The 110742-nt window shown below is 72.7% G+C and carries 104 protein-coding genes and 3 pseudogenes (2 of these 107 cut by a window edge); 45 read left to right on the top strand and 62 right to left on the bottom strand.

All coding sequences use genetic code 11. The features are described from left to right. Positions 1–694, top strand: the 3' portion of a protein-coding gene (locus ACIQWX_RS38945; RefSeq protein WP_400882129.1) for an acyl-CoA dehydrogenase family protein. It extends 401 nt beyond the left edge of the window; 694 of the gene's 1095 nt are visible here — the last part of the coding sequence; its start codon lies off the left edge, out of view; it ends in the stop codon at positions 692–694. A gap of 299 nt (positions 695–993) precedes the next feature. Here the strand turns inward: ACIQWX_RS38945 and ACIQWX_RS38940 are convergent, their stop codons facing one another. The 3 genes from ACIQWX_RS38940 to ACIQWX_RS38930 form a co-directional block, all read right to left on the bottom strand. Further along, positions 994–4461, bottom strand: coding sequence for a BTAD domain-containing putative transcriptional regulator (locus tag ACIQWX_RS38940; protein ID WP_400882126.1), 3468 nt, complete (start codon positions 4459–4461; stop codon positions 994–996). Between the two features lie 66 nt (positions 4462–4527). After that, a complete protein-coding gene (locus ACIQWX_RS38935; RefSeq protein WP_400882123.1) occupies positions 4528–5646 on the bottom strand; it encodes a cytochrome P450 in 1119 nt (372 codons plus the stop codon). A 178-nt stretch (positions 5647–5824) separates the two neighbouring features. Beyond that, a complete protein-coding gene (locus tag ACIQWX_RS38930) occupies positions 5825–6184 on the bottom strand; it encodes a hypothetical protein (protein ID WP_400882120.1) in 360 nt (119 codons plus the stop codon). 472 nt (positions 6185–6656) lie between these two features. Between ACIQWX_RS38930 and ACIQWX_RS38925 the strand changes: the two genes are divergently transcribed. After that, positions 6657–7529, top strand: a complete 873-nt coding sequence (locus tag ACIQWX_RS38925) for an alpha/beta fold hydrolase (RefSeq protein ID WP_400882117.1) — start codon at positions 6657–6659, stop codon at positions 7527–7529. On the opposite strand, the gene ACIQWX_RS38920 is transcribed toward ACIQWX_RS38925, so the two are convergent. From ACIQWX_RS38920 to ACIQWX_RS38905, 4 genes are read right to left on the bottom strand one after another with little or no spacing between them, the layout of a single operon-like run. Then, complete coding sequence (locus ACIQWX_RS38920) at positions 7526–9877, bottom strand: hypothetical protein (RefSeq protein ID WP_400882113.1); 2352 nt, start codon at positions 9875–9877, stop codon at positions 7526–7528. The genes ACIQWX_RS38925 and ACIQWX_RS38920 overlap by 4 nt on opposite strands. Beyond that, positions 9874–10497 carry a TetR/AcrR family transcriptional regulator gene (locus ACIQWX_RS38915; protein WP_400882110.1) on the bottom strand — a complete coding sequence of 208 codons (624 nt, stop codon included), beginning with the start codon at positions 10495–10497 and terminating at the stop codon, positions 9874–9876. Before ACIQWX_RS38915 ends, ACIQWX_RS38920 begins: the two co-directional genes overlap by 4 nt. Positions 10498–10540: 43 nt before the next feature. Next, on the bottom strand, positions 10541–11509 hold the full coding sequence (locus ACIQWX_RS38910; protein ID WP_400882108.1) for a phosphotriesterase: 969 nt from the start codon (positions 11507–11509) through the stop codon (positions 10541–10543). Between the two features lie 5 nt (positions 11510–11514). Next, complete coding sequence (locus ACIQWX_RS38905; protein ID WP_400882105.1) at positions 11515–13167, bottom strand: AMP-binding protein; 1653 nt, start codon at positions 13165–13167, stop codon at positions 11515–11517. A gap of 286 nt (positions 13168–13453) precedes the next feature. Here ACIQWX_RS38905 and ACIQWX_RS38900 point away from each other — a divergent pair, with 286 nt between their 5' ends. Continuing rightward, positions 13454–14266, top strand: coding sequence for a hypothetical protein (locus ACIQWX_RS38900; RefSeq protein ID WP_400882102.1), 813 nt, complete (start codon positions 13454–13456; stop codon positions 14264–14266). Here ACIQWX_RS38900 and ACIQWX_RS38895 read toward each other — a convergent pair. Further along, a complete protein-coding gene (locus ACIQWX_RS38895; protein ID WP_400882099.1) occupies positions 14246–17314 on the bottom strand; it encodes a glycoside hydrolase family 2 TIM barrel-domain containing protein in 3069 nt (1022 codons plus the stop codon). The genes ACIQWX_RS38900 and ACIQWX_RS38895 overlap by 21 nt on opposite strands. A gap of 432 nt (positions 17315–17746) precedes the next feature. On the opposite strand from ACIQWX_RS38895, the pseudogene ACIQWX_RS38890 reads away from it, so the two are divergent. The 4 genes and pseudogenes from ACIQWX_RS38890 to ACIQWX_RS38875 all read left to right on the top strand — a co-directional run. Next, positions 17747–17899 (top strand): annotated as a pseudogene (locus ACIQWX_RS38890) (enoyl-CoA hydratase); the annotation flags it as partial. 145 nt (positions 17900–18044) lie between these two features. After that, positions 18045–18305, top strand: a pseudogene (locus tag ACIQWX_RS38885) (enoyl-CoA hydratase-related protein); the annotation flags it as partial. Positions 18306–18378: 73 nt separating this feature from the next. Continuing rightward, on the top strand, positions 18379–18543 hold the full coding sequence (locus ACIQWX_RS38880; RefSeq protein WP_400883141.1) for a hypothetical protein: 165 nt from the start codon (positions 18379–18381) through the stop codon (positions 18541–18543). A gap of 60 nt (positions 18544–18603) precedes the next feature. Continuing rightward, a complete protein-coding gene (locus tag ACIQWX_RS38875; protein ID WP_400882096.1) occupies positions 18604–19116 on the top strand; it encodes a dihydrofolate reductase family protein in 513 nt (170 codons plus the stop codon). Here the strand turns inward: ACIQWX_RS38875 and ACIQWX_RS38870 are convergent. Genes ACIQWX_RS38870 through ACIQWX_RS38860 form a run of 3 tightly spaced genes read right to left on the bottom strand, consistent with a single transcriptional unit; the run spans position 19113 to position 22176 of the window. Further along, positions 19113–20660 (bottom strand): acyl-CoA carboxylase subunit beta, encoded by a 1548-nt coding sequence (locus ACIQWX_RS38870; RefSeq protein WP_400882093.1) that lies wholly within the window; start codon positions 20658–20660, stop codon positions 19113–19115. The two genes, ACIQWX_RS38875 and ACIQWX_RS38870, sit on opposite strands and share 4 nt — an antisense overlap. Next, positions 20657–21427, bottom strand: coding sequence for an SDR family oxidoreductase (locus ACIQWX_RS38865; protein ID WP_400882090.1), 771 nt, complete (start codon positions 21425–21427; stop codon positions 20657–20659). Before ACIQWX_RS38865 ends, ACIQWX_RS38870 begins: the two co-directional genes overlap by 4 nt. After that, the gene (locus ACIQWX_RS38860; protein WP_400882087.1) at positions 21424–22176 is read right to left on the bottom strand and encodes an SDR family oxidoreductase; all 753 of its coding nucleotides are present in this window, start codon (positions 22174–22176) and stop codon (positions 21424–21426) included. Before ACIQWX_RS38860 ends, ACIQWX_RS38865 begins: the two co-directional genes overlap by 4 nt. 175 nt (positions 22177–22351) lie before the next feature. Here ACIQWX_RS38860 and ACIQWX_RS38855 point away from each other — a divergent pair, with 175 nt between their 5' ends. Next, a complete protein-coding gene (locus ACIQWX_RS38855; protein ID WP_400882084.1) occupies positions 22352–23482 on the top strand; it encodes a serine hydrolase domain-containing protein in 1131 nt (376 codons plus the stop codon). 54 nt (positions 23483–23536) lie between these two features. On the opposite strand, the gene ACIQWX_RS38850 is transcribed toward ACIQWX_RS38855, so the two are convergent. Beyond that, positions 23537–24301 (bottom strand): S1 family peptidase, encoded by a 765-nt coding sequence (locus tag ACIQWX_RS38850; protein WP_400882081.1) that lies wholly within the window; start codon positions 24299–24301, stop codon positions 23537–23539. A 274-nt stretch (positions 24302–24575) separates the two neighbouring features. Between ACIQWX_RS38850 and ACIQWX_RS38845 the strand changes: the two genes are divergently transcribed. Next, positions 24576–25502 (top strand): hypothetical protein, encoded by a 927-nt coding sequence (locus ACIQWX_RS38845; RefSeq protein ID WP_400882079.1) that lies wholly within the window; start codon positions 24576–24578, stop codon positions 25500–25502. A 6-nt stretch (positions 25503–25508) separates the two neighbouring features. Here ACIQWX_RS38845 and ACIQWX_RS38840 read toward each other — a convergent pair whose 3' ends face one another. After that, a complete protein-coding gene (locus ACIQWX_RS38840) occupies positions 25509–26288 on the bottom strand; it encodes an alpha/beta fold hydrolase (protein ID WP_400882076.1) in 780 nt (259 codons plus the stop codon). Between the two features lie 20 nt (positions 26289–26308). Then, a complete protein-coding gene (locus tag ACIQWX_RS38835; RefSeq protein ID WP_400882073.1) occupies positions 26309–26761 on the bottom strand; it encodes a cupin domain-containing protein in 453 nt (150 codons plus the stop codon). Positions 26762–26890: 129 nt separating this feature from the next. Between ACIQWX_RS38835 and ACIQWX_RS38830 the strand changes: the two genes are divergently transcribed. Next, complete coding sequence (locus ACIQWX_RS38830; protein ID WP_400882070.1) at positions 26891–27511, top strand: TetR/AcrR family transcriptional regulator; 621 nt, start codon at positions 26891–26893, stop codon at positions 27509–27511. On the opposite strand, the gene ACIQWX_RS38825 is transcribed toward ACIQWX_RS38830, so the two are convergent. Beyond that, positions 27498–28001 carry a MarR family winged helix-turn-helix transcriptional regulator gene (locus ACIQWX_RS38825; protein WP_400882067.1) on the bottom strand — a complete coding sequence of 168 codons (504 nt, stop codon included), beginning with the start codon at positions 27999–28001 and terminating at the stop codon, positions 27498–27500. The two genes, ACIQWX_RS38830 and ACIQWX_RS38825, sit on opposite strands and share 14 nt — an antisense overlap. A gap of 65 nt (positions 28002–28066) precedes the next feature. Here ACIQWX_RS38825 and ACIQWX_RS38820 point away from each other — a divergent pair, with 65 nt between their 5' ends. Both ACIQWX_RS38820 and ACIQWX_RS38815 read left to right on the top strand, forming a co-directional pair. Continuing rightward, positions 28067–28909: a helix-turn-helix domain-containing protein gene (locus tag ACIQWX_RS38820; RefSeq protein ID WP_400882064.1), complete on the top strand. Its 843-nt coding sequence runs from the start codon at positions 28067–28069 to the stop codon at positions 28907–28909. Positions 28910–29054: 145 nt separating this feature from the next. Continuing rightward, positions 29055–29990, top strand: a complete 936-nt coding sequence (locus ACIQWX_RS38815; protein ID WP_400882061.1) for an NADP-dependent oxidoreductase — start codon at positions 29055–29057, stop codon at positions 29988–29990. Here the strand turns inward: ACIQWX_RS38815 and ACIQWX_RS38810 are convergent. Continuing rightward, positions 29987–30745 (bottom strand): SDR family oxidoreductase, encoded by a 759-nt coding sequence (locus ACIQWX_RS38810; RefSeq protein ID WP_400882058.1) that lies wholly within the window; start codon positions 30743–30745, stop codon positions 29987–29989. The genes ACIQWX_RS38815 and ACIQWX_RS38810 overlap by 4 nt on opposite strands. 99 nt (positions 30746–30844) lie before the next feature. Here ACIQWX_RS38810 and ACIQWX_RS38805 point away from each other — a divergent pair, with 99 nt between their 5' ends. Then, positions 30845–31699 (top strand): helix-turn-helix transcriptional regulator, encoded by an 855-nt coding sequence (locus tag ACIQWX_RS38805; protein ID WP_400882055.1) that lies wholly within the window; start codon positions 30845–30847, stop codon positions 31697–31699. A 43-nt stretch (positions 31700–31742) separates the two neighbouring features. Here ACIQWX_RS38805 and ACIQWX_RS38800 read toward each other — a convergent pair whose 3' ends face one another. Genes ACIQWX_RS38800 through ACIQWX_RS38780 form a run of 5 tightly spaced genes read right to left on the bottom strand, consistent with a single transcriptional unit; the run spans position 31743 to position 39513 of the window. Continuing rightward, positions 31743–34640, bottom strand: coding sequence for a CBM35 domain-containing protein (locus ACIQWX_RS38800; RefSeq protein ID WP_400882052.1), 2898 nt, complete (start codon positions 34638–34640; stop codon positions 31743–31745). A 34-nt stretch (positions 34641–34674) separates the two neighbouring features. Next, on the bottom strand, positions 34675–35538 hold the full coding sequence (locus tag ACIQWX_RS38795) for a carbohydrate ABC transporter permease (protein ID WP_400882049.1): 864 nt from the start codon (positions 35536–35538) through the stop codon (positions 34675–34677). Next, positions 35535–36488, bottom strand: a complete 954-nt coding sequence (locus ACIQWX_RS38790; protein WP_400882046.1) for a carbohydrate ABC transporter permease — start codon at positions 36486–36488, stop codon at positions 35535–35537. Before ACIQWX_RS38790 ends, ACIQWX_RS38795 begins: the two co-directional genes overlap by 4 nt. Next, the gene (locus ACIQWX_RS38785) at positions 36485–37849 is read right to left on the bottom strand and encodes an ABC transporter substrate-binding protein (protein ID WP_400882044.1); all 1365 of its coding nucleotides are present in this window, start codon (positions 37847–37849) and stop codon (positions 36485–36487) included. The genes ACIQWX_RS38790 and ACIQWX_RS38785 overlap by 4 nt, the downstream gene beginning before the upstream one ends. Further along, complete coding sequence (locus ACIQWX_RS38780) at positions 37849–39513, bottom strand: glycoside hydrolase family 13 protein (protein ID WP_400882042.1); 1665 nt, start codon at positions 39511–39513, stop codon at positions 37849–37851. The genes ACIQWX_RS38785 and ACIQWX_RS38780 overlap by 1 nt, the downstream gene beginning before the upstream one ends. Positions 39514–39609: 96 nt before the next feature. Between ACIQWX_RS38780 and ACIQWX_RS38775 the strand changes: the two genes are divergently transcribed. From ACIQWX_RS38775 to ACIQWX_RS38760, 4 genes are all read left to right on the top strand, one after another. Further along, entirely contained in the window at positions 39610–40638 is a 1029-nt protein-coding gene (locus ACIQWX_RS38775; protein ID WP_400882039.1) for a LacI family DNA-binding transcriptional regulator, read from the top strand. Positions 40639–40702: 64 nt separating this feature from the next. Then, complete coding sequence (locus tag ACIQWX_RS38770) at positions 40703–41362, top strand: TetR/AcrR family transcriptional regulator (protein WP_400882036.1); 660 nt, start codon at positions 40703–40705, stop codon at positions 41360–41362. Positions 41363–41383: 21 nt separating this feature from the next. Next, positions 41384–42634, top strand: a complete 1251-nt coding sequence (locus ACIQWX_RS38765) for a cytochrome P450 (protein WP_400882033.1) — start codon at positions 41384–41386, stop codon at positions 42632–42634. Positions 42635–42791: 157 nt separating this feature from the next. Continuing rightward, a complete protein-coding gene (locus ACIQWX_RS38760) occupies positions 42792–46946 on the top strand; it encodes an HAD-IC family P-type ATPase (protein ID WP_400882030.1) in 4155 nt (1384 codons plus the stop codon). A gap of 10 nt (positions 46947–46956) precedes the next feature. On the opposite strand, the gene ACIQWX_RS38755 is transcribed toward ACIQWX_RS38760, so the two are convergent. Beyond that, positions 46957–47538, bottom strand: a complete 582-nt coding sequence (locus ACIQWX_RS38755; RefSeq protein ID WP_400882027.1) for a hypothetical protein — start codon at positions 47536–47538, stop codon at positions 46957–46959. Positions 47539–47648: 110 nt separating this feature from the next. Further along, positions 47649–49115, bottom strand: a complete 1467-nt coding sequence (locus tag ACIQWX_RS38750) for an MFS transporter (protein WP_400882024.1) — start codon at positions 49113–49115, stop codon at positions 47649–47651. A 93-nt stretch (positions 49116–49208) separates the two neighbouring features. On the opposite strand from ACIQWX_RS38750, the gene ACIQWX_RS38745 reads away from it, so the two are divergent. Beyond that, positions 49209–49763, top strand: coding sequence for a TetR/AcrR family transcriptional regulator (locus ACIQWX_RS38745; protein ID WP_400882022.1), 555 nt, complete (start codon positions 49209–49211; stop codon positions 49761–49763). A gap of 67 nt (positions 49764–49830) precedes the next feature. Here ACIQWX_RS38745 and ACIQWX_RS38740 read toward each other — a convergent pair whose 3' ends face one another. Together ACIQWX_RS38740 and ACIQWX_RS38735 are read right to left on the bottom strand one after the other, a co-directional pair. Next, positions 49831–50577: a hypothetical protein gene (locus ACIQWX_RS38740; protein WP_400882019.1), complete on the bottom strand. Its 747-nt coding sequence runs from the start codon at positions 50575–50577 to the stop codon at positions 49831–49833. 104 nt (positions 50578–50681) lie between these two features. Further along, entirely contained in the window at positions 50682–51566 is an 885-nt protein-coding gene (locus ACIQWX_RS38735; RefSeq protein WP_400882016.1) for an SDR family NAD(P)-dependent oxidoreductase, read from the bottom strand. A 93-nt stretch (positions 51567–51659) separates the two neighbouring features. Here ACIQWX_RS38735 and ACIQWX_RS38730 point away from each other — a divergent pair, with 93 nt between their 5' ends. Continuing rightward, positions 51660–52313, top strand: a complete 654-nt coding sequence (locus ACIQWX_RS38730; protein WP_400882013.1) for a TetR family transcriptional regulator — start codon at positions 51660–51662, stop codon at positions 52311–52313. A 3-nt stretch (positions 52314–52316) separates the two neighbouring features. On the opposite strand, the gene ACIQWX_RS38725 is transcribed toward ACIQWX_RS38730, so the two are convergent. The 6 genes from ACIQWX_RS38725 to ACIQWX_RS38700 form a co-directional block, all read right to left on the bottom strand. Next, positions 52317–53594 (bottom strand): serine/threonine-protein kinase, encoded by a 1278-nt coding sequence (locus ACIQWX_RS38725; RefSeq protein WP_400882010.1) that lies wholly within the window; start codon positions 53592–53594, stop codon positions 52317–52319. Between the two features lie 150 nt (positions 53595–53744). Further along, positions 53745–55052: an alpha-glucosidase/alpha-galactosidase gene (locus ACIQWX_RS38720; protein WP_400882007.1), complete on the bottom strand. Its 1308-nt coding sequence runs from the start codon at positions 55050–55052 to the stop codon at positions 53745–53747. Between the two features lie 31 nt (positions 55053–55083). Next, the gene (locus ACIQWX_RS38715; protein ID WP_400882004.1) at positions 55084–55956 is read right to left on the bottom strand and encodes a carbohydrate ABC transporter permease; all 873 of its coding nucleotides are present in this window, start codon (positions 55954–55956) and stop codon (positions 55084–55086) included. Further along, positions 55953–56867 (bottom strand): carbohydrate ABC transporter permease, encoded by a 915-nt coding sequence (locus ACIQWX_RS38710; RefSeq protein WP_400882001.1) that lies wholly within the window; start codon positions 56865–56867, stop codon positions 55953–55955. The genes ACIQWX_RS38715 and ACIQWX_RS38710 overlap by 4 nt, the downstream gene beginning before the upstream one ends. Before the next feature lie 9 nt (positions 56868–56876). Then, positions 56877–58142 carry an ABC transporter substrate-binding protein gene (locus ACIQWX_RS38705; RefSeq protein ID WP_400881998.1) on the bottom strand — a complete coding sequence of 422 codons (1266 nt, stop codon included), beginning with the start codon at positions 58140–58142 and terminating at the stop codon, positions 56877–56879. Continuing rightward, positions 58142–58960, bottom strand: coding sequence for an endo alpha-1,4 polygalactosaminidase (locus tag ACIQWX_RS38700; protein ID WP_400881995.1), 819 nt, complete (start codon positions 58958–58960; stop codon positions 58142–58144). Before ACIQWX_RS38700 ends, ACIQWX_RS38705 begins: the two co-directional genes overlap by 1 nt. 263 nt (positions 58961–59223) lie before the next feature. Here ACIQWX_RS38700 and ACIQWX_RS38695 point away from each other — a divergent pair, with 263 nt between their 5' ends. The 6 genes from ACIQWX_RS38695 to ACIQWX_RS38670 all read left to right on the top strand — a co-directional run bounded on the left by ACIQWX_RS38695 (position 59224) and on the right by ACIQWX_RS38670 (position 64277). After that, entirely contained in the window at positions 59224–60300 is a 1077-nt protein-coding gene (locus tag ACIQWX_RS38695) for a sensor histidine kinase (RefSeq protein WP_400881992.1), read from the top strand. Next, entirely contained in the window at positions 60293–61447 is a 1155-nt protein-coding gene (locus tag ACIQWX_RS38690) for a hypothetical protein (RefSeq protein WP_400881989.1), read from the top strand. The genes ACIQWX_RS38695 and ACIQWX_RS38690 overlap by 8 nt, the downstream gene beginning before the upstream one ends. After that, positions 61432–62082 (top strand): response regulator, encoded by a 651-nt coding sequence (locus ACIQWX_RS38685; RefSeq protein ID WP_400881986.1) that lies wholly within the window; start codon positions 61432–61434, stop codon positions 62080–62082. Before ACIQWX_RS38690 ends, ACIQWX_RS38685 begins: the two co-directional genes overlap by 16 nt. Before the next feature lie 170 nt (positions 62083–62252). Beyond that, positions 62253–62873 (top strand): hypothetical protein, encoded by a 621-nt coding sequence (locus ACIQWX_RS38680; protein WP_400881983.1) that lies wholly within the window; start codon positions 62253–62255, stop codon positions 62871–62873. A gap of 96 nt (positions 62874–62969) precedes the next feature. Further along, positions 62970–63131 (top strand): hypothetical protein, encoded by a 162-nt coding sequence (locus tag ACIQWX_RS38675; protein ID WP_400881980.1) that lies wholly within the window; start codon positions 62970–62972, stop codon positions 63129–63131. Between the two features lie 96 nt (positions 63132–63227). Next, a complete protein-coding gene (locus ACIQWX_RS38670) occupies positions 63228–64277 on the top strand; it encodes an aldo/keto reductase (protein ID WP_400881977.1) in 1050 nt (349 codons plus the stop codon). Positions 64278–64319: 42 nt separating this feature from the next. Here the strand turns inward: ACIQWX_RS38670 and ACIQWX_RS38665 are convergent, their stop codons facing one another. Together ACIQWX_RS38665 and ACIQWX_RS38660 are read right to left on the bottom strand one after the other, a co-directional pair. Beyond that, complete coding sequence (locus ACIQWX_RS38665; protein WP_400881974.1) at positions 64320–66533, bottom strand: heavy metal translocating P-type ATPase; 2214 nt, start codon at positions 66531–66533, stop codon at positions 64320–64322. A 20-nt stretch (positions 66534–66553) separates the two neighbouring features. Next, entirely contained in the window at positions 66554–67393 is an 840-nt protein-coding gene (locus tag ACIQWX_RS38660; RefSeq protein WP_400883109.1) for a hypothetical protein, read from the bottom strand. Positions 67394–67527: 134 nt separating this feature from the next. On the opposite strand from ACIQWX_RS38660, the gene ACIQWX_RS38655 reads away from it, so the two are divergent. Both ACIQWX_RS38655 and ACIQWX_RS38650 read left to right on the top strand, forming a co-directional pair. Continuing rightward, positions 67528–68127: a TetR/AcrR family transcriptional regulator gene (locus tag ACIQWX_RS38655; RefSeq protein WP_400881972.1), complete on the top strand. Its 600-nt coding sequence runs from the start codon at positions 67528–67530 to the stop codon at positions 68125–68127. Between the two features lie 82 nt (positions 68128–68209). Beyond that, positions 68210–68896 carry an SDR family NAD(P)-dependent oxidoreductase gene (locus ACIQWX_RS38650; RefSeq protein ID WP_400881969.1) on the top strand — a complete coding sequence of 229 codons (687 nt, stop codon included), beginning with the start codon at positions 68210–68212 and terminating at the stop codon, positions 68894–68896. A 13-nt stretch (positions 68897–68909) separates the two neighbouring features. Here the strand turns inward: ACIQWX_RS38650 and ACIQWX_RS38645 are convergent, their stop codons facing one another. From ACIQWX_RS38645 to ACIQWX_RS38635, 3 genes are read right to left on the bottom strand one after another with little or no spacing between them, the layout of a single operon-like run. Further along, on the bottom strand, positions 68910–69224 hold the full coding sequence (locus ACIQWX_RS38645) for a DUF4387 domain-containing protein (RefSeq protein WP_400881966.1): 315 nt from the start codon (positions 69222–69224) through the stop codon (positions 68910–68912). Further along, positions 69217–70575, bottom strand: coding sequence for an acyclic terpene utilization AtuA family protein (locus tag ACIQWX_RS38640; protein WP_400881963.1), 1359 nt, complete (start codon positions 70573–70575; stop codon positions 69217–69219). Before ACIQWX_RS38640 ends, ACIQWX_RS38645 begins: the two co-directional genes overlap by 8 nt. Positions 70576–70594: 19 nt before the next feature. Continuing rightward, positions 70595–71857 (bottom strand): MFS transporter, encoded by a 1263-nt coding sequence (locus tag ACIQWX_RS38635; RefSeq protein ID WP_400881960.1) that lies wholly within the window; start codon positions 71855–71857, stop codon positions 70595–70597. A 95-nt stretch (positions 71858–71952) separates the two neighbouring features. Between ACIQWX_RS38635 and ACIQWX_RS38630 the strand changes: the two genes are divergently transcribed. Beyond that, the gene (locus ACIQWX_RS38630; RefSeq protein WP_400881958.1) at positions 71953–72678 is read left to right on the top strand and encodes a GntR family transcriptional regulator; all 726 of its coding nucleotides are present in this window, start codon (positions 71953–71955) and stop codon (positions 72676–72678) included. A 9-nt stretch (positions 72679–72687) separates the two neighbouring features. Then, positions 72688–73323 (top strand): hypothetical protein, encoded by a 636-nt coding sequence (locus tag ACIQWX_RS38625; RefSeq protein WP_400881956.1) that lies wholly within the window; start codon positions 72688–72690, stop codon positions 73321–73323. On the opposite strand, the gene ACIQWX_RS38620 is transcribed toward ACIQWX_RS38625, so the two are convergent. Then, positions 73289–73828, bottom strand: coding sequence for a TetR/AcrR family transcriptional regulator (locus ACIQWX_RS38620; protein ID WP_400881954.1), 540 nt, complete (start codon positions 73826–73828; stop codon positions 73289–73291). The genes ACIQWX_RS38625 and ACIQWX_RS38620 overlap by 35 nt on opposite strands. 104 nt (positions 73829–73932) lie before the next feature. Here ACIQWX_RS38620 and ACIQWX_RS38615 point away from each other — a divergent pair, with 104 nt between their 5' ends. Further along, on the top strand, positions 73933–74946 hold the full coding sequence (locus ACIQWX_RS38615) for an SDR family oxidoreductase (RefSeq protein ID WP_400881953.1): 1014 nt from the start codon (positions 73933–73935) through the stop codon (positions 74944–74946). A 2-nt stretch (positions 74947–74948) separates the two neighbouring features. On the opposite strand, the gene ACIQWX_RS38610 is transcribed toward ACIQWX_RS38615, so the two are convergent. Both ACIQWX_RS38610 and ACIQWX_RS38605 read right to left on the bottom strand, forming a co-directional pair. After that, positions 74949–76016, bottom strand: a complete 1068-nt coding sequence (locus tag ACIQWX_RS38610; protein WP_400881952.1) for a sugar ABC transporter substrate-binding protein — start codon at positions 76014–76016, stop codon at positions 74949–74951. Between the two features lie 116 nt (positions 76017–76132). Then, a complete protein-coding gene (locus ACIQWX_RS38605; RefSeq protein WP_400881951.1) occupies positions 76133–76492 on the bottom strand; it encodes a hypothetical protein in 360 nt (119 codons plus the stop codon). 108 nt (positions 76493–76600) lie between these two features. Here ACIQWX_RS38605 and ACIQWX_RS38600 point away from each other — a divergent pair, with 108 nt between their 5' ends. After that, the gene (locus ACIQWX_RS38600; RefSeq protein WP_400881950.1) at positions 76601–77269 is read left to right on the top strand and encodes an SGNH/GDSL hydrolase family protein; all 669 of its coding nucleotides are present in this window, start codon (positions 76601–76603) and stop codon (positions 77267–77269) included. Between the two features lie 113 nt (positions 77270–77382). Here the strand turns inward: ACIQWX_RS38600 and ACIQWX_RS38595 are convergent, their stop codons facing one another. The 9 genes from ACIQWX_RS38595 to ACIQWX_RS38555 form a co-directional block, all read right to left on the bottom strand. Further along, positions 77383–77832, bottom strand: coding sequence for a hypothetical protein (locus ACIQWX_RS38595; RefSeq protein WP_400881949.1), 450 nt, complete (start codon positions 77830–77832; stop codon positions 77383–77385). Beyond that, positions 77829–78347, bottom strand: coding sequence for an RNA polymerase sigma factor (locus tag ACIQWX_RS38590; protein WP_400881948.1), 519 nt, complete (start codon positions 78345–78347; stop codon positions 77829–77831). Before ACIQWX_RS38590 ends, ACIQWX_RS38595 begins: the two co-directional genes overlap by 4 nt. An 88-nt stretch (positions 78348–78435) precedes the next feature. Further along, complete coding sequence (locus tag ACIQWX_RS38585) at positions 78436–79587, bottom strand: alpha/beta hydrolase family protein (RefSeq protein WP_400881947.1); 1152 nt, start codon at positions 79585–79587, stop codon at positions 78436–78438. A 12-nt stretch (positions 79588–79599) separates the two neighbouring features. Further along, positions 79600–80487: a fumarylacetoacetate hydrolase family protein gene (locus ACIQWX_RS38580; RefSeq protein WP_400881946.1), complete on the bottom strand. Its 888-nt coding sequence runs from the start codon at positions 80485–80487 to the stop codon at positions 79600–79602. Further along, entirely contained in the window at positions 80487–81413 is a 927-nt protein-coding gene (locus tag ACIQWX_RS38575) for a VOC family protein (protein ID WP_400881945.1), read from the bottom strand. The genes ACIQWX_RS38580 and ACIQWX_RS38575 overlap by 1 nt, the downstream gene beginning before the upstream one ends. A 19-nt stretch (positions 81414–81432) precedes the next feature. After that, positions 81433–82548, bottom strand: a complete 1116-nt coding sequence (locus ACIQWX_RS38570; RefSeq protein WP_400881944.1) for an FAD-dependent monooxygenase — start codon at positions 82546–82548, stop codon at positions 81433–81435. 29 nt (positions 82549–82577) lie between these two features. Then, complete coding sequence (locus tag ACIQWX_RS38565; RefSeq protein WP_400881943.1) at positions 82578–82745, bottom strand: hypothetical protein; 168 nt, start codon at positions 82743–82745, stop codon at positions 82578–82580. Between the two features lie 29 nt (positions 82746–82774). Continuing rightward, positions 82775–83032: a hypothetical protein gene (locus ACIQWX_RS38560; RefSeq protein WP_400881942.1), complete on the bottom strand. Its 258-nt coding sequence runs from the start codon at positions 83030–83032 to the stop codon at positions 82775–82777. Positions 83033–83061: 29 nt separating this feature from the next. Then, entirely contained in the window at positions 83062–84024 is a 963-nt protein-coding gene (locus tag ACIQWX_RS38555; RefSeq protein ID WP_400881941.1) for a cyclase family protein, read from the bottom strand. Between the two features lie 83 nt (positions 84025–84107). Between ACIQWX_RS38555 and ACIQWX_RS38550 the strand changes: the two genes are divergently transcribed. Both ACIQWX_RS38550 and ACIQWX_RS38545 read left to right on the top strand, forming a co-directional pair. Continuing rightward, the gene (locus ACIQWX_RS38550) at positions 84108–85022 is read left to right on the top strand and encodes a LysR family transcriptional regulator (RefSeq protein WP_400881940.1); all 915 of its coding nucleotides are present in this window, start codon (positions 84108–84110) and stop codon (positions 85020–85022) included. 129 nt (positions 85023–85151) lie between these two features. Beyond that, a complete protein-coding gene (locus ACIQWX_RS38545; protein WP_400881939.1) occupies positions 85152–85814 on the top strand; it encodes a lytic polysaccharide monooxygenase in 663 nt (220 codons plus the stop codon). 16 nt (positions 85815–85830) lie between these two features. Here the strand turns inward: ACIQWX_RS38545 and ACIQWX_RS38540 are convergent, their stop codons facing one another. Continuing rightward, a complete protein-coding gene (locus ACIQWX_RS38540; protein ID WP_400881938.1) occupies positions 85831–86403 on the bottom strand; it encodes a TetR/AcrR family transcriptional regulator in 573 nt (190 codons plus the stop codon). Next, a complete protein-coding gene (locus ACIQWX_RS38535) occupies positions 86400–87122 on the bottom strand; it encodes an alpha/beta fold hydrolase (RefSeq protein WP_400881937.1) in 723 nt (240 codons plus the stop codon). Before ACIQWX_RS38535 ends, ACIQWX_RS38540 begins: the two co-directional genes overlap by 4 nt. Before the next feature lie 130 nt (positions 87123–87252). On the opposite strand from ACIQWX_RS38535, the gene ACIQWX_RS38530 reads away from it, so the two are divergent. Beyond that, positions 87253–88671 (top strand): PLP-dependent cysteine synthase family protein, encoded by a 1419-nt coding sequence (locus ACIQWX_RS38530; RefSeq protein WP_400881936.1) that lies wholly within the window; start codon positions 87253–87255, stop codon positions 88669–88671. 172 nt (positions 88672–88843) lie between these two features. Here the strand turns inward: ACIQWX_RS38530 and ACIQWX_RS38525 are convergent, their stop codons facing one another. Continuing rightward, positions 88844–89203 carry a hypothetical protein gene (locus tag ACIQWX_RS38525; protein ID WP_400881935.1) on the bottom strand — a complete coding sequence of 120 codons (360 nt, stop codon included), beginning with the start codon at positions 89201–89203 and terminating at the stop codon, positions 88844–88846. A 593-nt stretch (positions 89204–89796) separates the two neighbouring features. On the opposite strand from ACIQWX_RS38525, the gene ACIQWX_RS38520 reads away from it, so the two are divergent. The 4 genes from ACIQWX_RS38520 (at position 89797) to vanX (ending at position 94311) form a co-directional block, all read left to right on the top strand. After that, positions 89797–91611: an arabinofuranosidase catalytic domain-containing protein gene (locus ACIQWX_RS38520; protein ID WP_400881934.1), complete on the top strand. Its 1815-nt coding sequence runs from the start codon at positions 89797–89799 to the stop codon at positions 91609–91611. A 99-nt stretch (positions 91612–91710) separates the two neighbouring features. Beyond that, positions 91711–92685, top strand: a complete 975-nt coding sequence (locus tag ACIQWX_RS38515) for a D-isomer specific 2-hydroxyacid dehydrogenase family protein (RefSeq protein ID WP_400881933.1) — start codon at positions 91711–91713, stop codon at positions 92683–92685. Then, the gene (gene vanA / locus ACIQWX_RS38510) at positions 92678–93694 is read left to right on the top strand and encodes a D-alanine--(R)-lactate ligase (protein WP_400881932.1); all 1017 of its coding nucleotides are present in this window, start codon (positions 92678–92680) and stop codon (positions 93692–93694) included. The genes ACIQWX_RS38515 and vanA overlap by 8 nt, the downstream gene beginning before the upstream one ends. Then, positions 93691–94311: a D-Ala-D-Ala dipeptidase VanX gene (gene vanX / locus ACIQWX_RS38505; RefSeq protein WP_400881931.1), complete on the top strand. Its 621-nt coding sequence runs from the start codon at positions 93691–93693 to the stop codon at positions 94309–94311. Before vanA ends, vanX begins: the two co-directional genes overlap by 4 nt. Here vanX and ACIQWX_RS38500 read toward each other — a convergent pair. Both ACIQWX_RS38500 and ACIQWX_RS38495 read right to left on the bottom strand, forming a co-directional pair. Beyond that, positions 94292–95386 carry a sensor histidine kinase gene (locus ACIQWX_RS38500; RefSeq protein WP_400881930.1) on the bottom strand — a complete coding sequence of 365 codons (1095 nt, stop codon included), beginning with the start codon at positions 95384–95386 and terminating at the stop codon, positions 94292–94294. The two genes, vanX and ACIQWX_RS38500, sit on opposite strands and share 20 nt — an antisense overlap. Then, positions 95379–96056, bottom strand: a complete 678-nt coding sequence (locus tag ACIQWX_RS38495; protein WP_400881929.1) for a response regulator transcription factor — start codon at positions 96054–96056, stop codon at positions 95379–95381. Before ACIQWX_RS38495 ends, ACIQWX_RS38500 begins: the two co-directional genes overlap by 8 nt. An 87-nt stretch (positions 96057–96143) precedes the next feature. On the opposite strand from ACIQWX_RS38495, the gene ACIQWX_RS38490 reads away from it, so the two are divergent. Together ACIQWX_RS38490 and ACIQWX_RS38485 are read left to right on the top strand one after the other, a co-directional pair. Beyond that, the gene (locus ACIQWX_RS38490) at positions 96144–96593 is read left to right on the top strand and encodes a D-alanyl-D-alanine carboxypeptidase family protein (protein WP_400881928.1); all 450 of its coding nucleotides are present in this window, start codon (positions 96144–96146) and stop codon (positions 96591–96593) included. A gap of 192 nt (positions 96594–96785) precedes the next feature. After that, a pseudogene (locus ACIQWX_RS38485) lies at positions 96786–97005 on the top strand (nitroreductase/quinone reductase family protein). 3 nt (positions 97006–97008) lie between these two features. On the opposite strand, the gene ACIQWX_RS38480 reads toward ACIQWX_RS38485, so the two are convergent. The 4 genes from ACIQWX_RS38480 to ACIQWX_RS38465 form a co-directional block, all read right to left on the bottom strand. Further along, on the bottom strand, positions 97009–97362 hold the full coding sequence (locus tag ACIQWX_RS38480) for a hypothetical protein (RefSeq protein ID WP_400881926.1): 354 nt from the start codon (positions 97360–97362) through the stop codon (positions 97009–97011). A 51-nt stretch (positions 97363–97413) separates the two neighbouring features. Beyond that, positions 97414–97923, bottom strand: coding sequence for a 2'-5' RNA ligase family protein (locus tag ACIQWX_RS38475; RefSeq protein WP_400881924.1), 510 nt, complete (start codon positions 97921–97923; stop codon positions 97414–97416). Next, positions 97923–98396 carry a TspO/MBR family protein gene (locus ACIQWX_RS38470; RefSeq protein ID WP_400881922.1) on the bottom strand — a complete coding sequence of 158 codons (474 nt, stop codon included), beginning with the start codon at positions 98394–98396 and terminating at the stop codon, positions 97923–97925. The genes ACIQWX_RS38475 and ACIQWX_RS38470 overlap by 1 nt, the downstream gene beginning before the upstream one ends. A gap of 371 nt (positions 98397–98767) precedes the next feature. After that, a complete protein-coding gene (locus ACIQWX_RS38465; RefSeq protein WP_400881920.1) occupies positions 98768–99613 on the bottom strand; it encodes a MerR family transcriptional regulator in 846 nt (281 codons plus the stop codon). Positions 99614–99718: 105 nt separating this feature from the next. Here ACIQWX_RS38465 and ACIQWX_RS38460 point away from each other — a divergent pair, with 105 nt between their 5' ends. Both ACIQWX_RS38460 and ACIQWX_RS38455 read left to right on the top strand, forming a co-directional pair. Further along, positions 99719–100162 carry an ATP-binding protein gene (locus ACIQWX_RS38460; RefSeq protein ID WP_400881918.1) on the top strand — a complete coding sequence of 148 codons (444 nt, stop codon included), beginning with the start codon at positions 99719–99721 and terminating at the stop codon, positions 100160–100162. Between the two features lie 6 nt (positions 100163–100168). Beyond that, the gene (locus ACIQWX_RS38455; protein WP_400881917.1) at positions 100169–101254 is read left to right on the top strand and encodes a spore photoproduct lyase family protein; all 1086 of its coding nucleotides are present in this window, start codon (positions 100169–100171) and stop codon (positions 101252–101254) included. Here the strand turns inward: ACIQWX_RS38455 and ACIQWX_RS38450 are convergent. Further along, positions 101251–101802, bottom strand: a complete 552-nt coding sequence (locus tag ACIQWX_RS38450) for a TetR/AcrR family transcriptional regulator (protein ID WP_400881915.1) — start codon at positions 101800–101802, stop codon at positions 101251–101253. The two genes, ACIQWX_RS38455 and ACIQWX_RS38450, sit on opposite strands and share 4 nt — an antisense overlap. Positions 101803–101857: 55 nt before the next feature. Between ACIQWX_RS38450 and ACIQWX_RS38445 the strand changes: the two genes are divergently transcribed. Next, a complete protein-coding gene (locus tag ACIQWX_RS38445; RefSeq protein WP_400881913.1) occupies positions 101858–102817 on the top strand; it encodes an SDR family NAD(P)-dependent oxidoreductase in 960 nt (319 codons plus the stop codon). Here the strand turns inward: ACIQWX_RS38445 and ACIQWX_RS38440 are convergent. Together ACIQWX_RS38440 and ACIQWX_RS38435 are read right to left on the bottom strand one after the other, a co-directional pair. Next, the gene (locus tag ACIQWX_RS38440; RefSeq protein WP_400883106.1) at positions 102799–104379 is read right to left on the bottom strand and encodes a tannase/feruloyl esterase family alpha/beta hydrolase; all 1581 of its coding nucleotides are present in this window, start codon (positions 104377–104379) and stop codon (positions 102799–102801) included. The genes ACIQWX_RS38445 and ACIQWX_RS38440 overlap by 19 nt on opposite strands. A gap of 47 nt (positions 104380–104426) precedes the next feature. Further along, on the bottom strand, positions 104427–105809 hold the full coding sequence (locus tag ACIQWX_RS38435; protein WP_400881911.1) for an MFS transporter: 1383 nt from the start codon (positions 105807–105809) through the stop codon (positions 104427–104429). A 143-nt stretch (positions 105810–105952) separates the two neighbouring features. Here ACIQWX_RS38435 and ACIQWX_RS38430 point away from each other — a divergent pair, with 143 nt between their 5' ends. Both ACIQWX_RS38430 and ACIQWX_RS38425 read left to right on the top strand, forming a co-directional pair. After that, positions 105953–107611 carry a helix-turn-helix domain-containing protein gene (locus ACIQWX_RS38430; protein ID WP_400881909.1) on the top strand — a complete coding sequence of 553 codons (1659 nt, stop codon included), beginning with the start codon at positions 105953–105955 and terminating at the stop codon, positions 107609–107611. A 56-nt stretch (positions 107612–107667) separates the two neighbouring features. Next, entirely contained in the window at positions 107668–107820 is a 153-nt protein-coding gene (locus ACIQWX_RS38425) for a hypothetical protein (protein ID WP_400881907.1), read from the top strand. A gap of 47 nt (positions 107821–107867) precedes the next feature. Here ACIQWX_RS38425 and ACIQWX_RS38420 read toward each other — a convergent pair whose 3' ends face one another. Both ACIQWX_RS38420 and ACIQWX_RS38415 read right to left on the bottom strand, forming a co-directional pair. Then, positions 107868–109481 carry a long-chain fatty acid--CoA ligase gene (locus ACIQWX_RS38420; protein WP_400881905.1) on the bottom strand — a complete coding sequence of 538 codons (1614 nt, stop codon included), beginning with the start codon at positions 109479–109481 and terminating at the stop codon, positions 107868–107870. A gap of 125 nt (positions 109482–109606) precedes the next feature. Continuing rightward, a protein-coding gene (locus ACIQWX_RS38415) for a glycoside hydrolase family 9 protein (RefSeq protein ID WP_400881903.1) crosses the window boundary here: on the bottom strand, positions 109607–110742 show its final stretch. 1741 nt of this gene lie beyond the right edge of the window; 1136 of the gene's 2877 nt are visible here — the last part of the coding sequence; its start codon lies off the right edge, out of view — the gene reads right to left on this strand; it ends in the stop codon at positions 109607–109609.

The raw sequence follows: 110742 nt of genomic DNA, 5'->3' as shown, positions 1-110742 counted from the left end.
GTCGTCGGTGACGGTGTCGGCTGCCGGGACGCTCTCGGGTCGCGTGGGCACGGTGGCCGACGCGTCGGTGGCGGACTTGCTGGTCGTCCCGGCCGCGGGCCCGGACGGCCCGGGGCTGTACGTGGTGAACGCGTCTTCGGCTTCCGTGACCGAGCTCGTCTCGTTCGACCTGACGCGCCGGGTGGCGGACGTGTCGCTTTCGGACGCGCCGGCGACCCTGGTGGCGTCGGGCCCCGCGGCGGCCGCGGCTCTCGAGGAGGCGCTGCTCTTCGGTGCGGGCATCCTGGCGTCGGAGCAGACGGGCGTCGCCGAGTGGGCGCTGACGGAGACGGTTTCGTACCTGAAGGGGCGCTACCAGTTCGGCCGTCCGGTGGGCGGGTTCCAGTCGCTGAAGCACCGGCTCGCGAACCTGTACACGGACTTGGTACTGGCCCGCGCGGCGGCGCGGTATGCGGCGGATTCCCTGGCGGCGGGAACGGACGTGCCGATCGCGGTGTCGGTGGCCCAGGCGCGGGTGGCCCCGATCGCGGTGCGCGCGGCAGAGGAGGCCATCCAGTTGCACGGGGGCATCGGGATGACGTGGGAGCACCCGGCGCACTTGTACTTGAAGCGCGCGAAGGCGGACGAGATCGCGTTGGGAACACCGGGGAAGCACCGGGCTCATCTGGCAGAGCTGGTCAACCTCCCCGCTTGACCCACGAAGCGACGGCCGGGCGAATCACCTCCGCCCGGCGTCGGCCGTCGGCCGTGAAGGCCTCCTCGCCGGCTTTGTGCCCGGTAAGGAGGCCTTCACGGCTTTCGGGGGGTAGCGCGGCCGAGGGTCCCTGTTGGCCGGGCGCCAGCGCCCCAATGTGGCCTTGGTTGCGTCTGACGCACCCAATGTGGCCTTCGGTGCGTCCCACGCACCCAATGTGGCCTTGGTTGCGTCCCACGCACCCAAGGCGGCCTTCGGTGCGTCTCACGCACCGAAGGCCACATTGGGGCGCTCGGGCGTCACGTTGCCAGCAGACGGCGAGCTTCGGCCAAAGCGGGTGCCGCTCCCGCCGCTGCCAGGAGTTCCTCCGCCGCGCGCCAGCTTTCCCGGGCCGCTTCCGGTCCCGTCGTCGTCCGCCGCGCCTTCCCGAGGACGAGCAAAGCCCACGCCTCGCCCAACCGGTGTCCCGCCTCCCGGAATCCCTCGACCGCTCGGCCTGCCAGGGTTTCCGCCTGGGCCGGTCGTCCCCCGGTCAGCGCCGCCTCGGCCGAACTCAGACGCGCCTGTTCGGCCAGCAACCGGAACCCGCCGGCTTCGGCCGCGCGCAACGCCGGTTCCGCGTCCGTACCGTCCACAGCGGACAGTCCGATCGCCGCCGTCAGTTCGCCGCGGCGGTAGCCGATCTTCTCCGCCAGCGCGTGCGCCTCGCCGTAGTCCGCGGCGGCCGCCGCCGCGTCGCGGGACTGGCGGTGGAGGTCGCCGTGGGCACACAGCGCGTCCACCTCGAACCGCTGGTTGCCCGCTTCGCGCGCCACGGTCAGCGCGAGCCGCACCGCCGGCCACGCTCGCGCGAGGTCGCCGGTGACCCGGTGGACCGCCGCCAGCCGGACGAGCGCGTCGGCCTCGTCGTCACGGGAACCCAGCTCCCGCAACGATTCCAGCGCTTCGGTGAGCACGGTGAGCGCGCGGGACGGGTCGCCGGTGACCCGATAGCCGTAGCCGAGGTTGCAGCGCGCGATCGCCGCCGCGTGGGGTGAACCGAGCCAGCCGCACAGCTCGAGCGCGCGCTCGTTGTGGCGGATGCCCTCGGCGAGCTCGCCGTGCTCCATGAGGACGGCGCCCAGGTTGATCAGGCCGTTCGCGGCCCGGATCGACGTGCCGTGCCGCCGGGTGCCGGCCAGCGCCGCCGCGAAGTGCTCGATCGCCCGGTCGAGCCGGCCCAGGTCCAGGTGCACGACGCCGAGGGCGTGCAGCACCGAGTCCGCGCCGTCGCGGGCACCCGCGGCACGGTAGGACTCCTGGGCGGCCTCGAGTTCGGTGAGCGCTCCCCCGTAGTCGCCCCGGCTCCACGCCAGCGCGCCCAGGCTGTGCCGCATCGCGCCGGTGGCCTCCTCATCACCGGCCCGGCGCGCGGCGGCGAGTCCCGCGGTCGCGGCCGCTTGCCACTCCGCGTCGAGCCGGTGGGAGTGGAAGAAGCCGCGCAGCAGGTCCGCCGCCCGCCAGGCGAACGGTCCCGGCGCCGACCGGATCGCCGCCAGCAGGTTTGCGTGCTCGGCCAACAGCCAGCGCCGAGCTTCGGCCAGCTCGACGGCATCGGTGGGGCCAGGCAAGTCGGGCCGGCCGGGCACAACGAGCACGCCAGGCACGCCAACCGGGCCGGACGCACCGGGCCGGCCGCGCTCATCGAGCGGACCGGGCACCCCCGGCAGCCCGAGCGGATCCGGCTCGGCGGGCAGGTCGGGCCCGGCGGGCAAGCCGGGCGGGCCGGGCTCGCCGAGCGGGCCGGGCTCACCAGGCTGGTCGGGCAGGCCGGATGGGCCGGGCATATCGAGCAGGCCATGCTCACCGGGCAGGCCGGGCACACCATACGGGCCGGGCGGGCCGAGCACCCCGTCCTCGTCACGCGAACCGGGCAAGCGCTGCAGGTCCGGGTAAAGCGCAGCCGCCGCGCGGGCTCCAGTGCTCAAGTAGTGCTCGAAAAGCCTCCCCAGCGCCGCCGCTCGGTCGGGCTCCTCCACCTCCTCCTGGGCGCGCGCCACGGCGTAGCCGCGGAGCAGGTCGTGCAGACCGAACCGGTCGTCTCCCCGGGACTGCACCAAGTGGCTCGCCGCCAGCTCCCGCAGCAGCGACCCGGCCCGAACTTCGTCCGTCCCGACCAGCGCCGCCGCTCCTCGCACGTCGATGTCGGCTCCCGGTAGCAGCCCGAGCAGGCGGAAACACCTCGCCGCCGCGGGGGACACCGCGTCGAACGACAGGTCGAACGCCCTGCGTACCCCCTGGTGCTCGGCGCCCGGTACCGCCAGCCGCGTCACCAGGTCCGGCCCGGCCAGCTCGGCGAGGTAGCCGCGCACCGAGCGGTCCGGCCACAGCGCCAGGTTCGCCGCCACGATCCGCAGCGCCAGGGGCAGCCCCGCACACAGCCGCACCAACTCGCGCGCCGCCTCCTCTTCCGCGAGCACCCGGTCCGCGCCGACCACCGCGGCCAGCAGCGCCAGCGAGTCGTCCGGGGGCAGCTCGGCCAGCTGGACGCGGTTGACGTCCACCGTGGCGGTGAGGCCGCCGAGGCTGTCGCGGCTGGTGATCAGCACCGCGCAGCCCGGGCCGGCCGGCAGCAGGGCGCGAACCTGGTCCGGCCCCGCCGCGTTGTCCAGCACGACCAGCACCCGCCGGTCGGCCAGCACCGACCGGTACAGCGCCGCCGCGTCCGCCGGCTCGGTCGGGACCTGCCCCGGCCGGACGCCGAGCGCGTGCGAAAACCGGGTCAGCACCTCGATCGGGGCGAGCGCCGGGACCGTCGAACTGCCTTGGAGGTCGGCGAAGAGCTGGCCGTCCGGGAAGTACCTCGCCGCGCGGTGCGCCCAGTGCACGGCGGCGGACGTCTTGCCCACGCCCGCCGGCCCGGCCAGCAACGCGATCGCGGGCTGCGTGGCCGCCGGCCGGTCCGGTCCCAGCACCGCGTCCAAAGTGGACACCAGGTCGGCCCGGCCGGTCAGCGTCCCGACGTCGGGAGGCAGCTGGCGCGGCCGGAACCGCGGCCGCGCGGCGGGCGGCTCGCCGGCCAGCACCGCCTGGTGGGCCTGCCGCAGCCGTTCGCCGGGGTCGATCCCGAGCTCGTCGGCGAACCTGCGGTGCACCCGGCGGTACACCTCGAGCGCGTCGGCGCGGCGGCCCGAGCCGTGCAGCGCTTCGAGGTACAACGCCCAGAACGCCTCCTGCCAGGAATTTTCCTCCGCCACCCGGCCGAGCTCGGCGGCGACCTCGGCGTGCCGCCCCAGCTCGAGGCTCACCTCGAAGAAGCGCTCGTGGGCCTGCATCCGCTCTTCGGCGGGCCCGGCGCCGGCGCGGCTCCTGAGCTCCACCGGCAGGTCGGCGAGCAGCGGGCCGCGCCAGCAGGCGAGGGCGTCGGCGAGCACCGCGCGTTCGGCCTCGGGCGCCGGCTCCGCGCGGGCGTCGGCGAGCAGCCGGCGGAAACGCAGCAGGTCGTGGTGCTCGGGCGACGCGCGCAGCAGGTACCCGGCCGGCCGGGTCTCGACGACGCCGTCGCCGAGCACGCGCCGGAGCCGGACGGTGTGCACCTGGATGCTCTTGCGGGCGGTCTCCGGCGGGTCGTCGCCCCACAGCAGCTCGGTGAGCCGGTCGAACGACACGGTCGTGTTCGCCCGCAGCGCCAGCACGGCGAGCAGCGCCCGCACCTTCGGCCCGTTGACCGGCACGGGCACGCCGTCGCGCCGGACCCGCAACGGTCCGAGCACCCCGAACTCGAGCACTTCTCCGCACCCCCCGCTGACCGGGCAAACCGGTCATTCCCGGTCACGAGGGTAGCGGGAAAACGATCACCCGAGCGGGACGGGCCGCACCACGGGCGGGGCGAGCAGCGAGCCGAACACGGGCTCGGGGTCGACGACCAGCAGGCCACGGTCGTCGAGCACGCCGGAACAGGCGACCACCCGGGCCGTCACTTGGTTGACGAACCGCGAGCCGACGCACGCGGCGCTGCCGAAGCCGTAGGGCAGGTAGCGGGACTTGTACCCCTCCGGTGGCCGGTCCCAGCGCAGCGGGCGGTATTCGCCGGGTTCGGACCAGACGTCCGGGTCGCGGTGCAGCAGGTACGTGCACAGGTAGAGCCGGTCGCCGGGGACCAGGTCGACGCCGCCCAGCTCGGTCGCCTCGGTGACGGTGCGGGCGAGCTGCCAGGCGACCGGCCACAGCCGCAGCGCCTCGCGGACGCGGTGCTCGGCGGATGCCGGGCTTTCTCGCGGCCGCAGGACCGTGCCGGCCGGGGTGCCGGGCCGCCAGCCGCGGTCGAGCAGGACGGTCCAGGCAGCCACCATCGACGCGGCCCGGCAGACCGCGCCGACCAGGCCGTGCAGGGCCAGGGCGACGTCGTCGGAGGCGCCGAGCGTCGCCCGGAGCGCTTCGGGAAGCGCGCCGCCGTTGCCCGCGGCCCAGCGGTGGAGCGCGGCGTCGGCGCGGCTGTGCGCGAGCCGGCCCCGGAACCGCCGCAGGGCCGAGCCGGTCCGGTCGAGCCCGTCGGACGCGGCGAGCGCGTCGCGCAGCGCCTGGTGCCCCGCGGCGGGGAGGCCCGGGAAGAGCTGTTCGCCGAACAACCGCAGGTAGCCGCCGGCGAGCGCGCCGGGCCACGGCTCCCGCGAGGCCGTCAGCTCGGTCCTGATCGCGTCGTCCTGGACGGCCTGCCAGGCCCGGTCCAGCTCCCGGCCCAGCGCGGCGTTGACCGGGCGGCTGTGGTCGGCGCCCGGCACCCAGTCGGCGACGGCGCCGAACGTCGCCGCCCTGGCTTCGAACGGGCGGGTGGTGGAGGCCAGCGCCGTGCGGATCAGCTCGGCTCCGCAGACCAGGTACCGGCCCGGCCCGAACGGCCGGATCGGCATGCGGTCGGCCGCCCAGCCGTCGAGCGTCGGCAGCGGATCGGCGAGGGTGGCGGAGGTGCGCACGGAGGTCTCCCGGGAAAAGGCCGTGCCCGCGGCGGGAAGCCGCGGGCACGGGGGTGATCAGTAGATCTCGTAGTAGATGACCCGGGTGGCGCCGAGCCGGCGGTTGCGCACACCGCGCACCACGGAGCGGGCGAAGAAGCGGATCGTCGTCATGGCTGTTCTCCTTCGTAGGTGTTCGCTACCAGCGGAGGCCGATGTTCGACGGACCCGCGGGCCCGAGGACGGAGGCCTCCAGTTCGCCGGACGGCACGCCGTGGCAGACCCACGACTGCGGGCCGCTTTCGGCGGCGAAACCGGTCCGGCAGACCACGCCGCCCGGGCCGCGGACGACCCACTCGGCGGGTCCGCTTCCGTGCACGTCCGCGTCGACCGACAGGGTGCCGCCGGGGAACCAGACCGGCGGGGTGACGCAGGCGCTGTCGGGGCAGGTGCGCGAGACGCCCCCTTGTTCGGAGGCTTGCGCGACGGGCGCGGCGACGGCACTCGCCGCGGCGGCGACCGCGGCGGCGGCGAGGACGCGCTTCACTGTGGTGTGCATGGGATTCCCCTCTTCCCGGAGTGGCCGAGGGGCGGCACCGCGCGTTCCCGTCCCGGCGGTGCGCATGATCCGGCTGAAGCCCCCCGATGCCAGACGGCCGCCGTCCCCCGGCACGCTCGGGTGCCGGGGCCCCACTTCCCACGGCCGACCGTCTGACGGACCCGATCTTGCCGGGCGGCGGCTAAAGCCGGGTAAAACCCGGGTCGCTGATGACCGGTGACCAGCGCCCCAATGTGGCCTTCGGTGCGTCTGACGCACCGAAGGCCACATTGGGTGCGTCTGACGCAACCAAGGCCACCTTGGGGCGCTGGGGCCCGCGCCGCCTTTCGTGAATCCCCTTCGGCTTTTCTTCCGAATTTTCGCTCATCTGAGCGAAAATGCTGTGAGCCACGCCACCCGAGAGGCAAAAGGGTGGCAAAAGTGCCCCCGTTCCCATGGTTCTCCCCACCCACCCGGATCTAGCCTGGGCGCCATGGAATTCGCCGTCGCGCCGACGGAAGCGCTCGAGGAATTGGCCGTCGCCGTCGGCGGGCATCGGCACAGCGCGCTCACCTGCGGGCCGCGCTCCGGTGAGCTCGTCCTGATGCTGCACGGCTGGCCCGAATTCGCCGAATCCTGGACCGAGCAGCTGCACGCCCTCGGCGAGGCCGGCTATCGCGCCCTCGCCGTCGACCAGCGCGGGTACGCCCGCGAAGCGCGGCCCGAGAGCGTCGAGCACTACTCCATCGAGCACCTGGTCGGCGACGCCCTCGCCTTCGCCGACAGCCAGGGCGCCGACCGGTTCCACCTGGTCGCGCGCGACTGGGGCGGCATGGTCGCCTGGGCGCTGGCCACCGCGCACCCGCACCGGCTGCGGTCGCTGACCGTCCTCTCCACCCCGCACCCGTCGGCCCTGCAGCGCGCGGCCGCCACCGACGACGGGCAGTTCCACGACCTCGGCTACATCCGCTTCTTCCGCCGCGGCGTCGGCAAAGCCGAGAAATTCCTCTTACGCGACGAAGCCGCGCAATTACGCGCTGTCTACAATCGGCGGATTCCGGTCGAAATCGTCGAACGCACCGTCGAACGCCTTTCCGAACCGGGTGCGCTGACCGCGACGCTGAATTGGTACCGCGGCGCCACCAACGACGTTTTCGACGTCCCGGCGGGCCGCATCACCGTCCCGACGCTCTACCTGTGGGGCAGCGAGGACCCGTACCTCGGCCAGAGCGCCGCGGAGCTGACCGTCCACCACATCGACGCGGAGTACCGCTTCCAGATCATCGAGGGCGCGAGCCAGTGGATGGCGATGGAGGCCCCCGACGAGGTCATCGCCCTCCTGCTCGACCACCTCCGGCGCCACTAACCGGTCTTGCGGACCAGGCCCGTGTAACCGACGAGCGCCAGCGTGGCCAGCGCCCAGATCGCGGCCTGGACCAGCCAGATCGCCACCGTGAACCACTGCCCGGCGGCGATCCCGGTGTTGAGGTCGCACCGCCCGCGCACCCCCGGAGACAGCGGCAGCCCGCGATCCAGGCCGACGCCGACCAGCTCCACCGTCGTGCACGGCGTGCCGGTCGCGGCCGTGAGGTCCGCCGTCCGCTCGGCCGCGCGGTGCCCGCCGGAGCCGACGTGCCCGGCCCACAGCCCCAGTCCCCCGGCCGCGACCACCGCGAGCAGCAACGCGGCCGCGGTCCGCCGGGCGCGGTAGCCGTAGCCGGCGAGGAAGCCCCAGAGCCAGTGGAACCGCCGGGCGGGCCAGCCGCCGATGGCCTTCGGCGCCCGCCGTTGCAGGTCCCGCTGCTGGGCGATGAGGATCTGCCGCGCGTTCCCGTCGTGCCCGGCGGCGCGCTCCGACGCCGCCAGCTGCTGGTACGGCCCGGGCCGGTACGCGGCCGTGTGGTCGCGCACCAGCAGGAGCCATTCGCGCCAGGTGACGTCGCCGAGGGAGCCGAACCGGAAGCCGTCGAGCTCCACGCGGCCGAGTCCCGCCGGGACGAAGACCGGCCCGTCGACCACGGCGGCATCGAGGCTGACGTGGGTCCCGGCCGCGCCGATCTCCGCCCCGGTGAAGGCGAGCCGGCCGCCCACGTGAGCACCCAGCAGGCGGACCGCGGCCACCGCGCCGGCACCGGTCGCCTTGAGCCCGGTCGCCTCCCAGTTCTCGCGGACCCAGCACCGGTCGGCGACCACGGCCGGACCGGCGTCGTTGGTGACGACGGCGCCGTCGAGGGTGCACGGACCGTCGATCCGGGCGCCCCGCAGGCTCACCGCGCCGGCCTCGGACGAGCTGGTCACCTTCGCGCCCGTGAGGTCCAGCTCGGTGCCGATCCGGGTGTCGTCGGCATCGAGCGCGGAGCCCGGCCCGGTGGTGACCTCGGTATCCCTGAACAGGACCTGCCCGCCGACCTCGGCGCGGTACAGCTGGACCGCGCCAGTCAGCCGGGCACCGGTGAGATCCAGGGTGTCGCCGATGTGCGTGCCCCCGGCGAGCAGCGCCGGGCCGCCGGACGAGGTGACCGTGACGCCCTCGAAGTCGGCGTGGCCGAGCACGCGGGCGCCGGCCAGGCGGATCGAGCCGATCGCCGTCAGCCCGGCCAGGCGCAGGCTGCCGTCCACCCGCAGCCGGTCTCCGCTCAGCGCCGGTCCCGTGTCGTCGGCGAGTTCGGCACCTCCCAGGTAAAGGTCCCCGTGCACGTGCGCTGCCTGCAGGGACACCGTCCCGCTCGCCCGCAGGCCGCGGGCGTGGACGCTGCCCTCGATCCGGGCGCTGTCGGCGCTCAACGCTCGCCCGCGGGGGTTGGCGAGGACCGCGCCGCCGAGGTTGACCTGGCCGTCGATCCGGGCGCCGAGCAGCGAGACCGCGCCGGTCACGGTGACGCCGGTGCCGTACAGGCCGCCGGCGCGGAGGCGGTCGGCGCCGACGGCCGGGCCGCTGTCGTTCACGAGCGTGGCGTCGCCGAGGTCGAGCTGGCCGCCGATCCGGGCGCCGAGCAGGCGGAGCGCGCCGTCCTCGCCGGCGCCGGTCACCGTGGCGCCGGTCAAGCTGAAGTCTTCCTCAGCCACCGCGCCGTCGGCGAACACCACCGGCCCGGACTCGTTCGTGAGCGCCGCTTCGCCGAAGAAGACCTCTCCGGAAACGCGCGCGCCGAGCAGGCGGACCGCGCCGCCGGCGCCGATGCCGGTCGCCCGCAGGCCGGCACCCTTGAGCGCCCGGCATTCGAGGTCGTCGAGGTACAACGCGGGGCCGTCACCACTGCGGATCTCCGCGCGGGCGAAGACGGCCAGGCCGTCGACGCGGGCGTCGCGCAGGCAGATCACGCCGAAGTCGCCGGAGCCGGTCGCGCGGACCCCGGTGAGGTCGAGGTCGTGGCCGATCCGGACGCCGGTGCCGTCCACTCCCGCGATCCGGCTGCCGGACAGGTCGAGCCACGGCAGCGTCGCGGCCCGCGCGGAGATCGTGTTCACGACCACGCAGTCGACCAGCTGCAGCCCGACCGGCGCCTCGACGTGGTCCAGGTTCAGCGTCCCGGCGATCCGGGCGCCGCCGACGCGCACCCCGCGCGGGTCCACCGGGCCACGCAGGCCGAGCAGCAGCTCGCGCAGGACGGCGGCCCGCACCGGGGTGTCGGTCACGTACGCGAGACCGCTCCGGGCGGCGTCGACCAGCTCTCGTTCCGCGCCGGTCAGCTTGGCGACGACGGGCAGTGTCACGCAGGTGGCCGCAGCGCGTCCAGGAGCAGGTCCGCGTAGTGGTCGCCGACCTGCCGCGCCGAGAGCGTGCCGCCGCGGCGGTACCAGGAACCCAGGTGGTGGACCGAGCCGAAGAAGAAGTCGACGACCACGTCGGCCGGCTTGTCCGTGCGGAACTCCCCCGACGCCTGGCCTTCCTCGATCAGGCCGCGGAAGCGCTCGTGGTACTTGCGGCGCTCGGCGCGCACCGCCTTCTGCTTGTCCGGGGAGAGCTGGTGCATCGACTGCAGGAAGATCGTGTTGTCGTCGAGGTTGTCGATGCTCGACACGACGACGTCGGACGCGGCGGCGCCGAGCCGTTCGCGCAGCGGGGCGTCCGACGAGGCGACGCTCTCCAGCTGCCGGGTCTGCTCCCGCAGGACGCGCGCGTAGATCTCGTAGAGCAGGTCGTCCTTCGAGCCGAAGTAGTGGTACATCGCGCCCTTGGTGACGCCCGCGGCCTCGACGATCTCCTGGACCGACGTCCGGTCGAAGCCTTTCTTGGCGAACAGCTTCGTGGCGTGCTCCAGCAGCCGCCGCGGCACGGCGGCCTGGTCGTCGCCACCCGCTTCGCCCGGCTTACGGGTGCTTGCCCTGGTCATCGCAAGTACCCCCTCTCCGGTTTCGAACGGACAGGATAACGGCTCACCCGGCCCAGGACAGGAACCGCCGCGGGTTGTCCACCAGCATGGTCGTGATGTCCGTTTCGGACACCCCGCGTTCCCGCAGGGCGGGCAGCACCTCCCGCGTGATGTGCAGGTAGTGCCAGTTCGGCGTCAGCACGGGCAGCTGCTCCGAGGGCAGCCAGTCGATGTAGCAGGCGGCGTCGTGCGAGAGGACCATGCTGCCCGCGTAGCCGCGTTCGCACATCGCCGCGACGGTGTTCACCCGGTCCTCGAACGGCAGCAGCAGGTCGAGGCCGAACCGGTCCATGCCGAGCAGCGACCCGCGGTCGGCCAGCTCGGTCAGGTACCCGAGGTCCGTCGAGTCGCCGGAGTGCCCGACCAGCACCTTGGCCAGGTCGACGCCCTCTTCGTCGAAGATCGCCTGCTGCTCCACGCCCCGCCTGCTGCCCGCGTGGGTGTGGGTCATGATCGGCGCGCCGGTCTCGACGTGCGCCTTCGCGACCGCCCGCAGCACCCGCTCGACGCCGGGCGTCACGCCGGGTTCGTCGGTCGCGCACTTGAGCAGCGCCGCCTTGACGCCGGTGCCCGCGATGCCCTCGCGGATGTCCCCGACGAACATCCCGACGAGCGGGTCTTCGCCCTCCAGCATCGTCCCTGGCCCGCGGAAGTGCAGGTAGTGCGGCACGTCGTTGTACGTGTAGAGCCCGGTCGCGACGACGATGTTGACCTCGACCTCGGCGGCGACCCGCTGCACGCGCGGGATGTACCGGCCCAGCCCGATCACGGTCGGGTCGACGATCGTGTCGATCCCCGCGTCCTTCAGCTCTTTGAGCCGCCGGATCGCGTCGGGGACGTGCTCGTCCTCCTTGAACCCTTCGTGCTCCGGGTAGTTGGCGACGAACTCGGGGCTCAGCACGAAGAGGTGCTCGTGCATCAGGACCCGGCCCAGTGCTTCCGGCGCGATGGCGCCGCGAACGGTCTCGACCACGCCCGCTACCCCCGCGCCCGCAGTTCGCGGCGGAGGATCTTGCCGCTGGTGGTCTTCGGCAGCTCGTCGAGGACTTCGATGGTGCGCGGGTACTTGTAGGCGGCGAGCCGTTCCTTGCACCAGGCGACCAGGTCCGCGGGGTCGGCGGTCGCGCCCGGCGCCGGGCTGACGTACGCCTTGACCGTCTCGCCGCGGTATTCGTCGGCGATCCCGACGACGGCGGCCTCGCGGACCGCCGGGTGCGTGTACAGGACGTCTTCGACCTCGCGCGGCCAGACCTTGAAGCCGGACGCGTTGATCATGTCCTTCTTGCGGTCGACGACGTACACCCAGCCGCGCTCGTCCATGAAGCCGATGTCGCCGGTGAGCAGCCGCCCGCCGGGCAGCGCCTCGGCGGTGGCGTCGGGGCGGTTCCAGTAGCCGGAGACGACCATCGGGCCCTCGACGGCGATCTCGCCCGCCTGCCCGAACGGCAGCTCCTCGCCGTTCTCGCCGAGGATGCGGACGATCGTGTCCGGCACCGGCAGGCCGATCGAGATCGTGCCGGACTCCGGGTCGATCGGCGCTTCGAGCGTGCCGGGGACGACGACGCAGCCCGCCGTGGTCTCGGTGAGGCCGTAGCCGTTGTGGATGTAGTGGCCGGTCTTCGCGCGGAAGGCCTCGACGACGGCGGGCGGCAGCGCGGCGCCGCCGGAGTAGAGCAGGGCGAACGACGCGAAGTGGTCGCGGCTGAACGACGGGTGCGCCATCAGCGCCATGTAGGCCGTGGACGGCCCGACCGTGTACGACGGCCGGTGTTCGAGGAAGGCGTCGAGCACGACCCCCGGCTCGAAGCGGTACGCGAGGGCGAGTGTGCCGCCGATGTCGATCGCGGAGCCGACTTCGCAGACCATGCCGGTGATGTGGAACAGCGGCGCGAGCCCGAAGAGCGTCGAGCCCGCCGGGAGACCGCTGAACGAGCCGAGCCCGGCGGCGTTGGTGCCGATGTTGCCGTGGGTGTTGGTGGCGCCCTTCGGCGTGCCGCTCGTGCCGGAGGTGTAGCTGATCAGCGCGGTGTCGCCGAGCGCGAACGCGGGTTCCGGCGGCTTCGGGCCCGGCGTCGCGGCGGCTTCGAGGAGCTCGGTCGCGCCCGGCGTCTCCTCCTTTTCGACCTTGGCGAAGACGCGCTCGTCGTCGCGGGTCTGGAACTCCAGTTCGCTGGTGGTGAGGGCGATGCCGACGCCGTTGGCCGCGGCCGTTTCGCCGATGTAGGCGTTCCAGCCGCGCTGCGAGCAGACGACCGCCTTGACACCGGCGTCGGTGAAGACGTGCGTGAGCTCGCGCTCGCGGTACATCGGGTTGACCGGCACGACGATGCCGCCGGCCTTCCACGCGCCGAGCAGCGCGATCACGAACTGCGGGATGTTCTGCAGCACCAAGGCGAGCCGGTCGCCGCGGGCGAAGCCGTTTTGCGCCAGGTAGCGCGCGAAGCCGTCGGAGAGCTCGTCGACCTCGCGGTAGCTCAGCCGCGCGTCGAAGTACGCGATCGCCGTCCGCTCGGGCCCGGCGGCCACGGCGCGGCGGAACGACTCCGGCAGCGTCGTCGGCGGCGCCGGCTCCGCGTCCCGCACTCGTTCGTCGTAGCTCGCGAGCCAGGGCTTCGCGTCGTACCAGCTCATCCAGTGACCTCCCTTGGACACCGACCGGTCGGTATGGCGACGCTAGGAGGCGCGGGCGGTCCGCGTCAAGACCCGGCTTCGCGGGAATCGCAGAAGCCGCCTTTCACTGACCAATACGGACGCCGGTTCGGAATGGTTCAGCATCTCTCCGATTACCGTTTTTCCCTGGACAAATCCCCGGTGGAGCAGCCACGATGACGTCCGCGGCCCACTCGGCCGCGCCATTCGGAACAACCGCGCGCTGCCCGTGTGGTCCCTCTCTGTTCACGCTAACTTGGAGTGATTCATGCCTGCTACCGGTGGACGGCACCGCCTCTCGCGGCGGACGAAGATCGCGACGGCGGCCCTCGGCCTCGCGATCGCGGCCGGGGCTCTGGTGATCGCGACGACCGTCGGCGACCCCGGCGCGGCCAACGCGGCCGGCGCGGCCCCGACCGGGCAGATCACCTGCCCGGACGTCGCTTCGCAGCTCCCCGCCATCCCGGCGTCGGCCCAGGCCGAAGTCCAGCGCAACCTCGACCTGCTGACCACGCAGCTTTCCGAGGCCAACAACCGCCTGGTCAGCACCGTCGGTCAGGGCGGGCCGAACTTCGTCCAGAACGCAATTCTCGGGCCGTTGAAGGACAAGCGCGTCTCGACGATCGACCGGATCGCCATCGCCATCGGCCGCCAGGGCCAGAAACCGCAAGGGCTCGACAGCCTGGCCACGTGCTCGCTGGGCGGGCAGGCCGGCACCGGCGCCGGCACCGTGTCGACGGCACCGGCCCAGAACGGCGGCACTTCGGGCAACACCGGGAACACCGGGAACACGGCCGGGGAGATCACCTGCCCCGACGTCGCCTCGCAGCTCCCCGCCATCCCGGCGTCGGCCCAGGCCGAAGTCCAGCGCAACCTCGACCTGCTCGACACGCAAATCGCCGAAGCCAACAACCGGCTCGTCACCAGTGCGGGCGAAGGCGGCGCGAACTTCGTGCAGAACGCCATCCTCGGCCCGCTCGAGGACAAGCGCGTCGCGACGATCAACCGCATCGCGACCGCCATCGGCCGCACCGCCGACAAGCCGCAGGGCCTAGACGCGCTAGCCCCCTGCAGCCGCTGACAGGGCGCTGATTCGCAGGAACCCCCTGGCGGACATGGAGATCCGCACTTCGGTCGTCGTGACGGGAGCGAACTCGAGCGTCGTCGGGTCGTTCGAGCCGCTCCCCCACGTCACCTCCGGGTTCCGCACCGGCTCCCACCCCTTCGCCGTGCGGTAGGCGACGTCGATCGCCGACGGCAGCGCGTGTTTCGCGTCCACGACGAAGTTCGCCGTCACCGCGCCGATCCGCCGGGCAGCGGGGAAGGCGAGCGACACCCAGTCCTGCGCTCGCGGCCGGCTCACCGCGGGCAGCGTCGCCGTGGCCTGCTTGACGTAGAAGTTCGACCAGGCCGTCGCGGGGTCGCCGTCCAGCATCGCCGCCGGCAGCGTGTCCGGTGCGCCCGAGTAACTCGCGTCCGCGGCCGCGAACACCGGGGTCACCGGCCGGTCCACGGCCCGGGCGCCGGGACCGTTGCGCTGTCCCAAGTTCGTTCCCGGCACCGTGGTCGTCCCTGGCGCCAGACCCGGCGCGCTCGCCGTGACGGTGATCGGGCCCCGGCCGCCGGTCGCGGCGATGACGGCGACCGCCTGGCCGCGGAACGCCGGGATCGTCGGCTGCTGGTAGCTCTGGGCGAGTTCCTGGCGGCCGTTGTCGACGCCGGCGACCCGCCCCGGCCCGCGGACACCGAACCGCAGCACCGGTTCGGCGCCGGGTACCACGACGCCATGTGCGTCCACAATGGACGCGGTCACGAACGCCATCGCGCCGTCACCCCGCGGTTCGGCGGTCAGCCAGACAGCGCGCGGCGGCCCGGCCGTGACGAGCCGGTCGCGCGCCACTTCGCGGCCGCCGGATGTGGCGATCGCCGTGAGCGTGCCGGGTTCGAAGGGCACGGTCCACGTCAGGTGCAGCTTGCCGGTGCCGCCGTTCGGGCTCGTGTAGCTGCCGGAGGGGTCGTTCTTGTCGTCGCCGGCGGGTTCGGACGTCTCCAGGTACGGGCGTCCGTCCACAGTGGTCTTACGATCGAACCGCTTGACGCCGAGCGACCGTCCGTTGAGGACCAGTTCGACGGTGTCCACAGTGGAGTACACCCACACCGCGACCGGCGCACCGGGCCGGTGCGTCGTCCAGTCCATCGGCGTCAGGTGCACCATCGGCGTGGTCGTCCACTGGCTGCGGAAGAGGTGGAAGGCGTCCTTGGGCAGGCCCGCGCTGTCGATCGCGCCGAAGAACGACGTCTTGACCGGGAAGACGTCGTACGGCGTCGGCTCGCCCAGGTAGTCCTGGCCTGCCCAGAGGAACTGGCCCTGGCAGAACCGGCGGTCGCGGTCCTTCTTGAGCGAGTACTCGCCGCTGAACGTCCACGAGGCCAGGTTGTTGTCGTACGACGACGTCGCGCGCTTGCCCGGCGTGTGGTTCTCGCCGGTGTTGAGCAGGTCCGGGTCCTGGTACACCCCGCGCGTCGAGGTTTCCGACGACGACTCGGACTCGAAGAAGAACTTGTCCGGGTAGGCCGCGTGCAGCCCGTCGATCGACTGCGCGGTGTTGTAGTTGACGCCGAGGCCGTCGAGCTGCCGCAGGATCAGGTCCTGCGGCGAGCCGGGCGCGGGCACGCTGCGGTAGCGGTCCGAGCCCATGATGACGGGCCGGGTGGGGTCGATCGCGCGGACGGTCTTGATCAGCTCGGCCGCGATGGCCGGGCCGCCCGCCATCGACGCGTCCGGCACCTCGTTGCCGATCGACCACAGCACGACCGACGGCGAGTTCCTGGCCGCGTGCACCATTTCCGCGATGTCGCGCCCGCTCCACGCGTCGAAGTCGCGGTGGTAGTCGAACTCGAGCTTCCCGGTCCGCCAGCAGTCGAACGCCTCGACCATCAGGAGGATCCCGAGCCGGTCGCAGACGGTCACCAGCTCGGGCGCGGGCGGGTTGTGGGCGGTCCGCAGCGCGTTGGCGCCCATGGCGAGCATCAGCCGCAGCTGGCGTTCGAGCGCCGCGACGTCGATCACCGCGCCGAGCGGGCCCTGCGTCGAGTGCAGGTTGACCCCGCGCAGCTTCATCGGCTCGCCGTTGAGCGAGAACCCGCGGTCGGGGTGGAACTCGGTGTACCGGAAGCCGAAGTCGGTGGTGGTCGTGTCGAGCACGCGGCCGGCCACGACGACGTCGGTCCGGACGCGGTACAGCTGCGGTTCCTCGACCGACCAGAGCCGGGGTTGCCCGACGCGCTGGCTGATGACGGCCGTCGCGGTCGCCCCGGCGGGCACCGGCACGGTCGTCTCGCCGGTCGCGACCACGCGGCCCGCGGGGTCGGTGACGGTGGTGCGCACCCGGGCGGCGAGTGCGGTGGCTTCGGCGTTGACGACGTCGGTGGTCACCCGCACGGTCCCGCGCCCGGCGGCGATGTCCGGCGTCGTGACGAAGGTGCCGTGCCGGGCGATGTGCACCGGTTCGGTGACGACGAGCCGGACGGTGCGGTAGATCCCGCTGCCGGAGTACCAGCGGCTGCTGGGCAGCGGGTTCACGGCGCGGACGGCCAGGACGTTCGGTGTCCGGCCGTCGGTGTGCAGGCGGCCGGTGAGGTCGAAGGCGAAGCCGGTGTAGGCGTAGGGGTGGTTGCCGAGGAGTTCGCCGTTGAGGTGGACGTGGGCGTCGGAGTAGACGCCGTCGAACTCGACGGACACCCGCTTCCCGGCGACGGACGGCGGCAGGGTGAAGGTGCGGCGGTACCAGCCGAGGCCGCCTTTGAAGAAGCCGGAGCCGCTCTGGGTGCCCTGGTCGGTGGGCGGGAGTTCGATGCTCCAGTCGTGCGGGACGTCGACGAGCTGCCAGGCGGAGTCGTCGTAGGCGGGGTCGGCGGCGGCGTCGAAGCGGCCGCTGGGGTCGGTGACGCCGTCGGGGTTGGCGAGGGCGAATCGCCAGCCGGCGCCGAGGTCGGTGGTCCGGCCGGTGAGGTGGAGGGCGGGTCGCGTGAGGGTTTCGGCGGCCCGCGCGGCGGGAGCGACGGCGGAGGTGACGACGGCGGCACCGAGGCCGCCCAGGACCACGCGTCTGCTCGGGGTGTTCGGCATCGGAGAGTCCCTTCGGCGGGCTGATGCGGCGGAAAGCACTATTGCACAAGGGTTTCCGGGCGGCCAAAGGGTTCGATAATTTCGAACCGGGGACAGGTGGGCGGCGGTGGGTGGGCTCGGCGGATCGGGAGCGGCTCCGCTGGTTCGACTCGGCGGACGGGTCGCCTCGACGAGGTCGGCTCGCGGCAACGCTGCCTGGCTGCGGCCAGGCGGGCGAGGACACCAGGCGGACCAGCGCGGCCGAGCGAACCGGCGGGACCAGGCGGCCGGGGCCGCCTGGCGGCGGGGCGAGGTAGTCAAGTGGGTCAGGCACCTGGCCAGCGGGGCGGGGCGGCGCGGCCCGGCCGACCACTTCCCGCAGCGGTTCCCCGCCGACACGTGACGAACCTCCAAGCGACCGCTTAGTATGGTCACCGACCCGAGGAGGCAATCATGTCCACTGTGGACGGAGTGCGGTACGCGGCGGACGGCCCGGTGGCCACGCTGACGTTCGACAAGCCCGACCGCAGCAACGCGATGGACGTGCCGATGCAGGCCCGCTACGGCGCCCTCCTCCGGCAGGCCGACGCGGACCCCGACGTGCGCGCGGTCGTCGTCACGGGGGCGGGCAAGGCGTTCTGCCCCGGCGCCGACTTGGGCTTGCTCGACAACATCGCCGCCGCCCCCGGCGTCCGGCGGCGGGCACGAGAACTTCCGCGACGTCCTGGCGGCGTCGGCGGTCGGTGTCCCGGTGGTCGCCGCGGTCAACGGCGGCTGCGCGGGCCTGGGCTTCGTGATCGCGTGCTCCGCGGACGTCCGCTTCGCCGCGGCCGGCGCCAAGTTCACCACGGCCTTCTCCCGGCGCGGGCTGATCGCCGAGTACGGCATCGCGAAGCTGCTGCCCACGCTGGTGGGCGACGGCCGGGCTCGTGACCTGCTGCTTTCCGGGCGGACGTTCACGGCGGAGCAGGCCGTGGACTACGGCTTGGTCCAGGAGGTGGTCCCGGCGGAGGAGCTGGGCCTGCGCGCCCACGCCTACGCGACCGAGCTGGCGACCTTACAGCGCGCCGCGGTCGATGGCCGTGATGAAGGCGCAGTTCGCCCGGGAAGCGCTGCTGCCGCTGGAGGAGGCCGCCCGGGAGGCGACCGCGCTCATGATCGAGTCGTTCGGGCGTCCGGAGCTGGCCGAGGGGCTGGCCAGCTGGAACGAACGCCGCGAGCCGAAGTTTCCGCCCCACGCCGGCCGATGAGTTTTCCGGCCATCACGCGTCGGTACCGGTGACCGTGAAACACCGGCTCGAGGAGACACCATGGCGAAACTGCTCTACGGCTTCAGCTGCTCGCTCGACGGCTTCATCGCCGGCCCCGGCGGGGACATGTCCTGGCTGACGCCGTACCTCGGCCCCGATCCCGTGGTCGACGAGCTGATCCCCGAGATCGGCGCGCTGCTGGTCGGGCGGCGGACCTACGACGGCGACGATCCCCACCGCGGTACCGAGGCCGAGGGCAAGGCCTTCGGCGGCGGCTGGGAGGGCCCGCAGTTCGTGCTCACCCACCGGCCCGCTCCCCCGGCGCCGGACGTCACCTTCGTCGGCGACCTCGCCGAAGCCGTCGACAAAGCGAAGCGGGCCGCCGGGGAGAAGTACGTCAACGTCCTCGGCGCGGACGTCGCCCGGCAGTGCCTCGACGCCGGGGTGCTCGACGAGATCCTCGCGATGCCCGTCCCCGTGCTGCTCGGCGACGGCGTCCGGATGTTCGACCGCCCCGGTGGCAAGCCCGTCGGCCTCGAGGTCGTCGAGCCCAACCGGTACCGGGTCGTCTAGGGCCGCGTCCCGAACGACGGCCGGCCGAGCAGTTTCGGCAGCACGGCGTAGGCGTCCGGCACCCAGTCGCACAGCCGCGCGCGGGTCTCGCGCGGGTCGATGACGTCCTCGACCGAGAACCGCTCCGCCGTGCGGAACGGCGAGCGCACCGCGTCCAGGCGGGCGCGGATCTCCTCGATCCGCGCCGCCCGGTCGTCGGCCGCGTCCAGCTCGGCTCGGTAGGCCGCCTCGATGCCGCCCTCGACCGGCAGCGATCCCCAGTCGCCCGAGGGCCACGCCCAGCGGCGGACCAGGCGGTGGCGGTTGACCTGGCCCGCGCCGCCGACGCCGAACACGCGCCGGACGATCACCTCGGCCATCGGGACCCGCGCCTGGTACACCGCGGTCACCGCGCGGGCGCCGTGGCGGATCGCGCCCGCGCGTTCGGCCGCCGCGCCGATCACCATGCCCGCCTGGTCGGTCAGCGACACCAGCGGCAGGTGGAACGTCTCGCAGAGGTCGACCAGCCGCGTCACGACGTCGGCGCCTTCGGGTGTCAGCGTCGCGCCGCGGTACGGGTCGGTCGCCAGCACGCCGACCGGGTGCCCGTTCAGGCGCGCCAGCCCCGCATAGGCCGAGCCTCCCGACACGGCGTAGTCGAACACCGATCCGGAGTCGAACACGCCCTCCAGCAACGGCCGCAAGCGGTACGGGTGCCGCCGGTTGCGCGGCACCAGCGACAGCAACCCCTCGTCGGCCCGGTCCACCGGGTCCGAAGTGGACGAAACCGGTGGCAGTGCGTCCACAGAGGACGGCAGGTACGACAGGAACTGTTTCGCCACCGAGAAAGCCTCGGCCTCGGAAGCCACGATCCGGTCGACCGCGCCGCTGCGCCGGTGGACGTCGGCGCCGCCCAGCTCCTCCTTGGTGAGGTCCTCCCCCGTCGCGTGCTTGACGACCGGCGGCCCGGCGACGAACAGCTGCCCGGCGCCCTCGACCAGGACGTTCAGGTGGGACATGACCGCCCGCGCGGCGCCGAGCCCCGCGACCGGGCCCAGGCAGAGCGCGACCACCGGCACCGTGGAAAGGTTGTCCACCACGAGGTCCCAGCCCGGGTTGACCGGGACGTAGGTGAACCCGTGCTGCTCCAGCACCTTGACGCTGCCGCCGCCCCCGGTGCCCTCGATCAGCCGCACCAGGGGCAGGCCCAGCTCGTTCGCCAGCCGCTCGGCGTAGACCTGCTTCTCCATGATCGCCGCGTCGGCGGCGCCACCGCGGACCGTGAAGTCGTCGCCGCCGATCGCCACGCGCCGGCCGTCGAGCCGGGCGGTGCCGATGACGAAGTTGGCCGGGGTGAACGCTTCCAGCGACTCGTCCACATAGGACGCGGTCCCGGCGAGCGCCCCGATTTCGTCGAAGCTGCCGGGGTCGGCGAGCGCCGCGATCCGCTCGCGGACCGTCGAGCGCCCGGCGGCGTGCTGGCGGGCCACCTTCTCGGGCCCGCCCATGCGTTCGGCCAGCTCGCGCCGCCGCGCGATCTCGTCGACCTCCGGCTGCCAGCTCATTCGGCTTCGACGGCCGCTTCGACCTTGCGCTGCAGCTTGTTCATCCCGCCGAGCCACCGGTCGGTCTGCGTGGCGCGCGCCGCGTAGTAGTCCGCGACCTCCGGGTGCGGCAGCACCAGGAACTGCTTCGACTCCATCGCCGCGAACAGCGCGTCCGCCACCTGCTCCGGCTCGATCGCCGACGCGCCCATCAGCAGCTGCCCGGCGGTGCCGGTGCTCTCCAGCATCGCGGTGCGCACGCCCTGCGGGCAGATCGCCTGCACGGTGATGCCGCGGTGCCGGTAGGTCGCCGAGAGGTACTCGGCGAAGGCCAGGGCGCCGTGCTTGGTCACCGAGTACGGCGCCGAACCGAGGCTGGTCAGCAGGCCGGCCGCCGACACCGTCGCGATGAAGTGCCCCCGGCCGCGCTCGAGCCACGCGGGCAGCAGCTGGTTCGCCGCGCGGACGTGGGACATGACGTTGACGTCCCAGGTGCGGGCCCAGACCGCTTCGGGGCTTTCCGCGCCGCCGAAGGGCGCGATGCCCGCGTTGGCGCAGTAGACGTCGATCTCGCCGAGGGTCTCGCGAGCCGCCGAGATCAGCTTCGCGACACCGTCGACGCTCGCGACGTCGCCGACGAACGCCGTGCCGCCGATCTCCGCGGCCACTTCGCCGGCCTTGTCGCCGTCGAGGTCGGCCACGACGACCTGGGCACCGTCCGCGGCGAAGCGGCGGGCCAGCGCGGCACCGATGCCGCCGCCCCCGCCGGTGACGACGACGCCGGTCACAGGCCACCGCCCAGGGTGACGCCGCCGTCGAGGACCATCGTCTGGCCGGTGATCCAGCTCGCGTCGTCGGACAGCAGGAAGGCGACCGCGCCGGCGATGTCGGCCGGCACGCCGAGGCGTTTCATCGGGTACGCCGCGGAGACCTCTTCCTCACGGCCTTCGTAGAGCGCGGTCGCGAACTTCGTCTTGACGACCGCGGGCGCGACGGCGTTGACGCGGATCTTCGGCCCGAGCTCGGCGCCGAGTTCCACGGTGAGCCGGATCAGCGCGGCCTTGCTGACGCCGTACATGCCGATGCCCGGCGAGGCGCCGAGGCCGGCGACGGAAGCCACGTTGACGACCGCACCGCCGTGCTCGCCCATCCACGCGTCGCGGGCGCGCTTGGTCCAGCCGAGCGGCGCGAGCACGTTGACGCCGAGGATCTTCGCCGCGGCGGCCGGGTCGATGTCCAGGGTGGACCCGTAGACGGGGTTGATGCCGGTGTTGTTGACCAGGTAGTCGAGCCGGCCGAAGGTCTCGATCGTCTTCGCGACGGCCTCGTCCTGGTGGTCGGTGTCGTCGGCCTTGCCGGGCACGAACATGGCGACGTCGGGCCCGCCGAGCTCGTTGACGGCCTCCTCGAGGGCGTCGGGCTTGCGCGCGGTGATGCACACCTTGGCCCCGCGCTCGACGAGCGTCTTCGCGATCCCGAGGCCGATGCCCCGGCTGGCCCCCGTGACGATCGCGACGCGATCCTTGAACGAGTTCACGGCAGTGTGTCTCCTTCGCGGTGTGGTACCCGGCACATGCTAAGCGGTCGGTCAGGTGCCCATTATGCGCGCCCGCGCCATCCTCTCAAGCCGACGCGCGTCACACCGGCGGCCGGCGGCCCGCCCACACTCCGCTCTTGCCCCTGACACCGGTGTCAGGTTTTAGCGTAGGACGATGACCGAAGTGCACGGAACTCATGATCCCCGCTTCGCCCCCGTCCGCGACGCGCTGCGGCAGAACCTCGCCGCCGGTGAGGAACTCGGCGCGTCCCTCGTCGTCGACCTCGACGGCGAGCTCGTCGTCGACCTCTGGGGCGGCTTCCACGACGAGGCGCGCACGACGCCGTGGCAGCGGGACACCATCACCAACGTCTGGTCGACCACCAAGACCGTCGTCAGCCTGGCGGCCCTGGTGCTCGCCGACCGCGGCGCCCTCGACCTCCACGCGCCGGTCGCCCGGTACTGGCCCGAGTTCGCCGCGAACGGCAAGGAGCACGTCGAAGTGCGGCACCTGCTGTCGCACACGTCCGGGGTGTCCGGGCTGGAACAGCCGGCCGTGGTCGAGGACCTCTACGACTGGGACAAGACGACGGCCCGGCTCGCCGCGCAGGCGCCGTGGTGGACGCCGGGCACCGCCTCGGGCTACCACGCCACGAACTTCGGCCACCTGGCCGGTGAGGTGATCCGGCGGGTCAGTGGCAGGTCGGTCAAGGACTTCGTCGCCGAGGAGATCGCCGGCCCGCTGGAGGCGGACTTCCGGATCGGCGCCGCGGAGGCCGACCGGCCGCGGATCGCGCCGGTCGTGCCACCCCCGCCCGCGCAGTTCACCCCCGAGCCCGGCAGCGTCATGGCGCGAACCCTGTCCGGTCCGGCCGTCGACGCGGCCGTCGCCAACACGCCGGCGTGGCGCCGCGCGGACCTCGGGGCGGTGAACGGCCACGGCAACGCCCGCTCGGTCGCGCGGATGCTTTCGGCGCTCGCCCTCGGCGGCACGGTCGGCGGTGTCCGGCTGCTCGGCCCGGACACGATCGGCCTCGTCTTCGAAGAGCAGGCGAACGGGATCGACCTCGGCCTCGGGATCCCGCTGCGCTGGGGCATCGGCTACGCCCTGCCCCGGCCCGACGCGGTGCCGTGGGTCCGCGACGGCCGGGTCTGCTTCTGGGGCGGCTGGGGCGGTTCGGTGATCATCGCCGACCTCGACCGGCGGCTGACGATCTCCTACGTGATGAACAAGATGGCGCCCGGCGTCATCGGCTCCGACCGCAGCACCACCTACGTCGACGCGGTCTACGCCGCGCTCGGGTGAACGGTGGTGCGGGTCGCCGGCCGGTCGGGGCACGGCCGGCGACCCGGGTCTCCGTCAGACGCCGCTGACCTGGCGGATCCAGCTCCGGCCGGCGGCGACGCTGCCGTAGGTGGTGGTGCTGGACCGGTCGCTGGTCGAGCAGACGCCCACCTGCACGCCGCCGTCGACCATCGGGCCGCCGGAGTCGCCGCCGGCCACCGCGCCGTTCGGCGTGTCGGCCGAGATCGCCGGCCCGCCGGAGTAGTCGCTCGCGGAGGTGTCGGAGATCCGCACCGACGCCTTCTTCAGCACGCTCGACTGGTGGCTGCCCTCGTCCGAGGACTGGGTCGCGCCCCAGCCGTAGACGGTGGCGGCGTCGCCCTCCTGCGCGTCCGAGGAGCTCGACGCGAGCCGCGCGAACGTGCTGCCGCCGTTGGTGTTCAGCTTGATCAGGGCGAGGTCGCCGCCGGAGTAGACGTAGGTCGACGACGCTTTCGCGTGCACGCCACCGGAAGCGCTGTTCGACCCGACGTAGAGGTCGATGTCGGTCAGCCGCTGCCCGTTGTTGTCGTACATGCAGTGCTTCGCGGTCAGCACCCAGCGCGCGCCGATCAGCGTGCTGGTGCAGAAGAACGTGTAACCGTTGGCGTGGCCGTTGAAGCGGGTGATGTAGCCGGGGTTCTGGGCGGTGCTGCCGCCGATGATCGACGGCTGGGCGTCGGGCGAAAGCGGCGCGACGGGCGTGGCGGCCGACGCGGGGGCGGCGAGCGTGGCGAGGGCCGCGGCCGAACCGGCCAGCAGGGCGGCGGCACGGGCGAACCGGCGGGATGACTCACGCATGGGGACTCCTCGGAGGGGACCGGTGGGGACTCACCGAACGTAAGCGCGCGGTGCGCCCGCGGTAACCGTCCGAAGATCCGAGCCGATCAACGGAACAAGACAGTCCCTTAGACGGGTTGCCTTCGCCGCGGCCGACGTTCGTCGGGTGACAGCGGTGATCCGCGGCTGCTAAACCGAAGGCGGTCCGGCACCACCGTCACCGGACGCCCGTACCGGCCGCGCGTGATCCGCCCGTTCCGGAAATCCTTTCCCCGCACCAACACCGAGGATCACGATGCCGTTGTTCGCGGTGCCGCACCCGGACCTCGCCGAGCGGGAGCTGGCGCGCGCGCTCGCCGACGGCCCGTTCAGCCGGGCGCTTTCCCTGGCCATCGACCGCAGTGGACTCGGGCTGGCCCGCCTCCGCGACCGGCTGGCGGGCGCGGGCGTCCCGGTCAGCACGACGACGCTCAGCTACTGGCGCACCGGCCGGACCCGGCCCGAGCGGCCGGACTCGCTGCGCGCGGTCGCGGTGCTGGAGGACGTCCTCGGCGTGCCCGCGCGGGCGTTGACCGACCTGCTGGCCCGGCCCGGCCGGCCGGACGCGCCGGACCCGGTGCGGTGGGAGCGCTTGTGGGGAGCCCGCAACGGGGTTCTCCCGGCCCTGCGGTCGTTCGACGCGGCCGAGGAGACGTCGCTGGTGGTGCTCAGCCTGCACGAGGAGCTGCACGTCGGCGCCGACCGGTCGCTGACCCGGTTGCGGGTGCGCGAAGTCGTCCGCGCGGTCGAAGAACCGGTGCAGGCCAAGGTGGTGGCGTTGCGCGGCTGCGCGCCCGGCCGCCCGCCGCGGCTGGTGTCGACGCGCTACTGCCGTCCGGTGCGGACCGAGGTGCTGCCGGAGCCGGGGTTCGTGCTCAGCGAACTGGTGCCGAGCCGGTCGCTGGCGGTCGGCGAGACGGCGATCCTCGAGTACGAATTCGCTTACACGGACGGGGTTCCGGACACGAGCTACGACCGCCGGTTCCGCCACCCGGTGGCCGCGCACCTGCTGGAGGTCCACTTCGCGGAGCTGCCGGAGAAGTGCGAGAGCTACCGGCTGGAGTCACCGGGTGGGCCGGAGCGGGACGTGACGGAGGTGCCGCTGTCCCCGGCGGCACCGGCGCACGTCTTCACCAGCGGCGGCGGGCCCGGTATCCGGGGCCTGCGGTGGAGCTGGCCGTGACCCCGCTCAGGCGTCCTTCGCGAACTCCGTGACGAGGTTCTGCAGCTTCCCGGGCGTCTCCAGCTGCGGCAGGTGCCCGGCCTCCTCGATCAGCACGAACTTCGCGTCGGGCAAGGCGTCGCTGTAGGCCTTTCCGTGCTCCGGCGGCACGATCCGGTCCGCCGCGCCCCACACCACCAGCGCCGGCGTCGTCGCGGCAGGCAGGCGGCCCAGCAGCGTCGGGTCGGCCATCGTCGTGCCGCCGTAGACCCGCAAGGCTCCCCGGTTGCCGGCCATCGCCGCCTGGCGCTCCGGTGGCAGCTTGGCGGGGTCGATGCGGAACGCGTCCGGGTTCGCGTAGCTCAGCTCGGCGACCTGGTCCATCGTGAGGCCGAAGAAGTCCGCGATCGGCGCTTCCGGGAGGTCCAGGCCGACCGCGTCGACCAGCACCACCCCGGCCACCCGCGGGGAGCCGAGCAGGGCCAGCTCCGCGGTGATCCACCCGCCGATGGAGTTGCCGGTCACCGTGACGCCGGTCAGGTCGAGTTCGGTCAGCAGCGCGGCGTAGAGCCTCGCCAGCCCGGCGATCGTCGTCAGGGACTCGGGCCGGGGCGTGCCCTCGAATCCGGGGTGGACCGGCACGAGCACGCGGAAGCCGTCCGCGGCGAGGCGCTCGGCGAACCCGGTCACCGACTGCGGTCCCGCGCCGCCGTGGAGCAGGAGCAGCGGGCGGCCGGTGCCGTACGCGGTGTAGGTGACGTCGACCGGACCGGACTCGGCGAGGTCGACGCGCTGGGTGTTCGTCATGGGTGTGTTCTCCTGGTCGGTCAGTCGGTGGCGGGCTCGGTGGCGTACGCCCGCATGACCTCGGCGATCGCGTCCGGCGTGGGCCGGCGGCCGCCGGCGATCATGTCGCGGAGGTCCCGGAAGTAGCCGACGTACAGGTCCGGGGTGAAGGTGTTGACCATGACCGCGGGCTCGTCGCCGTGGTTGGCGAAGGTGTGCGGGGCTCCCGGCGGGACCATCACGAGCGTGCCCGCCGTCGCGTGGTGCTCCTGCGTGCCGACGGTGAAGGTGACCCGGCCCGACACGACGTAGAAGCCTTCGTCGTGCTGGGCGTGGCGGTGCTGGGGCGGCCCGTCGGTGTGCGGGGCGACGACGATCTCCGCCATGCCGAGCCGGTGCTCGGTGGTGCTGCCGTCTTCCAGGATCCGCACCACGGTGGTGCCGATGGCGATCGACTCGCCGCCGTCCGGTCCGACGACCACTACGTCCGCCATGCCGAGCTCCTTGATCGAGGTTCTGCAACCAACGTACTTACGAGAGTCAACTCGCGCAAGTACACTCTCACTAGTTTGCCTGTGGCCTGGGAGACAATCGGCCGCACGGACCGGACGGACAGGAGCGGGATGCCGACGACGAGCAAGCGCGAACGGGTCAGCCGCGCGGAGCAGAAGGCGCGGACCCGCGCGGCGATCGTCGACGCGTGCCGCACGCTGATCGCGTCCGGCCGCACGCTGACGATGCCCGAGGTCGCCGAGCTGGCCGGCGTCTCGGAAGCGACCGCGTACCGCCACTTTTCGGAGATCGTGGAGCTGATCAACGCGGCGCTGGTGGGCATGTGGCCGACGCCGGCCGAGGCGCTCGAGCCGGTCGCGGGCAGCACGGACCCGGCGGACCGGCTGGAGTTCGCGACCGAGGTCCTGCTGCGCCGGGTGGTCGCCTACCAGGGGTCGGTGCGCGCGGTCATCTCGGCGACGGTGGTCGACCCGCCGCGCGCGCAGGCCCGGCCGGGCTTCCGGTTCGGGCTCATCGACGAGGCACTGGACCCGGTTCTCCAGGCGGACAGCCCGGCCGCGGCGCGCCGGCTGGCCCAGCTCAAGCAGGACCTCGCGGCGGTCGTCAGCGCGGACGCGTTCTTTTCGCTCACCGACCTGTGCGGGTTGGACGTCGAGGCGGCGATCGCGAGTCTTCAGCGAACGGCGCGCACGTTGGTGACGGCCGCGCTGCCGGAACTCACGGCCGGCTGACTTTGCGGCGAGGAGCCGCCGAGCGCGGCGGCGTCGAGCGCATGTGGTCGCGCACCGGGGCCAGCAACGCCGCCAGATTCACGACGTCCTCCCGCGACAGCGGCTCGAACAGCAACCCGCTCACCACCTCGACGTGCCCCGGCAGCACCGCCGCGAGCCGCTCGCGGCCGGCGTCCGTGATCGTCACAGTGATGCCCCGCTCGTCGTCCGGGGAAGGTGACCGCTCCACCAAACCCGCCTTCTCGAGCAGGCCCGCCTGGTACGTCAAGCCGCTGCGGCTGTAGACGACGCCGTCGGCCAGGTCGGTCATGCGGTGGCTGCCCGTCGGCGAGTCGCCCAGCCGGGCCAGGAGCTGGAACTGCACGTAGCTCAGGTCGCCGGCCTCGCGCAGCTGCTGCTCGACCGCGTGCCGCAGCAGGCTGGTCACCTCGATGAGGTCGAAGTACGCACCCAGCTGGACCGGGTCGAGCGACGGTGGCTTGTCGGACATGCCCGGAGTCTACTGCTTCGAATTCGAAGGGATCACCTCGAAGCGAACCCGGGCAGACTGGCGCCATGTCGTTGACGGAACTCGGCGCCGCCGTCCGCTGGTTGCGCGAGCACACCGAGCCGGCGGGCGACCGGACCGGACGGCGGGTGCGCGGCCTGCGCCGGGAAGAGCTCGCCGAGCTGGCCGGGGTGTCCGCGGACTACATCCGACGGCTGGAGCAGGGCCGCCGGCACCCGTCGGCCGGAGTGGTGACCGCCCTCGCGCGCGCCCTGAAGATCGGCCGCGCGGACTACGAACGGCTCTGCGCCCTCGCCGGGTACGCCCCGGTGGACGGACAGGTACCGCGCGAGGCCGGCGCGGCGGCGATGCGGCTGCTGGAGCGGTTCGGCGACACCCCCGCGTTCCTGACCGACGCCGCGTGGAACGCCATCGCGGTCAACGGCGCCTGGCTGGCGCTCGGCGGCGCGACGGCGTCCGGCGCCCGCGGCTGGAACGTCGCGTGGCGCACGTTCTGCGACCCGCGACGGGAGATCGCCCGGACCGACGAGCACCAGGCCGGGTTCCGGGCCGCGCTCGCCGCCCGGCTGCGGGACACCTCCCTACGTCACCCCACCGACCCGGCCCTCGCCGAGCTGGTCGACGAGCTGCGGACCACCAGCCGCGCGTTCGACACCCTGTGGCGCAGCCCCAAGACCGTCGACGCCTTCGAGAACCGGGCCGTGTTCCGCACTCCGGACGGCGAGGACATCGCGCTCGACGGCAGCCTGCTCGGGGTGCCCGGGGACGACCTGATGGCGGTGGTCCTCACCGCGGCACCGGGCTCGGCCGACGCGGCCCGCCTCGGCGAGGTCGTCCGCGCGTCCGCCGGGCCCGCCGTGCTCAGGGTGGGCCAAACCGGCCCAGGCTGACCGGCCCGGCGACCACGATCCTGGGACCCGAGTGGATCAAGGGTCCCCCCGAGGTGACCGGTCTCACTTGCTTCGAATTCGAAGCAGCAGTACCGTGCTCTGTAGTTGCTTCGAATTCGAAGCTCTTCCCGAAAGCGAGAGTCCGATGAAGGCAGTGCGTTTCCACGACTACGGCGACCCCGAGGTCCTGCGCTACGAGGACGTCGACGTGCCCGTGCCCGCCGCCGGGCAGGTCCGGGTGCGCGTCGCCGCGACGTCGTTCAACTCCGTCGACGGCAACATCCGCGGCGGCTTCATGCGCGGCCCGATCCCGGTCGAGCTGCCGCACACCCCCGGCCTCGACGTCGCCGGCACGGTCGACGCGCTGGGCGACGGCGTCGACGGCTTCGCGGTCGGCGACCGGGTCGTCGGCTTCCTCCCGATGGACAAGCCCGGCGCCGCCGCGGAGTACGTCCTCGCGCCGGCCGACGTCCTGACCGCCGCGCCGAAGGACGTCCCCCTGACCGACGCCGCCGCGTTGCCGCTGGTCGGGCTGACCGCCTACCAGGCGCTGTTCGACCACGGCAAGCTGACCGCCGGCCAGCGCGTGCTGATCAACGGCGCCGGCGGCGCGGTCGGCGGCTACGCCGTCCAGCTGGCCAAGGAAGCCGGTGCCCACGTCATCGCGACGGCCAGCCCGCGCAGCGCCGACGCGGTCAAGGCCGCCGGCGCCGACGAGGTCGTCGACCACACCGCCACCGGGGTGACCGCGGCGGTGACCGAGCCGGTCGACCTCGCGCTCAACCTCGCGCCGGTCGACCCGGCGGAGCTGGCCGCGCTGGTCACCCTGGTCAAGCCGGGCGGTGCCCTGGTGAACACGACGGTGTGGATGCCCGCGCCGTCCGACGAGGACCGCGGCGTGCGCGGGATCGACCTGTTCGTCCGCAGCGACGCCGGGCAGCTGGCGAAGCTGGTGGCGCTGGCCGACGCCGGCGAGCTGCGCGTCGACGTCGCCGAGCGGGTGCCGCTGGCCGAGCTGGCGGCCCTGCACGCCCGCGCCGCCGAGGGCGCGGTGCACGGCAAGGTCGTCGTGGCGGTCTAGTGCGGGTCGGTGCCGTTGAGGGTCGCGACGACCTGGTCGTAGTCGCCGCGGGCCTCGCCGTAGCGGAGGAACTTGACCCGTTCGACCTGGATCTCCCGGGCGTCCGGCCGGGTTTCGAGGAGGGTCATGACCTCGGCGACGAACTCGCCGAGGGGCATGGCGTGCGCGTTCTCGGCCTGGCCGGGCAGGAGGTCGGTCTGCACCGACGGCGGCACCAGCTCGACGACCTTCACCGAGGTGTCCGCCAGCTGCAGCCGCAGTGACTCGCTCAGCATGTGGATGGCGGCCTTCGACGCGTTGTAGCTCGGGGTCACCTTCAGCGGGGTGAACGCCAGGCCCGAGGAGACCGTCACGATGGTGGCGTCCGGCCGGGTCCGCAGGTGCTCGACGAAGGCGGCGATCAGCCGGACCGGGCCGAGCACGTTGGTCGTCACGACCTCCTCGGCGGATTCGAGGAACGTCTCGGGCTGGTGCCAGTCCTCGACGCGCATGACGCCGGCCATGGTCACGAGCACGTTCAGCTCGGGGTAGCGGGCGAGCACCTCCTTCGCCGCCGCCTGGATGCTCGCGGGATCGGTGGTGTCGATCCGGACGGTGCCGATCCCGGGGTGCTCGGCAGCGATCTTCTCCAGCAGCTCGGTGCGGCGCCCGCCGACGACCACGGTGTTGCCCCGGTCCTTGAGGGCGAGCGCGAGGGCCAGGCCGATGCCGCTGGTGGCGCCGGGGATGAAGAGGGTGTTTCCGGTGATGTCCATGCCCCGACTCTCGCCGGGTCCGGCGGGCGGCGGCAGAGAGCCCTCATCGGGGGATCGGCGATCCCTGGTTGCGGCCGCGGCGGGCGCGATACTGGAGGCGTGGACCGAGTGGAACTGGCCGCTTTCCTGAGGCGGCGCCGGGAACAGCTGCGTCCCGAAGACGTCGGCCTGCTGCCGGGCGCGCGCCGCCGGACGGCCGGGCTCCGGCGGGAGGAAGTCGCGGCGCTGGCGGCGATGTCGACCGACTACTACACGCGGCTGGAGCAGCAACGCGGCCCGCAGCCGAGCGAGCAGATGCTGGCCGCGCTGGCCCGCGCGCTGCGCTTGACCGACGACGAGCGCGACTACCTGTTCGAAGTGGCCGGCCGCACGGCCCCCTCCCCCGCGGCGACGGCCGCGCACGTGGCGCCGGCGTTGCTGCGGGTGCTGGACCGGCTGTCGGACACGCCCGCGCTCATCCTGTCCAACCTCGGTGAAGTACTGGTCCGCAACCGCCTCGCCGAAGCGCTCTACGGCGGCAAGGCGGACCACACCGGGTTCGCGCGCAGCGAGATCTACCGGTGGTTCACCGATCCCGACGAGCGCCTGATCTACCCCGAGGACGACCGCGACCGCCAGAGCCGGGCCCTGGTCGCGAACCTGCGCGCCGCGCACGGCTCGATGGGCCCGCGCTCGCGGGCCGGGGAGCTCGTGCGGGCGCTGATCCGCGAGAGCGAGGAATTCGCGCGGCTGTGGGAGCGGCACGAGGTCGCGAAGCGGTTCGAGGACCACAAGGTGCTGGTGCACCCGCAGCTCGGCGAGATCGAGGTGGACTGCCAGGCGCTGTTCACCGAAGACCAGTCGCAGGCGCTGCTCGTGCTGACGGCTCCCCCGCGCACGGAAGCGTTCGAGAAGCTGCAGTTGCTGGCCGTGCTGGGTAACGAGCGGTTCGAGGACGCCGGCCGCACGACCTAGGCGGGGTGCGCTCCACGAGTTTCGCGGAGCGCACCCCTCCTGGTCAGAAGCCCGAGTTGCCGGGTCCCCGGGTGAGCGCGAAGCCGCCGGGGTTGGTCAACCCGCCCGAAGCTGCACCCGTCACGGCCGTGTTCGACACCGAGCCCGACCCCGCCGAGCTGAGGTCGATCCCGTACGTGCCGGCCCCGGTGATCGTCACCTTGTCCAGGCTCAGCTGGGTGATCCTGCGGCCGACGATCGCGGCGCCCGGGTCGAGGCGCTCGTCGGTGACCTGGACGGCCTGCCGGGTCGTGTCGCTGATCGTCAGGTCCTCGACCACGACCGGCGCGCCGATGTCCTTGCTCAGCGCGAAGATCTGCAGGGCGCCGAACGGCTTCTTCCAGTTGGGCTCGTCCCCGCCGGTGCGGATCAAGGTGGTGCGCCGCACCGCCGTGGTCCCGCTGAACGCGACCGGGTTGAACCGGGTGCTCACGGCGACCCCGGACGACGCCGCGACGGTGTCGCTGACGAGGTTGTCCTCGGCGCGGTTGCTCGTGCCGCCGTAGATGCCGATGCCGTTGGCCAGCATGGGCAGCTGCACGGTGTCGGCGGTGAACGCGCTGTTCGTCACGGCGTTGCCTTCGGAGAACATCGCCAGTGCGTCGTCGCCGGTGTTGCGGAGCACGGACTGGTCCACGCGGACGTTGTTCGTGACCCCGCCCCCGGCGTGGACGTTGACGCCGTCGGCGTAGGTGTCGCGGATGCGCAGGCCCACCGCGTACAGCCCGTCGGTGCCGGAATCGGCCCACAGCCCGACCTTCGTGTGCTCGATCCAGAGGTTCTGCAGCAACGATCCGGTGCCGAAGTTCCCTTCCAGCGCGGCGTTCCCGTTCGCGTCGTCGCGGGTGCGGTTGTCGCCGAAGATCGCCAGGTCGGCGATCGTCACGTTCGGTCCGGTGGCGATGAACCCGCCCTTGAGGCCGGTGCCCTGGAGCACCGACGACCACGGTCCGGCGCCGAAGATCTTCACGTTCGACACGGTGATCGGCGCGCTGATCCGGAACGTGCCCGCCGGGACGTAGAGCGGCTTGTTCTGCGCCTGCGCCGCCGCGATGGCGGAGGTGATCGCGTTCGTGGCGTCGGAGCCGTTGTTCGGCACGGCGCCGTACGACGTGATCGACAGCGAGCCGGCGGGCGCGGGTGCGGCGGCGGGCGCCTGCTCGGCGTCGACGAGGTCGACGTCGATGGTCGCCACCGCACCCGAGTCCTTCTGGAGCTTCAGCACGGTGCCGGCCGGGAAGTCCCCGATCGTGGTGCGGACCTCGTCGAAGAACCGGTGCGCCAAGCCCTGCGACGGCGTGTTGGAGAACGGGTAGTCGCCGTAGACCCAGCTGTACTGCGAGGTCAGGGTGAGGTCCTTGACCTTGGTGCCGTTGGCGTAGAGCGCGAGCGGGGCGGTGGTGCCGGTTCCGTCGGCGGAGTCCGGGATCGAGAAGCGCACCACGAGCGCGTTGGCCGGTTTCGTGAGGGTGACGGCGACCGACTGGCCGGTGCCGCTCAGCCGCACCGCGCGGCGGCCGCTGGCTTCCGACGGCACCGTCCGGTAGGTGCGGTCGGCGGCCAATGTGGTGGCACCGCCGGAAAGGCTGCCTGCTTCGGCTTCGTACTCGGTGTACGGGGTGGTCGCGCCCCGGGTGGCGGCCGCCGTCTCGCCGCCGACCGTGACGCTGTCGACGAGCACGTCACCGCCGGTCGCGGCCGTGCTCGCGAGGCCGATCGTGTTGAGGCCCGCGCGCACCGGCACCGAGACCGCGGCGGTGCGCCAGCCGGTGCCCGAGGTCAGCGTGACGCTGCCGGCGTCCTGGCCGTTGGTCTTCACGGCGAGGACCCGGTTCGCGCCACTGCTGTTGGCGAACCGCACGGTCGCCGTCGCGGTCCCGGCCGAGGCCATGACGACGGTCCGGATGACCCGCGCGCCGACGTGGTCGAAGCCCGAGACGTACCCGTTGCCGTTGTACCCCGGAGTCGCGGTGGCAGTCGTCGCGCCGGACGACAGGAACGCGCCTTCGGCCTCCCCGGGGCCGGCCGGGGTGTTCGCCGTCACCGACAAGCTGTCGAGGTTGACGTTCCCGCTGTCGGTCGTGTCGTAGAGGTAGGCGACGGTGTGGGCGCCCGCGGACAGCGTCACCGTCTCGGTCGCGGTGGCCCAGGTGTCCCAAGTGGACGTCAGCGGAAACGGGACTTGGCGCAGTTTGACGCCGTCCACCAGAAGGGAAAGCGTTTGCGCGACGCCGCTTCCGTTGGCGTAGCGCAGAGCGAGGTTCGTCGCGCCCGTCGCGGTCACCGAGAAGGTCGTCTTCGCGGTGCCTCGGTTGGTGTCGGTGTAGCCGCCGACGAACCCGCTTCCGGTGTAGCCGCTGTGGTCGCTCGCCACGACGGCGCCGCCGGTCAGAACAGCGGACTCCGCTTCCAGCGCGCCGGATTCGCTGGTCGAGCCGGTGGTCACGTCGAGGTAGTCGAGGTTGACGTTGCCGTTGTCGGCCGAACCGAAGGAATACGCGATGTGGTGCGTGCCGGACGACAGCGTCGCGGCGGTGGTCGCCTGACCCCAGGTGTCCCAGTTCGCCGTCGCGGGCAGGGAGAGCTGGCGGGTGACGCCGTCGATCGACAACGTCAAGGTGCGCGTCGAACCGGTGCCGTTGGCGTAACCGAGGACCAGCGTGGTCGCACCGCCGGTCGAGGTGACCGTGAAGTCGGTCTTGGCGGCGCCGCGGTTGCCGTCGGTGTACCCGCCGGCGAACCGGCCGCCGCTCGCGCCGGAGTGGTCGCTCTGGGCCACCGCGCCGCCGGACAGCGCGGCCGACTCGGCCTCCAGCCTGATGGTCGCCGGGGCGGCCGGCGGTGCGGTGGCGAAGGACGCGACGACCGCGGTCACCGCCAGGATCGAGAATGCTCTCTTCATCGAGACACTCCACAGGGGACTAGAGGGGACAGGGTCAGCCTTTGACCGCGCCGGTGAGCGCGTCGCCGCGCAGCACCAGGCGCTGGAACACGAGGAACAGGAGCACCGGGATGACCGTGGCGATGGCCAGCGCGGCGAGGAAGACGTCGAGCTCGACGAACGTCTGCAACGCCGGCAGCCGCACCGACAGCGGCTGCACCGCCGGGTCGGGCAGGACCAGCATCGGCCAGAGGAAGTCCTTCCAGGACGCGATGACTGCGAAGACCGACACCACGCCGAGGATCGGCTTCGACATCGGCAGCACGACCGAGACGAAGATGCGCAGCGGCCCGGCGCCGTCCACCCGGGCCGCTTCGAACACCTCGCGCGGCAGGTTCGCGAAGAACCGTTGCACGAGAATGACGTTGAAGGCGTTGGCCCCCGCCGGCAGCCACACCGCCCAGAACGTGTTGATCAGCGACAGGTCGACCATGCTCAGGTAGAGCGGCACGAGCAGCACGACCGACGGCACGAACAGCGTCGCCAGCACGATCGCCGTGACCACCTTGTGGTAGCGCGGTTTCAGGACGGCGACGGCGTACCCGGTGGTGGTGGCGACGAGCAGCTGGACCAGCCAGGCACCGAGCGCCACCCAGACCGTGTTGAGGAAGTACCTGCCGACTTCGACGCGGGTCCACGCGGTGGCGAGGTTGGCGAAGTCGAAGCCGTTCGGCCAGAACGCGAGCGGGTTGCGCAGCGTGTCCTGGGTGGGTGTGACGGCGGACTTCGCCAGCCACAGCAGCGGGCCGAGGCCGGCCGCGAACAACCCGGCCAGCAGAAGTCCTTGCAGGGCGCGGGTCAGCCGCCGGACGCCCGGGCGCCGCCATTCCGTCGGGGCGATCAGTCCGCGGTCGCTCATGACGTGCTCCAGGACCGGGTCAGCCGCAGGAACACGGCGGAGAAGACCGCGAGGGTCCCGGCGAGCAGGACGCTGAGCGCGGTCGCCGCGCCGTAGTCGCCGCCGAGGCTGTCGGCGAAGGCGTAGTTGTAGATGAGCAGCAGGATCGTGGTGGTCGCGTGTGCCGGGCCGCCGCCGGTGAACAGGAACGGCTCGAGGAACACCTGCGTGGTGCCGATGATCTGCAGGATGAACGTCGTCAGCAGCACCCCGCGCAGGTGCGGCAGCGTGACGTGCCAGACCTTGCCGCGGATGCTCGCGCCGTCCAGTTCGGCGGCTTCGTACAGTTCGGGTGGGACGCTGGTGAGCGCGGCGAGGTAGATGATGACCGTGCTGCCGGCCGCGGCCCAGGTCGCCTCGATGACGAGCGAGCCCATCGCGGTCGACGCCGACTGCAGCCACGGCACCGGCCCGATCCCGGCCAGGCCGAGGATCTTGTTGAACAGGCCGTCCGGGCCGGCGTCGTAGAACACCTTCCACAGCAGCACCGCCACGACCGGCGGGATCACCACCGGCAGGTAGGCCAGCGCGCTGAACAGGCCGCGTGCTTTCCGGACCTCGCTCATCAGGACGGCCAGTACCAAGGGAATCGGGTAGCCGATCAGCAGCGCCAGCAGGGCGAACAGGCCGGTGTTGCCGACGGCGGTCCAGAACATCGGGTCGGTGAGCACGGTCCGGTAGTTGTCCAGGCCGACGAACTCCGGCGCGGTGACGAGGTTCGTCCGCTGGAAGCTCATCAGCGCGGACTTGCCGATGGGCAGCCAGGCGAACAGCCCGAAGACGAACAGCGCGGGCAGGAGGAACAGCACCGGGGCGAGGCCGCCCCGGCGCACCCACCGCACCGGCTTCCGCCGAGCGCGTTGCCGGACCGGCGCGGGTGCCTCGATCCGGGGCGGCGCCGCGGTCGTCACGGCCGGTCCAGCAGGGCTTGCGCTTGGGTTTGGGCGTCCGCGAGCAAGGCGTCGACGTCGGCAGCCCGGTCGGTGAGGACCTTCTGCACGACGGTGTCCAAGACGCCGTAGACCTTCTGCGTCGCCCGCGTGGGCTCCGGCAGCAGCGGCTGGTCGAACATCTTGCCGGTGTACGGCGCCATCTGCGGCAGCGGCACGTTGACGTACTGGCCGATCCACCGCAGCCGTTCGTCGTAGGTGGCCTTGTCGAACACCGGCAGCTCGGGCGAGCCGACCGCCTGCTTCGCGTCCGCGTTGGTCTTCGCGTCGGCCTGCGCCGCGGCCTGGTCGGTCAGCTTGCGCAGGTAGTAGAAGTCGATCCACTTCACCGCGGCGGACTGGGTCTTCTTCGACGCCTTGACGTTGACGACGGCGAGGGTGCCGCCGCCGAGCGCGCCGGCGCCCGGGCCGGCGAGCGGCAGCGCGGTCACGCCGTAGTCGGCGGGCTTGATCGCGTTCTGGGCCAGCAGGTCCTTGTAGTTGCCGCCGCCGGAGACGTACATGCCGATCCGGCCGGCGGCGAAGTCCTGGTTGATGCCGTTCCAGTCGTAGAGGAAGTTCGCGCCCATGCTGTTGTCGTCCCAGCGCATCGCGCGCAGGTTCTGCAGCACCTGGCGCAGCTGCGGCGTATCGATGGTGGCGGTGGCTTTGTCGCCGTCCAGCTTTTCGGTGCGGCCGCCGAACGCGTAGTCCTGGGTGACGAGGATCCAGCCGCCGGTGTTGTCCTTGGTCATCTGGGCGTACCCGGCGGCGCCGGTGCGCTGCGCGATCTGCTTCGCGTCGGCGCGCACTTCGTCCCAAGTGGACGGTGGCTTGTCCGGGTCGAGCCCGGCCTGCTTGAACAGCGTGCGGTTGTAGTGCAGGGCTTGGGTGTAGGCCGCGATCGGGATCGCTTCCTGCTTCCCCGAAGCGTCCTGACCGGTCTTCGCGACCTCGGGGTTGAACTTCCCGGCGTAGGGCAGCTGAGCGACGTCCGCGCTGATGTCGGCGATCTGGTGGCGCTCGATCAGGCCGCGCCCGTCGGTGAACGGGACCGTGAGCACGTCCGGCAGCGTGCCGCCGGCCAGCTGCGCGGTGAACTTGGTGGGGTCCCACTTGAATTCCTGGACCTCCAGGTCGATCGTGGGGTTCGCCTGCTCGAACTGCGCGACGCGGGAGGTGAAGGCGTCGACGGCGCTCTTGTCCTGGCCCGGCTCGAGCGCGACCTTGACGACGGTCTTCCCGTCGGCGGTCGTGTCCCCGCCGCTGTCGGTGCCGCAGGCCGCGAGCACGGTGAGGCCGAGCGCGGCGGTGAGGACGGTGGCGGCGGTTTTCGAGGACATCATTGTCCCTCCTTTTCCTGAAGGCGCACCCAAACGGCCGTGTCGGCGGGCAGCGACCGGCCAACGAGCTCACCGCTGCTCAGCAGGACTTCCGCCCGCGGCAGCGGCTGGGGTTCGGCGGAGAAGTTGACCAGGCACGCGAAATCGTCGCCGCGGCGGAAGCCGAGCACGCCCTCCGGCGTGTCCAGCCAGGCGAACTCCTCCCCGGCCAGCGCCGGGGTCGTGCGGCGCAGCTCCAGGGTGGCGCGGTAGAGCGCCAGCATCGACGTCGGCGTCTCTTCCTGGCGCTGCACCGAAAGCTCGCGCCACTCCGGCGGCTGGGGCAGCCACGCCGTCGCTCCCGGGTCGACGCTGAACCCGTGGCTGACGCCGGTTTCCTTCCACGGCAACGGAACGCGGCAGCCGTCCCGGCCGGGGTCGGCACCCCCGGTGCGGTGGAAGACCGGGTCTTGGCGGGCTTCGGCGGGCAGATCGTCCACTTCGGGCAGTCCGAGCTCGTCGCCCTGGTAGATGTAGAGGGAACCCGGCAGCGCGGCGGACAGCAGCGCGGCGGCGCGCGCCCGGCGGTGGCCGAGCGCGAGGTCCGTCGGAACCCCGAAGGTGCGGGCGTGCAGGAACGAGCTGTCCTCGCGGCCGTAGCGGGTGACAGGCCGGGTGACGTCGTGGTTGGACAGCACCCACGTCGGCGCGGCCGCCACCGGCCGGTGGCTGGCGAGGGTTTCCGCGATCGACGCGCGCAGCTGCCGCGCGTCCCACGGGCGGCGCATGAAGTCGAAGTTGAAGGCGCTGTGCATCTCGTCCGGGCGCAGGTAGCGGGCGAACCGCGCCGGGTCGTCCAGCCACACTTCGCCGATCAGCACGCGCTTTTCGGGGTAGGAGTCGGCGACGGCCCGCCAGGAGCGGTAGATCCGGTGCACCTCGTCCCGGTCGACGAACGGGTGCGCGTCCCCGTCGGACAGCTCCGGCAGGGCCGGGTCCTTGACCGGCATGGTCGCGGAGTCGATCCGCACGCCGGCGACGCCGCGGTCGAACCAGAAGCGCAGGACGTCCTCGTGCTCGCGCCGGACGTCGGGGTGGCCCCAGTTGAGGTCGGGCTGCTCCGAGGCGAACAGGTGCAGGTACCACTCCCCCGGCCTGCCGTCCGGTTCGGTCACCCGGGTCCAGGCCGGGCCGCCGAACGTCGACGGCCAGTCGGTCGGCGGCCGCTCGCCGTGCTCGCCCCGGCCTTCGCGGAACCAGAACCGTTGCCGCTGCGGGGATCCCGGCCCGGCGGCCACCGCCTCGGTGAACCACGCGTGCTGGTCCGAAACGTGGTTCGGGACGACGTCCACAATGGTCCGGATGCCGTGCTCGCGCGCTTCGGCGATGAGCGCCTCGGCCTCGGCGAGCGTGCCGAAGGCGGGGTCGATCGCCCGGTAGTCGGCGACGTCGTAGCCGCCGTCGGCCAGCGGCGAGGCGTACCAGGGCGTGAACCACAGCGCGTCGACGCCCAGCGAAGCCAGGTACGGCAGGCGGGACCGGACGCCGGCGAGGTCACCGGTGCCGTCGCCGTCGCCGTCGGCGAAGCTGCGCGGGTAGACCTGGTACACCACGGCGGTGCGCCACCACCGGTCCAGCGCGGTTTCGCGCGGCACGGCCACGGCCGGTGAACTGAGCGTCGTCAACGGTCCCCCTCAACGGGTTTAGCGCTACACCTGATGGCAGGACGGTAATGTGCGCTTGGTACGCTGTCAACACTCGAGCCGGGAAGGACGGTGCGCGTGCGGGTCACACTGCGAGAGGTCGCCGAAGAGGCGGGCGTCAGCATGATGACCGTGTCGAACGTGATGAACGGCAAGGCGGCGCGGGTCTCGGCCGCCACCCGGGAGCGCGTGCACCGGATCGCGGCGGACCTGGGGTACGTGCCCAGCGCGTCGGCCCGCAGCCTCGCGAGCAGCTCGTCGAAGCTGATCGGCCTGCTGGTCCCCGCGGCCGACGAGGACAGCCTGATGATCAGCCCGCACCACATGGCGATCGCCGGGCACGTCGAACGGGCGCTGCGGAAGTCCGGCTACCACCTGCTGCTGCGCGGCATCGCCCGCCTGGAGGAGGTCACCGAGGCCCTGCACTCGTGGAGCCTCGACGGCGCGATCCTGCTCGGGTTCGTCGACGAGCAGATCGACAAGCTGACGAAGGCCACCGCCGGTCCGGTGCCGATGGTCGCGATCGACAGCTACTCCCGCAACCGCCTCACCACCGGGCCGCGTTCGGACGACTTCGTGGGCGCCCGCCTGGCCGCGGCACACCTCCTTTCGTTGGGGCACCGGGAGATCGTGTTCGCCGGGCCGGCGTTCGGCCGGGTGGGCGTGGTCCGCGAACGGTTCGACGGCTTCCGCGCGGCGTTCACCGAGGCGGGGGTTCCGTGGGACCCGGACTTGGTCGAGGTGGTCAACACGACGCACGGCGAAGGGTTTTCGTGCGGTTCGTCGTTGCTCCGCCGGCACCCTTCGGCGACGGCGGTGTTCGCGACGGCGGACATCCTGGCGGTCGGGATCATGGAAGGGCTGGCCGCGGCGGGCGCGGTGGTGCCGCGGGACGTCTCGGTGGTCGGCTTCGACGACCTGGAGTTCAGCGAGTACGTCACGCCGAAGCTGACCACGGTGGCGCAGGACATCGGCCGTAAAGGGGCGACGGCGGTGGCGATGCTGGTGGAGGCGATCGAGCAGCGGACCCGGCCGCGCCGTCCGGTCACCCTGGACGTGAGCCTCACGGTCCGGGACTCCACGGCCCCACCGGCCGGCCGTCGCTGACTTACCTTCGCCGCGGCGGTTGTCAGACACGTGTCTTACCAGTAGCGTGGATTAAGTCAATTGCTTGTCTTACGTACTGGTCGGGGGAAGCGTGCACGCGAGTTCTCGCCGGGCACAGGCCGACGCGACCCGTGAGCTGCTGGTGCGCACCGCCGAGCGGCTGTACGCCGAGCGCGGGCTGGCGCAGGTGTCCAACCGGCAGATCGTCGAAGCCGCGGGGCAGGCCAACAACTCGGCGCTGAGCTACCACGTCGGCACCCGCGCGGACCTGATCCGGGCGATCACCCGCTCGCACGTCGAGCCGATCGCCGCCCGCACGCGAGAACGCCTGCGGGCGGTGCCCCCGTCGGCGCGGCCACGCGACCACGTGGCCGGTCTCGTCCTGCCCTACACCGAACACCTGGCCAGTCTGGGCAACCCGAGCTGGTGCGCCCGGTTCCTCGCCCAGGTGGTCACCGATCCGGCGCTGGCCGGCGGCGTGGACGTCGATCCCGTGCTGGCCGCCGACTTCCTGGAAGGCGGTGTCGCGGTGTGGTCGCACCTGACCGCGCTGCCGCCGGCCGAAGTGACCCTGCGGCAGCAGACCGCGCGCAACGCCGTCATCCACACGTGCGCCGAACAGGAACGCGCCGCGGCCGTCACGGGCACCGCCGCCGATTGGCCGCTGGTCGGCGAAGCACTCACCGACGCCGTCACCGGATTACTGCTCGCTCCCCGACGCTGAACCCGACGAAAGGACCGGCCGATGACCGCCGAGACGACCCCTCCGGTGATGCGGCGTCCGTTCCCGCCCGCCTTGCTGGAGCGCGGCGCCTGCCCGTTCGACCCCCCGGAAGCGCTGGCCCGGCTGGGCGAAGAAGCGCCCGTCTCCCGCATCGAACTGCGCAACGGGGCGCACGCCTGGCTGGTGACCGGCTACCCGGAGGCGCGGGCCGTGCTGGCCGACGCCCGGTTCAGCTCCGACAGCTTCCGGCGCCGCAGCGCGATGGACCTGCGGCCGGGAGAGACCGCCCCCGCGTGCCCGGCCGACGTGCCGGAGCGGCGGGACGGGATGTTCCTGTTCATGGACCCGCCCGAGCACACCCGGCTCCGGCGGCTGCTCACCGGCCAGTTCACCGTGCGGCGCATGCAGACGCTCGAGGCCCGGATCCGCGACATCGCCGTCGAGCACATCGACGCCATGCGCGCGGGCGGCACCGAAGCCGACCTCGTTCCCGCGTTCGCGCTGCCGTTGCCGTCGCTGGTGATCTGCGAGCTGCTGGGCGTGGACTACGCCGACCGCGCCGAATTCCAGGAGCGCACGGCGATTTCGCTCAACCTGACCAAGAGCGAGGAGGAGCGGGCGCAGGCGTCGAAGGGCATCTACGAGTTCATGGGCGCGCTGGTCGCGGCCAAGCGGCAGCACCCCGCGGACGACCTGCTCTCCGGCCTCATCCACGGTGACGCCCAGCCCCCGCTGACCGACACCGAGCTGATCGACATCGCGACCGTGCTGCTGGGCGCCGGCCACGAAACGACGGCGAACATGCTGGCGCTGGCCACTTTCGCCCTGCTGGAGCACCCGGACCAGCTGGCCGCCGTCCGCGCCGATCCCACAGTGCTGGACAACGGTGTGGACGAGCTGCTCCGGTACCTGTCGATCATCCACATCGGACCGACCCGCATCGCGACGGAGGACACGGAGATCGCCGGGACCCCGATCGCGGCGGGCGACACGGTGCTCCTGTCGGTCCCGCAGGCCAACCGCGCGCAGGACCACTGGCCGGAACCGGAGCGCCTGGACCTCACCCGCCCCCGCACCCCCCACCTGGCCTTCGGCCACGGCGTGCACCAGTGCCTCGGCCAGCAGCTGGCGAGGTCCGAACTCCGGGTCGGCTTGGCCGAGCTGGTCCAGCGGCTCCCGGACCTGCGCTTGGCGGCCCCGGCGGACGAGATCCCCTTGCGCGGCGACATGCTGATCTTCGGCGTGCACTCGTTGCCTGTGACCTGGTCCTGACCCGACGGGGGCCGCGACCGCCACGGACGGGTGCTCTGCGCGTGACGGGCGTTTGACCGCGCCCGTGTAGGGAACGCCGCCGGAAACTGTTCGGTGGCGGAGGTTCCGGGTGCTCTCAAGTCTGCTCGCAATAACCAAAACCGCGGCCACCCTCGCCTTGACCGGACCCGCTCTCCTGACCCGCCAAGCGCACAAGACCGTCGGTCCCCTTGCGGCGAGCGCGGCCGGGGCCGTCGGCGAGGCCGCCGAGACGACGACGCGGACAGCCGTGCGCGTCACGCGCGTCGTCGGCAACGCCACCGGCACTCGGACCGCCGTGTGGCGCGCGGGACGGCGGCTGCACGTTCCGCTGCGGCCGGCCGAGGACGCCCGTCGCCCGGACGGGCCCGCCTTCGCCGCCGAAGTGGCCGCGCACGCCGATGTCGTCGCGGCGTACTGGGACGGCGGGCTCGGCAGCGTTGTCGCCTACCTCGTCGAGGACGCGGCCACGGCGGGCGTGCTCGGCTGGATCTCCGCCCACTCCGGACGGCACGGCCTGGCCCCGGCCGAGCCCGGCGACTGCGCCCCGGCCCACCCCGGCGACACCTACGGCGTGCGGGCCGCCGCCCTCGCGCTGGCTTTGGACGTCGCGGGCTTCGGCGTGTCGGTCGGTACCCGCGCGGTTCGCGGCGGCCGCATGCACGAAGCCGTGCGGGCGGCGGTGTCCGCGGCACGGGAACACCCCGCCGTCCGGGGGGCGCTCGACGAGCGGTTCGGCTGGTACACGGCCGAATTGACGCGGTCGGCGGTGTCCGCGGCGGTCCGGGGACTGAGCCAGGACCCGCTCGAACTGGCCCTGGACGCCGTCCTGCGGGCCGGCCAGCTGACCGAAGCGGTCGCCCGGCTCGCCGCGTTCGACGCCGTGCACGACGAACTCTGCGCACCCGATCGGCCCGGCCTCGGGGTGACCCCGCCGCCGCGACGCGTGCGCGTCCCCACCGAGGACTACGCCCGCAACGCGGTCAACAGCGGCGTCTTGGCCGCACTCGCCGATCTGCTGATGCGCCGCGATGCCCGCGCGGCCGCCGAGGCGTTCCTCGCGGCCTCTCCCCTGCCCGCCCGCTACGCCGACACCGCCTTCCACACCGCTCTCGGCACCGCGTTCGCGCGCGAAGGTGTGCTGGTGCGCGACCCGGACCGGCTCAAGGCACTGACCACAGTGGACACCGTGCTGCTGCACGTCGACGTTCTCCACAGCGAGGACGGGCTCGATCCGCACGCCGAAGCCGTGCTCGACGCGGCACGGCACGCCGAGGCGCGGGTCGTCATCGCCGGCCCGGACGCCCGCGAGCGGCTGGGCGAATTCGCCACCCTCGCCGACGACGTCGTGACCACCGAGGACGGCGAGACGTTCGCCGAGGTGGTGACGCGGCTGCAGGACGAAGGCGTCGTTCTCGCGGTCGGCCGGCCACGGCCGCGGTGCCGGCCGGGTTCGGACGAGGTCGCCGGCCTGCTCGCGGCGGACCTCTGCGTCGCCCTCTCCGACCGCGACGCCCCGGTGCTGTGGGGCGCCGACCTGATCGTCCGCCCGGGACTGGTCGGCGTGTGGCGCGTGCTGCGGGCCGCGGCCGCCGCCCGGTCGAACAGCCGGCGCGCCACCCGCGTCGCCGTCGCCGGTGGCCTGATCGGCGGGCTCCTGCTGATGTCCGGCCGGCGGCCCGGCGCTCGCCGTCCGCTGCTCCCGCGGCTCGACCCGGTGGCCCTGGGCGGCCTGACCGGGCTGGGCCTGGGCTGGTCTGCCGCGCTGAGCGTGGCCGCCGCCCGGCCGCCGGCCGGCCGCGTGCGGATCGCCTGGCACGAACTGACCGCGGAAGAGGTCGTCGACCGGCTGGCCGCGAACCACGCCGAGCCGGCGCCGTGGGAACGGGCGGCGCGGCAGGTGCGGGCGGCGGCCGCCACGGTGGCCCGGCACCCGCTGGCGGCACCGGTCCGATTGGGGACCGGGCTGGCCACCGACGTCGTCGCCGAGCTGAACGACCCGCTGACCCCGGTGCTCGCCCTCGGCGCGGTGGCGTCCGCGGTGGTCGGGTCGCCGGTCGACGCGCTGCTGGTGGCCGCGGCGATGGGGCTCAACGCCGTGGTCGGCGGGGCGCAGCAGTTCCGCGGCCGCCGCGCGCTGGCCAAGCTGCGCGACGGGGAACGGCAACGGGCCCGCGTCGAGGGCGGCCGGCTCGTCGACGCCCGGGCACTGAAGCCCGGCGACCGGATCGAGCTGCGGGTCGGCGACGTCGTCCCGGCCGACGCCCGGCTGCTGGGCGGCAGCGACGTCGAAGCCGACGAATCGGCGTTGACCGGCGAGTCGCTCCCGGTCACCAAGCAGCTGGATCCGGTACCCGGGGCACCGCTGGCCGAACGCAGCTGCCTGGTCTTCGCCGGCACCACGGTGGTGAGCGGCGAATGCACCGCCGTGGTCGTCGCCGTGGGCTCCGAAACCGTGGCCGGCCGCGCCGTGGAGCTGGCCACCCGTACCTCGGCCGCGGTGGGCATCCAGGCCCGGCTGCAGGAGCTCACCCGCCGGGCGCTCCCCCTGACGATGCTCGGCGGCGCCCTCGTGACCGGCCTGTCCGCCGTCCGCGGCCGTCCGCTGCGCCGCGCGCTGGCCGGCGGGGTGGCGATCGCCGTCGCCGCGGTGCCCGAAGGCCTGCCGCTCGTCGCCACGGTCGCGCAGCGGGCGGCGGCCCGGCGCCTGTCCGCCCGCGGCCTGCTCGTGCGCGCGCCGCGAGCACTGGAAGCCTTGGGACGGCTGGACGTCGTGTGCTTCGACAAGACGGGCACGCTCACCGAGAACCGGCTGCGCGTGGTCACCACGACCGGAGCCGACGGCCGGGCCCGCGAACCCGAAGCCGGCGATCCGGTGCTGCGGGCCGCCGCCCGCGCGTGCCCGGGTTCGCCGTCCGATCCGCACGTCCGCGTCCACGCCACCGACCACGCCGTGCTGGACGCGGCCGGCTCCGACGAGGCCTGGACCGAGCTCGAAGGCCAGCCGTTCGAGGCGAACCGGGGCTATTCGGCCACCGTCGGGCGGGACGAGGACGGCGAGACGGCACTCGTCGTCAAGGGCGCGCCTGAGATCGTGCTGCCCGCGTGCACCGGGGCCGGTGAGCTCGGGACGGCGGCGGAAACGCTGGCGGGCAAGGGATTGCGGGTGCTGGCCGTGGCCCGCCGGACCGTGGACGCCGAAGCCGGGGCGGTCCTCGGCGACGACCACGGTGTGCTCGCGGACCTGGAGTTCCTCGGCTTCCTCGGGCTGGCCGACACGCTGCGGGCCTCGGCCGAGCCGCTGATCGGCGGCCTGCGCGCGGCCGGCGTCGACCCGGTGATGCTGACCGGCGACCACCCCCACACCGCACGGGCCATCGCGACGTCGCTCGGCTGGCCGGCCGACGCGCCGGTCGTCACCGGCGACGAACTGGCGCGCCTCGACCGCGCGGGCCGGGCCGAGCTGCTGTCCGGCGCCGGGGTGATCGCGCGCGTCGCGCCGGAGCAGAAGCTGCAGGTGGTCGAAGCGCTGCGCGAGGCCGGGCGCGTGACGGCGATGGTCGGCGACGGCGCGAACGACGCGGCCGCCATCCGCGCCGCCGAAGTCGGCATCGGGGTGCGCGCCCGCTCGTCGACCGCCGCCCGCACCGCCGCCGACGTCGCGCTGACCGACGACGACCTGACGGTCCTGCTGGAGGCGCTGGCCGAGGGCCGCGCGTTGTGGCGCAGCGTGTCCGACGCCGTCGTCATCCTGGTCGGCGGCAACGCCGGCGAGATCGGCTTCTCGGTGCTGGGCACGCTCTTGTCGGGCGACTCCCCGCTGGGCACCCGGCAGCTGCTGCTGGTCAACCTGCTGACCGACCTGTTCCCCGCGATGGCGGTGGCAGTCACCCGCCCCGACGGCGACGGCGGTCCCGGCGGCCTGGGCGAAGACCTGTCCCGCGCCATCACCGGCCGCGGCGTGACGACCGGCATCGGCGCGACGACGGCGTGGCTGATCGGCCGCTACACCCCCGGGACCGCGCGCCGGACGAGCACGATGGCACTGTGCGGCCTGGTCGGCACCCAGTTGGCCCAGACCCTGCGCGGCCGCTGGCGAAGCCCGCTGGTCGTCGGCACGGCAGCGGGATCGGCCCTCGCGCTGGCGGCGATCGTGCAGACGCCCGGGGTCAGCCGGTTCTTCGGCTGCACCCCACTGGGACCGTTGGCGTGGGCCGGCGTCGGCGCCGGTGTGACGGCCGGTGCGGTGACGTCGTCGCTCCCGATGTGGCGCACGGAGACCGGAGCCGGGTGACGCGCCGGCGTCAGGCGTCGAGGTCGAAACCCGTGACGTACCAGGCGCCGGCGTGCTTCTGGACCTTGAAGCCGAGGGCGAACGAGCCGGTGTCGCCGGTGGCACCGATGAGTTCGATGTCGCGCAGCGTGCGGCCGTCGAGCTTGACCGCCGTGTCCGGGACCGTGACCTTGTCGCCCTTCGCCGGCACGGTTTCCACTTCGACCTTTCCCCGCGGCGGGAGTTCGACGCCCGGCTTCGCCCAGGCCTCGCGCAGCGACTTGGCGCTCGTCAGGGCTTCGGGGCTCTTGCACAGGGTCTCGGCGTCCTGGCCGGCGGGCAGCAGCGGCGCAGCGGAAAGGCAGGCTTCGGTGTACCGCTCTTCCAGGATCTGGGTGACCCAGCGTTCGACGGCGGCCGCGGGGGTCTTGGCACCGGAGGCGGCCGGCTCCTGCGACGACGAGGCCGTGGCGCTCGCCGAGGTGGGCGGGCTACCCGCGGCCGCGTTCGCCGAGCCGGCCACGCGGACCGGGCCGCACGCGGCGAGCAGCAGCATCGGCGGCACCAGCGGGAGGAGCCACCGCCGGGTGCGCACCGTCGTTCCAGCAGTCACGGATTTCCTCCTGGCCCGCCGGTTCGCCGGCACCGCAGCTCGGTCGGGCCGGATCTTGGTGTCCGGTGCCCGGGACCGTCAACCGGCGCCGGGGAAGTTTGCCCCTTTGGTCAGTTTCGGGTGCCGGTTGGCGCTTCGATTCGTGCCACCGCCGGAATCGCGGCGGCCAAGACGATCGCCACGAGCGCGACGACCGCGGAGACCGCGAAGGCCGTCGTGTACCCGGATTCGGTGGGCGCGCGGCCACCGGAACCGGCGACGATCGTGACGGCCAGCGCGCTGCCCGCGGCGCCGCCGATCGTGCGCAGGACGGTGTTGACCCCGGTCGCCGCGCCGGTGGTCTGAGGAGGTGTCGCTCCGATGACCAGTGCCCCGAGGCTGCCGAACGCGAAACCGTAGGCCAGGCCGAGCACCGCGCCGCTGAGCGCGACGGTCGCCGGGCCGTCGTGCGCGAAAGCGAGACCGAGCAAGCCGGCGGCCGCCAGGCCGGCACCGAGCTGGAAGACGCCACGCGGCCCGATCCGAGCGGACAACCGGGGCGTCAGGGGTACGGCGACGATCATGAAGAGCCCGATCGGGGCGATCAACGCGCCGGCGGCGGTCGGGCTGTAGCCGAAGCCGTAGCCGGCGGCCTTGGGCGTCTGCGCGAAGAGCGGCAGCAGCGTGACGGCGGCGAACATGCCCACGCCGATCACCAGGGTGGCCGCGTTCAGCGCGGCGAGCCGCCTGCCCACCAGCAGGTGCACGTCGATCAGCGGAGCGGTGGCGCGCCGCTCCACGAGGACGAACACCGCGCCGGAAACGATCGCCGCGACGCCGAGACCGACGACGGGAACCGAGAGCCAGCCCCAGGTGCGTCCTTGGCTGATGGCGAGCAGCAAGGCGACCAGTGTCGCGGCCAGCAGCGCACCGCCGGGGAGGTCGAGCGCCACCCGGGTCCGGTCCGCGGGCCGGGGTACGGGTAGCAGGGCCGTTCCAAGCAGCGCCACCAGCGCGAGCCCGCCGACCAGCCAGAACACCGCGGCGAGGCCGGCGGCGTCGGTCACCGGGCCCGCCGCGACCATGCCCACCGCCCCGCCGACCCCGAACACGGCGCTCAGCGCGGCGACGGTGCCGGGCAGCCGACGGCTCGGCAGGAGCCGGCGCGCGAGACCGAAGCTGCAGGGGAACACCCCGCCCGCGAGCCCTTGGACGACGCGGCCGGACAACGCACCGGCGTACCACCCGCGGCCCGTGCTCACCGCCGCGACCACGCTGCCGGCCAGGAGCAGCAGCAGGCCGGCCACGATGACCCGGTGGTGGCCGAACTGGTCCCCGAGCCGGCCGGCGACGGGCGTGGCGACCGCGGAGGCGAGCATGAACGCGGTCAGCAGCCAGGCGGCACCGACGGCGTCGACCCGCAGCTCGCGGGCGAAGGAAGCCAGCACCCCGACGACCACCGTCTGGGCGAGCGCGACCGCGAACGCGGCGGTCAGCAGGACCGGGGCGGCCACCCGGGCTCCCCCGCCGGGCTCGCGCAGGCCGAGCTTGCGGGCGATCACTGCCGTCAGCGTGACGAGCGCGGCGACGATCCACATCAGACGTCCCCCTCGGGTCGAGTCATTGGCTTAGGGCAGCCTAACTCATTTGTGACCACCGGTCACTAATTACCCGAAGTAAGATCCTCTCCCATGCACGCCAGCACGCCGCAGCGCGGCCGCCCGGCCAAGCTGAGCCGGGAAGCCATCGTGGCCGCGGCACTGGAAAGCGACCTGCGCGCGGTGACGATGCGGGAGCTGGCCGGCCGCCTCGGCGTCTCCCACTCGGCGCTGTACCGCTGGGTCTCCGACCGCGACGAACTGTTCGACCTGGTCAGCGAAGTCATGGTCGAGCGGATCCTGCCCGGCTCCGAACCCACCCCGGACACTTGGCGCGCCTGGCTGCGGGACCTGGCCTGGAAGATGCACGACGAGTTCCTCGCGGTACCGGGCTACGCCGTCCAGGTCGCGGCACCCCACCGGCACAACCCGGCGGCGTTCGGCCGCCTGCGCGACCGGGTCGTCCACGCGTTCACCGCCGCGGGGGCATCCCCCGAGATGGCGGAACAGAGCTGGTACACGTTCGGCCTGGGCGTGGTGCAGTGGCTCGGCGCCCACCAGACCGGCTACGACATCGGGCCCGAAGCCCCGCGGTTCGACCTCTTCCTGGAAGTCCTCCTGCGCGGCCTGCCCGCCCGGGAGGCATGAACCCCCGCCAGGACACAAGAAAGCCGGGGCGCCGCCTCGAAAGGCGACGCCCCGGCCGGATCCCGGCTTACCGGGACTTGTGCTCGCTCTTGCCCTTGCCCGCGGCCGCGTGGCCGTTGGCCGTGCCGCCGTTGACCGGCTTGGCCGGGGCCGGCTTCGGGGCCTCCGGCTTCGCCGGGATCGGCGGGACCGCCTGGTCCGCCGGCGTCACCGTCTTGTCCGCCGGCACCGGAGCCGCCGGAGCGGGGGCCGGCGCGGCGGGAGCCGGAGCCGGGGCCGGCTTCTCCTCCGCCAGCGGGTTCGACCTCTTCACCTTCGTCACGGCCACGACCGCCGCCGCCAGCGCGCCCAGCGCCACCAGCCACGGCCAGCGGGCCCGGCGGCCGCGCTCCCCGCGCGCCACGCTCTTCGCCTCCTGCAGGGCCACCGCCAAGTCGCGCTTGGCCGTCGCCACCGCCTTGCGGCGCTTGCGGTTCGACTCGTTCGCCGAGCCCGCCACCGTCGCCAGCGCCTGGGCCGCCTTGCGGCCCGGGTCGCGCAGCTTCACCGCGCGGTTCAGCACCTCGTCGCGAGCCGCGACCGAGTGCTTGCGCACGTCCCGGCGCGAAGACCGGGTGCTCTTGTCGAAGTCCTTGGTCGCCGAACGGCCTACCTTCGCGAGCTCGTCCGCGCTTTCGGACAGCTTCCGGTCGGTGATCTCCACCGCCCGCGCGGCCGCGGCCGCACCGACCCGCGCCGCTTCGGCCGCGAGGTCCCGTACGCCGGCCGCCGCCGTTTTCACGGATCGCCCGACCGGAGCATCGCCCTGGCTCATGTGCTCACCTCTCACTAGTCCCGCAGGCAGGGCCTGCTCAGCCTCACACCACTGGGCTACCCACCAAACCGCCGTCCGGAACCTCCGACCACCCGTCGGTGTCGTCACGCCCGCACGTCGGGCAGGCTCTTGCCGCGTTGACGGCGCCACGCGTCGCCGGTCTCGGCGTCGTCGGTGGACGTGCTCAGGTGGGCCCACTTCACGTCCGTGTCGACGCGGTGCCGCCACGCCTCGCGGCCGTACTCGTAGGCGTCGCTGCCCGCCAGCAGGCGCAGCGGCGGCTCGTCGAGGCCGGCGACCGTGAGCACCAGGTCGGCGACCTTCGCGGGGTCGCTGTTCGCGTGCTTCTCGAAGTCCGCCATCGCGCGGGCCGACGCGCCGACCGTCGCCTCGTACGGCTCGCTGATCGGCGGCGTGGTCATCGACGCGCCACCCCAGTCCGTGCGCATGCCGCCCGGCTCGAGCACCGTGATCTTGATGCCCAGCGGCGCGACCTCGGCGGACAGGGCCTCGCTGAACCCGCCGACGGCCCACTTCGCCGACTGGTACGCCGTCATCCCGGGGCTGCCGACGCGGCCGCCGACGGACGAGACCTGGATGATCCGGCCGCCGCCCTGCCGGCGCAGCACCGGGACCGCGGCCTTGGTGACGTACACCGTGCCGAGGAAGTTCGTCTCGATCTGGCGGCGGAAGACGTCGAGGGTCGTGTCCTCGAGGGGCACCCGGTCGCCCTGGCCGGCGTTGTTGACCACGACGTCGAGCCGGCCGAACGCGGCGACCCCGGCAGCCACCGCGGCTTCGGCGGCCGCCGCGTCGGTGACGTCGAGCCGTTCGACGTGGACGCGGTCGCCGTAGCGCGCCGCGAGGTCCGCCAGGGCCCGCGGGTCCCGGGCGGTCGCGACGACGCGGTGCCCGGCGGCGAGCGCCCGTTCGGCGATCTGCCTGCCGAGCCCGCGCGACGAACCGGTCACGAAAAACACTGAACTCATGAGACGCTCCTCAGTTAACGCAACGTCTTTGCGTTAACTCGACCGTACGCGGGGCGTGAACTTAAGTCAAAGCGGTTGCGTTATCGTGGAGACGTGTCTCCCTCGCGCCAGCGCGCCCGCTCCGACCAGGACAAAGAGGTCCGCAAGACGGCCCTGGTGACCGCCGCGCGCGAGCTGGCGGTCGAACGCGGCGTGCGCGAGGTCACGCTCACCGAGGTGACGAGCCGCGTCGGCCTGCACCCGTCGGCGCTGCGGCGGTACTTCGAATCCCGCGAAGAGCTGCTGCTCGAACTGGCGGAGCAGGGCTGGCCCGAATGGCGCGAGCGCCTGCTGGCCGACCTCGGCGGCCGGCACCTGACGGCGGTCGAGATCGCCGACGTCGTCGCCGGTTCCCTCGACGCGCTCCCCCTGTTCTGCGACCTGCAGACGCACGTCGGCCTGAGCTTGGAGGGCGCGGTCCGGCTGGAGCGGGCGCGCCGGTACAAGACCGCGGCCTCGGAGTCCTTCGACGCGATGACGGCCGCGTTGGCCGAAGCCGGGGCCGGGTTGGACGCGGAGGGCGCGCGCACGATCCTGACGGCGGCGATGAGCTGCGCGGCCTACCTGTTCCAGCTGTCCCGGCCGTCGCCGACGCTGCGCCGGCTCTACGACGAGGTGCCGCGGTGGGCGCACAGCGCGCTGCGGTTCCGCGAGCAGCTGACGACGCTGCTACGGGCGGTTGCCCTGGGCGTGACGCGAGAGCCGTGAAAATCAGCGGTCGGTCTGGCCCTTGCCCTTCACCGGGCCGTTGCCCCGAGTCTTGCCCTTGGCTTTACCGCTCTCGCCGTTCGAGCCGTGCGCGGCGCCGGCCGGGGTGCCGGCCGGGACAGCCGCGGGCGGTGGCCCGGCCGCCGGCTCCGGCGGCACCGCGGATCCTCCCTGCGGCGATCCCATCAGGACGGTCGACGCGGGCAGCGTCGCGACCACCGAAGGCGGCGGCTGCACCGAGCCGCTCGGCGTGACCGAGCCGGCGACGGGCTCCCGGCCCGCGTCCGGTTCCGCCGCGTCCGGCCGCGTCAGCAGCACGCCGAGCACCACCGCCGCGGCCGCCGTCGCGAGGCCACCGGCGGCGGCCAGCCTGCGCCGCCGTCTCGCGGGCACCGGGGCCAGCGTCGGCGCGGCCGGCTCACGCAGCAGCCGCACCACTTCCTCGGCCGTGGGACGCCGTTCGGGCTCCAGTTCGGTCATCCGGTCCAGGACGCGGGCCAGCGGCGCGGGCAGGCCGGCGGGCACACGGGGCCGTCGGTGCAGCCGCGCCGTCGCCGACTCGGCGGGTGTGCCGGGGTACTCGCGCTCGGCGGTCAGGCACTCCAGCAGGATCAGGCCGAGCGCGTAGACGTCGGCCGCCGGGCCGATCCGCTCGCCCGCCACCTGTTCGGGGGCCAGGTACGCGGCGGTGCCGGTCACCAGGCCGGACCCGGTGACGTGCGTCGACTCCAGCTCGTGCGCGATGCCGAAGTCGGTGATGAGCGGGCCGTCGCCGCCGAGCAGGACGTTGGCGGGCTTGAGGTCGCGGTGGACGATCCGCCGGTCGTGGACGTGGGCCAGCGCGTCGGCGAGCTGGACGGCCAGCTCGGTCACCTCGCCGGCCGGCAGCGGCCCGGCGAGCAGGCGCTGCGCGAGGTTCTCCCCGTGCACCAGCTGCATCACCAGGTAGGGCCGGTCACCCTCGGTGCCGCTGTCGAACAGGGCGACGACGCGGGGGTGGTCGATGCTGGCCTGGATCGCCTTCTCCCGCGCCCGGCGCAGCCGCTCGACGGCCACCGCGCCCCGGTCGTACACCTTGACCGCGACGTCCCGGCGCAGCCGCTGGTCGAAGGCCTGGTAGACGCGGGCGGTGCCGCCGGTGCCGATCAGGCCGCCGACCTCGTACCGCCCGGCGATCACCTCCGGCGGCTCGTCGCGGGCCCACCACGGCCGCACGCCGGTGACGTCCAGGGAGAACCGGGGATCGGTGGGGGTGCTGTCGCCGTGGTGCTCACCGAGCATGGGCGGCGACCTCCGCAGGCTGAGGGCGAACGCCGGCCGCGAGGCTCGGCGCTGGACGACGGCTGCTGGCTGAACCGGGAAGCGAGACGGAACTCTACGCCGGGCCGGCCGCGAGCGCCGATCCACCCGGGCGCCGTCGATCTTGCCGGGTCAGCTCCCCAGGACCGCGCGCAGGCCGGGCTGGAGCCGGTCGCCGTGGGCGCGGACCAGGTCGTCGCACAGCTGCCAGATCCGCTCGACCGGCAGCGCCGCCGCGGTGGCCGGGTCGGTCATCGCGGCGTGGCGGATGTGCCTCGGGTCGTCCTCGACCGCCGCGCGCACGACGAGGTCGTTCATGCTCAGGTACGTCCGGTTGAGCGCCGCGAGCTGCGGCGGCAGCGCGCCGATCCGGGTCGGCCGGACGCCGGTTCCGTCGGCCAGGCACGGCACCTCGACCACCCCGCCCGACGGCAGGTTCGAGATCAGCCCGCGGTTGACGACGTTGCCGTAGACCGTCCGCGGCGTGCCGGTGACCAGGCTGTGGACGATCTGCGGCGCGTACTCGTTCGTGCCTTCGACGGGCAGCGGCTCGTCGGCGGCGATCGCGTGCCGCGTCTTCTCGTACTCGGCCTCGTTCTCCGCGACGATGTCGAGGTAGGCGCCGATCGGCAGCCGCAGCCGCTCGATCTCGCTGTCGTGCCCGAGGTACCACGGGACGTACTCGGCGGAGTGCTCGCTGGTCTCGGTCGGGTAGTAACCCAGGCGCCGGAACATGTCGAACCGGACCCGCCGGCGCAGCTGCGCGTCGGTCTCGGCCAGCTCCGCCAGCCGCGGGTACAGGTCGCTCCCCCGGTGCTCGAACCGCAGCACCCACGCCTGGTGGTTGACGCCGGCGGCGACGTAGGTGACCTCCTCGAACGGCACCCCGACCAGCTCCGCCAGCCCGTGCACGGTCCAGTACACCGAATGGCAGAGCCCGACGACCCGGGTCAGCCCGGTCGCCTCGGTGAGGTACTGGACGTTCATCGCCATCGGGTTCGTGTAGTTCAGCAGCCACGCGTCCGGGCAGACGTCGAGGACGTCACGGCCCAGCTCCGCGAGGAACGGGAACGTCCGCAGCGCGCGGAAGATCCCGCCGACGCCGAGGGTGTCGCCGATGGTTTGACGCAGTCCGTGGCGCGCGGGTACTTCGAAGTCGGTGCGGGTCGCCTCGCCCATTCCGATTTGGACGATGTTCACGACGAAGTCCGCGCCCGTCAACGCTTCCCGCCGGTCGAGGTGCGCGGTGAGCACCGGCTTGACGCCGCGGACGGCGGCGATGCGCCGGGCCGCGGCCAGCGCGGTCGCGAGCCGGTCGGGGTCGATGTCGTGCAGGGCGACGTGGATCCCGTCGAGTTCGGGGTAGGCGAACAGGTCGGCGAGCAGTCCCTGGGTGAACACGACGCTGCCGGCGCCGACGAAGGTGATCTTGGGGGTCATGGGATCCGATCCGGTGGTTCGAGGGGCGGGCTCAGGCCTTGAGCCCGCTGGAGGTGATGGACTGGATGAACGTTTTCTGCGCGCCGAGGAACGCGAGCAGCACCGGCAGGACGGTGATGACGTTGCCCGCCATCACCGCGGCCCAGTTCGTGTGGTGCTGGCCCTGGAACGTGGTGAGGCCCAGCTGCAGCGTGTACACCGTGTCGTGGTTGAGCGCGATCAGCGGCCAGGTCAGGTCGTTCCACGTGCTCAGGAACGTCAGCACGGCCACGGTGCTCAACGCGGGCCGCGACAGCGGCAGCACGATCGTGAACAGCACGCGCAGGCGCGAGCAGCCGTCGATCCACGCCGCCTCTTCGAGTTCCCGGGGCAGCGAAAGGAAGAACTGGCGCAGCAGGAACACCGCGAACGGCGTGACCAGCGACGGCACGATGAGCGCGCCGAGGCTGTCGATCAGGCCGAGCTTCTTCATCACCAGGAACGTCGGGATCATGGTGAGCTGGAACGGGATCGCCATCGTCGCGATCATCAAGGCGAGCAACGTCCGCGAGCCGGTGAACCGCATCCGCGCGAACGCGTACCCGCCGAGCGCGCCGAACAGCAGGTTCGACACGACGGTCACCGCCGACACGATCAGCGAGTTCCCGATCCAGCGCACGAAAAGCGCGTTCTCGAGGACGTACCGGTAGCCCTCGAAGTCCACATGGGACGGCCAGAGCGAGGGCGGGAACCGGTTGATCTCGGCGTTGCTCATCACCGAGCTGAGCAGCAGCCACACCAGCGGCGCGGCGAACACCAGCGCCAGCGGGAGCAGCAGCAGGTGCCAGGCGCTGAACGGCAGCCGCGGCCGGCGCACCGCGGGCAGCGTGCGCGGCGCGGCCACGCTGTCGATCCGGGCGGTCACCGGAGTGCCTTGCGCGGGCGGCGAACCAGGCGCACGGCGACCACGACCACCAGCAGGGCCACCGCCAGGACGTAGGCCGAGGCCGCGCCGTAGCCGGCGGTGAAGTTCTTGAACGCCTGCTCCCAGACGAAGTAGACGATCGCCGTCGTGGAGCCGAGCGGGCCGCCCTTGGTCGTCACGTACACGAGGTCGAACACCTGCAGCGACGTGATCAGCTGCCACAGCACCAGGAACGCCGTCACCGGCAGCACCGCGGGCAGCGTCACGTGCCGCAGCACGCGCCAGGTGCCGGCGCCGTCCAGCCGGGCGGCCTCGACGAGCGACGGCGGGACGTCCTGCAGCGCGGCCAGGTACACCACGACGCAGAAGCCGGTGCCGCTCCAGAGCGTGATGCCGACGAGCACGAGCAGCGCCTGCGCCGGATCGGTCAGGAATCCTTGCGGGGAAACGCCGAAGTGGTGCAGCACCGAGTTCGCCGCGCCGAACTGCGGGTCGAGGATGAAGGAGAACAGCACGCCCTGCGCCGTCGCCGACAGCACGAACGGGACGAACACGAGCGTCCGGTACACCCCGATCAGCCGGATGCGCCGGTTCAGCGCCTGGGCCAGCAGGAAACCGAACAGGACACTCAGCGGGACGTAGAGCACCGTGTAGAGGACGGTGTTGCCGACGGCCTGGGCGAAGTGCGGGTCCTGGGCGAGCGCGGCGTAGTTGTCGAGCCCGACGAACCGGCTCGGCGTCACGAGGTCGTCGGCCTGGAAGGACAGCAGCAGCGACCAGGCGACGGGGACCACGCCCAGGCCGAGGATGATGAGCACGGAGGGCGAGACGTAGGTCCACGCGGCGGCGGTCTCGCGGCGGCGCCTGCGCTGTGCGGGGTTCACGGTGAGGGGACTCGGCAGTCCGGGCATGGCGGCTCCCTAGCGGGGGATGATCAGGGCGGCGTTCGCGGCCGCGGCGCAGTCGCGCAGGGCGTCGGCCGGGGTGGCCTGGCCGAGCAGCACGGCGACGATCGCGGTGCCGACGGCCGCCGACACCTGGGGGTAGGCCGGGTGCACCGGCCGGACGCGGGCGTTCGCCAGCGCGTCCACGAACACCGGCAGCCCCGGCGTCGCGGCGGTTTTCTCCTGCCACGCGGGCAGGTCCTTGGTCTGCGGGCTCAGCGGGAGGCTGCCCGCGCCGTCGTCCCAGCGGACGTCCTGGGCCGGGTTCGCCAGCCAGGACAGGAAAGTGCGTGCCGCTTCGACGCGCTCCTCGCCGTTGTCGAAGAGCGTCCAGGTGTCCGGGCCGGAGATCGTCACCGGGCGGCCGCTGAAGGTGGGCAGCGGCACGACCGCGTAGTCGATGCCCGCGTCGGTGATGTCGGGCAGCTGCCACGGGCCGGTCGGGACCATGCCGATGTGGCCGGCCGCGAACGCCTGGTACATCTGCTCGCTGCCGGTTTTCGGGTCCAGGTAGACGGACTTGGCCGCGGCGAGGTCGCGGACGACCTCCAGCGCCCGCACGCCCTGGTCGGCGAACCCGATGCCGCGGCCGCCCGCGCCGATGACGTCGCCGCCGAGGTCCCACACCATCGGCCAGATCCGCCAGACCGTGTCCTCGTCGCCGGTGGCGGGCCAGGCGGTGCCGAAGGTGCCGTCGGCCGGGTCGGTGAGTTTCCGTGCCGCGTCGACGAAGTCGGCCCACGTCCAGCCGGCCGCGGGCAGCGGGAGCCCGGCCTCGTCGAACAACTCCTTGTTGCACACCACGGCCAGCGAGTCGAGCAACGCCGGGACCGCGCGCACGCGGCCGTTGACGGTGACCGCTTCCCGTGCCGGGGCCCAGAAACCGGGCCCGGCGTCAACGAGGTCGGTGACGTCGACGACGCTCGGGCTGCGCGCCACGCTGGCCAGGTCCGAGCCGAAGACGTAGGCGATGTCCGGGAACGAGCCTGACGCGAGCGCGGCGGTGACCTTCTGCAGCATCGCGTCGGAGAGCACGCCGCCGCCCAGGTCGACCCGGATCCCGGGGTGGGTCCGGTGGAAGTCCGCGACGAGCTCGTCGAGGACCTTCTTGCCGGTGTCGGTCTGGCCGTGCCAGACCTCGACGGTGACCGGCCCGCCCGTGCTCCGGGCCGGCCCGCAGCCGGCCACGGCGGCGCCGAGCGTCAGCCCGCCGACGCCGCGCAGGAACCCGCGCCGGTCCATCAGCAGGTCTTGCGGACGTAGCCGGCTTCGCCCTTCGGGACGACGTCGAGGTCGCGCCGCACGATGCTCAAGGAGCTCCACCGGCTGCAGGCGGTCTTGAGCCCGCTGTCGGTGTACTCGATGACGATCACGTGGTCGCCGAACGCAGGCGTGAACTCGCCGCAGTTCTTCTGCTGGCCGCATTCCTCGGCGATGGCGAAGTCGAGCCCGTTCGCCTGGCGGTTCCCGGACAGTTCGGAGGTGTTCTTCTGCCCGATCGCCAAGCCCTTTTCGTGGGCGTGGGCGGAAAGCAGGCGGATGTAGGCCTGGGCGTCGCCGTCGGACAGCAGGTCACGCGAGCGCGTGAAGCTGTCGTAGTTGTCGGGCTCGACGGCCTGGTAACCCTTGGCCGCGCAGTCGTCGACCCAGGCGTTGACCTTCGCGGCGATCCGCTGGCGCTTGTCGGCGGTGCGGAGGTCGAGGAGGGCTTCGTCCCAGTCCTCGTCGATGACGACGTTGCCGTTCGCGTCCTTGAGGAGGAGGTCGCCCCATTCGCTTTCGGCGCCGGGCTGCGCTTGGAAAGCGTTGACGTAGCAGATGTTGTAGAGCCCTTGGGCGGGCTGGGCCGTGTGGTCGCGGCTGACCACCTTGACGTCGCTCGCCGGGGTGTAGGCCCCGCCGATCTGGTAGTCGAAGCCGGCGTGCACCGGGGGTGGGGTGACCGCGGCCGTCGTCGTCGCGCCGGTCGCCGGGGTCGCGTCGGCGGAGCAGGCGGTACCGGCCAGGACCACGGCGGCCAAGGCCGCTCCGGTGAGGAACTGAACGCGGGGAAGGGGCATCCTCGGACTCCGGATGGTGGTGGGCACGACCCCGCCTCGGACCACGAGCAGGTCCTGGCGACTCAGTCCGGGCTCGCGGCGGCGGCCGACATACCGGCTGGGCGTACCTCTGACGTCGGGCGTTCGTTCGACGTGGTGAGCAGTAAAGCGAGCAGGACCGGGCATGTCAAGTGCTCGATAGTGCGTGATTGGTGCCCTAAATGGACAAGATTGCGCGCCTGGTAGAAACAGCAAGACCGATTTCCGCAGTTCCCGGGAGTGTGATGACCGCCAGCGCGCCGGGGCCGGTCGAGGCGCAGTTCCGGGCGTCGGTCACGCGGTTCGCGGGCCCGGCGCGCGCGGTCGCGACGACGGTCGTCGGCGTGTTCGGCGTCGTGGCCACTCCGGGGGACGCGCTGCCGCTGGCGTTCGGCCTGCTCGGGCTGAGCTTGCTGGCGACTGCTTTCACGAGGTCGTTCGCGCTGGCGGCGGTGCGGGCCGCGGCGGTGGCGGCGTGCCAGCCGTGGATCACGTCGGTGCCGGGCGAGGCCAGCCTGTGGGCGGTGAACGTCCTGACGATCACCGCGATCACGTGGCAGTGGGAGCACTCGCCCCGGCTGACCGGGCCGGTGCTGGTGGGGTTGCTGGCGCTCGGGACGGCGTTCGGCGGCGAGGACTGGCTGCCGGTGGCGTTGCGGGTGGTGGTGGAGAGCGTGCTGGCCCGGGTGGCGTTCGTGGTCCTGGTCCGCTGGACGGCCCGCACGGACGCGGCGCGCGCGGAGCAGGCGGCCCTCGAGCAGACGGCGGCGCTCGACCGCGACCGGCGCCGACGTGAGCGCGAGTACCTGGCGTTGTTGCACGACACGGCGTCGGCGACGTTCCTGGCGGTGGCTTCGGGGACGGCGGCCGACCGGGCTTCGGTGGCGGCGTACGCGGCTCGCGACCTGGCGATCTTGACGGCCCCGGACCGCTCGGCGGACGCGCCGGTCGACGTCGAGGCGGGGTTGCGCCGAGTGCTGTCCGGCCGGGCGCTGCCGGTGACGGCGGTGTGGGAGCCGGTGCCACTGGTGCCGGCGGCCGCGGCGTTGGCGTTGGTGCGTGCGGCGGAGGAGGCGTTGCGCAACGCGGAACGCCATTCAGGCGCGGGCTCGGTTTCGGTGCGGTTGTTCCCGGTGGCGGACGGGGTGTCGGTGACGATCAGCGACGAGGGGGCAGGCTTCGACCCGGAGGGGGTACCCGCGGCGCGACGCGGGGTACGTGGATCGGTGGTGGAGCGGATGCGGGCGGCGGGAGGGACGGCGGAGGTGCGGTCGGCGCCGGGCGCGGGGACGACGGTGACGTTGAGGTGGACACGTGGTTGAGCCGGCGGCCGGGCCTGCGTTCCCATTCGAGCGTGGTCGCATCGCTGGTGCGCTCGCGTCGTCCCTCACCGATCCCGCAACCCGGCTCGCCGCGGCCATCCGGATCGTCCTGCTCGGCGTCACCGGCACCATCCAGCTCGGCCTCAGCCTCCCTCCCCTGCTCCGCCACCAAGCCGCCTACCGCCCACCCCTCACCCCGGACCTGGTCTACGGTCTCCTCGCCGCGGTCCTCGCCCTCTGCGCCGTCTGGATCCTCCGCCGCAAGCCACTCCCCACCGCCGTCGCGATCGCCGGCACCCTTGTCGTCCTCCTCGGCTCCGCCGCCGCCACCGATGCTCTCCCGGCCGGCTCCTTCTTCCGCGAACCGCACTGGTCCTTCGGGCTCGTCGGGTGGCACCTGCTCGTCCTGCTCGCCGACCGCACCCCCGCCCTGCTCGCCGCGCTCGGGGTGCACGTCGGCGCCGGTATCGTCCAGTTCCTGCTCGACGGCGACCCCACCCGCACCGAGCTGGGCGACGCCGCCATCGTGCTGTTCGCCGTCACCACCTTCCAGCTCGCCATCGTCGGCCTGATCCGGCTGCTCGACCGCCGGGCCTCCGACGCCGCCGCGGCCGCCGCCGAGCGTGAACGGCTCGCCACCCGGGCCGCCCTCGCCGCGCAGGCCGGGCGGGACCTGCGGGCCGGGTTCGCCGAACAGCTCGGGGCCACTCTCCCGCTGCTCGCCGCGCTCGCCGACGGGACCGTCGATCCCGCCACGCCCGATGCCCGCGCCCGGTGCGCGCTCGCCGCCGCGCAGCTGCGGCGCCTCTTCGCCGAGAACGACGACGTGCCCGACCCGCTGGTCCACGAGGTCACCGCCGGCCTGGACGTCGCCGAACGGCGCGGGGTCGCCGTGACCCTCGCCGTCAGCGGGGACGTCGTCGCCGTGCCGCCCGAAGTGCGCCGCGAGCTGGCCGCGCCCGTGTTCACCGCGCTGGCCGCCGCCCGGACCCGGGCGCGCGTGAGCGTGCTGCGGACCCCCGAACTGGTGCGCGTCGCCGTCTTCGCCGATGGTGAGGCGGAATTCACCGGATCGGCAGCGGTCGGTGTCACGTCCCAGTCGCGGGACGGACAGACCCGGATGGAGGCGCGGTGGCGACCCGAGTGACGGCGGTGGTGGTCGACGACCACCCGGCGGTGCGTGCCGGCGTGGCGTACTGGCTGGCGGCCGGCGACCCGCCGATCGACGTCGTCGCCGAGGGCGAGGACGTCAAAGCCGCCTGGCTCGGCGACGGCGCGGCCGCCGACGTCGTGATCTTCGACCTGCACCTGGGCGGTCCCGCGCCGGCGTTCGGCGACCTGCGGCGGCTGGCCGAGGCCGGGCGCCGGGTGGTCGTCTACTCGATGCGCGCGGACGACGAAGTCGCCTTGCAGTGCCTCGAACTGGGCGCGCTCACCTACCTGACGAAGGCCGAGGGCGCCGAGCACCTCGTGGAGGCGACGCGGGCCGCCGCGCAGGACCGGCCCTACACCCCGCCGTCGCTGGCCGGGGCACTCGCCGGGGACCGGTCGGAGACGCGCCCCGCGCTGTCGGCGCGCGAGGCCGAGGTGCTCGTCGAGTGGTTCCAGTCCGAGTCGAAGGAGTTCGTCGCGCACCGGCTGGGGATCTCGTCCAGCACGGTGAACTCCCACCTCGAGCGGATCCGGGTCAAGTACGCGCGCATCGGCCGCGAGGCGCCCACGAAGGCCGCGCTGGTCGCGCGCGCGATCCAGGACGGCCTGATCGGCGTCGACGATCTGTGACCTCCGTGTGGTGCGAACAGCCCACACCGCGGGTACGGCGTTCGGGTTAGCGTCCCGCTGACGGAGCCGCGAGGGCGCCCCGTACCGGCCGCCGCGACCGTCCTGGGGGCGGCCGCGGCGCTCGGCTCCGCCCGGCCGGAACCCGTCCGGCGGGCTGTCCGAGGAGATCCATGAAGCACGTCCGCACCACCGCCCTGCTCGCCGCCGTCGCCACCGCGCTCCTGCTGTCCGCCTGCGGCGAAGAGCCCGGCCAGGCCGCACCCGCCGCCCCGACCAGCGCGCCGGCCGCACCGACGTCGGAGCCCTCCGAGTCCTCGACGGCCGCGGCCGCTCCGGCGGGCGACGTCACCGAGCCCGGTACCGAGCTGAAGCTCGGCGAGCGCGCGGTGGTCCCGTTCAAGTACGGCACGACCAAGTCCGGCACGATCGCGATCACCGTGACGGCGATCGAGCAGGGCGCCAACGCCGACCTCGCGAAGTACGGCGACAAGGCGAAGGGCATCACGCCGTACTACCTGCGGGCGACGGTCGAGAACGTCGACGGTGCCGACCTGGCGTACTCGTCCATTTCGCTGCGCGCGCTCGGCGCCGACGGCAAGTCGACGGGCGTGATCATCACCGGCAGCACCGACCGGTGCAAGTCCGGCACGGCGGGCAAGGACTTCACCTCGGCGGGCGCGAAGTTCGAAACGTGCACGCTGCAGGGCGCCCGCGAAGGCGCGACGGTCGAGGCCGCGACGTTCGACAAGGGCGACGGCTACGACAAGTCGCCGGTGGTCTGGAAGAACTAGCCGCGCGCACCTGCCACCGCGACAGTTCGCCCGTACAAGTATTGTGCCTCGCAAGTCTTGGGGCGCAGACGGCGGCCGGGCTCGGGGGAGGCGCCGATGGCGGACGGCAGGACGGACCCCGCCCCGGAAAGCCGCCCGGAGGACGACGAACTCGCACTGCGCGACCTGCACGACCGCATCCTCGCCCACCAGCGCGCCATCGAGGAGCACCTCAACCGGGACCGGCCCGCCTCCCCCGGACTCGGCTCCCCGACCTGACCGGCCGTCTCTCCTTTGACAAGCGGAGAGGTCTCCACTACCTTCGACGAGGTATCCGGAGACCTCTCCGCATCTTGCCGTCAGGGAGACACCCCCATGCACTACGTGAAGCTCGGCACCACCGGCCTCGACGTCTCGCCCATCGCGATCGGCGCGATGACCTACGGCGAACCCGACCGCGGCCACCCCGTCTGGTCCCTCGGCGAAGAAGACGCGCGCCCGCTGATCAAGCACGCCCTCGACGCGGGCATCAACTTCTTCGACACCGCCAACATGTACTCGAACGGCTCCAGCGAGGAGATCCTCGGCCGCGCGCTCAGGGACTTCGCCGACCGCGACGAAGTCGTGATCGCCACCAAGCTGCGCCACCCCATGCGCCCGGGCCCCAACGGAAAAGGCTTGTCCCGCAAGGCGATCATGACCGAGGCCGACCATTCGCTGCGCCGGCTCGGCACCGATCACATCGACCTCTACCAGGTGCACCGCAACGACCACGCCACCCCGCTGGAGGAAACCCTCGAAGCACTGCACGACCTGGTCAAGGCCGGCAAGGTGCGGTACCTGGGCGCGTCTTCGATGCACGCGTGGGAGTTCGCGAAAGCCCTGCACCTGCAGCGCGAGCACGGCTGGGCGCGGTTCGTGTCCATGCAGGACCACTACAACCTGCTCCACCGCGAGGAAGAACGCGAAATGATCCCGCTGTGCCTCGACGAAGGCGTCGGCACGATCATCTGGAGCCCGCTGGCCCGCGGCCGCCTCGCCCGCGCCTGGGACGACGCGAAGTCCACGGCCCGCGCCGAAACCGACGGCGCCTTCGCCGACCTGCTCTACTCGCCCACCGAAGAGGCGTCGAACCGCGCGATCGCCGACGCCGTCGGGAAAACCGCCGGCGCGCACGGCGTGAGCCGCGCGCAGATCGCCCTCGCGTGGCTGCGCCACCAGCCCGTGGTCACCGCTCCCCTGGTCGGCGCCGGGTCGATCGAGCAGATCGACGACGCCGTCGCGTCATTGGACGTGCGGCTCACCGACGACGAAGTCCGCGCGCTCGAAGCGCCCTACACCCCGCGCTACGACTGGCAGGGCGTCTCCGACGAGTCCGAACTGGACGCGATCCGGGCCCGCATCCCCGGTATGGCCCTGAAGTAGCGGACGGCCGGGCCGCTCACGGGGGAACGGCCCGGCGGCCGGTCAGGCCGCGCCGCCGCGGAAACCCCGCAGCCGCAGGCTGTTGCCGACCACGAACACCGAGCTGACCGCCATCGCCGCGCCCGCGATCATCGGGTTCAGCAACCCGGCCGCGGCCAGTGGCAGGGCCGCCAGGTTGTAGGCGAACGCCCAGAACAGGTTGCCCTTGATCGTGCGCAACGTGCGGCGCGACAGCCGGATCGCGTCGGCCACCGCACGGAGGTCGCCGCGGACCAGCGTGAGGTCGCTCGCCTCGATCGCGACGTCCGTGCCGGTGCCCATGGCCAGCCCCAGGTCGGCTTGGGCGAGCGCCGGCGCGTCGTTGACGCCGTCGCCGACCATCGCGACGACCTTGCCCTCGTCCTGCAGCCGCTTGACGACGTCCAGCTTGTCCGCGGGCAGCACCTCGGCGATCACCTCGTCGATCCCGACCTCGTCGGCCACCGCGCGGGCGGCGGCCGCGTTGTCCCCGGTCAGCAGCACCGGAGTCAGCCCGAGCGCGCGCAACTGGGTGATCGCTTCGGCCGAGGTCGGCTTGACCATGTCGGCGACGACAAGGACGCCACGGGCCGCGCCGTCCCAGGCCACGGCGACCGCCGTCTGCCCCTGCCTCTCCGCCGTGGCTTTCGCTTTCGCCAGCTCCTCGGGCAGCGGCTGGCTCCAGTCTTCCAGCAGCGCCGTGCGTCCGATGAGGACCGCGTGCCCGTCGACGATTCCTTGCACGCCAAGGCCTTCCACGTTCGAGAAGTCCTCGACGGCCGGCAGCTCGACGCGTTCGCGGGCACCGCGGGCGATGGCGGCCGCGATCGGGTGTTCCGACGCGTCTTCCAGGGCGCCGGCCAGCCGCAGCAGCTCGGTTTCCTCGACACCTTCGCCCGCGTGCACGCCGATGAGCGTCATCCGGCCGGCGGTGACCGTGCCGGTCTTGTCCAGCACCACGGTGTCGACGCGGCGGGTGGACTCCAGCACTTCCGGGCCCTTGATCAGGATGCCGAGCTGGGCGCCGCGGCCGGTGCCGACCAGCAGCGCCGTCGGCGTGGCCAGGCCGAGCGCGCACGGGCAGGCGATGATCAGCACCGCGACCGCGGCGGTGAACGCGGCCGCCGCGCCGGCGCCGCTGCCGAGCCAGAAGCCGAGCGTGGCCACGGCCAGCCCGATCACGATCGGCACGAACACCCCGGACACCCGGTCGGCCAGGCGCTGCACGTCGGCCTTGCCGCTTTGGGCGTCCTCGACCAGCTTGGCCATCCGCGCGAGCTGCGTGTCCGCCCCGACCCGGGTGGCCCGCACGACCAGCCGGCCGCCGGCGTTGACGGTCGCGCCGGTGACGGCGTCGCCTTCACCGACCTCGACGGGCACCGACTCGCCGGTGAGCATGGAGGCGTCGACCGCGGACTTGCCTTCGTCGACCACGCCGTCGGTGGCGATCTTCTCGCCGGGCCGCACGACGAACCGGTCGCCCACCGCCAGCTCCGCGGCCGGGATCCGGACCTCGGCGCCGCCGCGCAGCACCGCGACCTCCTTCGCGCCCAGTTCCAGCAGAGCCCGCAGCGCGGCGCCCGCGCGGCGCTTGGACCGCGCCTCGAAGTAGCGGCCGGCCAGGAGGAACGTGGTGACGCCCGCGGCGACCTCGAGGTAGACGTTGCCGGCGCCGTCCGAGGGCGCGACCGTCAGCTCGAAGGGGTGCACCATCCCCGGCTCGCCGGCCGTGCCGAACAGCAGTGCCCACACCGACCACGCGAACGCGGCCAGCACACCCATCGACACGAGCGTGTCCATGGTCGCGGCGCCGTGGCGCAGGTTCGTCCACGCCGCCCGGTGGAACGGCCACGCGCCCCAGGTGACCACCGGCGCGGCCAGCGTCAGCGAAATCCACTGCCAGTAGGTGAACTGCAGCGCCGGCACCATGGCCAGGAGGATCACGGGCACCGCGAGGACCGCACTGGTGATCAGCCGCTGCCGCAAGGGTTTCGCCGGGTCGTCGTCGTGGTCCGGTTCGGCTTTCTCCCGCTGCGGCAAGGCGGCGCGGTACCCGGCAGCCTCGACCGTGGCCACCAGCGTGGCCGGGTCGACGCCGTCGGGAGCGTGCACGCGGGCCTTCTCGGTGGCGTAGTTGACCGAAGCGGTGACGCCGTCGAGCTTGTTCAGCTTGCGCTCGATGCGGTGGGCGCAGGACGCGCACGTCATGCCCCCGATCGCGAGTTCGATCTCGGTCATGCTCGGCTCTCCTTCCGCGGTCAGTGGCCGGTGGCGACGGTGAACTCGGCCGTCCGCACGACGCCGTCGTGGCGGAAGTCGAGGAACAGCCGGTAGGTCCCCGCGCTGGGAACTTCGGCGGCGAAGTGCACGGCGGGTCCGGGCACCGGTTCGCCGTCGGGGTGGACGTGCAGGTAGGCGAGGTCCCCTCCGCGCAACGCGACCAGGTGCCCGTAGGCGCCGAGGTAGGGCTGCAGGTCGGTCACCGGGACGCCGTCCCGGCTGACGGTCAGCGTCAGCGGCGACGTCTTCCCGGCGGTCAGGTCCCCGGCGAGGTCGACGCGGTAGCCGTCGACGTTCGCGACGCGGCCGGGCGCGAAGGTCGCCGGCCGGTAGTCGCCGGAAACCGCGAGGTCGACGCCGAGGGTCATCGGCTTCCCGCCGGTCGGCGCGAAGTCGGCGAACGCGCGGTAGGACCCCGCGGCGGGCAGCGTCAGCGGGACGCTCCACGTGCCGTCCGGCGCCGGTTCGGGGTGGACGTGCTGGAAGCCCGAGGTGTCGCGGCGGACCACGATCAGGTGCAGCTTCTTCTCGTGCTCGACGTCGAACGCGGTGACGGGCCCGCCGTCCGGACCGGTGATGCGGAAGGTGAACCGCCCGGCTTCGGCGACCGGGTCGGCGAAGGTGTAACCGTCCTGACTGGACGCGAGTCCGCCCGGAAGCCGGGTTACGGCGGGCATTTCCGCGTGGCCGCCGCCGTGCGCGGTGTCCTCAGTGGACGCGGTCGCGACCGGGCCCGCCGTCTTGCCCACGACGAATCCGCCGGCCGCGAGCAGGGCGAGCGCCCCGGCGAAAGCGGCGAGCCGTGGTGCGGTGTTCATGGCGTCCTCCAGGAACGGTGGTGTCCCGACCAGGTCGACCATACCCCTAGGGGGTAGCCGTATCAAGCCGGGTGCGGAAGGTGGTCACGCGGCGCGTTCCGCAGCGATCGATGCGAAAGCGGTAGACTGCGGCGGTGGAGCGACGACCGACCGGCCGGCCGCGGGGCTTCGACCCCGACGCCGCGCTCGAGCGCGCCCTGCTGGTCTTCTGGGAGCACGGCTACGAGGGAGCGAGCCTGGCCACCCTCACCGAGGCGATGGGCATCTCCACCACCAGCATGTACGCGACCTTCGGCAACAAGGAAAAGCTGTTCCGCAAGGCCGTGGAGCGCTACACCGAAGGCCCCAGCGCGTACGTCGTGGACGCCCTGGACCAGCCCACCGCATTCGAGGTCACCACCGCGCTCATCGCGGGCACCATCGCGACGACCACCCGGCCGGCCGGCCCCCACGGCTGCCTCGGCGTGCAAGGCGCCCTGGTCACCGGCGACTCCGCCCGCAGCGCCCGCGAACTGCTCGTCGGCTGGCGCGACGACGGCTACGCCACCCTCCGCGACCGGTTCGAACGAGCCGTCGACGACGGTGATCTGCCCCCGGAAGCCGACCCGGCGGTGCTCGCCCGCTTCGTCACGGCCCTCGCGTACGGCATCGCGGTGCAGGCCGCCGGCGGTGTCGCGCGCGAGGAACTCCAGGAAATGGCCGACGCCGCCCTGCGCGCCTGGCCCCTCACCTGACCTTTCCGCATCGATCGATGTGAAACGTGTTACGGTCGAATTCTGCATCGATCGATGCGGAAGTCGACGAGACAGGCAGGCCATGACCGTCACTCTGATCACCGGCGCCAACAAGGGCATCGGCTTCGAGACCGCGAAGCAGCTCCTGGCCCAGGGCCACACCGTCTACATCGGAGCCCGCGACGAAGAGCGCGGCGAGAAGGCGGCGGCCGCGCTCGGCGCGCGGTTCGTCCGGCTGGACGTCACCGATGACGCGTCGGTCGCCGACGCGCTGGCCACCGTCGGCTCGGCCGAAGGACGCCTCGACGTCCTGGTCCACAACGCCGGCATCCTCGCCGGCGAAGCCCTCGACGGTCCCACCGCGCTGCGGGCCTTCGACACCAACGCCGTGGGGATCGTGCGCGTCACCGAGGCGGCACTCCCCTGGCTGCGCAAGTCGTCGAACCCCACCGTGGTCACGGTGTCCAGCAGCGCCGGCTCGTTCTGGGCGGTGACCAACCCCGACCGGCCGGAGTACCAGCTGCCGCTCGCGCTCTACTCCGCGTCCAAGGCCGCGGCCACCATGCTGACCGTCCAGTACGCGAAGTCCCAGCCGGGCATCAGGTTCAACGCCGTCGAGCCCGGCACGACCGCCACCGACATGACGGCCGCGTTCGGCATCGGCCGGTCACCGGCGGAGAGCGCCGAGGTCGTCGTCCGGCTGGCCACTCTGGACGGCGACGGCCCCACCGGAACGCTGCAGGACGAGACCGGGGTGCTGCCCTTCTAGAACGAATCGCCGCTCACGGCACCGCCAGCCGCGCGAGGGGGACGTGGTGCTGGCCCGCGTGCATGTCGCGATCCCGCAGCGAGCCCTGGCTGACCGGGCGGGGGAAGGAGATCTTCACGACGTTGAGCGACGGGATGCGGAAGATCCGGATCGTGCTCTCCTCGACCCGGTACAGCGCGGCGATGACGCGCTCGTTCAGGAACGTCTCGTCCGCCGCGACGCGGTAGCCGTCCGCGTCGCGCAGGAACAGCTCCATCGTCACCCAGAACGGGCCCGCGTTCTTCGACCGGACTTCGTGGGCCAGGTCCGCCAACGTCGTTTCAGGCACGGGTCTCCCCCTCGAACTCGATCCGGAACAGCTCCAGCGGCGCGCAGTCGACGACGTGGTTCAGCACGAACTCGTACGCCGCGCCGCGCTCCACCTCCGCCGGCGACGACGCGAACGCGAAGCTCGGCAGGTAGTCCATCGACGGCGTCGGCAGGTGCAGCATCAGCGGGTTGGCCACCTTCGCCACCGCCGTCGCGGTCGCCTGGTCGGGCGCGTTGACCAGCAGCATCACGCCGACCTCGCGCGGCGGCCCGCTCTCGGGCTCCAGCTCGTCGAGCACCGCGTTGTGGCCGTACAGGCGGAGGTCGAACGCGTATTCGCCGTCGACGAGGCCGAGGGTCTGGCCGACCCGCTGCGCGATCAGCGTGCGCATGAGCGCGGCCCACTCGTCGATGTCGGCGAGGACCAACGGATCCCGGATCGCCGAGAAGGACATCGTTTCGTACCCGGTGATCCGCGCGCCTTCGAGCTTGATCGTGTGCTGCGCCGCCCGGTGGAACTTCGACCCCGTGACCCGGACGATCCGGTCGTCGACGGCGGTGTACTCGGCGTCGCGGACGTCGAGGGTGCCGTCGGGTTCGCGCATCTCGAACGGGTCCGCGGTCTCGTAGAGCATGTGCGCGGCCACCGAAATCGGCGTGCACGCCGACGCGGGGTCGAGCGGCTCGATGGTGAAGCCGTCGGCGTCGATGGTGGCCAGGACGCCGCCGGCACGCGGGTTGCTGGTGCACTGGCCACCGCATTCGATGATCTTGGCGGCGTGCCACGTCGGGCCGGCGGGCATGCCCACCATGAGCGGGTAGGCGGCCGCGACGGCGGTGTCGGTCGCACGGCCGGCGAGCACGACCTGGGCCCCGGCACGCAGCGCTTCGACGATCGGCTCGTGGCCCATCGCGCCGACGATGTGCGTGCAGCTTTCGAGCGTCTCCGCGTCGAGGTTTCCCAAGGGCGGCAACGGGTGCGTGCGGTTCAAGTACTCCTTCAGGTCGGTGGGGTCCTGCTCGCTGTAGATCCGCGCGACCTTCAGGTCCAGGCCCTCCTCCGCCAGCACTTCGGCGGCGATGCCGGCGACCCAGTCGACGCCGGTGTCGGTCCCGCTGGTGCCGCAGGAGCCGACGACGACCGGGATGCCCGCGCCGGCGGCGGCCGTGAACAGGCTGCGCAGGTCGCGCGCCACGGCTTTGGCGGTCGTCTTCGCGGTCGCGGCGCCGAGGTAGTGGGGGCCGGAGTCGGTGGAGCCGCCGTCGATGCTGATGACGTCGGCGCCCAGGGCGATGCCGCGCTCGACGGTGGCGTGGTCCCAGCCGGCGCCGAGCATCCCGCTCGGCGCCAGCACGCGCACGGTGTCCATGGTCCTCGTTCCTCTCGGTTCACAGTGAATCGGTGCGGTGGCGCCGAAGCGCGGCGACGCGGGCGACGAGCAGCACCGCGACGGCGGTGACGACCCCGACGTCGAGCAGCATGAACCGCCACCCGGTCACGTCGACCATGCCGCCGACCAGGGCCGGCCCGGCGAACCCGCCGCCCGACCAGCCGACGGTGTAGAGGCCGGAGTAGGTGCCGAGCACGCGGGCCGACGGCGCCAGGTTCCACAGCACGACCGCCGTGTTGACCATGAACGCCGCCGCGCCCGCGGCCGCCACGCACATCGCCGCGACGACGCCGGCGGCCGTCGGGACCGCGGTGCCCAGCACCATCGCGGCGGCGAACACCGCCATCCCGGCGAGGATCACGCGCAGGCGGCCGAAGCGCTCGGCGAGCAGGGCGACCGGGTACGCGGCCACGATGAAGGCCAGCCCGCTGGGCAGGGTCAGCCCGCCGGCGTCGCCGCGCGACAGCCCCAGCGTTTCCATGCCGTAGTTGGTGATCAGCGACCGCGACGCGAACCACGCGCTGCCGAAGGCGAAGACGGCGGCGATGACCAGCAGCCGGCTGCGGTCGGCGTCGCGGACGATGTCGAGCAGCACGTCCCGCATCCGCACCCGCGGCGACGCCTCGCCGGGTTCGGCCCGGTCCTCCTCGAGCGCGGCCTGGTAGGCCGGCGAGCGGCTGTCCCGCACCTTCCAGGCGAGCACGGCCACCGAGCCGGCCATCAGCACCGCGGGGATCGCGAACGACAGCTTCGGGAAGTCGTCGACGAGGAAGAGGCTGATCAGCGCGGCGACGATCACCGTGATGCTGGAGGCGATCTTGACCGCCGCGTTGGCCCGGCTGCGCCGTTCGGGGGCGATGAAGTCCGGCAGCAGCGATTCCGCGATCGGCTTGAAGGAGTTCGCGACCAGCGCGTAGCCGAACATCACGAGCACCAGCAGCGGGAGCGAAGCCGCGGCGTGCGGGATGGCGACGAACAGCAGCGCCGCCACCGGCATGCCGACGACGAGGTACGGGATGCGCCGGCCCCACGCCGTGCGGGTGCCGTCCGAGCGGTTGCCCATCCACGGCTGGACGAAGATGCCGAGCAGGTTGTCCATCCCCATCAGCGCGCCGATGAGCGCGGCGCTGCCGAGGTGCTCGCGCAGCAGCGGCGGCACCTGCGAGTCGTACAGGTTCCACGTCGACTCCTGGGCGAAGACCGCGAGCGCCACGAAGAACGTGATGCGCCCGGTCCGGACGCGCGGGGTGCTCAACGTCATCGTCGGCCCCTTCCGTTGGTCGTGGCGGCCACCGTACTTTTGCTATAGCAAGACGGTCAAGAGTTGCAAATGACTTTTGCCGTAGGCTGTGCGCCATGATGGGCGAAGCACTGCAGACCGACACGCTCGCCGACCGCGTGTACCGCGCCCTGCGCGACGCGATCACCACGGGCGAGCTGCGCCCGGGCCAGAAGGTCACCGAGCGGGGCTTCGCCGAGCAGCTGTCGGTCAGCCCGACCCCGGTGCGCGAGGCCATCCGGCGCCTGGAGCAGGACGGCCTCCTCGAACGAGCCGGGCCGCGCACGGTCAAGGTCGCGATGTTCGGCGGCGTCGCCGTCCAGGACCTCGCGGAGGTCGAGGTGGGGCTGCGCGGGATGGTGGCCCGCTTCGCCGCGCGGCACGCGAAGCCGGAGCAGCTGGACCAGCTCGACGCGATCCTCGATGAGGCCGACGACCTGCTGATCCTCATCAAGCAGCGCCACGAGTCCGGACAGGAGGTGGGCAAGCACGTCGGCCGGCTCTTCGACGCGATGCAGCGGTTCAACGCGGTCGTCGAGTCGTGCGCGGGCAACCCGGTCCTGGTGCGGCTGCTCGACCAGACGCGCGTGTTCTCGTCACCGGAACGGCGGTCGCGGGTGCTGGAGCGGGTCGCCGTGGACGAGACGTTCGGCCTGGACCGCTACACGACCCACCGCCGGTTGGTCGGCGCCCTGCGGGAAGGCGATTCGGCGGCGGCGGAGGCTTTGGTCCTGGAGGACGTGCGCGGCGGCCTGGGCGATCTGCTCGCCAACGCTCCCCGGCCGCCCGTCTCCCCTTCGTAAACTGAGCGCATGGACTGGGAACCGACGCGACGGTCACTGCACGGCGTGGCCGAACTGCTGCTCGCGGGCCCGCAGCACCGCGCGACCGGGCGCATCGACCTGGCCGTGACCGACGGCGGTTTCGCGACGGCCGCCGAGCCCGCGTTGCGCGTCGAAGGCGACGAACTCCTGACGGGCACCACTCGCGTGCGCCTCGCCGGGCGCACGTACGCCGAAGTGGCGGCGGAAGCCGGGATCGAGGCGGGCGAGCCCGCGGGCGTCTACACCGGCGGTCCCGGCATCCGGCCGGACGAGACGATCGTCTTCGCCGCCGACGCGCTGAAACTGCTGCTCCGGGCCTTCGCCGACGGCGACCGCGCACTGCGGGAGTTCGCGCCGGACTCGACGCCGATCCTGTGGCCGGAGCACTTCGACGTCGCGATCGCCCTCGACGAGGTGAACTACGGCGTCTCCCCCGGCGACGGCCACCTCGGTGAGCCCTACGCCTACGTCGGCCCGTTCACGCCGCGGCATGGCGAGTTCTGGAACGCACCCTTCGGCGCCGCCCGTCCGGTCGCCCGCTTCGACGGCGGCTCCGCGATCGCCGCCTTCTTCGCCGAGGGCCGCACCCTCATCGCCGGTGGGCGCTCAAACCGTCCAGGATGAGGGCGAGCATCGACGGTGACCGGTCCTCCGGTCCCGACGCGGCCCGCCACAGGGCGCCGGTGAGCTGCAGGAAGTCGCGGGGGTCGGCGTCGGCGCGGATGGTGCCGTCGGTCTTGCCCGCGTCGAGCAGCCGGGTGATGGCGGCGATGACCGGGCCGTAGGTCTGCTCGGTGATCGCCTGGTGCGCGCCGGGGCTGAGCGCGTCGCCGAGGCCGTGCTTCTTCCGCATCGCGGCCACCAGCTCGACCGTCCACTCCCGCAGCGCCTCCAGCGGGGGCCGCTTCGCGAGCAGTTCCTCGACCGACTCGAGCAGCCGGTCGACTTCGTGCTGGTAGATGGCCAGCACGAGCGCCTCGCGCGTGGGGAAGTTGCGGTACAGCGTGCCGGGTCCCACGCCGGCGAGCTGCGCGATCCGGTTCATCGAGACGTCACCCCCTTCGGTGAACGCCTCGCGCGCGACCTGCAGGATGCGCGCCCGGTTCTCCCGGGCGTCCGAGCGGACCATGAGCCTCCCTTGCTATCCGGAGACGTCTCCACTACCGTATGTGGAGACGTCTCCAGAACAATAGGCGAGCGGCTCGGGCCCCGCCAGCTCTTTGTGAGGTTTCCATGGCTGAAGTACTGGTCACCGGCGGCTCCGGCTACATCGGCAGCTGGTGCGTGCTCGCGCTGCTGGCCGACGGGCACACCGTCCGCACCACCGTGCGCGACTTGAGGAAGGAGCCCGCGGTGCGGGCGATGCTGCACACCGGCGGAGCGCCCGCGGACGCGAAACTGACGGTGCTGCAAGCGGATCTGCAGCAGGACGCGGGCTGGCGCGAGGCCGTCGAAGGGTGCGACTACGTGCTGCACGTCGCCTCGCCGACGCTCACCAGCGTGCCCAGGAACGACGACGAGATGGTCGTGCCCGCCCGCGACGGCGTCCTGCGCGTGCTGCGGGCCGCGCGCGCGGCCGGGGTGCGGCGGGTCGTCCTCACGTCGGCGTTCGGCGCGATCGGCATGGGGCACCCCGAGAAGTCCCGGGTGTTCACCGAAGCCGACTGGACCGACGTGGACGCCGGCGTCGCGCCCTACCAGAAGTCCAAGACCCTGGCCGAAAAAGCGGCTTGGCGGTTCGTCGCCGAGCACGGCGGCCTCGAGCTGGCCGTCGTGAACCCGGTGGGTGTGCTCGGGCCGGTGCTCGGCCCCGACTACTCGCCGTCGCTGGGCCTCGTGCGGCGAATGCTGGACGGGGCGATGCCCGCACTGCCGAAGTTCGGCATGGGGTACGTCGACGTCCGCGACGTCGCGGACCTGCACCTGCGCGCGATGACGGACCCGGCCGCGGCGGGCGAGCGTTTCTTGGCGATCTCCGGGCACAGCCTGTGGGTCCGTGAGATCGCGGCGATCCTGCGCGACCGCCTCGGCGACCGCGCGGCGAAGGTGCCGACGCGCGAGCTGCCGGTATGGACCGCGCGGGTCCTCGCGCGCGTCAACCCCGGGTTGCGCGTCCTCGGTCCCCAGCTGGGCCGGGACTACGACGCCACCGCGGAAAAGGCGCGGCGGCTGCTGGGCTGGTCGCCGCGGCCGATCGCCGACACCATCGCCGAGACCGCGGAAAGCCTGCTGGCGCTGGCGGCTTGAGCTCAGCCGGCCTCGTACAGCTCGGCGTCCAGGATCGTCCGCCGCGGCACGGCGTGGCCGCGGTGCATCTTGACGAGCAGGTCGACGGCGCCCACGGCGAGGCGGTGGGTGTCCTGGACGACGGTGGCCCGCAGCGGGCCGCCGGCGTCGATCACCGTGCGGGCTTCGAGGACGCCGTCGATGCCGATGACGACCGTCTCGCGCGTGGCCGCCGACGGAGCGGACAGAAGGGCGTCGACCGCACCCAGCGCCATTTCGTCGTTGGTGCAGAAGATCGCGTCGAGCCGGCGGCCCTCCGGCAGCTGCCGGAGGTGGGCGCGGACGGCGTTGTACGCGCGTGACCGGACGAAGTCGCAGTGGTCTTCGACGGTGATCCCGACGTCGGGCAACGCCGCGCGCAGCACCTTTTCGCAGCGCTGCTGCCGGCTGTCGTGCTCCCGGCTCGCGACGATGAGCACGCGCGGACCGGTCTTCCCGCGCAGGCGCTTGACCAGCCAGTTCCCGGCCAGCTCCCCGAGTTCGCCGGTGTCGTAGCCGAAGAACGCGGTTCTGGCGGGGTAATCGGACTCGCGGGGGAAAGGCTCGAGATCGGAGAAGACGACCGGCAGGCGGAAGTCCCGGCAGAAGGCTGCCAGGTCGTCACGCAGGCGCAGCACTTCGCCGGCGACGATGATGCCCCCGACGTAGGCGTTCTTCCGGCTGAGGACGCGGCGCAGCTGATGCGATTGCGCGCCGGCGTCGTAGTCCCGGTCCGGCAGGCGGAGCACGAGGTCGAGGTCATTGCGGTCGAGTGCGCTGTGCACTTTGTGCACCAGGTCGGCCACGTAGTACTTCTGGATGAAGGCCGAGGTCATCAGGAAGGCCGCGGCGGACCGCTTCCGGGCGCGCCGCAGCACGATCCAGAAGATCCCGCCGACGACGGCGGACACCACGGCGGACCAGACCACCGTGGCCCCGGCCGAAATCCCGGCCTGCAGCGCTTTGGCGAGCACGGCCAGGATGACGCCGCTCAGCACGGAGGTCGTCACCGCGAACAACGCCGGCGTGCGGTCGCGATCCAGCCGGGCCATGGCGGCTCCCCCTCCGTCGACGGCGCTGTCCCGGAGGGCGATGATACGGCGGAAGCGCCCGGCGAGCTGCCGGGCCGGCGGGCGCGGGTGTCGAGTTCGGCCTTGCGGCTAATGCCTCACGGGACGAGCGCCGAGGCGGCGCACAGCGCGGCCCACGTCGTGGCGAACGCGGCGACCTTCTTGCGCGCGGACCGGTCGGGCAGGCTCGTGCCGAAGACCACCGCGTCGGCGGCGTCGGACGCCACGCGGGCGGCGAGCGCGACCTGCAACGGTTTCCCGACGGGGGCGAGCACCATCGCGAGGCCGATCGCCGCGTCGCGGGCGCCGATGCCCGCGACCAGGGTCCGCACCGCGGCGGTGACCCCGCCGGTCGGCGTCGTCAGGCCGCACGGTTTGGCCAGGACGCGCGGGGCGGCGATGATCGTGACGCTGTAGGCGGCGGTCACCGCTCCGAGAACGCGGGTCAACGCGGGCATCGGCCACTCCTTCGGTCCGTGAAGCCTCCGCGTACCCGGTCGATCCGCTGCCAAACCGATGCGGGACCGGCTCCGAATACCGGGGAAACGGGATCAGGAGGGGTGCGAGTGCCGACGTGGACGAGCCGGGTGCTCGACGCCGCCGCCGTCGTGGTGCCCGGCATCCGGCGGGTCCGCGCGCAGAAGGAGCCGTTCGCGCGGGCGTGGGAGGACGCGGGCCGGGTGGCGCTCGCCTCGGGCCGGCCCTTGTGGGTGGCGCTCGGCGACTCGATGACGCAGGGCATCGGCGCCGGCACCGTCGCCGGCGGCTGGGTCCCCCAGCTGAACGCCCGGCTGGGCGCGCCGTTCGCGGTGCTGAACCTGTCGGCTTCCGGGGCCCGGGTCGCGGACGTCCTCGAGGACCAGTTGCCCCGGCTGCCCGCGCGGCCGGCCCTGGTGACGGTTCTCGTGGGCGCCAACGACATGCTGACCCGGTCCCGTCGCCGCGGGGTCGCGGACCGGTTCGCCCGGCTGCTCGAGGAGCTGCCGGCGGGCCGGTCGGTGGTGGCGACGCTGCCGAGGCGCAACGCGGCGGCCCGCGAGGTCAACGCGCTGATCGACGCCGCGGCGGCGGACGGCCGGGTGCGGGTGGCGGACCTGCGCGGCCCGGCGCTGGGCCCGATCCGCGGCACCCTCGCCGACGACTGGTTCCACCCGAACGAAGTCGGCTACGCGCGGATCGCGGGCCTGTTCGAGAACCCGGTCCGCGCGACGGCACCCCGCGACTGCCGGGACTGAAGCCGGCCGCCTTCGACCGCAACGCGGACACCCGGACCAGGCCGACGGCCGGCTGCCCGAGACCGGCCACGACCCCTTACACGCGCAGGACGCCCGGATCCCGAGCCACCGCGTCAGCGGCTGAGCTGCTCCTTCCGGCGCAGGAGCGCGGCCCGGCCGCGGCGGGCGGCCCACAGCCGCAGCACCGCCACCGCCCCCAGGACGAGCACCACGGCCGGCAGCCCGGGCTCGATCCGGTGCCGCAGCGTCGTGACGACCACCGCGCCCGCGGTGAACAGCAGCCAGGCCGCCACCCCGAGCCAGCCGGCGACCACCCGGTCGCGGGCGAACAGCGGCGCCCGGCGCGTCACCGCCCAGGCGCCGAACACCGCCCAGGCCAGCCCGATCGCGACGAGGACGGCGAACGCGACCTTCGTCCGCGGTGGCAAACCGGGCTCGGTCGCCCACAGCAGCCCGGCGAGCCCGCTGCCGAGGAGCCCGGCCAGGGCCACCGCCACGTAGCCCACCCGCCGCCGCAGCGACAGCGGCGCCTCCAGCCGCTCGATCACCTCTTCCGGGGTCATACCTCGTACTCCTTCCGCGTCAGTTCCTCCCGCAGCAGCCGCCGGGCCCGGTTGAGCCGCGACTTCACCGTGCCGACCGGCACGTCGCAGATCTGGGCGCACGCCTCCAGCGGGAGGTCTTCGAGGTAGAAGAGCAGGAGCACCTCGCGTTCCCGGACCGGCAGCGCCTCCAGTGCCTCGCCGAGCACCTCCCGGTCGACGATCGCGTCGCTCTCGTCCGGGCCGGCCGGCTCCTCGGGCGGCTCGGGACCGGACCGGGCGTAGCTGTCGCGCAGCCGGTTCGTCACCGCTCGCCGGGCGATGGTGAACAACCACGGCGCGAACCGCTCGGGCCGGCGCAGTTTCGGCAGCCCGTGGAACACCGCCAGCCAGATCTCCTGCACGACGTCGTCGTCCGGGCCGGCGAGCATCCGCCGGACGTACCGGTCGACCGCGCCGTGCCAGCGGCGCACCAGCTCGGGAAAGGCGTCGCGCTCGCCCAGCCGGCACCGGACGATCAGCAGCTCATCGCTCATCTGCCCTCCTTCCCCCATTCAGTCGGGGAAGGGGGGCAGAAGGTTCACGGACCCTTCAGCGGACCGGCTCTCCCCCGTCCGGCCCAGGTCACCGGCTCCCGGTGACCCCGAAGGTACCGGCCACCCAGTCCGCGATGTACGTGCTGACGTGGGGCAGGTGGTCGAGGCCGATGTGCTCGGTCGCGCCCTCCTCGGGGGTGAACACCCGCAGCTCGCGGTGCGGCGAGTTGACCGCCTGCTCGTACGACCGGTGCGCGTACTCCAGCGGGATCTGCCGGTCGTTCTCGCCGTGCGCGATCAGGAACGGCACCGTGATCTTCTCGACGACGCCGTCGAGGTGGACGCCGTCGGCGAACTCGATGAACGCGTCGAGGTCGTCGTGGCCCCACACCCACAGCACGTGCTCCCAGTAGTGCGGGACCGGCCGCTCGCCTTCGCGTTCGAGACGACGGCGCTGCACCGCGCCCCAGTTGTGGTTCGCGCCCCAGGCGACGCAGAGCGCGAACCGCTTCTCGAACGCCGCCGCGCGGGGCGCGTAGTAGCCGCCGAGCGACCAGCCCACGATCCCGATGCGACCGCTGTCCACATCGGACCGCGTCTCGAGCCAGTCGACGGCCGCACCCGCCCAGGCTTCGGCGTCGAGGCGGGCCGTGAGTCCCTGCAGCCGCAACGCTTCCCCGGTGCCGGGCTGGTCGAGCATCAGGCACGAGACGCCGCGGGCGGCCAGCTCCTGCCAGTGGCCCGAGCCGTACATGTGCTCCTTGGTCGAGTCCAGGCCGTTGACCAGCACCACCACCGGCGCCGCCGGGCCCGCGGAACTGAAGTAGGCCGGCAGGGTCGTGCCCTCGTAGGGGATCGCCACCCGGGAGACGCCGGGATCGCGCAGGGCGAAGGACTTCCGGGCGAGGTCGAGGACCCGGCGGTAGGTGGGCAGCCGGTTCGGGTCCGAGTGGGCGAGCATGCGCTCGGCCTGGCAGAGGTAGTTCGTGGCGCGGAAGTACAGTTCGCCGGCGGTGCGGACGTGGCCGGCCTTCTCCGCCTCCTCGGCTTGGCCGGCGAGCTGGTCGGTCAGCGCGGTCCACGCGCGCAGGAAGTCCGGCGTGCCGGCGTCCGAGCCCCGGGCCGCGGCTTCCCGGATGGGCCGGCAGGCGCGGTCGACCTCGTCGATCAGCCCGCCGCTGTTGAGCGCGGCGACCACGCCGAGGTTCCAGACGTAGTTGCCGGGGAAGTATTCGAACAAGACACTGTCCTTTCAGGAGGGTCGGCGGCGCGGCCGCGGCCGCGCGGGGCGAACGGGCGGCAGCGAGACGCCGGGGACGACGGTGTTGCGGATCGTCCCGATGCCTTCGACGGTCATCTCCACGACGTCACCCGGCCGCAACGGCTCCCGCGGGTCACCGCGGCCCCACAGCTCGGCGAGGCAGCCGCCGTTCCCGCACGTTCCGGAGCCCAGGACGTCGCCGGCGCGGACACTCGTGCCGCGGGCGGCGTAGGCGGCCAGTTCCTCGAACGGCCAGCCCATGTTGGACAACAGATCCCGGCCCACTTCGGTGCCGTTGACCGAGACGCGCAGGGCGAGGGCCAGGAAGCCGTCGGCGTCGCGGTACGGCTCCAGTTCGTCGGCCGTGACGAGCCACGGGCCGAGCGTCGTCGCCGAGTCCTTGCCCTTGGCCGGCCCCAGGTTGACCTTCATCTCGCGACGCTGGAGGTCGCGGGCGGACCAGTCGTTGAGGATCGTGTAGCCGAAGATCCCGTCGGGGCCGAGCACGGCGGCGACCTCCAGCTCGAAGTCGAACCGCTTTGAGCCGGGCGGGACCGGCACGTCGTCGTGCGCGCCGATCAGCGCCGTGGGGTTGGTGAAGTAGAACGTCGGCGCCTCGTACCACTCGGGTGGCACGGCACCCGGCGCGACCATGCCCTCGACGTGCTCTTCGAAGGCGACGAAGTCCCGGACGCTCGGCGGCTCGAGCGGCGGCAGCAACCGGACGTCGGCCAGCGGCATTGATGGTCCACTGGGGACGGCCTGCTCGCCGCGAACCAGGTCCAGCACGGTCACCCCGGCCGCGAACGCGCGGACGCCGTCGCCGGAGACGACGCCCGCGTGCACGGTTCCGCCGTGCTCGTAGGTAGCGAGGCGCATCAGACCGGGGGCGCCACGAACAGCCCCTTGTCGGGGTCGTTGAACGACTTCCGCGCCACGAACTCGTCCATCGCGTTCGCCGTGCCCCACTGGTCGGACACCTCGGGGTCGCTGAAGTCGTAGAGGTGCGGGTGCCAGGTGTCCTCGTCGACGTGCTCCAGCTCGGTGGTGTACTCCACCGTGTTGCCGTGCGGGTCGAGGAAGTAGCTGAAGGTGTTGTTGCCGGCCAGGTGCCGTCCGGGGCCCCAGATCTTCTCGACGCCCGCGCGCAGCAGCCGCCCGGTGCCGCGCATGTACTCGTCCAGGCCGCGCAGCTCGAACGACACGTGGTGCAGCGACGGGTGCGGGCCGCGCGCGATGGCCATGCTGTGGTGCCAGGAGTTGACGCGCAGGAACCACATCATCTCGCCCATCCGCGGGTGCATCAGGACGTCCGACAGCCGGAACCCGAGGTGCTTCTCGTAGAACGCCCTGGTGGCTTCGGGGTTCGCGGAGTTGATGACGACGTGGGAGAGGCGGACGGGCACGGATTCGCCCGCCTCGACCTTGCGGTGCGCGCGGACCGCGACGTCCGCGCTGATCTCGATGGTCCGGCCTTCGTTGTCGAAGAACCGGAACCCGTACCCGCCACCGGGGGTGTGCAGGGTGCGGGGTTCGTGGACGAGGGTGACACCGCCGGTGGCCAGCCGGCCGGCGAGGGTGTCGACGTCGGCCGGGGTGGCGACGCCGAACGCGATCAGGTCGATGCGCTTGTCGCCGGCCTGGCGCAGCCGCACGACGTACTGCTCGGGCGAGCCCTCCGCGGCGAGGAAGGCGACGCCGGAGTCGGTGTGCTCGGTCGTCAGGCCCCACGCGCCGGCGTAGAAGTCTTGCTGGCGGGCCAGATCCGGCACGGCGAGGTCGACGTGCCGCAGGTGGGTGATCATCTCGGTCTCCTCCGGAAGGTCAGGCAGGCTGGGTGACGAGGGCGGCGATCCGGGCCATCAGCCCGGGGACGTCACCGGGTTCGCGGTCCAAAAGCCACTGTCCGAGTTGGACGGACGCGTCGACCACCGCAGCCGCGCGGGCGTGCCGGCGTGCGGTGAACGCGGCCCAGACGTCCTCGTCGAGGGTGTCCGCGGCGAGCAGCAGCTCGGTCAGCACCGCGGCGTCTTCGAGGGCCTGGGCGCCCCCTTGGGCGAGGGTGGGCGGACAGGAGTGCGCGGCGTCGCCGACGAGCACGACGCGACCGCGGTGCCACGGCGCCGGCACGACGTGGGTCTCGAACCACGTGTAGTTGACCCGGGCGGGGTCGGTCAGCGTGGCCCGGATGTCGTCCCACGGCCCGTGGTAAGCGGATGCGAGTTCGCGCATGGTCGCGAGCCGCCCCGACGGCGACAGGCCGCTGCGGTCCTGGGCGTCCTCCACGAGGTAGGCGTAGAGCGAGTTTTCGCCGGTGGGGCAGAAACCCGCGATGTAGCTCGGGCCGCTGTAGCAGATTTCGGTCCGCGTCACCGAGGACGGCCGCGGGCCGAACGCGCGCCAGATGCCCATGCCGGTCGGGCGTGGTGCCGCCTCGACACCCAGCAGCCGCCGGACGGCCGAGCGGACCCCGTCGGCGCCCACCACGAGGTCGTAACGCCCGGTCGAGCCGTCGGAGAACGTGACGCCGCCGTCCTGGTCCACTGCGGTGACCGTGCGCCCGAAGCACACCTTGACCCCAGCCGCGGCGGCGCGCTCGTGCAGGATCCTGGCGAGGTCCGGCCGGGACATCCCGAGCGCGGCCGGCAGGTCCGGCCCGCCCGTGCGCGCGTCGGGGAACTCCGCGAGCAGGGTGCCGTCCGGGGCGCGCAGGCCGAGGCTGTCGAAGCCATACCCTCTCTCGCGCACGGCTTCCCAGACGCCAAGCTTGCGCAGTTCGCGCAACGCGTTGCCCTGCAGGGTGATGCCGGACCCGGCGCTGGCGATGTCCGGCTTGAGCTCGACCAGGTCGACCGCGACGCCGTGCCCGGCCAGCGGAATCGCGGCGGCGGCGCCGGCGAGGCCGCCGCCGACCACGAGAACAGTGCGCACAGCGGGCATGGAGACTCCTTCGTCCGATCCGAAAAGGACTACTTGACAGCGATCGAAGCCACGGGGCCGCCGACTGCGACGCCGCGCCCGGCGAGCGGAATCGCGGCAGCGGCGTCGGCAAGGCCGCAGTGCCCGGCAAGCGGGATCGCGGCGGCCGTGCCGGCAAGGCCGCCGCCGACCACAAGGACGGCGCGCACAGCGGGCATGGAGACTCCTTCGTCCGATCCGAAAAGGACTACTTGACAGCGATCGAAGCCACGGGGCCGCCGACTGCGACGCCGCGCCCGGCGAGCGGAATCGCGGCAGCGGCGCCGGCAAGGCCGTGGTGCCCGGCGAGCGGAACCGCGGCAGCGGCGCCGGCAAGGCCGCGATGCCCGGCAAGCGGAACCGCGGCAGCGGCGCCGGCAAGGCCGCGATGCCCGGCAAGCGGAATCGCGGCGGCGGTGCCGGCGAGGCCGCCGCCGACCACGAGGACGGTGCGCACAGCGGGCATGGGGACTCCTTCGTCCGATCCGAAAAGGACTACTTGACGGCGATCGGCGCCACAGGCGCGCCGACCGCGCCGGTCACGGGCAGAGGGTCGGCCGTCAGCCAGAACTCGTAACGGCCGTCTCCGGCGCAGTCCGCGGCGAGCGCGTCGAGGTCCCACATCTCGCCGAGGAACAGGCCGATGTGCGGGATGGCGACCTGGTGCAGCGGCTGGAACGCGTCGTCGAACTCGTTCGGCCGGACCTCGAACCCCCACGTGTCGGTGGCGATCGCGGCGATTTCGGTGTCGTGCAGCCAGTCCGCGGTGGTGAACGACAGGCCCGGCGCGGGTCCGCCGGCGTAGTCGCCCCAGCCTTCGCGCCGCGCCCGGGTGAGCCGGCCGGTCCGCACCAGCAGCAGGTCGCCCCGGCCGACTCGCGCGGTTTCTCCCTGCGCCGCAACGGTTTCTTCGAGGTGGGCGACGGTGATCGCGAAGCCGTCCGGCAGTTCGCCGTCGGTGCCGAGCGCGCGGCCGACGTCGAGCAGGACCCCGCGGCCGGCAATCCGGCCCGCGACGGTCTCGATGCCGGTGACCTGGTCGCCTTCGCTGGTCACGACGTCGCCCGCGCGGCGGCCGTTCCACGCGACGCCGTGGTCGAAGATGTGGCCGAGCCCGTCCCACTGCGTCGAGGCCTGCAGCGGCATGAACACGACGTCGTCCGCGCCGCCGATCCCGTGCGGGAAGCCTTGCGTGCCGCGCTCGGCGTCGAGGCCGGTGTCGAGCATCGTGTGCACCGGGTTCGTCCGGCGGCGCCAGCCTTTCTGCGGCCCGTCGGCTTCGAACCGCTGGGCCAGCGGGAAGCTCACGCCGCGCCGGACGAGCGCGGCCCCTTCGCGGCGCTTGGCGTCGTCGAGGAAGTTCAGCGTGCCGAGGACGTCGTCGGCACCCCAGCGGCCCCAGTTGGAACAGCGCTTCGCGGCGGCGGCGATCGCGGCTTCGGGATCGGTGCGGTCCATGCGCCCACCGTCGGGCACCGCACCGCATCAGGGAAGACGAAATACCCTATGCGCGGTATCACCGAGGTGGATAACCTCAGGTCGTGAACCTGGCGAGCCTGGACCTCAACCTGCTGGTCACGCTGGACGCGCTGCTGGAACACCGCGGGGTGAGCCGCGCGGCCGAGCAGGTCGGCCTCAGCCAGCCCGCGGTGTCGGCCCAGCTCGCGCGGCTGCGCCGGCACTTCAGCGACGACCTGCTGGCCCGCTTCGGCAACACCTACCGCCTCACGCCGCTCGCCGTGCAGCTGCGCGGCCGGGTGCGGACCGCGATCACCGGCGTCGAACGGGTTTTCGCCGCCGAACCGGACTTCGACCCCGCGTCGACCTCCCGCGAGTTCTCGGTGGTCATGAGCGACTACGGCGTCGCCGTGCTGGGCGCGGACCTCGCCACCGCGCTCGAGCGCGAGGCACCCGGCGCGCGGCTGCGGTTCCTCGCCAACACCCCGGCGGTCGTCGACAACGCGCGGCAGGCCCTGACCGGCATCGACCTGCTGGTGATGCCGCACGGCTTCGTCGACGGCCTCCCCCACCGGGACCTGCACCGCGACGACTGGGTCTGCCTCGTCGACGCCGGGCACCCCGCGGCGGAAACCGGGTTGACGGTCGAGCAGCTGCGGACGATGCCGTGGGTGGTGACCTACCACGGGCCGACCGCGTCGACCCCGGCCGCGCGGCAGATGCGGATGCTCGGCATCGAGCCCCATGTCCAGGTCGTCACCGAGAACTTCCTGACCGTGCCGGGCCTGATCGCCGGGACGGGCCGGGTGGCGCTGCTGCAACGCCGTCTCGCCGACCGCGTCCCGGCCGACCTCGGGGTCCGCGCGCTGCCCTGCCCGTTCGAGGCGGGGCCGCTGGTCGAGGCGTTCTGGTGGCACCCGATGTACGAGCACGACCCCGAGCACCGGTACCTGCGCGACCTGCTTTCCCGCGTCGCCGCGGACGTCACCGGGCATTGATGACAGGAACAGTCCCACCATCCGGCTTTACTGTTGGTTGAACTTTTGCCGGACGACCGATAAGCTGCCCAGCACGCTGGGAGCGCTCCCATGGATCACCACGCTCATCCCGAGAATGGAGGCCCATTCATGCGTACACGCAGCAGCTCCAGGTCCGGCACCCGCCGGCGGAGCGTCCTCACCCTGATCGTCGGCACCCTCGCCGGACTGCTCGTCTGGGTCCCGGCGGCGTCCGCGCACGGCACCATCGTCAGCCCCGCCACCCGCGCCTACCAGTGCTGGACGGACTGGGGCAGCCAGCACACGAACCCGGCCATGCAGCAGCAGGACCCCATGTGCTGGCAGGCTTTCCAGGCCAACGCCGACACCATGTGGAACTGGATGAGCGCGCTGCGGGACGGGCTCGGCGGCAACTTCCAGGGCGCGACCCCCGACGGCCAGCTCTGCAGCAACGCCCTCGCCCGCAACAACTCCCTCAACACGCCCGGCGCCTGGAAGGCCACCAGCCTGGGCAGCAGCTTCTCGATGCACCTGTACGACCAGGCCAGCCACGGCGCCGACTACTTCCGGGTCTACATCAGCAAGAACGGGTTCGACCCCACCACCCAGCGCCTCGGCTGGGGCAACCTGGACTTCATCACCCAGACCGGGAAGTACCTGCCCGCCAAGGACATCACGTTCAACGTCCAGACGTCCGGGGCCTACCGGGGACGGCACGTGGTGTTCACGATCTGGCAGGCGTCGCACCTCGACCAGACCTACATGTGGTGCAGTGACGTGAACTTCGGCTGAGGACCCGGCCCGGCGCTCACGGGCGCCGGGCCGCCAGCCCGCGCACCAGCAGCCGCACGAGGTGGCGCGCGTCGTAGCCCTTCGCGCTGCCCGCGCACAGGCTGCCCACCCCGCGCATCAGTTCGTAGGCGTCCTGGCCCGGGGTGATCTCCCCCGCCTCCGCCGCCGCCTCGAGCAGCCGCGTGCACACCGGGCCGAGCCGGTCCAGGAAGTACGCGTGCAGCGGGTCGTAACACGCTTCGTCGGACTGCAGCACCGACGCGAGTCCCTGCTTGGTGACGACGAAGTCGACGAACCGGTCGATCCACTTCGTCAGGGCATCGTGCGGTCCCGGTTCGGACGCCAGCAACGCCGGGCCGGCTTCGGCCAGGGACTCCACCTGCAGCCGGTACACCGCGAGGATCAGGTCCGCCCGGGTGGGGTAGTGCCGGTAGATGGTCGCGGTGCCCACGCCGGCCCGCGCGGCGATCTCCCGGATCGGCGCTTCGACCCCGGACGTCACGAACACGGCGGCCGCGGCTTCGAGGACGTTCGACGCGTTGCGCCGCGCGTCCGCGCGCCGCGGGGCCGCCGCACCGGGATCCGTCACACCGGCATGCTAACCGGCAGGTCGAGCAGCATCCCGGCGAGCTCACCGGGCGCGGTGATCATGCAGTCGTGCCCGGTGGCCAGCTCCCGCACGTCCGCGGGCTCGCCGTTCGGCTGCAGGGCGGGCACCGGGCGCCGGTCGAAGCCGTCGGGTTTCACCGTGCAGTGGATGTGCGTGCGCGGGATCGCGGCGAACGCGGGGTTGTCCAGGACGACGGGTTCTTCGAGGCACCGCACCGATTGGTCGGACAGCATGGTCCGCACCCACGCGACGTCGCCGGGGTCGGTGACGCCGAACAGCCCGAACGGCGCGGGCAGTTCGGGCAGCGGAGGCATCCGCCAGCCCGTCCCGAGCATGCTCCGCGGGATGGGCATGACGTCGAACGCGTTCTCCCCGTCGGCCGGCACCATCGCGTCGAGGTAGACCAGCCGCGCGATGCGCTCGGGCACCTGGTTGGCCACCGCCGAGATGACCATGCCCGCGTAGCTGTGCCCGACCAGGACGACGTCCCGCAGGTCCTCCTCGACGAGCAGCCGCACGACGTCGGCGGTGTGCGTACCGAGCCCGACGTCGGGGCTCAGCAGGTGCGCGGTCTCGCCGTAGCCGGTCAGCGTGGGGGTGAAGACCCGCCGGCCGCTCGCCGCCAGCCGCGGCACGACCCGCGCCCAGGCCTGCCCGGTGTGCCAGGCCCCGTGAACCAGTACGTACGTCACCGTCATGACCGCTCATTCCTCAACTGGGACATCGTCCCGGTTAACATACGGGACACTGTCCCACTTAGGCAACGTGGGGGCTTCTGGCACGCTGTCGGTGGACAGCTGTGGAGTACCCGGACCCGAGGGGGCGCGCGTGACAGCCGAAGATCCCGCCGAGATCGAGGCGTTCGACTCCGTGCTCGACGCGATCGGCGGCACCCCGCTGATCCGGCTGGCCCGGATCGCGCCGCCGGGCGGCCCGCGCGTGTACGTCAAAGCCGAGTTCCTCAACCCGGGCGGCAGCGTCAAGGACCGGGCCGCGCTGGCGATGGTGCTCGAAGCGGAACGCTCGGGCGCGCTGCGGCCCGGCGGGCTCATCGTGGAAGGCACCTCGGGCAACACCGGCATCGGGCTGGCGATCGTGGCCGCCCAGCTCGGGTACCGGCTGGCCGTCGTGGTGCCGGACAAGACCAGCCGCGAGAAGATCGCGATCCTGCGCGCGTACGGCGCCGAAGTGGTGACCACCCCCGGGACGGTGCCGCGGGAAGACCCGGCGCACGTCCGGCAGCTCGCCCGCCGGATCGCCGCCGAGCGGGGCGGCTGGCTCGCCGACCAGTACGACAACCCGGCCAACCCGGCCGCCCACCGCGAGACGACGGGGCCCGAGATCTGGCGCCAGACCGGCGGCAGGCTCACCTGCTTCGTCGCCGGGATCGGCACCGGCGGGACGATCAGCGGCGCCGGCGCGTACCTGAAGGAGGTCAGCGGCGGCCGGGTGCGGGTGGTCGGCGCGGATCCCGAGCACTCGGTCTACTCCGGTGGCGACGGCAGCCCGTACCTGGTCGAGAGCATCGGGCACTACCGGCACCCGGACACCGCCGAGGACCTCTGGCCGCGCTCGTACCACCTCGACGTCGTCGACCAGGTCGTGCCGATCGGCGACCGCGAGTCGATCCTGGTCACCCGGCGGCTGGCGCGGGAAGAGGGTCTGCTGCTGGGCGCGTCGGCCGGGACCGCGGTGGCCGTGGCCTTGCGGGTGGCCGCCGGGCTGTCCCCGGACGACGTGGTCGTCGTCGTGGTGCCGGATTCGGGCCGGTCGTACCTGTCGAAGTACTACGACGACGGCTGGCTGGACCGCCTGGGCGTGCCGGTCGAGCACGCGGGGGAAGCGACGGTCGCCGACGTGATCGGTCCCCTGCCGGCACCGGTGGCCGGTCTGCCGGAAACGGCGACGGCCGGCGAAGCGCTCGCTTCGGCCGGCGGGCACGCGGTGCGGCCGGTGGGACCGCGGGCTTCCGCGGAACCGCCGTCGGTCGTGGAGGTGACGGGTGCGCTCGACGTCGGCGAACTGCGCCGGGCGGTCGAGGCGGGCGTCGTGGGGCCGGACGACCCGATCACCGGGTACGTCGGCGGGACACTGCCGGCCGTCGGGCTCGGCGAGACCCGGGCCGCGGCCGCGGAGCGCCTCGCCGGCCGCGAGGCGGCGTGGCTGCTGTCCGACGGGCGGGTCGTCGGTGCGATCCACAAAGGACAGCTCGACCCGCGGCCGGACGGGGGTGGGGCCGGCGCGTGACCGGCCCCACCCGAGCCGGCGAAGACCCGGCGCCGCGGCGTGCCCGGGACGGGGAACCGGAGTGTGCAGCTCGCTCCCTGTTCCGGGCACGCAGTACGGCGTCCGGTGCTACGCCGGATTCCGCGCCAGGGCCGGCTTCCGCACACACAACGGGCGGCCGCGGCGCGGGGACTCAGTTGTCCTGGCTCGTGCCACCGTCGGCGATGGCCCCGGACGCGCAGTTCTCCGGGTTCTCGCCGCTGGCCTCGCTGCCGCCCGGCGACAGGATCGGCACGCCGATGCCGTTGAGGGAGTTCTGGACCGGGACCTGGACGCCCAGCACGTTGACGTTGTTGTCGCAGACGCCCGGCGTGACGTTCAGGTTGTGCAGCGCGTCGGTGTTGCTCAGGTTGAGCAGGCCGAGCTGGCTGCTGTGGTCGTGGCCGTAGCCGTGGTGACCGTGGTGGTCCGGCGTACCGGCGGCCGCGACGCCGCCGGCCAGGAACGCGCCGGCGGCCGTGGCGGCCACGACGATACCGAACTTCTTCAGCATGGGAACTCCTCGAGTAGACGTACGAAACGACCGGGACCGCGACAAGGTGTGTTGGCCGTCCCGGATGGGGGAAACGTACTGAAAAATGCCGTTCGGTTCCGGCTGGGAACACCATCGTGTGCGCGGCGGAAGCCGCTGACCGGGGGATTAATGCCCCGATGGGTTGATTCCGGCGCGTTCTCGCGGAAACCGACTCGCACAGTTGTTCCCGACGCGACCACCCGGAGCCGACGGCGAGTCGGGTGGACTTTCGGCGGCGGGGGAATCGGGTTTTCGCGGGCCGGTTTTTTTCAGCGGAAATGAGCGGAAACGAAGCGGCTGCGCCGGTGCGACCCGCCACCCGAAGCCGCCGAAAGCCACCCGGCGCGCAAGCCGCACCCCGGCCACCGCGGGGCCCGCGCGGGTCTTCGTCCACCGGCGGCCGATGGGCCGTCCGGTGGGTGGACTGGACCACCCCGTTGACACGCCCGAGAACCCCGCCTTACCCTTCCCCCATCCCGATCGCTCTCCCCGCGTCACCCTTCTCTCCCGGAAATACAACGTTGTAAAAATCCGCCCGGGTCGCTGACCTGCGGCTCGAGAGTGAGGTCCCCGTGCCCCGCGCCGCCGGTCGAAGCCTGCTCGCCACCCTGCTGCTCGTCCTCGGAACCGTGCTCGGCCTGAGCGCCCCCGCCGAAGCCGCCGGTTCGCTGCCCTGCGACATCTACGGTTCCGCCGGCACCGCCTGCGTCGCCGCGCACAGCACCACCCGGGCCCTCTACTCGGCCTACGGCGGCGCGCTCTACCGCGTGCAACGCGCCTCCGACCGGGCCGAAACGGACATCGGGCTGCTCGCCGCCGGCGGGTACGCCAACGCCGCCGCGCAGGACTCGTTCTGCGCCGGGACTTCCTGCACCATCACCGTCATCTACGACCAGTCGCCGCGGCACAACGACCTCACCGTCGAAGGTCCCGGCACCGCGGGCGGGCAGGACGTCGCCGCGATCGCGTCCGCCCTGCCGGTGACCGCCGGCGGGCACAAGGTCTACGGCGTCTACGTTTCGCCCGGTACCGGGTACCGGCACTACGTCGGCGCCGGCGTCGCGCGGAACGGCCAGCCCGAAGGCATGTACATGGTCGCCAGCGGCACGCACGTCAACGGCGGCTGCTGCTTCGACTACGGCAACGTCGAGGCGCAGATCGCCGACACCGGCAACGGCCACATGGACGCCGTGAACCTCGGCACCACCTGCTACTTCCCGCCGTGCACCGGAATCGGCCCGTGGGTCGCGGGCGACCTCGAAAACGGCCTGTTCCAGGGCAACCGCTCCAACACCGCCAACCGCGGCAACGCCACGCCGTTCGTCACCGCGCTGCTGAAGAACAACGGCCAGACCACGTTCGCGCTCAAGGGTGGCAACTCCCAGAGCGGCGGCCTCACGACCTGGTACAACGGCACGCTGCCCTCGGGCGGGTACATGCCCATGCACCAGGAGGGCTCGATCGTGCTCGGGACCGGCGGCGACAACAGCAACGCCTCCATCGGCTCGTTCTTCGAAGGCGTGATGACCGCGGGCTACCCGACCGACGCGGCGGACGACGCCGTGCAGGCCAACGTGGTCTCCGTCGGCTATGCGGGCAGCACCGGCACTCCGCCCTACGCCGCAACGGTTTCCGGACCCGGCGACAAGTGCCTCGACGTGGCCGGCGACGACACCGGCGGCAACGGCACCGCCGTGCAGCTGTGGGACTGCCAGGCCAACGCGGCCGACCAGCACTGGGCGCACAACGCGGACTCGTCACTGTCCACTGTGGGCCGGTGCCTCGACGTCAACGGCAACGGCACGGCGAACGGCACCCAGGTCGAACTGTGGGACTGCAACGGCGTCGGCGGCCAGAAGTGGGTGCAGCAGGCCGACGGCTCGCTGCGCAACCCGCAGTCCGGCCGCTGCCTCGACTCCCCCAACGGCGCCACCGGCAACGGGACGCGGCTGCAGATCTGGGACTGCAACGGCGCCGCGGCGCAGAAGTTCTCCGTCACCGGCGGCGGCCCGGTCACCGGCCCCGGCGGCAAGTGCGTCGACGTGGCCGGTGACGACCACGGCGTGAACGGGACCGCCGTGCAGCTGTGGGACTGCCAGTCCTTCGCCGTCGACCAGCACTGGTTCCACCTGTCCGGCGGCGCGCTGCGGACGTTGGGCCGCTGCCTCGACGTCAACGGCAACGGCACGGCCAACGGCACCCAGGTCGAACTGTGGGACTGCAACGGCGTCGGCGGCCAGGGGTGGACGCAGCAGGCCGACGGGTCCCTGCGCAACCCGCAGTCCGGCCGCTGCCTCGACTCCCCCAACGGCGCCACCGGCAACGGGACGCGGCTGCAGATCTGGGACTGCAACGGTTCCGCGGCCCAGAAGTTCGCCCTGCTCTGACCCGACGATAGGGCGGGCTGCCGCGGCGGCCCGCCCTATCGTCGGTGTATCGGAAAACGCATACGCGCCGGCAACACCGCCTCGCCTTGACTGCGGGGCATGACCGACACGGCGCTGGGCATCACGATCTACGGCTGCGGGCCGGACGAGGCCGCGTTGTTCCGCGAGCTGGCGCCTCGCTGCGGCGTCGCGCCGACCATCACGGAAGCCGCGGTTTCCGAAGCCAACGTCGGGCTGGCGCACGGAAACCGGTGCGTCAGCGTCGCGCACAAGACCCCGGTCACGAACTCCACCCTGCGCGCGCTCGGCCGCGCCGGCGTGCGGTACATCTCGACGCGGAGCATCGGGTACGACCACCTCGACGTCGGCTACGCGAAGCGCATCGGCATCGCCGTCGAAAACGTCGCCTACTCGCCGGACAGCGTGGCCGACTACACCGTGATGCTGATGCTGATGGTGGCGCGGGACGTCAAAGCGCTGCTCCGGCGGGCGGACGTCTACGACTACCGGCTGCACGACGTGCGCGGGCGGGAACTGCGCGACCTGACCGTCGGGGTCGTCGGGACCGGGCGCATCGGCGTGGCGGTCATGGACCGGTTGCGCGGCTTCGGGTGCCGCGTGCTGGCCTACGACATCCGCCCGCGCAATTCCGCGGACTACACCTCGCTCGAGGAACTGCTGCAGGTGAGCGACGTCGTCACGCTCCACACGCCGCTGACCGCGGACACCCACCACCTCCTCGACTCCTGCCGCATCGCGCAGCTGAAGCGCGGCGCGGTCGTCGTCAACACCGGCCGCGGTCCGCTCCTGGACACCAGGGCCCTGGTCGAGGCGCTGGAAAGCGGCAGGCTGGGCGGCGCGGCGCTGGACGTCCTCGAAGGGGAGGAAGGGATCTTCTACGCCGACCACCGGACCAAACCGCTGGAGAGCGACCTGCTCGTGCGGCTGCAGAGCATGCCGAACGTGCTGATCAGCCCGCACACCGCGTACTACACCGACCACGCGCTGAGCGACACGGTCGAAAACTGCCTCGTCAACTGCCTGACCTTCGAAAGCGAGCTGCGACATGGATAAGGTGAAGGTCGGAATCGTCTTCGGGGGATCCACCGAAGAGCACCCGGTTTCCGTCAAATCCGCGCAAGAGGTGGCGAAACACCTCGACCCCGACAAGTACGAGCCGTTCTGGATCGGCATCACCCGCGACGGCGCCTGGTTGCTGTGCGACGGGCCGGACTGGGAAAACGGCCGGCCGGCGGTGCTGTCCCCGGATCGGGAGGTGCACGGCCTGCTCGTCCTGGAGGACGGGAAGTACGAAACGATCCGCCTCGACGTCGTGCTGCCCCTGCTGCACGGCCGGCTCGGCGAGGACGGCGCGATGCAGGGTTTATTGGAACTCGCCGGCGTTCCGTACGCCGGCTGTGACGTCCAGAGTTCCGCGCTGTGCATGGACAAATCCTTGACGTACCTCGCCGTGCGGAGCGCGGGGATCGCGACGCCGAGGTTCTGGACGGTCACCGCGGACGAAAAGCCCGATCCCGAGCCGCTCACCTACCCGGTGTTCGTCAAACCGGCCCGGTCGGGATCGTCGTTCGGCGTCAGCAAGGTGACCCGCGAAGCCGAACTGGCCGGCGCGGTGGAGCTCGCGCGGCAGTACGACGCGAAGGTGCTGATCGAAGAGGCCGTCGCCGGCAGCGAAATCGGCTGCGCCGTCCTGGGCGACGACCCGGACCTGGTGACCGGCGAACTGGACCGCGTCGCGCTTTCCCACGGCTTCTTCAAGATCCACCAGGAGAGCAACCCGGAAAGCGGGTCCGAGAACTCGACGTTCATCGTCCCGGCCGACATCCCGGACGAGGCGCGCTCGCTCGTCCTGGAGACGGCCAAGGCCGTCTACCGCGCCTTGGGCTGCCGCGGACTGTCCAGAGTGGACATGTTCCTGACGGCCGACGGAACCGTGGTCCTCAACGAGGTCAACACGTTGCCCGGCTTGACGTCCTACAGCCGGTACCCGCGGATGATGGCCGCGGCGGGGATCTCGCTCGGCGAGGTGCTCGACCGGGTGGTGGCGGAGGCGGCGCGGTGAACGACGACTTCGTGTTCGTGGACGAGTTCGCGCCCGGCATCCGCTGGGACGCCAAGTACGCGACCTGGGACAACTTCACCGGCAAACCGGTGGACGGCTACCTGGCGAACCGGGTCGTCGGCACCCGCGCACTGGGCACGGCGTTGCAGCGGGCGCAGGAGAAGGCGGCATCGCGCGGGTTCGGCCTGCTGCTGTGGGACGGCTACCGCCCCCAGCGCGCGGTGGACTGCTTCCTGCGCTGGTCCCGGCGGCCGGAGGACGGCCGGACGAAGCCGCGCCACTACCCGAAGATCGACCGGACCGAGATGTTCGAAAAGGGTTATGTGGCGGCGAAGTCGGGCCACAGCCGGGGCAGCACGGTCGATCTGACGCTGTACCACGTGGACACGGGAGAGCTGGCGCCCATGGGCGGCGACCACGACCTGATGGACGCGATCTCCCACCACGGCGCCCACGGGATCACGGAAGCCGAAGCGCGGAACCGGCGTGCTCTCTGTTCGATCATGGAGTCGTGCGGGTTCCGGCGGTACGAGCGTGAATGGTGGCACTACACGCTGCGGGACGAGCCGTACCCGGACACGTACTTCGACTTCCCGATCACCGGGGCCGCCGGGTGAGGCAGATCGGGAGCCGGACCGTGACGTGGAGGCCGCCGCCGTCGCGGGGGGCCAGGGTCAGGGTTCCGTCGTGGGCCTGGGTGATGCTGTGGACGATCGCCAAGCCGAGCCCGACGCCGCTGTGCCCGGTGCGGATGCGCTCCGATCCGCGGCGGAACGGCTCGACCAGCGTCGACACCAGCTGCGGCGTCAACGGCTCGCCGGTGTTCTCCACCGTGAGCACCACGCGCCCGGGAGCCACGCTGGTCGTCGCCCACACCGTCCCCGCGCCGGGCAGGTTGTGGACGATCGCGTTGTGCACCAGGTTCGTCGTCAGCTGCTGCAGGAGCGCGGGCGAGCCCGAGGTCGGGGTCGTCTCGCCGGCCGTCTCGATCGTGACGCCGCGTTCCTCCGCGAGCGGCAGCAGCGTCTCGGCGGCTTCTTCCGCCGTCAGCGACAGGTCCACCCGTTCCCGCGCGAACGACCGCTGGTCGGCGCGGCTGAGCACCAGCAGCGCTTCGGTGAGCTCGATCGCCCGGGTGTTGACCGCGTGCAGGCGCTCGACTAGCTCACCCGGATCGCGCGCCGGGTCCTTGCGGGCGACGTCGAGCAGGGTGCGCGTCACGGCCAGCGGTGTGCGGAGCTCGTGGGACGCGTTGGCCGCGAACCGCTGCTGGGCCGTGACGTGCGATTCGAGCTGCTCGAGCATCGTGTCGAAGGCATCGGCGAGCTCGCGGAACTCGTCCTTGCGGCCGGGGAGCCGGATCCGGTGGGACAGGGAGCCGTCCGCGGCGAGGCGGGTGGCGTCGGTGACGCGGGTCAGCGGGGCGAGCATCCGGCCGGCCAGCACCCAGCCGCCGGCGAGGCCGAACACCAGCAGGAAGATCAGCACCGCGATCGCGGACGGCGCGAAGCCGCGGATGAGGACCCGGCCCGGCGGCGACATCACCACCGGCATGGTCTCGAAGCCGAGTCGTTGGTAGTACAGCAGGAACAGCCCTACGGCGGCGAGCAGCAGGGCGCCGGCGACCATGACGAAACCGGCGTAGCTGAGGGTGAGCTGGAGGCGGACGCTCAGCCCGGGCTTCCTATCCACGGTCGTCCCCCGGGGCTTCGATGCGGTAGCCGACGCCGGGCACCGTGGCGATGAGCCACGGCTCGCCGAGCCGCTTGCGCAGCGCGGAGACGGTGATGCGGACGGCGTTGGTGAAGGGGTCGGCGTTCTCGTCCCAGGCCCGTTCGAGCAGGTCTTCGGCGCTGACGACCCCGCCTTCGGCACCGACGAGCACCTCCAGCACGGCGAACTGCTTGCGGGTCAGCGCGACGTACCGGCCGTCCCGGTGGACCTCGCGGCGGAACGGGTCCAGCCGCAGGCCCGCGATCTCCCGCACCGGCGGCCGGTTGTGGGCGCGTCGGCGGTCGAGCGCCCGGAGCCGCAGCACCAGCTCCCGCAGCTCGAACGGCTTCGTGAGGTAGTCGTCGGCGCCGAGCTCGAACCCGGTGACCTTGTCGTCGAGCCGGTCGGCGGCGGTGAGCATGAGGATCGGGATGCCGCTGCCCGAGGCGACGATGCGCTCGGCGACCTCGTCGCCGGACGGGCCGGGGATGTCGCGGTCGAGGACGGCGAGCTCGTAGGCGTTGACGCTCAGCAGCTCCAGCGCGGTGTCGCCGTCGCCGGCGATGTCGGCGGCGATCGCTTCCAGGCGCAGCCCGTCGCGGATCGCCTCGGCCAGGAAGGGTTCGTCCTCGACGACCAGCACACGCATGCCCCCGATGCTACGAGCGGGCCCGTATCGCCGGCTTATCGAAAACCGCATACGGGCCGGCAACGCCCCGCCGCCTCGACTGGGGGCATGGACTTCACCGCGCACGGCGCCGTCCCCGAACCGGTGCCGGTCTTCGACGACGCGATCCCGGCCGTGGCCAACCTCGCCCCCGCCCTGCTCGGTGCCCTGCGCCGGGCCGCCGCGGACGCCGCGGTCGGCTTCTTCGTAAACGGCGGCTGGCGCTCCCCGGATTACCAGGACCACCTGTTCCGGGCGGCGGTCGCGAAGTACGGCTCGCCGGCGGAGGCGGCCCGCTGGGTGGCCACGCCCGGCACGTCGGCGCACGTGTCGGGCGACGCGGTCGACGTCGGGCCCGCCGAGGCCCGGGCGTGGCTGGCCGAGCACGGCGCCGGGTACGGGCTGTGCCAGGTCTACCGCAACGAGCCGTGGCACTACGAGCTGCGGCCCGACGCCGTCGACCGGGGGTGCCCGCCGCCGTACCCGGACCCGTCGCACGATCCGAGGATGCGGCGGTGACGGCGTGTCGAGAACGCGGGGACGGCGCCGTCCCCGGCACGATCGAGCAGCACCGACCGCACCGGGAGGACCGCCACCACGGCCGTCGCCGCCGACCTCGACCGCGCCACCGACTCGAGCTGGGACCGGGTCGCCGAGCAGACCCGCACCTACTTGGCCTCCGGCGGCACCGAGGGCCACGAATCGAACGGCGTGTACACGCTGATCCTCGCCACGACCGGGCGCCGGACGGGCGAGCCGCGCCGGGGTCCAGGTCGGCCCGCGCCGGTTCACCGCCAGGGCGCGGGTGGCGTCCTCCACCGAGCGTGCGGTCCTCTGGCCGCGGATGGTGGGGATCTTCCCGCTGTACGAGGAGTACGCGGGCAAGACCGAGCGGGTGATCCCGGTCGTCCTGCTCACGCCGCGGGCGTGACGGTCAGCGGTGGTCCTCGTCGATGCCGGTGTAGCGGCCGGGCATGACCAGGCAGGACAGGCCGCCGGTCTCGTTGCTCAGGCAGTAGATCGGCCGGCTCGATTCGGGCTGCCCCGGCTCGCTCTGGTCGCCGACGTGCTGGATGGTGATGTGCTGCGGGTCCTTGGGCGGCTCGGGCGCCGCGGGCTTGACCCAGGGGTGCCACGCCAGCAGGCCGCCGCCGAGGCCGGCGACCAGGATCGCGGTGGCCAGCAGGCCGGAGCCGCGCCGGGCCGGAGGGGGCGTCGCCGGCTGGGGCGACGGCTGGGGCGACGGCTGCGGGGACGGCTGCGGTGCGGAGGTGTCGAGGTCGGACATGGCCGACAGTCAACAGGATCGCCGGGCGGCCACCGGCGTCGCCCGCCCGGTTCACCCGCCGAAACGCAGCTCCTTCACCGGCTCCCACGGGCCGCCCACGTACCGCCACACCGCCAGCCCCGTCGCCGAACCCTCGCGCGGGCCGAAATCCTCGCGCAGCACCTCGAGCGTCGCCGCCGCTTTCTCCGGGCTCACCTTGTTCTGGACCGTCACGTGCGGCTTCACCGGCTGCTCGTCCTGCGGCGTCAACCATCCGGCCCACCGGCGCCGCACCCGGGCGTGCACCGCCACCAGCTCGGGAGCCCGGACGACGAGCGCGACCCCGCGGCCCAGCGACCGGACACCGTCCACCGCGAGCGGGAACGGTCCCGTCGAGCCCGCCACCGCCGCACAGTCGGCGACGACCTCGGCCTCGTGAATCCCGGGCAACGCGTGGAACAACGTCACATGCGCGCCGACGAGCAGCCGCTCCGGGGGAAACCACTTCCGGCGCAAGGCATCCCACGCCGTCTGGGTCTCTTCGTCCACGGTGAGCGTGACCACCAAAGGCGCCACACCCATCAGTTCAGGACGACGATCGCCGTGTTGAGCGCCGTCGCGAAGAGCGTCCACGCCAGGTAGGGCAGCTGGAGGGCCGCTGCCGCCGTCGAACGGCGGCGGAACACCAGCGCGGTCCCCGCGATCACGATGTCCAGCACCACGATCTCCACCAGTGCCAAGGTGTAGGCGCCCGCGGCGAAGAACAACGGCGTCCACGCCGCGTTGAGCACCAGGCCCGCCGCGTACCACGTGAACTCCCGACGTGGTGCCCCGGTGCGCCAGAACAGCCAGCCGGACAACGCGATCAGCACGTACAGCACCGTCCACACCGGACCGAACAACCAGGACGGCGGCGCCCACGGCGGCTGCGCCAGTCCCGAGTAGACAGCGCGCGACTGCGTGGCGGCGAGGCTGCCGACCGCGGCGACGACGGCCACCGCGGCGACGAACCCGGCGAGGGCGAGCGGCGGAGCGGGACGGTGCACGGTGGTCATACCGGTTCTCCTGCGGTCGGTCGGTCGGGCCGGGACGCCGGAGGTGGCGCCCAGCGCAGCACTCGCGCGAATACCCGCGTGACCCGGTATTACGCGCCGGTTGATGTCGGGCGGGTCGATGACGCTCGAGAACTCGAAGACCACGCGCACCTCCGATGCAGTTCCGACTCATGCCCGCCACCAGCGTAGTTCGGCTGTCCGAATTCCGCCGATCTTGCGGCACCCAGAGCGATGCAGCTTCGATGCACCCGCGTGCATTCGCGGCGCGCCGATGTGACGATCGGAGCAACCCACCGAGCGGAGGGCCCGATGAGCTCACTCAGCACATGGTGTCCTGCTGTTCGCCGCGGAGGCGAACACACCAGGTGCGGTCAGCCGGAGAAGGCTGTGAGGGCCGCCGTGAACGACGCCGGCACCGGCTCCCCCACGGTCGGCAACCCCCGCCACCCCGGGCCGGCCGGGCGCACCGGCACCCCGTCGGCGTGCAGGGTGCGCAGGATCCGCACGTCCGCCGACTGCGACGTCATCGACCACACCACCACGCCCGACGGCGTGAAGCGGTCGGCCACCACCCGCAGCACGTCCAGCGAAACCAGGCCGCCCAGGAACGCCGCCGGGGCGCCGTCGTCGTTCAGGGCCGCGCTCAGCACCTTGACCGGCAGCTCGTGGCGCTCCGCCGGGCCGCAGACGAACAGCACCGGCGCCGGGCCCGCCCGGACCGACGTCGGGTACCGGTCCAGCGCCGCGGACGCCGCCGTCGCCAGGGCCCACTCCGCGGCCATCGCCGTGCGGTCGCCCCGCTGCGCCCACCGCTCCCCGATCGCGCGCAGCACCGGCGCGACCACCTCGGTCCAGGCCTTCGCCACGCCCAGGCTGCCGAGCGCGTCGTCGACCAGGCCGCCCATCGTCGGCAGGTCCAGCGACTCCGCCGCCTCCGCCAGCCGCTGCCGGCGCTGCCCGGCCGTCACCTCGGCGGCCGACCGCGCCAGCACCAGCCGGGCGGCGTCGCGCGCGGTCGTCCCCTGGGCCTGCAGCGCCCGCATCCGGCGCAGCCGCTCGACGTCCTCGGGCGTGTACCGCCGCCGCCCGTTGGCCTCGCGCTCCGCGGCCCCGATCCCGTACCGCTGCTCCCAGGTGCGCAGCGTCACCTGCGACACCCCCAGCGTCCGCGCCACCTCGCTCGAGCTGAGCGGCCGCGGTCCGGCGTCACGGGTCATCCGGCCTCCTCCTGGACGCGTATTGAATCACGAATCAGCCGGTCAGGCGGCAATCCGCCGCACCGGACCACGCAGTTGGATCGCATTCGCATCGGAGGTGCACCGATGGACACCGAGCCCGGGTGGCTGACCACCCAGGTCGGCCGCCTCTGCGCGCGGGTCGCCGACGTCGCCGAGGGCGTCCTCGACCTCCGGCCCCGGCCGGACCCCCAGGTGGTCCGCCGCCTGCTCACCGACCGGCTCACGTTCGGCGCGGTACCCACCGCCGCGCTGGGCTACGCGGTGCTCGTCGCCGACGAGCTGGTCACCAACGCCTACGTGCACGCCGGCACGCCCCTGCGGCTGCGGTACTCGCGCCACCGCACCGGGCTCCTCCTCGAGGTCACCGACGCGGCACCGCACCGGGCGCAAACGCTCGCGGCCATCCGCGACGGCGCCCGCGGGTCCGGCACCGGCCTGGCGGTGGTGTCCACGGTGGCCCTCGACTGGGGCGTTCACCACAACGCCGTCGAGAAGACCGTGTGGGCCCTGCTGCGGTCGGTAAGCTGACGCACAGTGACCACCACCCCCGCCGACGTCGAGCGCGACCGGATGCTGTCGCCGTCGCGCATCTACTTCGAACCCGCCGCCGCCGAACTGCCGCGCGGGCAGCAGGTGCTGGCCCGGTTCCCCGGCGCCACCCGCGTCGAGGTCGCGAGCCACTGGCAGATCCCCGAGCTGCACGGCGACGAGACCAACGTCCGGCGCTGGGTGCGCATCAAGCGCGAGGCGCTCGTGCTGGGGATCAAGAAGTCGCTGACCGCGCGGCCGAACGGGCGGTCGGCCGACTTCATCGCGCCGTCGACCGCGAACGGCTGCGCGATGGCCTGCGCCTACTGCTACGTCCCGCGGCACAAGGGTTACTCGAACCCGATCACGGTCTTCGCCAACATCGACCGGATCACCGGCTACCTGGCCCGCCACATCGGCCGGCAGGGCCCGAAGCCCGAGCCCAACCAGTGCGACCCGGACGCGTGGGTCTACGACATCGGCGAGAACTCCGACTGCTCGGTCGACGCCCTGGTCAGCGACAACGTCGCCGACCTGGTCGGGCTGTTCGCCCGGCAGCCGACGGCCAAGGCGAGCTTCGCGACCAAGTACGTCAACCGCGGCCTGCTCGACCTGGCCCCGCGCGGCCGGACCCGCGTCCGGTTCTCGCTGATGCCCGCGCGGGCGGCCAAGCTGCTGGACCTGCGGACCAGCCCGATCCCCGAGCGCCTGCGCGCCCTGGACGACTTCGTCGAGGCCGGGTACGAGGTCCACGTCAACCTCAGCCCGGTCGTCGTCTACCCGGGCTGGCTCGACGACTGGGCCGAGCTGCTGACCGACCTCGGGGACGCCACCGGCGAGGCCACCAAGGCCCAGCTCGCCGCCGAGGTCATCATGCTGACGCACAACCGCGCGCTGCACGAGGTCAACCTCGGCTGGCACCCGAAGGCCGAGCAGGTGCTGTGGCGGCCCGACCTGCAGGAGACCAAGCGCAGCGAAGGCGGCGGGATCAACGTCCGCTACCGCGCCGGGCAAAAGCGGGTGCTCCTCGACGAGCTGCTCGACCTCGTCGCCGAGCGGGCGCCCTACCTGCGGATCCGGTACGCCTTCTAGGGGACCAGCAGCTCGACGGCGGTGGTGAACCGGCCGAGGTAGGCGTCGCGGGTCTCGACCTGGTGCTTCAGCCCGACCGACGCGCTGATCAACGTCTGCGCGACGCGGGTCGCCGTGGCCCGCCCGGTCACCTCGGCAATTGCGGCGGTCACCAGTGCTTCGAAGCGCGCCGGCGCGGTCTCGACGACGTCGCCGAGCAGGTCCGGGTGCTGCTCGATCACCCCGGTGACGTCCCGGCTCAGCGGCCCGACGTACCGGCCGGCCCAGTGGTCGAACGCGCCGGCGAGCCGCTCGCGCAACGGCTTGCCCACGTCCCCGAGGATTCGCTCGGCCGCGGCGAGGTCCTGCTCCAGCGCCCGGGTGACCGCGGCCCGGAACAACGCCTCCTTCGACTCGAACAGGAAGTAGAGGCCGGGCCGGGAGATCCGGGCCGCGCGCGCCACCTCGTCCATGGACGTCTTCCGGTAGCCGTGCCGCGCGAAGGTCAGCAGCGCCGACTCGAGCACCGCGTCGCGACGGTCGGCGGTTTTCGCCGCTTCGGGAGCCATACCGGCCAGCCTAGACGTACTTTACAAGTTCCGCCTAGTCCGTATAGTCGGTGCCGTGTCCACCTTGATCACCACGCCGTTCACCGCCGCCAGCACCGCGACCGAGGTGCTGGCGGGCGTCGACCTGTCCGGGGTCCGCGCGATCGTGACCGGCGCGTCCTCCGGCCTCGGCGCCGAAACGGCCCGCGTGCTGGCCGCCGCCGGTGCCGAAGTGACGTTCGCCGTCCGGAACCCGGCCGCCGTCGCGGACCCCGGCGGACCGTCGCGGGTCGCCCGGCTCGACCTCGCCGACCAGGGCTCGGTGCGGCGGTTCACCGAAGCCTGGGACGGTCCCCTGCACCTGCTCGTCGCCAACGCGGGCCTCGTCACCGGCGGCCTCGCCCGCACGCCGGAGGGGTGGGAACTGCAGTTCGCGACGAACCACCTCGGCCACTTCGCGCTGGCCACCGGCCTGCACGACGCCCTCGCGGCGGGCGCGGCCGAGCGGGGCGAGGCACGGATCGTCTCGGTCAGCTCGACCGCGCATATGCGCGCCGGCGTCGACTTCGCCGACCTGCACTTCACGCACCGGCCCTACGACCCCCAGATCGCATATGCCCAGTCGAAAACCGCGAACTCGCTCTTCGCGGTCGAAGCGACGCGCCGCTGGGCGCCCGACGGGATCTTCGCGAACGCGGTGAACCCCGGCGGGGTCGCGACCGGCCTCCAGCGCCACTTCACCGACGCGCAGAAGGAGTCGCTGGCCGCGGCCGAAGCGGCCGGGGTCTTCCGGTACAAGACGATCGGGCAAGGGGCGGCGACGAGCATCGTCGCCTCCGTCGCCCCCGAGTTCGCGCGCACCGGCGGCCACTACCTCGACGACGGGCAGGAGGCGTACCCCGTCCCGGACGACGCGGACCTCGCCGACCACCCGCACGGGGTCAAGGAGTGGGCGCTGAACCCCGACCTCGCCCGGCGGCTCTGGACCGTCTCGGCCGAGCTCACCGGGCGCGCTGGTCAGCGGGTGCAGACGTAACTCGACGCGCTGTCCGGGTCGCCCGCGCGGTACCGCGGCCACCCCGGATACGCGCACAGCGGCCGGGTCCGGGCGTGGGCCAGGTCGGTCACGACCGGGTTCGCCGGCGACTGTCCTTTGTCGACCCAGCGCTCGAGCGCCGTGAGCGAGTCCCAGGCGGCCGCGAACGCCGGGGTGCCGAAGTTGGCGTGGTTCGCGCCCGGCACGACGTAGTACCGCAGGAAACCGTCGGTCGTCCGGGGACCGGCCACCGACCGCACCCGCTCGTAGTAGTCGCTCGTCGAGTACGGCGAGACCAGCTCGTCCGCCGCGCCGTGCAGCAGGATCAGCTTGCCGCCCGCGCGGGCGAACGGGCGGAGGTCGGCGTTGTTGCGGTCCTGGACCTTCGACAGCTCGCTGATCCGGCCGAGCCACCGCCCGGGGTGCCGGGGATCGACGTCGAGCGAGCGGTACTGCGGGTCCCGGGTCAGGAAGTACTTGACCCACTGGTCCCAGTACTGCATCCCGTACCCGCTCGTCACCGGCATCGGGTTCGCCGGCGCGGTGGTCCCGAAGCCGAGGAACGGCGTCCGCATGTCCGCACCCGACAGGAACGGGAAACCCGGGTACTGCGTTTCGCCGCTGGCGATCCGGTACGGCCACCGGAACGGCGTCGACATCGCCGTCACGGCCCCGATCTGCGCGTCCGACAGGCACGCCGGGCCGGTGTCGGCCCCACCCGGGCACCGCAGCACGCGCGGGTCGAACCGGCACCCCCCGGGGTTCGAGACGACGTTGTCCCCGACGCCGTCCCGCCCGTCGCACGCGGCGATGACGCTGTCGTACACCAGCTTTTGCTTGTCCGGACCCGGAAACGCACCGGGCTTCGAGAGAACCTGCGTCAGGTAACCGAGATCGAGGATCTCGGCCATGTTGTTCCAGGCGGGGTAGGCGGAAATGACGCCGTCGAACGCGGTCGGCCACCGCTGCGCCACGTTCAGGGCTTCGCGGCCACCGGTCGACCCGCCCGCGAAGAACGTCTCGGCGGGTGACGTCCCGTAGGCGCGCCGGATGAGGAACAGGCTCGCGTCCCGCGTCTTCTTCAACGCGTCTCCGGCCGCGAAGTTGACCAGGGCCTCGTCGTTCGCGCCGAACGAGCCGTCCAGTGACGGCGGGGACGCCGGGTTCTGCTGGTGCCCCGAGTCGCTCGCGAAGGTCGCGTACCCGCGCGCCAGCGGCACGGGCCGGTCGGCCGGGCCGAACGGCACGTTCGAGGCCACGTCGGGGATCGTGCCGTTGTAGCCGCCACCGCCGAACATCAGCGCCTTGCGGTTCCAGTCCCGCGGGAGCGCGACGCGCATCTTGATCGACGGCGCCGCCCGGTCCACGGGGAAGAGGTCCGCGTCGGCCCGGCAGTACTCGCCGGCGGGACCGGTCGCGACCGACGCCGACGTCACGCGGCCGCCGGTGGTCGGCAGGCTCATCGCCGACGCCGGGATCGTCAGCCCGGCGAGCCCGGCGCACGTCGTCGCGGCGGTGGCGGGTCCGGTCCCGGCGACCGTGGCCGCGCCGGCCACCAGCACCGCGGCGAACAGGGAGAACTTCCGCACTCCGGTCTCCTTTCGGGGGTTCAGCGGTAGAGGTGCGCGCCCGGCACGGCTTCCGGGTCTTCCCGGACCGAAGCGGGGTTCGTCTCGGGCAGGAACCACGCGCTGGCGAAGGTGATCAGCCCCATCAGCGTGATGTAGCCGGCGACCGGCAGGGTGCTGCCGGTGTTCGCGATGAGCGCCGTCATGAGGAACGGCGTCCCGCCGCTGACGATGATCGCCGAGAGCTGGTAGGCCAGCGACGCGCCCGAATACCGCACCGCCGGGGCGAACAGCTCGCCGAGGAAGCTCGCGATCGGGCCGTACGTGAGGCACTGGAACACGAACCCGACGGCCACCGCGACGAAGATCAGCGGCAGCGACGCGGTGCCGACGAGCCCGAAGTACGGGAAGCCCCAGGCGGCGACGCCCAGGCCGCCGGCGAGGATCAGCGGACGGCGGCCGATCTTGTCCGAGAGGTGCCCGGACCACGGGATGGTCAGCAGCATCGCCGCGGACGCGAGCAGCACGACGGCCAGCAGGGCGTCGCGCTTGAGCCCGAGCGTTCCGGTGCCGTAGCTCAAGAGCCCGGAAATGCTGACGTAGAACAGGCTGTTGGTGGCCGAGAGGAGCCCGCAACCGAGCAGGATGGTCCCCCACTTGCTGCGCAGGACCTGCGCGAGCGGCGCCCGGACCACCACGTCGTCGTCGGACTTCGCCGCTTCCTCCTGCAACTCGCGGAATTCCGGCGTGTCCTCGACCTTGGCCTGGATGTAGAGGACGACCCCGAACATGAAGACGCTGAGCAGGAACGGGATCCGCCAGCCCCAGGACAGGAACGCGGCGTCCGGCATCAGGCCGCTGGCGGCGACGAAGACGAGGTTGGAGATGATCACGGCGACGGGAACGCTGGTCTGGCCGAAGGTGCCGGCGAAGCCGCGGCGTTTGGGCCCGGCGGATTCGGTGAGCAGCAGGATGATGCCGCCCCACTGGCCGCCGGTCGCGAGCCCCTGGACGAAGCGCAGGATGACCAGCAGCGTCGGGGCCAGCGAGCCGACGGCGGCCGCGGTCGGCAGGCAGCCGATCAGGAAGGTCGCCGCGCCCATCACCGCCAGGCAGGCGACGACGACCGGCTTGCGCCCGTACTTGTCGCCCAGGTGCCCGGCGAGCACGCCGCCGATCGGCCGCGCCACGAACCCCGCCCAGAACGTGCTGAAGGCGAGCAGAGTCCCCGTCAGCGCCGAGGAATGCGGGAAGAACACCTTGGGGAACACCAGCGCGGCCGCGGTGCCGTAGAGGAAGAAGTCGTACCACTCGATCGAGCTGCCGACGAGCCCGGCGGCCAGCAGCTTGCGGAAGGCCCGGCGCCGGTCCGGGGACACCGCGGAGCCGGACTGCCCTTCGGGCTGGGTGAGCGGGATTGCCATGGGTGCCGCCTTCGTCGTTGAGCGCAGCCTGGTGATGGCGGAGATGCTAGGGCGCCGTTACGCTGCGGATGAGGTGCGGACCACCCACTCCTCACGGCGGGTCGGTGGGCCTTTCGTCCACCTGGTCGCGAAGAGGAGGCGTGGTGACCGATGAGGCACCGCTCGCGCGGCGGCAGCGGGAACTGGCGTCGTTGTACGCGACCGTCAAGTCCCTCACCGCGCTCGGCGGGCTGGACGAGGTCCTGCAGTCGATCGTGCACCACGCCCACGACCTGATCGGCACGGACTTCACGTACCTCTCGCTGGTCGGCGCGGACGGCAGGCTGTCGGCCCGCGCGTCGGACGGCACGATCTCCGCCGAATTCCTCGCGGCGGCCATCCCGGCGACAGTGGGGCTCGGCGGCAAGGTGCTGGCTTCGCGCAGCCCGCACTGGGTGCGCGACTACGCCTCCTCGACGCTCATCCAGCACGATCCGGACTTCGACCGGCTGGTCGGCACCGAAGACCTGGTCGCGCTCCTCGGGGTGCCGCTGGTCATCCGGGGCGAAGCCGTGGGTGCGCTGTTCGCCGCGTACCGGTCGGAAAGGTCGTTCCACGCCGAGGAAATCGCGCTGCTGAACGCGTTCGCCGACCACGCCGCGGTCGCCCTCGACAACGCCCGGCTCTACGAAGCGAGCCGGACCGCGTTGCAGGAGCTGCAAAGCGCGTACCGCAAGATCGAGCGGGCGCAGGCGATCCACGAGGCGCTGACCGGGGTCGTGCTGGCCGGCGGGTCCCCGGACGACGTCGCGCAGCTGCTCGCCGACCAGCTCGGCGGCAGCGTCACGCTCCTCGACCGGGCCGGCGAGATCGAACTGGCCGACGCCGTCGAAAACGCCCGGCGCTCGGGTCGCTGCGCGGTGGCCGCCGGCCTGAGCGTGGCGGCGATCCAGGCCGGCGACAGCTACCTGGGCGCGCTGGTGTGGCGCCGGGACGGCGTCCCGGACGACACGGACCTGCGCACGCTGGAACGGGCCACGCACATCCTCGGGCTGCTCATCCTCAAGGAGCGGGCGGTGGCGGAGGCCGGCGAGCGGGTGAGCGGCGAGCTGCTGACCGAGCTGCTGGTCGGCAGCCCGGGGATCAGCCCGGCCCAGCGCACCCGCGCCCGCGCCCGCGGCATCGACGCGGACCGTCTCGACCTGGTCGTGGTGGCGGACTCCCCGGCGGTGGCGCCGACCGACCTGGCCCGGCACCTGCACGACATCGCCCGTGACCACTGTGGACTGGCCGGCGAACACCTGGGCCGGGCGACGATGCTGCTGCCGGGCGACGAGGAGACGGTTTCCGAAGTCCACAGTAGACTCCGGCGGACGCTCGGCGCGCCGGTCCTGGTCGTCGCCGAACGGGCAACGGGCCACGACTGGTCCCGCGCGTTCTCCCTGGCCGCCCGGTGCAGCGCGGTGCTGCGGGCGCTCGGCCACACGGACACGGGCACGACGACGCGCCAGTACGCGTTGTACGCCATGGTGTTCGACGCCGAGCGGGCCGGCGAACTCGACCGCTTCCTCGCCGGCTCCCTCGGCGCGTTGCTGGAGTACGACCGCCAGCGCGGCACCGAGCTGGTGGAAACTTTGGGCGCCTATTACGACAACCGCGCCAACGTGGCGGCGACGGCGCGGGCGCTGCACGTCCACGTCAACACGTTGCTCAAGCGGCTGGACCGCGCCGGCAGCGTCCTCGGCTTCGACTGGCGGCAGGGCAACGACCTGGAGCTGCAGCTCGGACTCCGCCTGCACCGCCTCCGCGCGACGGTCACCTAGGGGATGTCTCGCAATCCGGTGTCTGGCCGGCCGGGCCGGTAGTTGATCATGTTGGTGTGGTGCGGGTGATCACAGCGTCACGGCCGGAGTGGATTGCCTCCTCCGGTCCGCGAACGCCGGATGGATGGCCACCGGTGACCCGCGGCAGCACGCTCGCCGACACGGTGTCCGGCATCGCGCGCCTGCACAACATCCTCCTCACCGACTGACCGCAACACCAGCCCCACCAACGACAACACGACTTACGAGAGATCCCTTAGGCGATCCGCTGCGCCTCCCGTAGTTCGCTCTTCGCCAGCTTCCCGGTCCCCGTCTTCGGCAACGCCGTCCGGAACACGAACTCGTCCGGCAGCCACCACTTCGCCACCATCGGCGTGATGTGCGCCAGGAGTTCGTCCGCCGTGGCGGTTCCGCCCGGGCGCTGGACGACGTAGGCCACCGGCCGTTCCATCCACCGCGGGTCCGGGCGGCCGATCACCGCCACCTCGACGACGTCGGGGTGCGACGCGATCGCGGCCTCCAGCTCGACCGACGAGATCCACTCCCCGCCCGACTTGATCAGGTCCTTCATCCGGTCCACCAGCCGCAGGTAGCCGTCCGGGCCGAGGGTCGCGAGGTCGCCCGTGCGCAGCCAGCCGTCGGCGGTGAAGCTGGCGGCCGCGTCCACCCGGAAGTAGCCGCCCGCCACCCACGGGCCCGCCACCTGCAGCTCCCCCACCGCTTCGCCGTCGCGCGGCAGCTCGCGGCCGGTCTCGACGTCGACGATCCGCACGTTCACCAGCGGCAGCGGCTGCCCCTGGGCGGCCCGGACGCTCACCTGCTCGTCCTCGGCCAGCGCCCGGTGCTGGGTGCGCGTGCCGCCGATCGCGCCGACCGGGCTGATCTCCGTCATCCCCCACGAATGCGTGATGGGGACACCGATCGCCGCGCGGTAGGTCTCGGACAACGCCGGCGGCACCGCGGAACCCCCGCCGAGCAGGAACCGCGTGGCGCTCAGGTCGTGGTCACGCAGTCCGGGCGCGAGGCTGGTCCAGACCGTCGGCACCGCGCCCGCGACCGTCACCCGCTCGGCCGCCATCAACCCCAGCAGGTGGGCCGGGTCCGCCGACGCGCCGGGCAGGACCAGCGACGCGCCCGCCATCATCGCGCCGTAGGGCAGGCCCCACGCGTTGGCGTGGAACATCGGGACGATCGGCAGGACGACGTCGCTTTCGCAGAGGCCGATCAGGCCGGCGGCGAGGGTGCCCAGGCAGTGCAGCACCGTGGACCGGTGGCTGTAGAGCACGCCTTTGGGCGGCCCGGTCGTTCCCGAGGTGTAGCACAGCCCGGACGCGAGGTTCTCGTCCGCGAGCGTGAACGCTTCCTCGAACGAGCCCGCGAACGGCTCCGCGCCCGACACCAGCGAGTCGTAGTCCAGGACGCGGGCGTCGTCCGGAAGCGGGGTGTCGGTGCCGTCGGGCAGCACCACCCAGTACCGCACCCCCGGCAACCGCCGCGCGCTCGGCCAGATCCGCGGCAGCAGCCCGCGGTCGACGAAGACGACGTCGTCCTCGGCGTGGCCGACGATGTACTCGAGGTGCTCGGCCGAGAGCCGGATGTTGATCGAGTGCAACACCCGCTTGGTGGCAGGCACCCCGAGGTACAGCTCCAGGTGCCGGCGGCTGTTGCTCGCGAACGTGGCGACGCGGGCGCCTTCCGGGACTTCCAGGGTGTCCAGCGCCGTGGCGAGCCGCCGGACATTCGCGGCGACGCCGGCGTACGTCAGCCGCTCGCCTCCGGCCGTGACGACTTCCTTGTGCGCGTAGAGCCGCTCGGCGCGCTCGAGGATGTGCGCGGTGGTGAGCGGCCGTGGCTGCATCAGCCCGTCCATGCTGGTCTCTTTCGGTCGTCGGGTCCCCCGGAAGGGGCCACGAGCGACCATAAGTGCGCGCACCGGCCACCGAAGAGGGCGGAAGATCCCACTCATCCGCCCTCTTCGGTGTCGGCTACCTCCACTCAGCCGCACGTCCTCCCGTCGACCGCGAAGGCCGCCGGGTTCGCGTTGGTGCCGGTGTAACTGCCGTTGAACCCGATCGACGCCGACTGGCCCGGAGCCAGCGAACCGTTCCAGGGCAGGGAAGCCGCGGTCACCGCCGCGCCCGACTGCGCCCACGTCGCCGACCAGCCCTGCGTCACCTTCTGGGTGCCCGGGAACGTGAAGCCCAGTTTCCAGCTCGTCCACGGCGTCGTGCCGGTGTTCTTCACCGTGACCGCCGCCGTGAAGCCGCCGTTCCACGTGTTCGTCGTGTACGTGACCGCGCACCCGCCCGCCGGCGTGGTGGGCTGGGTCGTGAACTGCGCGGACGGCGAGTCCTGGCTCGTCAGGCCCGCGCCGTTGCGGGCCACGACGACCACGGCGTACGCGGTCGACGGCGAGAGGCCCGTGAGCGTCGCCGTCGTGCCGGTGACGGTGGCGAGGACCGTGCGGTTCGAGCCGGCCACGCGGACGACGTCGTAGTCCTTGACGCCGCTCTCCGGGTCCGCGGACGCGGCCCAGGTCACCGTGGCGCCGCCGCTCGTCACCGCGGACACGGCGGGAGCACCCGGTGCGGCGGGCGCCGTCGTGTCCACAGTGGACGACGTCTTCTCGGCGACCCAGCCGGAGAGCCAGGCCAGCGCCGAGTTCCAGTTGATCGCGACCTCGTTCACCGAGTACGCCTGGATGTCGTCGACGAAGCAGCGCTGGGGCGCGCAGCCGGTGAGCAGCCGGGCCGCGGTCGGGTCCTGCAGGCCGCTGTTGGGCCCGCCGGACAACGCGCCGGGCGGGGCCGTCGGCAGCGACGCGTCCAGCTGGTTCGCCCAGAACCGGTGGTGCACGTTGCGCACCGGCTGGTCGCCGTGGCCGGCGACGTAGGAGTAGTTCGCCGGGTTGCGGCCGAGCAGGTAGTCCATCGCCGCGAACGCGCCGTCGCGGTACTTGTCCTGCTTGGTGAAGTCGTACGCCAGCGCGAGCACGACGCCGTTGTTCGCCACCAGGCCGTTGGAACCCCATTCGTACGAGCCGTCGGCCGTCCGGTACGGCGCCGGGTAGCCCATGGTCGCCAGCTGCGCCAGGTGGCTGTCCGCGGTCGTGGTGATCGCCGTCTTGATCG

It is taken from the genome of Amycolatopsis sp. NPDC098790, assembly GCF_044759945.1.
Taxonomy (GTDB): domain Bacteria; phylum Actinomycetota; class Actinomycetes; order Mycobacteriales; family Pseudonocardiaceae; genus Amycolatopsis.
This window is presented reverse-complemented; position numbering and strand designations above follow the sequence as displayed.

What these genes read in the sequence shown, in the direction of transcription:
- ACIQWX_RS38930 (WP_400882120.1), bottom strand. Translation starts at nt 6,184, where the DNA reads ATGCACACCACAGTGAAGCGCGTCCTCGCCGCCGCCGCGGTCGCCGCC.
- ACIQWX_RS38925 (WP_400882117.1), top strand. Translation starts at nt 6,657, where the DNA reads ATGGAATTCGCCGTCGCGCCGACGGAAGCGCTCGAGGAATTGGCCGTC.
- ACIQWX_RS38915 (WP_400882110.1), bottom strand. Translation starts at nt 10,497, where the DNA reads ATGACCAGGGCAAGCACCCGTAAGCCGGGCGAAGCGGGTGGCGACGAC.
- ACIQWX_RS38905 (WP_400882105.1), bottom strand. Translation starts at nt 13,167, where the DNA reads ATGAGCTGGTACGACGCGAAGCCCTGGCTCGCGAGCTACGACGAACGA.
- ACIQWX_RS38900 (WP_400882102.1), top strand. Translation starts at nt 13,454, where the DNA reads ATGCCTGCTACCGGTGGACGGCACCGCCTCTCGCGGCGGACGAAGATC.
- ACIQWX_RS38895 (WP_400882099.1), bottom strand. Translation starts at nt 17,314, where the DNA reads ATGCCGAACACCCCGAGCAGACGCGTGGTCCTGGGCGGCCTCGGTGCC.
- ACIQWX_RS38880 (WP_400883141.1), top strand. Translation starts at nt 18,379, where the DNA reads ATGAAGGCGCAGTTCGCCCGGGAAGCGCTGCTGCCGCTGGAGGAGGCC.
- ACIQWX_RS38875 (WP_400882096.1), top strand. Translation starts at nt 18,604, where the DNA reads ATGGCGAAACTGCTCTACGGCTTCAGCTGCTCGCTCGACGGCTTCATC.
- ACIQWX_RS38870 (WP_400882093.1), bottom strand. Translation starts at nt 20,660, where the DNA reads ATGAGCTGGCAGCCGGAGGTCGACGAGATCGCGCGGCGGCGCGAGCTG.
- ACIQWX_RS38855 (WP_400882084.1), top strand. Translation starts at nt 22,352, where the DNA reads ATGACCGAAGTGCACGGAACTCATGATCCCCGCTTCGCCCCCGTCCGC.
- ACIQWX_RS38850 (WP_400882081.1), bottom strand. Translation starts at nt 24,301, where the DNA reads ATGCGTGAGTCATCCCGCCGGTTCGCCCGTGCCGCCGCCCTGCTGGCC.
- ACIQWX_RS38845 (WP_400882079.1), top strand. Translation starts at nt 24,576, where the DNA reads ATGCCGTTGTTCGCGGTGCCGCACCCGGACCTCGCCGAGCGGGAGCTG.
- ACIQWX_RS38840 (WP_400882076.1), bottom strand. Translation starts at nt 26,288, where the DNA reads ATGACGAACACCCAGCGCGTCGACCTCGCCGAGTCCGGTCCGGTCGAC.
- ACIQWX_RS38835 (WP_400882073.1), bottom strand. Translation starts at nt 26,761, where the DNA reads ATGGCGGACGTAGTGGTCGTCGGACCGGACGGCGGCGAGTCGATCGCC.
- ACIQWX_RS38830 (WP_400882070.1), top strand. Translation starts at nt 26,891, where the DNA reads ATGCCGACGACGAGCAAGCGCGAACGGGTCAGCCGCGCGGAGCAGAAG.
- ACIQWX_RS38825 (WP_400882067.1), bottom strand. Translation starts at nt 28,001, where the DNA reads ATGTCCGACAAGCCACCGTCGCTCGACCCGGTCCAGCTGGGTGCGTAC.
- ACIQWX_RS38820 (WP_400882064.1), top strand. Translation starts at nt 28,067, where the DNA reads ATGTCGTTGACGGAACTCGGCGCCGCCGTCCGCTGGTTGCGCGAGCAC.
- ACIQWX_RS38815 (WP_400882061.1), top strand. Translation starts at nt 29,055, where the DNA reads ATGAAGGCAGTGCGTTTCCACGACTACGGCGACCCCGAGGTCCTGCGC.
- ACIQWX_RS38810 (WP_400882058.1), bottom strand. Translation starts at nt 30,745, where the DNA reads ATGGACATCACCGGAAACACCCTCTTCATCCCCGGCGCCACCAGCGGC.
- ACIQWX_RS38800 (WP_400882052.1), bottom strand. Translation starts at nt 34,640, where the DNA reads ATGAAGAGAGCATTCTCGATCCTGGCGGTGACCGCGGTCGTCGCGTCC.
- ACIQWX_RS38795 (WP_400882049.1), bottom strand. Translation starts at nt 35,538, where the DNA reads ATGAGCGACCGCGGACTGATCGCCCCGACGGAATGGCGGCGCCCGGGC.
- ACIQWX_RS38785 (WP_400882044.1), bottom strand. Translation starts at nt 37,849, where the DNA reads ATGTCCTCGAAAACCGCCGCCACCGTCCTCACCGCCGCGCTCGGCCTC.
- ACIQWX_RS38765 (WP_400882033.1), top strand. Translation starts at nt 41,384, where the DNA reads ATGACCGCCGAGACGACCCCTCCGGTGATGCGGCGTCCGTTCCCGCCC.
- ACIQWX_RS38750 (WP_400882024.1), bottom strand. Translation starts at nt 49,115, where the DNA reads ATGTGGATCGTCGCCGCGCTCGTCACGCTGACGGCAGTGATCGCCCGC.
- ACIQWX_RS38745 (WP_400882022.1), top strand. Translation starts at nt 49,209, where the DNA reads ATGCACGCCAGCACGCCGCAGCGCGGCCGCCCGGCCAAGCTGAGCCGG.
- ACIQWX_RS38740 (WP_400882019.1), bottom strand. Translation starts at nt 50,577, where the DNA reads ATGAGCCAGGGCGATGCTCCGGTCGGGCGATCCGTGAAAACGGCGGCG.
- ACIQWX_RS38735 (WP_400882016.1), bottom strand. Translation starts at nt 51,566, where the DNA reads ATGAGTTCAGTGTTTTTCGTGACCGGTTCGTCGCGCGGGCTCGGCAGG.
- ACIQWX_RS38725 (WP_400882010.1), bottom strand. Translation starts at nt 53,594, where the DNA reads ATGCTCGGTGAGCACCACGGCGACAGCACCCCCACCGATCCCCGGTTC.
- ACIQWX_RS38720 (WP_400882007.1), bottom strand. Translation starts at nt 55,052, where the DNA reads ATGACCCCCAAGATCACCTTCGTCGGCGCCGGCAGCGTCGTGTTCACC.
- ACIQWX_RS38710 (WP_400882001.1), bottom strand. Translation starts at nt 56,867, where the DNA reads ATGCCCGGACTGCCGAGTCCCCTCACCGTGAACCCCGCACAGCGCAGG.
- ACIQWX_RS38705 (WP_400881998.1), bottom strand. Translation starts at nt 58,142, where the DNA reads ATGGACCGGCGCGGGTTCCTGCGCGGCGTCGGCGGGCTGACGCTCGGC.
- ACIQWX_RS38700 (WP_400881995.1), bottom strand. Translation starts at nt 58,960, where the DNA reads ATGCCCCTTCCCCGCGTTCAGTTCCTCACCGGAGCGGCCTTGGCCGCC.
- ACIQWX_RS38695 (WP_400881992.1), top strand. Translation starts at nt 59,224, where the DNA reads ATGACCGCCAGCGCGCCGGGGCCGGTCGAGGCGCAGTTCCGGGCGTCG.
- ACIQWX_RS38680 (WP_400881983.1), top strand. Translation starts at nt 62,253, where the DNA reads ATGAAGCACGTCCGCACCACCGCCCTGCTCGCCGCCGTCGCCACCGCG.
- ACIQWX_RS38675 (WP_400881980.1), top strand. Translation starts at nt 62,970, where the DNA reads ATGGCGGACGGCAGGACGGACCCCGCCCCGGAAAGCCGCCCGGAGGAC.
- ACIQWX_RS38670 (WP_400881977.1), top strand. Translation starts at nt 63,228, where the DNA reads ATGCACTACGTGAAGCTCGGCACCACCGGCCTCGACGTCTCGCCCATC.
- ACIQWX_RS38665 (WP_400881974.1), bottom strand. Translation starts at nt 66,533, where the DNA reads ATGACCGAGATCGAACTCGCGATCGGGGGCATGACGTGCGCGTCCTGC.
- ACIQWX_RS38660 (WP_400883109.1), bottom strand. Translation starts at nt 67,393, where the DNA reads ATGAACACCGCACCACGGCTCGCCGCTTTCGCCGGGGCGCTCGCCCTG.
- ACIQWX_RS38650 (WP_400881969.1), top strand. Translation starts at nt 68,210, where the DNA reads ATGACCGTCACTCTGATCACCGGCGCCAACAAGGGCATCGGCTTCGAG.
- ACIQWX_RS38640 (WP_400881963.1), bottom strand. Translation starts at nt 70,575, where the DNA reads ATGGACACCGTGCGCGTGCTGGCGCCGAGCGGGATGCTCGGCGCCGGC.
- ACIQWX_RS38635 (WP_400881960.1), bottom strand. Translation starts at nt 71,857, where the DNA reads ATGACGTTGAGCACCCCGCGCGTCCGGACCGGGCGCATCACGTTCTTC.
- ACIQWX_RS38630 (WP_400881958.1), top strand. Translation starts at nt 71,953, where the DNA reads ATGATGGGCGAAGCACTGCAGACCGACACGCTCGCCGACCGCGTGTAC.
- ACIQWX_RS38625 (WP_400881956.1), top strand. Translation starts at nt 72,688, where the DNA reads ATGGACTGGGAACCGACGCGACGGTCACTGCACGGCGTGGCCGAACTG.
- ACIQWX_RS38620 (WP_400881954.1), bottom strand. Translation starts at nt 73,828, where the DNA reads ATGGTCCGCTCGGACGCCCGGGAGAACCGGGCGCGCATCCTGCAGGTC.
- ACIQWX_RS38615 (WP_400881953.1), top strand. Translation starts at nt 73,933, where the DNA reads ATGGCTGAAGTACTGGTCACCGGCGGCTCCGGCTACATCGGCAGCTGG.
- ACIQWX_RS38610 (WP_400881952.1), bottom strand. Translation starts at nt 76,016, where the DNA reads ATGGCCCGGCTGGATCGCGACCGCACGCCGGCGTTGTTCGCGGTGACG.
- ACIQWX_RS38605 (WP_400881951.1), bottom strand. Translation starts at nt 76,492, where the DNA reads ATGCCCGCGTTGACCCGCGTTCTCGGAGCGGTGACCGCCGCCTACAGC.
- ACIQWX_RS38595 (WP_400881949.1), bottom strand. Translation starts at nt 77,832, where the DNA reads ATGACCCCGGAAGAGGTGATCGAGCGGCTGGAGGCGCCGCTGTCGCTG.
- ACIQWX_RS38590 (WP_400881948.1), bottom strand. Translation starts at nt 78,347, where the DNA reads ATGAGCGATGAGCTGCTGATCGTCCGGTGCCGGCTGGGCGAGCGCGAC.
- ACIQWX_RS38580 (WP_400881946.1), bottom strand. Translation starts at nt 80,487, where the DNA reads ATGCGCCTCGCTACCTACGAGCACGGCGGAACCGTGCACGCGGGCGTC.
- ACIQWX_RS38575 (WP_400881945.1), bottom strand. Translation starts at nt 81,413, where the DNA reads ATGATCACCCACCTGCGGCACGTCGACCTCGCCGTGCCGGATCTGGCC.
- ACIQWX_RS38570 (WP_400881944.1), bottom strand. Translation starts at nt 82,548, where the DNA reads ATGCCCGCTGTGCGCACTGTTCTCGTGGTCGGCGGCGGCCTCGCCGGC.
- ACIQWX_RS38565 (WP_400881943.1), bottom strand. Translation starts at nt 82,745, where the DNA reads ATGCCCGCTGTGCGCGCCGTCCTTGTGGTCGGCGGCGGCCTTGCCGGC.
- ACIQWX_RS38560 (WP_400881942.1), bottom strand. Translation starts at nt 83,032, where the DNA reads ATGCCCGCTGTGCGCACCGTCCTCGTGGTCGGCGGCGGCCTCGCCGGC.
- ACIQWX_RS38555 (WP_400881941.1), bottom strand. Translation starts at nt 84,024, where the DNA reads ATGGACCGCACCGATCCCGAAGCCGCGATCGCCGCCGCCGCGAAGCGC.
- ACIQWX_RS38545 (WP_400881939.1), top strand. Translation starts at nt 85,152, where the DNA reads ATGCGTACACGCAGCAGCTCCAGGTCCGGCACCCGCCGGCGGAGCGTC.
- ACIQWX_RS38535 (WP_400881937.1), bottom strand. Translation starts at nt 87,122, where the DNA reads ATGACGGTGACGTACGTACTGGTTCACGGGGCCTGGCACACCGGGCAG.
- ACIQWX_RS38525 (WP_400881935.1), bottom strand. Translation starts at nt 89,203, where the DNA reads ATGCTGAAGAAGTTCGGTATCGTCGTGGCCGCCACGGCCGCCGGCGCG.
- ACIQWX_RS38515 (WP_400881933.1), top strand. Translation starts at nt 91,711, where the DNA reads ATGACCGACACGGCGCTGGGCATCACGATCTACGGCTGCGGGCCGGAC.
- vanA (WP_400881932.1), top strand. Translation starts at nt 92,678, where the DNA reads ATGGATAAGGTGAAGGTCGGAATCGTCTTCGGGGGATCCACCGAAGAG.
- ACIQWX_RS38495 (WP_400881929.1), bottom strand. Translation starts at nt 96,056, where the DNA reads ATGCGTGTGCTGGTCGTCGAGGACGAACCCTTCCTGGCCGAGGCGATC.
- ACIQWX_RS38490 (WP_400881928.1), top strand. Translation starts at nt 96,144, where the DNA reads ATGGACTTCACCGCGCACGGCGCCGTCCCCGAACCGGTGCCGGTCTTC.
- ACIQWX_RS38480 (WP_400881926.1), bottom strand. Translation starts at nt 97,362, where the DNA reads ATGTCCGACCTCGACACCTCCGCACCGCAGCCGTCCCCGCAGCCGTCG.
- ACIQWX_RS38475 (WP_400881924.1), bottom strand. Translation starts at nt 97,923, where the DNA reads ATGGGTGTGGCGCCTTTGGTGGTCACGCTCACCGTGGACGAAGAGACC.
- ACIQWX_RS38470 (WP_400881922.1), bottom strand. Translation starts at nt 98,396, where the DNA reads ATGACCACCGTGCACCGTCCCGCTCCGCCGCTCGCCCTCGCCGGGTTC.
- ACIQWX_RS38465 (WP_400881920.1), bottom strand. Translation starts at nt 99,613, where the DNA reads ATGACCCGTGACGCCGGACCGCGGCCGCTCAGCTCGAGCGAGGTGGCG.
- ACIQWX_RS38460 (WP_400881918.1), top strand. Translation starts at nt 99,719, where the DNA reads ATGGACACCGAGCCCGGGTGGCTGACCACCCAGGTCGGCCGCCTCTGC.
- ACIQWX_RS38450 (WP_400881915.1), bottom strand. Translation starts at nt 101,802, where the DNA reads ATGGCTCCCGAAGCGGCGAAAACCGCCGACCGTCGCGACGCGGTGCTC.
- ACIQWX_RS38435 (WP_400881911.1), bottom strand. Translation starts at nt 105,809, where the DNA reads ATGGCAATCCCGCTCACCCAGCCCGAAGGGCAGTCCGGCTCCGCGGTG.
- ACIQWX_RS38420 (WP_400881905.1), bottom strand. Translation starts at nt 109,481, where the DNA reads ATGGACGGGCTGATGCAGCCACGGCCGCTCACCACCGCGCACATCCTC.